A 97477-nucleotide genomic window follows, 5' to 3' on the forward strand; every position below is an offset into this window, starting at 1 on the left:
TTCTTGACCTGTTTGCTGATCAGGTGCTGCTTGGCAATCTCGCGCTTTTCATCCTCGGTGTAGCCCGCCAGCGGAATGATCTCCATCCGGTCCAAGAGCGGCCCGGGCATGTTATAGCTGTTCGATGTGGTCAGGAACATCACGTTCGACAGGTCGTATTCGACCTCCAGGTAGTGGTCCATGAAGGTGTTGTTCTGTTCCGGATCCAGCACTTCGAGCATGGCCGACGCCGGGTCGCCACGGAAGTCCTGCCCCATCTTGTCGATCTCGTCGAGCAGGATGAGCGGGTTCGTGGTCTTGGCCTTTTTCAGCGACTGGATGATCTTGCCGGGCATCGAGCCGATATAGGTGCGGCGGTGGCCCCGGATCTCGGATTCGTCACGCACGCCGCCCAGCGAGATGCGGATGAACTCGCGCCCCGTCGCGCGCGCAACCGATTTGCCCAGCGAGGTCTTGCCCACGCCCGGAGGGCCGACAAGGCACAGGATCGGGCCTTTCAGCTTTTTCGAACGCTGCTGCACGGCGAGATATTCGACGATCCGTTCCTTGACCTTTTCAAGGCCATAGTGATCGGCATCCAGGATTTCCTGCGCCTTGCCCAGATCCTTTTTCACGCGCGATTTGGTGCCCCAGGGCAGCGCCAGGATCCAGTCGAGATAGTTGCGCACCACCGTGGCCTCGGCCGACATCGGTGACATGTTGCGCAGCTTCTTCAGCTCGCCCTCAGCCTTTTCACGGGCCTCTTTCGACAGCTTGGTCTCAGCGATCTTCTGTTCCAGCTCGGCAACTTCGTTCTTGCCGTCCTCGCCATCGCCCAGCTCCTGCTGAATGGCCTTCATCTGCTCATTCAGGTAATACTCGCGCTGGGTTTTCTCCATCTGGGATTTGACGCGGGTCTTGATCTTTTTCTCGACCTGCAGGACCGACATTTCACCCTGCATCAGGCCATAGACCTTTTCCAGCCGCTCGCTGACGCTAAGCGTTTCCAGAAGGTCCTGTTTCTGCTCCACCTCGATGCCCAGATGGCCCGCGACCAGGTCGGCCAGCTTGGCGGGTTCGGTGGTCTCACCGACAGCGGCCAGCGCCTCTTCGGGGATGTTCTTGCGCACCTTGGCATAGCGCTCGAACTCGTCACCGACGGTGCGCTGCAGGGCCTGGGTGGTGGTCACGTCGCCCGGGATCTCGGTCAGGTACTCGGCCCGGGCCTCGAAGAACTCCTCGTTTTCGAGGTATTCGGTAATGCGCACGCGCGCCTGCCCCTCGACCAGCACCTTGACGGTGCCGTCGGGCAGTTTCAGCAGTTGCAGCACATTGGCCAGCACACCTGCGTCATAGATGCCGTCGGTGCCGGGATCGTCGACGCCGGGGTCGATCTGGCTGGACAGCAGGATCTGCTTGTCGTCCTGCATCACCTCTTCCAGTGCGCGGACCGACTTTTCGCGGCCCACGAACAGCGGCACGATCATGTGGGGAAACACCACGATGTCGCGCAGCGGCAGGACGGGGTATGAGGAATTCAGAGGCTCTTGCATGCTCTATCCTTATCATTGGCAAGACGGCACCGGTCCCAAATTAGGCGACCATCGGCCATCTCCGGTCATGGGTTAACAACGTGGGGCAAGGACCCGGTCATTTCAACCGCACCGGCGAATTCGTCGGGCGCACAATGGCGCGAGTGTGCAGCGACCGCAAGGCGTCAAAACCCCGCTTAAGATCTTTTCTGTGCGCGTGGGCTGACGGGACGGCGGGCGGGGCGATCCGCGCCCTGCGCGGGAGCGGCGCGCCGGACCGGTTACAGCGGCTCGATATCGCCCTGCGCGCGCTGATCGTGGAACTGCGTTTGCCAGGCCTCGAAGGTGCCCGCCGCGATGGCCTCGCGCATGCCGCCCATGATCTCCTGAAAGTAATGCAGGTTGTGCCAGGTCAGCAGCATGCCCGAGATCATCTCGTTTGCGCGGAACACATGATGCAGATAGGCGCGGGAATAGTTCTGGCAGGCCGGACAGGTGCAGTGTTCGTCCAGCGGGCGCGGGTCGTCGGCGTGGCGGGCGTTCTTGATGTTGACCACACCATGGCGGGTGAACACCTGCCCGGTGCGGCCCGAGCGGGATGGCAGCACGCAATCCATCATGTCGATGCCGCGTGCCACGGCGCCGACAATATCGTCGGGTTTGCCGACGCCCATCAGATAGCGCGGCTTGTCCGCGGGCAGGAAATCCGGGGCGTAGTCGAGGCAGCCAAACATGGCTTCCTGCCCCTCGCCCACTGCCAGGCCGCCGACGGCATAGCCTTCAAAGCCGATATCTTTCAGTGCCTCAGCGCTTTCCTCGCGCAGGTCACGCTCCAGCCCGCCCTGCATGATGCCAAAGAGCGCGTGGCCGGGACGGTCGCCAAAGGCCACACGTGAGCGGTCTGCCCATCGCATCGACAGCCGCATGCTCTCGGCGATGCGGTCGCGGTCGGCGGGCAGTGCGGGGCATTCGTCGAAGCACATCACGATATCCGAGCCCAACAGCCGCTGGATCTCCATCGACCGTCCCGGGGTCAGTTCGTGTTTCGAGCCGTCGATATGGGATTTGAAGGTCACGCCTTTCTCGGTCAGCTTGCGCAGCCCGGCCAGCGACATGACCTGAAACCCGCCCGAGTCAGTCAGGATGGGCCGATCCCAGTTCATGAACTTGTGCAGACCGCCTAAGCGGTCGATGCGCTCGGCCGTGGGGCGCAGCATCAGGTGATAGGTGTTGCCCAGCAGGATGTCGGCCCCGGTGGCGCGCACGCTTTCCGGCATCATCGCCTTGACCGTCGCCGCCGTGCCCACCGGCATGAAGGCGGGCGTGCGCACCTCACCGCGCGGGGTGTGGATCACGCCCGCGCGGGCCTTGCCGTCGGTGGCGTGCAGGTCGAATGAGAAACGCTGGGTCATGGGGATGCTCAGAGCTATTGGGGGCGGTGGACCGCGCAGGCTTTGCCCGATCGGCCCGCGCGATGCAACCCGTCAGCGCAGGGTGTTGACCCGGTCGGTGAAGAGCCGTACCACCCCTGCCCCGTCGACGCCGGTGCAGACCCGCACCGGGGGACGGCTGGTATCGGGGCGGGTCGCGCCCATGCCATCGCCGTGCCGGTCCACGTGGATGCCGGTTTCGACGGTCTCGAACATCGGTTCATGCGTACAGGCGATGACGGCGGTGGAATCGTGCAGGCCGCAGCCGTCGAGCCCCCCGGCCTGCTTGTAGAAGTTCAGGTAGAATTGCGAGATGTCCCGCAGGAACCCGCCCATATCGGGCGAGATATTGGCCAGCGCCTCGAAATCGCCGGGCGCATAGAGCGTCTTGAGCGTCACGTCGAGCCCGACCAGCACGGTCTCGGGCGGGGCGGCAAAGACCTCATCGGCGGCCAGCGCGTCGTGATAGATATTGGCCTCGGCCTGCGCGGTGATGTTGCCCGGGCAATAGACCGCGCCGCCCATGATCACCAGCCGTTTGAGGTTGCCCGCAAACTCCGGGTCCAGCCGCATCGCGTCGGCGATGTTGGTGAGCGGGCCGATGGCGCAGACCACCAGTTCGCCCTTGTGCTGGCGGGCGGTCTCGGCCAGATATTCGGCGGCGGAGAGGCCATGGTTCGCGCCGATCTGCGGAATGTCGGTCAGGTCGCCGAACCCTTCGGGCCCGTGCACGAAATCCGACGGCTGATAGGTCTCGGCCCCGTAAGGCAGGTGCGCGCCCTCGGCCACGGGCAGGTCCAGCCCCAGACGGTGCAACAGATAGCGCGCGTTGCGGCTGGACTGGTGCACATGGGTGTTGCCGAAAATCGTGGTCAGCCCCACGAGGTCAATCTCGGGCGCGGCGGCGGCATAGGCGATGGCCATGGCATCGTCGATGCCGGGATCGGTGTCGATAATCAGTTTCATGCCGGCCCCGATAGCGCAAACGGAGGTGCAAAGCCAAGCACCAGAAGCGGGATAATGGGCCTTACCGGGCGAAATGTGAAAACCGCTTCCAGACGCCGAAAACGGCCTGTTTCCGACCCGCGCGCCTCAATTCCGGCGATTTTGCAGTCTATCCCTCCGATTCGCGGGATTTACGCCCTTTTTGGCGTCAGGACAGGCTTGCGCACCGAGTCGCACAGGCAATACCTGTCTTGAAGAATGGGTACACAATTCCCAAATGTATACCACTGTACACAATAGTAGAGGGCAGGCATGACCGAAGAACTGATCATTGGATTGATCACATCGAATATCGTTTATCTGTTGGCTGCGGCGTTTTTGATCGTCGTCATTCTCAAAGGCATCAAGATCGTCCCGCAATCCGAGAAATACGTGGTGGAGCGGTTCGGACGGCTGCACTCGGTGCTGGGACCGGGCATCAACTTCATCGTGCCGTTTCTGGATGTGGCACGGCACAAGATCTCGATCCTGGAACGTCAGTTGCCGAACGCAACGCAGGACGCGATTACCAAGGACAACGTGCTGGTGCAGATCGACACTTCGGTCTTTTACCGCATTCTGGAACCGGAAAAGACCGTTTACCGTATTCGCGATGTGGATGGCGCGATTGCCACCACCGTGGCCGGGATCGTGCGCGCCGAGATCGGCAAGATGGACCTGGATGAGGTCCAGTCGAACCGCGCGCAACTGATCGAGCGCATTCAGGAAAGCGTCGAAACGGCTGTGGATGACTGGGGCATCGAAGTGACCCGGGCCGAGATTCTGGACGTGAACCTGGATCAGGCCACCCGCGATGCGATGCTGCAGCAGCTGAACGCCGAACGTGCCCGCCGTGCACAGGTGACCGAGGCCGAGGGGCAGAAACGCGCCGTCGAGCTGCAGGCCGATGCCGAGCTTTATGCCGCCGAGCAGACCGCCAAGGCGCGCCGCATTCAGGCCGAGGCCGAAGCCTATGCCACCGGCGTCGTCGCCAAGGCCATTCAGGACAACGGCATCGAGGCGGCGCAGTATCAGGTGGCGCTGAAGCAGGTCGAGGCGCTGAATGCGCTGGGACATGGCGACGGCAAACAAACCATCGTGCTGCCCGCCAACGCACTTGAGGCCTTTGGCGATGCCTTTAAGATGCTGAAGGGAGCAAAATGATGACCGAGCCGTTGTGGACGATCTGGTGGGTCTGGCTGGCCGGAGCGCTGGTGATGGCCATTGCCGAGATGCTGCTGCCCGGCTTTGTCTTTTTGGGCTTTGCGCTGGGGGCGGCGGTCACCGGGCTGCTGTTGCTGGTGCCCGGCCTGTCGGTCTCGCTGCCGGTGCTGCTGCTGATCTTTGCGGCGCTGTCGCTGGCCGCCTGGCTGATCCTGCGGCGGTACTTTGCCCTGCCAAAAGGTCAGGTGAAGATCTTTCGGGAAGATATCAACGACTGAGAACTGCCCAACGCGCAATCCGAAAAGTGAAAACCGACTATTGGACCAAACTGCGCGATAAAAAATTGAGAGCGGCGTCTTCGATTCAGACTTATTAGCCGCCGCTCTGGGCCCGTCGCAAGACCAGCCAATCCCACGATACACCTTTGTCCCGGTTCGCCGATTGCAGCGACGGGGCGGAGGTTTCTCTTACCACCTCGAATCCCGCGTCTTCCGCCTGCGCCACCGTTTTGGATGTTGAGACCGGCATCGCGGGCCGGTCCGGCGCACCCGGACCATGGCGGAGCGACAGGATCACCTGTCCGCCGGGTGTTGTCAGCCGAAACAGGGTGGCCAGCGCCACAGGCCGTTGCGCGGGCGCGACATGTTGCCAGACCGCGTTGACCAGTATCAGGTCGTAAGCCGTGCTTCGCAGCAGGGTCAGGCCCGGCAGATGGTCGTCATGCCAGACAATTCCGGCACCCGCATGAAGCCTTTGGCCCGCCGCGCGCAGGGCGGCCACGGGCTCAACTGCGGTTACGCGGTGCCCTTGCCCGGCCAGCCACGCCGCATCGCGCCCGGTGCCTGCGCCGACATCCAGCGCCCAGACCGGTGCTGTGGGCAACAGATCGGCAACGGGCGCATAGAGCCGTTCGGGCCGTACCTCTTCGTAGGCCGCGATCAGGTCCGGGGCCGCCCGTTCATAACCGGCGCGGACCTGCCCCGATATGTCAGCGCCCGGAGCGCCTTTTCCGTGAGTGTATTTGTTTGACCGGGTCATGCGGGCGGCGTCAGCCTTCGCCCTCTTCCCCGCCTTCTTCTTCCGGTGACGCGGTGATCCAGAACCACAACCCGCGGACGATCAGGCTGACCGCGAGGCAGATGACCAGCAGCAGACCGACGCCCGCATTGGTGTCGGGATTCGCCCAGGTCACCAGAGCAAGACCCGCAATCAGGCCGAAGGCACCCCAGGCGCCGTAGGAAAACCACCACATCGTGTCAGTCCCGTCTGAGCAGGGCGAGAATGTCGCCTCCCCAGCGATCCGCCCAGTTTCCGATCATATCGGCCAGCGTATCCTCTTTCCAACCGTCAATCCACAGGTGCTGTTTGGCCTCGATCTCATCCCGCCAGGCTTCGAATTTCTCGCGCGCCTGGGTGGCGGTTTCGACGCCCGACAGATCCATGCGCAGGATCAGCGCATCCTCGGTGCCTTTCTGGTGGGTCGGGCTCCAGGCCAGAACGAAGGGCCCGCGTTTGATCGTGAGTGTGGCAATGTCATCCGGGTCGAGCGCCAGATAGGCATCCCGGAGCGCGCTGAGCGAGGTGGCGAGCCCGTATTCGTCCACCGCCTTGTTGCAGCCTTCGCTGCCGGGCTGGGCCATCGCATCGATCCCAACATAGTCCTGATTGACCGGCCAGACCGTGACAAGTTGCTGATCCAGCGGCTGTTCGACCTCGGAATAGGCCAGGATGGCCGCGACATAGCCGCGGCAGATCTCGAGGAACCGCTCGCGGTCCTGCGGCAGCGGGCGCGAGGTGAAGGCGACGATGGCGTAGGCGGCGAAATGTTCGGGCGGGAACATGCCGGGCCCGGCAAAGATGCGGGTGGCGACACCGTCAGCGGCGGCGGCCTCGGCAATCGCACCGCCCCGGGTCAGCGAATGCGCGTCGGAAATCGCGCCGGTGCTGGCAGGGGGTGTGGGACGTGCAACGGGCCGCGGGTCCGGTGTCGTCGGTGCAACGATGATACCCGATGACCCGCCCCATCCCGAGCCCGACCCGGAGCCGGAAAACGTGCTGGACAAACCGCCCCCATCTTCGTCCTCGTCGTCGAGCCCCCAATGCTCGGTTATTCCACCAAGACTGAGCCCGTCCGCATAGGCGGCACAGGCCATTACACTCAGCAACAGCGCATGAAAAAAGTGGCGCATGACTCAAATCTCCAAAAACAATAATAGTAACTTACCATACGTAAGGCGATTTTTCCAAATTTCCGGCGGATGTGCCGCATTCAGACTTGGGGAACCTGACGTTTCGGCCTCTGGACGCTGCTTCCCCCTTTCCCTATATAATCACTCAGGAAACGATGCTGAGGCCCAGATGACCCAAGCCACCGAACCGTTCGAAGGCGCGCCGCTGATTGCGCCCTCAACCGTCGATCATCCGCTGTATGAGGCGGTGGTGGATGCCTGCCGCTCGGTCTATGACCCGGAGATTCCGGTCAATATCTACGAGTTGGGCCTGATCTACACCATCGACATCAGCACCGAGAACGACGTCAAGGTGATCATGACCCTGACCGCGCCGGGCTGTCCGGTGGCTGGTGACATGCCGGGCTGGATCGTGGATGCGATCGAGCCGGTGGCGGGCGTCAAGAGCGTGGATGTGGACCTGACATGGGAGCCGCCCTGGGGCATGGAGATGATGTCGGACGAGGCGCGGCTGGAGCTGGGCTTTATGTAAGCCATCTTATCCACAGGAATTCGGACCGGTTCGCAAAGGCGTAACATCCCTGTTACGCCTTTGTTTTATTGCGGTTACATTCCCGGGCCAGACTGCACCCCGTTGCAGGACCTGCGTTCGTCCGCCTGTGCACCCGTGCCTTGTTCGCGCCGGTGCGGCGTCCCACGGACGCAGACCGGTTTCCGGGCCGTCCTCAGTACCCTGCCGTCCCCCGGCCCCGGCCCGTGCCTCAGGACCGCTCTTGCCCGGAGCGGTCCTTTTTTCCCTTTCCGCAACCCCTTGAGCCCGCAGGCGCACGGACCTAGATTAGGGGCAACGCGCGACAATCGGAGACCGCAATGTTCGGCATTCCCGGCAAGCAGGCCGTGACCATGACCCCCCGGGCCGCAGCCCAGATCACCCGCCTGATGGAAAAGGGCGGGCATGCTGGTCTGCGCATCGGCGTCAAGAAGGGCGGCTGCGCGGGCATGGAATACACGATGGAATATGTCGATCAGCCCGACACCCATGACGAGGTGGTCGAGCAGGACGGCGCCCGGGTGATGATCGCGCCGATGGCGCAGATGTTCCTGTTCGGGACCGAGATCGACTATGAGGTGTCGCTGCTGGAATCGGGGTTCAAGTTCAAGAACCCCAACGTGGTCGATGCCTGCGGCTGCGGTGAGTCGATCAAGTTCGACGACACTTTGTCAGTGTCGGGTGACACGTAGCCCGACCACTCCTGGCCCTCAACTCATTGTTTTTGGTAGGCGATGAATTCTTGATCGCACCAATCTTGCCTTCAGTGCCTCAAAAGCCCTCCATGGGCGGCAATGTGTCTGAAAGCAGTAATTGAACTCAGACGCTTAGGATCTTGGCTCCGAGCCCAGGGTTACGGGTGCTGCGCTCAGGATAAATGTCCGCGATGGCGCAGTTTCCGGACTTCTACTGACGCGGCCACTTTCCACGCAGAAACCACCCGAACTTGCGGAGTGTTTATTTGCTGCAAACCAGGTCGTGCCAGCGAGTCCGGCCTTCAGGAAGCCTATAACTCGCAGGCCGAATATCGCACTTTCGTTGCAATTGCTTCTGACAAACGAGACACGGACAAACCTGCCTTTTTCGACCCAAAACGGACGGGCCATAGCGCCTGCTTAGTAGACTGGGTTCAAACTGTGGTGCAGGGAACAGTATTCCGGCACAGTGGATCAGCATCCAGTCAAGCCGATTGACAGGTTGGGCGGTGGCGGACATTTTTTGATGACGTCCGGTCTCGGCGCGTTTGCTTGGCCGTCGCGCTGAGCCGGGATTCGTATCCCCGGATCAGGGTTTTGGGCCTTCACACGGAGGGTGTAGATTTGGCAGCGTATAAGGTCGAAGGTAAGGAGCTCAAAAAGCTTGTCAATTTCGCCAAAGAGAAAACCGTTGCATTTGCATTCAATCCCGGCGCGAAGGAAGACGAGCATTACTTTGGTTTGGATCGCAAGAAACCGGCAAAGCTGATCGCCAAAGAGGCCAAGGTTGTAGGATCCGGAAAAAAGGTCGCCTTTGGAGAGATGAATGTCGTCGGCAAGGAGATGCGTCTCACCTGCGAGCGCGAATTGCCAGCGATGGCGAAGACGCTCAAAAAATGGCTCAAAAAGCAAAAACTGACGCTCAATGTCGTCATTATGGATCCCGAAGGGAATATTCTGGACTCCGACATCGATGACGATTTGCAGGATGGTGCCGAAGCTGGCGGGGACGCCAACAAGCCGGACATCGATGATGCGGGCGCGGTTGAGCAAAAGGACAAGGCGGATGCCTCTGTCGTCCTCTCTCGGATCAAGATCATTTCGGGTCGGATCAAAGCCCTGCCGAAAGAATCCGCCGCAGATTTTGCCAAACCGTTCAAAACGGTCGCCAAGCTCGCGCAGTCCGGCAACATCAAGGGCGCTGCCTTGGGGGCCGACAAGCTGGAGGCGGCGCTCGGCAAACTCGAAAAAGCGCTAAATCAAAAGGCCACCGATGACGGTAGCACACCCGAGGCGGCACCAGATCCCAACAAGGCCAAGTGGGTCGCACATTTTCCCAAAATTGACGCGGCGGTCAAAGATGCAAGGGCGCAGGGTGGCAAGGTAAATCCGGATCATCCGGATCTGGTCAAACTTAACCGTCTGTGGAACCTAGCAAATGAAATGGTTGGTGGCGACGCGCCGGACTACGCCAAGGCCATGGCAACGCTGCCCAGTATCGTGGACCTGATCAAAAAGGTGCGCTCAGCGCAAGATACCGGCCCGAAGGTCGATCCGGAGGTGAAGCCGTTCGATGACGCGCGGCTGACCTGGCAAGGCGCACGCAAAACGTTGGAATCTGAACTGAAAAAGCTACAATCGGAGATCATAAAGGTCTGCAAGGGCACCCCAGAATTGGCGGGTATCGTTCAGAATGTGGGTTCTTTGTCCGACCATGTCGCAGGTCTGGACGCGCGCCTGGAAAGCGCGCTGGCAAAGATCGTCGACGCTGAGGCGGGAGACGCGCGCAACAAGAGAAAAATCGCGGCGATGGGCATCGTCAAGGAATACCGGAGCAATTTGAACTCGGGTTTCTTCAAACACGTCGATACCGGCAACGGGTTCACAGATGTGCAGGTCGCCAAGACGGCGCATGAGGCATTGGACAAGATCGCACGCGTCCTGGCCTGAGCAAAACCTGCGGGATCGCGTCTGATAGAAGGCTACGGCAACAAGGGTGAATGTCGGAGCCGAAAATATTTGACATGCGCCGCGATGCATACTGTGCTTTTCTGTTTTGGCAAGTGTCGCATTTGATGCCTCTGACGTAACAAGCAGGTGGAGAGACCAGTGTCTCAGCTGACAGAGCAGCAGACCGAATTTCTCAGGCGGTACATGGGGTTTCGTCCGACCGGCAAAATCCCGATCAGCGCAGAGGAAAACGACCGGCTTGAACGACTGACGCCCGAAGAACTCGTCGCCGCCGATCTGACGCGCTGCGACACCAAAAAACTGTTCGGCGATGAGTATATGATCGCTTTGAAGGACGTGACGTTCAAAGGCGAAGGCAGCCCCGACCTGAAGGCGCTGATGCGCGAGGTCGTCAAAGGATTGTCAGGGCAACGCCGCATCGAGGTGATGGAAGAGCTTTCGGTGATCGTGGGCCTGCCGCCCACGGCCGAAGACCTCGACCGCGACTACGGCCGCTTTCTGGTTGTGCGCAAACAACAAAAAGTCAACGGTGTGACAAAGGATGAGGACGCGCCCGATCTCGATGAAGAGCGACACGCCGATTTCATGGCATCACGGGGTCAGCTTATGTTTGGCAAAGTGCTGGGGGACGCGTTCGGTATTCACGAGGTGTTTGCCGCGCTTCTCAGTCCGACCGGCGGGCTCGTTGGGCCGGGAAACTCATTCATTCCCGGTTCGGATTTGATCGATGCCTTCCATCTGGACCCGGACAACCCCGTCGCATTGCATGGTTGCGTTCATGACGCGGCTGGTTATCTGCATACCTTTCACGATACAGGTCCCGGCTATAATTATCTGGACAGCAGTCTTGAACTTTTTCCAACGGACAGCCCGCTTTCCGGTCAGTTCAGCGGCATAGCATACTGGGTTGAAAAGGCCGGCGACGACTATACTGAACGCCGCACGGACGCGGCGGTGCTTGCGGTCGAAAAGGGGCTGGAATCAGCGCGTAATGCGGTTGCAGACAGTATCAACGGACTGCTCAAAGGTCTCCGCAGCAAGTCGAAACAGGCCGTAGAGACCGTGAAAGGAGCCATTTATGGCGTCGCTGACGCGATTCAGGACGCGGTCAGCAAGGTCAAGGAAACCGCGGTCGAGCCGCATAAGCCCCCCACCGCCGATCCGAGCATTCCTGCCAGCACAGAAGTGAAAGGTAAGCTCGAGGCGCTCTCGAAATTCTTGTGGAGCTAACGCATGACATCAAACCTGATGCACCCGTCCGAACTCGCTTACGCGTTTTCATTCACACGGGCCGAACGCATTATCGGATGGGATCAGGAATACTTCCTGCCCGAGGGCGACGCGGCGACGGACATGGCGCATTGGCTTACCGAGGGTGAGTCGCGGCTTCATGAGGCAGACCGGCTCATCGGGTCTCCGGAGGCTGGACTGAACTTCACGGACGAGGTGTCTTCGACGGTTCTGGCCCTTGTGGACCCATCTCTGGTATTGCTGGCTGAACGTAAAGAGGGCGAGGGTGTCCGCCGGTTATCGGTCCATGCCGCGGGTGCGGATTTCGTCGGCCTGACACGCCGTCCGGACGGCCTCTTCGATCTTACCCGGTATACAGACCTGACCGCCGCAGCAGGTGCCTGTGCGGGTTTTCTCGGCGCGGCGCTGACCCCGCTGAGCCACCAAGTGCGCATTGAGGCAAGTTACCAAACATTCGCCGATTTGCGCCAATCCGCTGCCAGCGGCGAAACGGACGAGGTGGTCACCGCCCTCGCGGCACTTGGTGCCTCGGATCCGGATGCTAAGTCATTTGCACAGGCATTGGCCCAACCGGCAAGCGCGGGCATGTTGAGCGTGTTCTTTTGCGCCAATAACGAGGTTCAGGACGCCGAACCCTTTACGGTCATGACCAACGCTGACGATCAGACCTGGGTTCTTTTCCCGCCTGCGAGCCTCAACGCGCCGATGATCCTGGAGCGCAGCTCGGTAGCGGCGTTCACTGCGCGCGTCGCGGTCGGAGTGGCCGCCCGTCTGAGCAAGCCCGATTGACCGCGATTTGATTTGCCCAGTCTGAGCCTCGCTTGAAAGGTCACCGGTAGGTTGATCGCCAGGATGCCCCCTTTCGAAAAGCCGCCATTTCTGCAGTGTGCGGCGGAGGACAGGTGAATGCCCAGACTGATCAAATTCCTCAACGCGGTCGACGTCTGCTGCCGCGAGCTTGCCCCGGTGCAAACAGACGATGCCTGGCTGCAGTAGATATCGTTGCCAGGGACCGAAGCCCCTGACAGATCTTGAATTTACCAGGTTGTATCCGGGTCGACTTTGAACAGATGTTCCATGAAAACGCGGGTGACGGCCTGCAGCTTGTCAGCGCGCGCATGGTCGCGTTGCAACTCCGCCGGAACCACGTTCCAGGTGATGGGCTCAACCCCGGCCTCGATCATACGTCGCATACCGTTGTCGTGGCTGAGCTGGGTGATCGAGCCAACAGCATCTTCGGGCACATAAACGTCGTATCCGGCAGCTTCGGCTTCGATCGCCGGATAGGCCAGACAGACGTCTGTCCAGAGACCACCCATAATCAGCTTTGTCCGGCCGGTTGCTTCGATAGCGGCGACAAATTCAAGTTCCTCCCAGGCGTTGACATTGGTTCGGTCAACAAAGACCGCGTTCGGGGCCAGTTCGCGCAGTTCTTCGATCATCGGATCATAGCCGCTCAACCCCACAGCGACATGACTGAATATGATCGGAATATCATAAATGACGGCGGTCTTGATCAGACCTGTGGTGTTGTTCATCAGTTCTTCGTGGTCGATATTCTTGACCCCAGCCAAAATCGGCGGTTGGTAATCGATAAGGATCAGCGCCGAGTTGGTTGGTGACAGAAACGGGTCTTCGTCGGCGGCCCGAACAGGTGTGCCCTGATAGCCCTCTGGGTATGTAGCGACACCATCCACTGTTTTGATCATCGGGGTTTCTGCCAGTACGGGCAATGCTGCGGCAGCAATGGTCAAGCCCAGGGCTGTTGCAAACGGTTTGAAGGAAGTATTCATCGGAGTGTCTCCTTTGGTGGTGGGTTTCAGCCGTGCACATGCTCGGCGATCAGTTGCGCGACCGAAGGGCCCGGGCCGACAAGCTCCAGAACATTGCGGTCCGGGTCGCGAATGAAGATGGTTTTGGTGCCGCGAAATTCGCGGCGGCCGGTGATGGCGATGCCGTTTTCGGTGACAAAGGCTTCGGTCGCTTCGGCGTCCTTCACCTTGACGGCCAGATGAGTGATGCCAGGGTATTTCTCGGCCTCATCCATCAGGACGTTTTCGCCTGCTTTCGCCGTTGCGGGACCCAACAGATTGATGTTGATCCCGGAAGGATGGAGCATCACCAGCGGATGCCCGTTGTCATAACCGCCATCGGCAATCATCTCGAAGCCCAACAGCTCATAGAAGGCGACGGATGCATCGCGGTTGCTGATGCGGATGCCGATGTGGTCGAAGCTTCTGATGTCCAACATGGTTTGGCCTTTCCATTGCTTGCAACAAAGGTAGCTATGCCTGTATTGGACTTTAATAACTCAATCAGAACAGCATTTATTCCAAATGGACTATAATAAAGATCTCTTCGACGGCATGGTTCTGTTCTGCACAGTGGTGGAGCAGGAAGGAATGAGTGCGGCTGCCAAGCTGTCGGGCCATACACCCAGCTACGTCAGCAAAGAGATCGCGCGGCTTGAAGCGCGGCTTGGCACCCGGCTCTTGAACCGGACAACCCGACGGATCAGTCTGACGGAATCCGGGCGCATATATTATGAGAATGCCCGTCGGATTGTGGATGACGCCCGTGCGGTGCAGGATCGATTGCATTCGGTTGGCGACCGGCCTTTTGGGGAATTGCGAATGAGCGTGCCTGTGGTTTTCGCTCACGGGTGGCTGAATGACCGGCTGCCCGAGTTTCTCCAGCGGTACCCCGAAGTTGATCTGCACATCGACATATCCGAGCGCCATGCAGACATGATCGGCGAAGGGATCGATCTGTTGGTGCGTATTGGCGACCTGCCCCCGTCCGACTTCATCGCCCGCGAGATTTTTCGCACTAAGGGTCTTACGGTGGCCTCCCCTGCCTATCTGAAGCGAAAAGGCAATCCGCGTCACCCCGATGATCTAAAAGGGCATGATCTGATCGATTTCTCGTTTCACGGGGTTACGCAGAACTGGACCTACCCGGGGCCGAATGGAGACCTGATTACCGTGCCGATCACGCCGCGCATTCGATGCAACGATGCTCATACCGAAAAGGCACTTGCCCTTGCCGGTCATGGGATCACTCGTCTGCCAGAGCTTTCCTGCAAGGCCGAACTGGATGCCGGAACACTTGTGGCGATTTTGCCTGATTTCTGCCCGCCCCCGGTGGGCGTCAACGTGATCTATGCGAGCCGCGACAACCTGCCGGCAAAGACCCGTGCAATGATCAATTTTCTGGTCGAAAAGAGCGGCTGACGTGAGGTCTGGCGCGGCGTTCTAAGCTTAGCTGCGAACAGTCACCTCGTACTCGGTTCGGGACGCTGATGTAAGGTCGGTTCGGTGGGAAAGAATTATTCAGCCTGGCGTGACTAGAGACTTCTCTGTTCCGCAAATTGAGACTTAGCCTGATGAGCGTTGAGCGTCAGCGAACAGTGGCGGATCTGAGTCCCCTGCTGTTTTAAGGAATGGGCGACCGCGGCGCCTGACCTGCACACCAGTCCTTGTCTTCCGCGAGGAAAGTCCGAATCGATGAAACCGGTTGCGTGCCGGATAAAAACATCAGTCCAAAAAGTCGTGGTTCCGTCGCTGGTGGCAGAACCAAGTGCCGCTTTACGGTCAGCGGTCAAAATACCCCGGTTCAGCCGCGTTCTTCGGCCTTGTCCTGTAAATGGACATAGGTTTCGTCATAACGGCGGGTCAGATGCGCGCCGGCCGAGATCACCTGCCCGGATCCCGGCGGGGCCACGTTGGTGTCATAGGCGGGGTTGAAGAAGAGTGGTACCGAGATGCGCTCGTCCGGGCCACCCCTGACCCGGTGCAGGGTCGCCTTGACCTGACCGTCGGTCCAGAACTCCAGCATCTCACCGAAATTGATCACGAAGGTGCCGGGCTGCGCCGTGACCGCCTCCCACGTGCCGTCGGGCATCCGCACCTCGAGCCCCGGCACGCCGTCGGTGGCCAGGAGTGTCAGGCAGCCATAGTCGGTGTGGGCGGCGATGCCAAAATCCTTTTCACCCGCCCAGTCGGGCCGCGCCGGATAGTAGTTGCCGCGCAAGAGCACCATGGGGGTGCCGAAGGCGTTGTCAAAGGCGGCCTCGTTCCGCCCAATGGCGGCGGCGATGGCGCGCAGGGTTTTCATCGCCACGCCTGACGCCTCGCCGTAGTAGCGCTGGATATCGGCGCGGAAACCGGGCGGGGTTTCGGGCCAGAGATTGGGAGCGTAGACGCTGAGGCCGCGGTCGGCGTACGGGTCCTCTGCGGGCAGTTCATAGCCGCAGTCGAAGACCTCTTTGAAATCCGGGTTGGCGTCGGGGTCGACCTGTTCGGACAGCGGCGCGCCCCAGCCCCGGTTCGATCCGGTTCGGGCCATATCGACCTTGCGCTTTACTGCCTCGGGCTGTTGGAAGAAGGCACGGTAGCTCTCCATCACCTGCTGGATGCGCGCGGGCGAGAGCCCGGTGTTGGATACGGTCAGGAACCCGACCTCATGCACCGCCCGGGCCAGCCGGGCCATTTCCTGCGGATCGCGGGCCTCAAGCCTGCCCAGGTCCAGATGGTCGATCATGGAACGCCTCTTGCCGATGTCTGCCCGGCACGTGCCATACGCGCGATCGGCGGAATTGTCAGCCCCCGCCCGTGGTGCTATCCGGGGATGAGCAAACAATCGGATATGGGATGAGGCGGATGCGGCGGAAACTGGCGGCTGGCAACTGGAAGATGAACGGAACCGGCGCGGCGCTGGCCGAGCTTGAGGCGCTGGCGGCGGCCCACCCCGCCCCCGCTGTCGATATCCTGATCTGTCCGCCCGCCACGCTGCTGCACCGCGCGGCGCAGGTGGCCGGAGACGCGATTGCCGTTGGCGGTCAGGATTGCCACGCCAACGCCTCGGGCGCGCATACCGGCGATACCAGCGCAGAGATGCTGCGCGATGCCGGGGCGACGGCGGTGATCCTGGGCCATTCCGAGCGGCGCGAGGATCATGACGAAGGCAACGACGATGTCCGCGCCAAGGCCCGCGCGGCGATGGAGGCCGGGCTGATCGCGGTGATCTGTGTCGGCGAAAGTCTGGAGCAGCGCGAGGCGGCCAATACGCTCGATATCATCGCGGGGCAGATGTCGGGCTCTATTCCCGACCAGTGCACCGGTGAAAATCTGGTGGTGGCTTATGAGCCGATCTGGGCCATCGGTACCGGCAAGGTGCCGACGCTAGAGCAGATTGGCGAGGTACATGATTTCATCCGCACCCGGCTGGAGCGCCGGTTTGGCGAGGGCGTGGGCCGGTCCGTGCGGCTGCTATATGGTGGGTCGGTCAAGCCCGGCAATGCCGCCGAGATCTTCGGTGTGCCCAATGTGGACGGGGCGCTGGTGGGCGGTGCGAGCCTGAAGGCGGATGGTTTTTCCCCGATCATCACGGCGCTGGAGAGCGCCTGAGGCATGACCGGCGCGCCCGACTGGCCCGACCATATCGGCTGGGATCTGGCGCGCGCGGCGGAGCTGTGGAAGCGGATGTTCCGGGCGCGGATGGTGGCGCTGGGGTATGACTGGTATGGCGAGGCCCGCGGGCGGCTGATGCAGCATATCGGACCGTCCGGCCTGAACCAGTCCGAACTGGCCCGCCGCACCGGGCACAGCAAGCAGGCCATCCAGCAGATGGTGGATACGCTTGAGGCCGAGGGCGTGGTGGCGCGGATCCCCGACAAACGGGATGCGCGGCAGAAACGGGTGGTCCTGTCCGAACAGGGCCTTGCCTTTCAGACGGATGGCACCCGGATCAAGGCCGAGATCGAGGAGGAATTGCGCGCGCGCATGGGCGATGCGGGCTTTGACGCCCTGCGGACCGGGCTGAAATCGTTGCTGGACGCGCAGGGGTGGTCCGGCATATAGTCAAGGTGCTTGACGATATCGGAACAGACCATGACCAGCGCCACCCTTTCCCCCGGCTTACAGCGGCTCTATGCCCGTCATGCGGGTCGCTGGCATCGCTCGATCACCAATCTCGGTTACCCTGAGGCTTATGCCATGCTGGCAGAGCTGGACCTGCGGCAACGCGCGGCTGCGCCGCGTCGGGTACTGGATGCCGGCTGTGGCACCGGCGCGCTGGCCGAGGCATATCGGGAGGTGGCCGGGGACGCGGCTGACCTGACCCTGCTTGATCCGTCGCCGGACATGCTGGACAAGGCCCGGGAGCGTCTGAGCGGTGAGCGGGTACGGTTCGTGCGGGGCGATCTGACGCGCCTGCCCGATCTGGGGTCCTTCGACACCATCCTCTGTGCTCATGTTCTGGAACATGCCGGCGATCTGGGGCCCAACCTGCGGCGGCTGCGGCAGGCGCTCCGCCCCGGTGGCAGTCTGCTGCTGGCCATCAGCAAGCCGCATTGGTGCACCGCCTTGCTGCGCTGGCGCTGGGGGCACAAGGCCTATCGCCCCGAGGAGGTCATCGCCGCGCTTGACGCGCAGGGCTTTGACGAGATCGAGACGGTGCGGTTTGCCAAGGGCCCGCCGTCCCGCACCAGTTGCGGCTATCGCGCGGTTCGGGCCGGCGGTTGACGTTGGTCGGAGCTCAAGGCGCCGTCACTCTGCGATGTCTTCGGCCCACAGCTCGGGCTTTTCCTCGATGAACCGCCGCATCAGCGCGATGCAGTCGGGGTCGTCGGCGATGACAACCTCAACGCCTTTCGAGCGCAGGAACTCCTCGTTGCCGCCGAAATTCTGTGTATCGCCGATCACCACGCGGGGAATGCCGAACTGGATGATGGTGCCCGAGCACATCATACAGGGCGACAGCGAGGTATAGAGAACGGTGTCGCGGTAGGTCTTTTGCCGCCCCGCCTTGCGCAGCGCGTCCATTTCGCCATGCGCGATGGGATCGCCCTGCTGCACCCGCTGGTTGCGGCCCTGCGCCACCACCTGTCCGCTGCGCGCCAGCACCGATCCGATGGGGCAGCCACCCTCGTCGAACCCGGCCTTGGCCTCGTCATACGCGACGCGCAACAGGCGCCGGTCCGTGTCTGTCATCATTGTGGTTCCTCCTGCCCTGCAATGGCGGCAACTTAGCACGACCGATGCCCGGGGGTCCCGCCGATCCGGTGTGTTTGAAAGAAAACGGGCGCCCGAGGGCGCCCGCGTGAGAGGGTCAGGTGAGCCCGGTCTATTTCGTCACGATCTCCGGCCCCATGAAGGTGTTGGGCAGGATGGTGGAGAGCCACGGGATGTAGGTCACCATGATCAGGAAGACGAAGAGCACCGCGAGGAACGGCAGTGCGGCGCGCACCACGCTCATCATCGGCATGCCCGCGACACCGGAGGTGACGAAGAGGTTCAGGCCGACCGGCGGGGTGATCATGCCGATCTCCATGTTCACCACCATGATGATGCCGAGGTGGATCGGGTCGATGCCCAGTTCGATTGCAATCGGGAACACCAGCGGCGCGACGATGACCAGCAGGCCCGAGGGCTCCATGAACTGGCCGCCGATCAGCAGGATCACGTTGACCACAATCAGGAACATGACCGGGCCGAACCCGGCCGAGAGCATGGCCGAGGCGATGTGCTGCGGCACCTGCTCGTCGGTCAGCACATGCTTGAGGATCAGCGCATTGGCGATGACGAACAGCAGCGTCACGGTCAGTTTGCCGGCCTCGAACAGCGTGTGCTTGGTGTCGGCGTGGACGAACGCGGTCAGCAGCGCCACCGGTTTCTTCATCAGCGACAGGTTCGGTGCGTCGCCATCCGTACTCAGCGGTCCCATGTCCTTGTAGACGAAGCTGGCGATCAGGAAGGCATAGACGGCGGCCACGGCGGCGGCCTCGGTCGGCGTGAAGATGCCGCCATAGATGCCGCCCAGGATGATGACGATCAGGAACAGGCCCCAACCGGCCTCGCGCGCCGAGACGAAGACTTCGCTCCAGCCCTTCCAGTCGCCCTTGGGCAGGTTCTTGACCTTGGCCATGACGTAGATGGTGACCATCAGCATCAGGCCTGCCATGAGGCCCGGGATGACACCCGCAAGGAACATCCGGCCCACCGAGACCTCGACCGCGGCGGCGTAGACCACCATCACGATGGAGGGCGGGATCAGGATGCCCAGCGTGCCTGCGTTACAGATCACACCGGCGGCGAACTCCTTGGAATAGCCGACCTGACGCATACCCGCGATGACGATGGAGCCGATGGCGACCACGGTCGCGGGGCTGGAGCCCGAGAGCGCGGCAAAGAGCATACAGGCGAAGACGCCCGCAATCGCCAGACCGCCCGGCAGGTGGCCGACACAGGCGATGGAGAAACGGATGATCCGCCGTGCCACGCCGCCGGTGGTCATGAAGGACGAGGCCAGGATGAAGAACGGGATCGCCAGCAGGGTGAAATGGCCCTCGAACGCCTCGAAGAGCGTACCTGCGACCGAGGCCAGCGAGCTGTCGGAATAGATCAGCAGGAAGATGGTGGAACTCAGGCCCAGCGAGACGGCGATTGGCACGCCGATCAGCAACAGGCCGATGACCATGGCAAAGAGAATGACAACTTCCATCAGTCCTGCTCTCCTTGCTGGGCGCGAACCTCTTCCAGCTCGTCCTCGACCTCATGGCTGGCGACAAGGCGGTCGGCCTCGCCCCGCAGGATCTGCAGCGCGGTTTGCGCGAAGCGGATCACCAAGAGCAGCATCGAGATGGGCAGCACGATATACGGCACCACCTTGGGCAGTTTCTCGTAGGCCTCGCCGTAGTTGATGGCATCTTCCAGCCAGCCCAACCATGCGACCATGGGGACGTCCTGCACCTCATAGAAGCTCTGCGAGCGCGCCTTGAGGTCCAGCCCGGTCGGGAACCAGCGGCCCGAGGTGGGCGGCAGATCGGCGAAGACGGCCCAGTAGTCATAAGCGCCTTTCAGGAGCAGCAGCGAGAAGATCAGGCAGCAGCCGACCGAGATCAGCGCCAGTATCCGTCGCGGCGTGGGGGCGAGCATGTTCAGGATCGCGTCCACACCCAGATGGGCGTGTTTCTTGACCGCATAGGACGCGCCCAGCAGCACCAGCCAGGCGAACATGAACACGGTCAGTTCCAGCGCCCAGAGGATGTTCGAGTTGAAGGCGAACCGCGCCACCACATTGGCAAATGTCACCGCTGTCATCAGACCCAAGAGCACCGCGATCACGGTCTCTTCGATCTGGTCGATCATTCCGGGCGGGCCGGATTTCGCACCAGACATCTCAGTGTCCCCATATGTTTTTGAAGATTGGGATTGGCGGGCCTCATCTTAGGCCCGCCGGGGCGCGCGCGTCCAATACTCCCCAGTCCCTGGACGCGGGCGCCTGTTTCGGGCAGGCTCAGAAGCCTGCGTTGATGGCCTGTGCGGCGTCGATCTTTTCCTGACCCACGTCACCGGCGAACTGTTCCCAGACCGGCTTCATCGCGTCGACCCAGGCCTGACGCTGTTCCGGTGTCAGTTCGCGGATGGTGCCGCCGGCCTCGGTGATTGACGCCTTGGCGGCCTCGTTCACGGCGAAGGCTTCCTTGTTGCGGGTGTCGGTGACCTCGCTCAGGATGGTGGTGAACTGGTCGCGCACCGCCGGATCGAGGCTGTCGAGCCAGTCCACGCTGGTCACGACCAGATAGTCGATGATCCCGTGGTTGGTCTCGGTGATGCCGTCCTGCACCTCAAAGAATTTCTTGCCGTAGATGTTGGACCAAGTGTTTTCCTGCCCGTCCACAACGCCCTGCTGGAGTGCGCCGTAGACTTCGGAGAAGGCCATTTTCTGGGGCGAGCCGCCGATGGCTTCCATCTGGGCAACCAGCACGTCGCTGGACTGGACCCGGAATTTCAGCCCGTTGGCATCGGCGGGATCAACCAGCGGCTTGTTGGCCGACATCTGCTTCATGCCGTTGTGCCAGAAGGCCAGCCCTTGCAGGCCGCGGCGCTGCATGCTGTCCATCATCGCCTGCCCCTCGGCCGAGGCCTGGAACGCGTCCACGGCGTCGATATTCTTGAACATGAACGGCAGGTCGAACAGGCGGAACTGCTTGGTGAACTTTTCGAACTTGGACAGCGACGGCGCGGCCAGTTGCACGTCGCCCTGCAGCATCGCTTCGAGCACCTTGTTGTCGTTGTAGAGCGTGGAGTTCGGATAGACCTCCATGCACATGGTGCCGTTCATCTCGTCGTTGACGCGTTGTTCCAGCAGCGAGGCGGCGATCCCCTTAGGATGCTTGTCGGTGTTGGTCACATGCGCGAACTTGACCACGATCTCGCCATCGTCACAGGCGGCAAACCCGGCAGTTGCGGTGACGCTCAGCGCCAATGCGGTGGCGGCGGTTGTCAGGAATTTCATGTGTTTCTCCCTCCCGAAATTCTCAGAGTAGCTCTGGCAGCGCCGATGTGGCGCGCTGAAGGGAGTGAAGCGAATCGGTGGGGGTCGCTCAATGTTTTGCTGGGCGGCATGGATACTCGTCATATTTTCTTGTAATTACAAATTATTGCGTGCCGAAACTAATGCCGCGACGGTCAGCCGAAATTCGCGCTGTGCGAAATCCCGCACAGGCCCGGGCGGCTTTGTGCGGATTTCCGCACAGATTTCGAATCACAGCCCGACTCACCCGTTCCGACCGCAGCCCGCCCCGGCGGGCTGCCCGGCCCAACGCCTTTGTCCGCATCTGTGATGCGGGCACAGGGGGCGGGAGAACACCTTACTCGATTAACGCCGGTAATCCTCGGGCCGGATACCGTAGCGGGCGAGCTTGTCGTAGAAGGTTTTGCGCGGCAGTTTCAGCCCCTTGGCAGCCTCCGAGGCCTTGCCATTATGCCGCCCGAGCGCGGCGATCAGCAACGAGCGTTCCACCCGTGCAAGCTGTTCGGCCAGCCCCAGTTCGGCGGCCTGCGCCACATCCTCGGGCATACCCAGCACGAATCGCATCGCCGCCGACATCAGCGAGCGTGCGTTGCCCGGCCAGTCCTGCGCCATGAGGGCCGCCAGATGGTCGGGCGTCACCTCGGGCGCCCCGATCCCGGCCTGCTCGGCGGCCTGGGCCACGTAGTGGCGGAAGATCACCGGAATATCCTCGGGCCGCTCCGCCAGCGACGGGATGCGCACCCGCATCACGTCCAACCGGTAGAAGAGATCGGCGTTGAACATTCCCTGCGCCGCCAGATCGGACAGATCGGCAGTGGTGCCCGCTATGATCCGGACCCCGGCCCCCTGTTCGATCAGTTCGAGGGCGGCATATTGGGTGGCCTCGGGCATGGCCGAGACCTCGTCCAGAAACACCGAACCCCCGGCGGCGTCCGCGCAGATCTGCGCGAACTCCGACGCCTGCAGCCCGGCGGCGGGGCGTTTCACGAACGGGCCTTGCCCTGCGGGCGACATCAGGTGCACCACCTCGGCCACTTTGGAGATGCCGCTGCCCACCGGGCCGGTGACCAGCACCTCGGCCCCGGTGGGCGCCACGCTGCGCACCCGGTTGCGCAGCTCTTCGGCCTGCGCCGAGGTGCCAAACAGCATCCGCGCCGCCGGATCGCCGCGTTCCAGCTGCCGTTTGAGGTCACGGTTTTCCAGCACCAGCGCCCGCGTCTTCAGCGCCTTTTCCAGCACCGCCAGCAGGTCGGCGGCGGCACAGGGTTTTTCCAGAAAATCGAATGCCCCCTGCCCCATGGCCTTGACCGCCATCGGAATGTCGCCCTCGCCGGTCAGCAGGATGACGGGCAGCTCCGGGTCGATCTCGCGCGCATAGGCCAGCAGGTGGAACCCGTCGCGCCCGGGCATCCGGATGTCCGAGACGATGACACCCTGAAAGCCCGGCACGATGTGGTCCTTGGCCGCCACGAACGAGCCGGCGGTGATCGCGTCGTAATCGGCCAGTTCCAGCGTCTGGCCCATCGCCTCGCGCACCGCCGCGTCGTCATCCACCAGCAGCACCTTGCGGATCATGCGACCTTATCCTCTTTGAAATAATCAAGCTCGACCGTGAACACCGCGCCACCGCCGGTATTGGCGCCGCGAATGTCACCGCCAAAGCTCTGCACCAGACCGTAGGAGATCGACAGGCCCAGCCCCATCCCCTCGGAACTGCCGACCGCCTTGGTGGAATAGAATGGCTCGAAGATCCGATCCGGGTCCGCGATCCCCGGCCCGGTGTCACGCACCGTGACCTGCAGGCGGGGACCGGCGGCAAGCTCCAGCTCGATGCGCTTGTCCGTCTGGCCCTGCATCGCGTCGGCGGCGTTGTTGATCAGGTTGACGAAAACCTGCACCAGCCGCACCTCGCCGCCCCAGGCGAAGACAGGCCCTGTCGGCGCCTGCCAGTGCAGCAGCACCCCGTCGGCGCGCAGCCGCGCCTCGGTCAGTTCCACAGCCGTGTTGATGACCTGCACAAGATCGACCTTGCCCATGGGCTCACTTTCGTTACGGGCAAAGGCGCGCAGGTTCTTGATGATCCGCGCCATGCGGGCGGCCATTTCCGAGATCCGGCCGAGATTCTCGCCCGCCTTATCGCCCCTACCGCGTTTCACGAAGGCCGCGCCGTTGTCGGCAAATTGCTGAATCGCCATCAGCGGCTGGTTCAGTTCGTGACTGATCCCCGCCGACATCTGGCCCAGCGCGCTGAGCTTGCCCGCCTGCACCAGTTCGGCCTGCGCGCGTTTCAGCGCCGCCTCGGCCTCCTGCCGCTCGGCCACCTCGCGGCGCAGCGCGGTGTTGGCGGCGGTGAGCGCCCGGGTCCGCTGTGCCACCCGGCTTTCCAGCACCGCGTTGGCATCGGCCAGCGTGCGCCGCCGCTCGGTGGCGAGATACAGCATCGCCCCGAAGGCCAGACAGATCGCCGCCACCGCCGCCGCTTGCAGACCCGCAAGCCGCCGCGCCGGGGCCACATCCATCAGCACCTCGCCGGTCATGCCGATCACAGGCAGATCGCGGCTGAGATGCAGGGCGCGAGCGGGCAGATAGGGGCCCCAGCCCAGCCGCCAGATCTCATGCGGGCCGAGCCTCTGTGTTTCGAAATCCGTGGGCCGCGCCGTTGGCGGCACCAACCCCATCCCGTCGCCCGCGCGGGTCCAGAACAGCAATTCCGAGCGGTTCGAAATGAACACCCGCCCGGTCCGGTCGGTGAAGAGCACCGCCTGGGTACTGCCGCGCCAGGTTTCTTCCACATCCTCGACATCGGCGATCACCATCAGCGCTCCGCGCACTTGCCCATCCGTGCCAAAGGCTGGAGCGGCATAAGAAAAGGTGCGGCGGCCGAGCGATTCGAGGATGCCGTGTTCACTGCCCAAGGCGCCCTGCATCGCCCGCGCGAAGGCGGTGCTGTCCGCGACATTCACGCCCGCCACCCCCTGCGCCGTAGCCAGAACCTTGCCGTTGGTATCGGCAAAGATCACATCCAGCGCCGCCGTCTTGTCGGCCACCTCCAGCAGCAGCGCCTTGGCCGCCGGGCGCCGGGTGGGGTCGTCCAGCCCCAACAGGCCGGGATGCTCGGCCATCAGCACCGCCAGTTCCTGATAGACCTGCAACTGGGTGCTCAGCCGGTCCGAGGCCAGGTCGAGATCCGCCTCGGCCTGCTGACGCAGCTGCGCCAGCGCCTGCCGGTAGCCATAGGACCAGACCGCCGCCGACAACAGTCCGACGGCCAGAAGGAACCCGGATATGATCCACGCGCGATGCATGACATAGGGTCTTGCATTGACCGGCGCCCAAGGCAAGTCTGCGCCGGATGAAGAGAGTGCGCCAAGACCCGACCGAGCCCGGTTTTGTCCAAGACCCCTACCCGTTCTACGCCAGCGCCCGGGCCGAGGGCGATCTGTTGTTCTGGGACGAATACGACATGCCCGCCGCCTTCACCCATGAGGCAGTGCATGCCCTGTTCCGTGACCGCCGCTTTGGCCGCGAGGTGCCGCCTGAGATGGCGACCGAAGGCCCGGCTCATCTCGCCCCCTGGCTGGCGGTCGAGGCGCATTCGCTGCTCGAGGCCGAGCCACCCCGCCACACCCGCCTGCGCGCGCTGGTGCTGCGCGCCTTCACCTCGCGGGCGATTTCGGCGCTGGCGCCGGATATCGAAACCCTGTGCCACCAGTTGATCGACACCTTTCCCGAGGGTCAGTTCGACCTGCTCGACGCCTATTGTACGCAGGTGCCGGTGATCACCATCTGCCGCCTGCTGGGCGTACCCGAGGCGATGGCACCGCAGTTGCTGGACTGGTCGCACGCCATGGTCGCGATGTATCAGGCCAACCGGACGCGCGAGACCGAACATGCCGCCGCCCGTGCCTCGGAAGCGTTCACCGCTTTCCTGCGCGACTATGTGGAACAGCGGCGAAGCGATCCGCACGACGACCTGATCACCCGGCTTATCGCGGCAGAGGAAGAAGGCGAACGCCTATCGGGTGACGAGTTGATCGCCACCTGCATCCTTCTGCTGAACGCGGGGCATGAGGCGACCGTGCATGCCATTGGCAACGGAGTGAAAACCCTGCTTGAAACTGGCACCAAGCCGGGCGCCCTGCGGCCCGGGACGATCGACAGCACGGTCGAGGAAATCCTCCGCCACGACCCGCCGCTGCACATGTTCACACGCTACGCTTATGAGGAGGTCGAGGCCTGTGGCCATGCCTTCTGGCGCGGCGACCAGGTGGCACTGCTGCTCGGCGCGGCAAACCGCGATCCGGCGATCTGGACCGACCCCGAGACCTTCGATCCCACGCGTCCCATCCAGACCAATGCGGCCTTCGGAGGCGGCCTGCATTTCTGCGTCGGCGCCCCGCTGGCGCGGCTGGAAATGCGCATCGCGCTGCCGATCCTGTTTGAGCGCTGCCCCAACCTGCGGCTGACCGAGCCACCCGAATACTCCAACACCTACCATTTCCACGTGCTGACCCGCCTGGTGGCCGAGCGCTGAGCCTTCTATCGCGCGATGCGCGATGCCTCCGGCGGGGATATTTATGAACAGAAGAAGAGCTCGGGCGCGCTCAATCCTTCTTCTGTTTGAAAATATCCCGGGGGAATCGCGCACAGCGCGATGGGGGCAGCGCCCCCTGCTCAGGCCGACAGGGGCAGCATGGTAGTGGACTTGATCTCTTCCATCGACAAGAGCGCGGTCACGTTATGCACCCGCACTTCCGAGATCAATGCCTGGTAGAAGGCGTCATAGGCGCGGGCGTTTTTTACCCGTACTTTCAGGATGTAATCGATGTCGCCGGCCAGCCGGTGCGCTTCCTGCACTTCGGGCCGGTCGCGTAGCGCCTGCAGGAAGCGTTTCTGCCATTCCGCCTCATGTTCCGAGGTGCGGATGAGGACGAAGAAACAGGCCTCGAACCCCAGCGCCTCGGCGTCCAGCAGCACCGTCTGCTGGCCGATCACCCCGGCGCCGCGCAGTTTGCGGATGCGATTCCAGACGGGCGTCTTGGAACTGCCCACGCGGCTGGCGATTTCGTCCAGCGACTGACTGGCGTCGCGCTGCAGCTCGGCCAGAATTTTCCGATCCGTGTCGTCTATCCGCACCGACATTCCTGATTTTCCCTTCTTTCCAAACCGGCGTTCCGATCATCCATCAAATCGAAACGAGCGTCCTTATTTATCCGCCCATATGGCGATTAACCGGGAATATTTCCTATATTGCAGGTCAAGTCAAACAGGACCGCAGAGACGTAATTCGATGCATGACGCCAACACATACCGGATCAAGGGCCATGTCGACTTTGTCGGCGCGGGCCCGGGCGATCCCGAGCTTCTGACGCTCAAGGCGCTGCGTGCGTTTGAGCGCGCGGATGTTGTGCTGCACGACCGGCTGATCAGCGACGCGGTGCTGGCGCTGGCGGGCAAGACCGCCGCGCTGGTCGATGTGGGCAAGGCCGGGTTCGGGCCGTCCTGGAAGCAGGCAGACATTGACGCCCTGCTGGTGGAGTACGCCCTGGACGGCAAGCGCGTGGTGCGGCTGAAATCCGGCGATCCCACGGTCTTTGGCCGTCTGGACGAGGAAATCGAGGCGGTTGAGGCTGCGGGCATTTCCTGGCGCATCGCACCCGGCATTACCGCCGCGTCCGCCGCGGTTGCCGGGATCGGGCAGAGCCTGACGCGGCGGGAACGCAATTCCTCGGTCCGGTTCCTGACCGGGCATGACATGAAGGGCTTTGCCGACCACGACTGGGCCGCGTTGGCGCGTCCGGGTGAGGTGACCGCCATTTACATGGGCAAGAAATCCGCCCGCTTCGTGCAGGGCCGTCTGATCATGCATGGCGCCGACCGGGCCACGCCGGTGACGCTGGTCGAGAACGCTTCACGCCCCGAACAGCGAGTGCTGGCGACCACGCTCGACACCCTGCCCGCCGATCTGGCCGAGGCCCGCATGGATGGCCCGGCGCTGATGTTTTATGGCCTTGCCCCGCGCGACGCGGCGACGGCCCTGAGTGAATTCAACAAGGAGCTTGCCTGATGGCCCGCGCTTTTACCCCCAAAGTCGTGACCGCCAATGACCTGCTGGACGGCGACGTGATCTATCTGACCGAGGATGACCGCTGGTCGCGGGATCTGGCCGAGGCCGAGCTGATCACCGATGAGGCCCATGCGCAGGTGCGTCTGCTGGATGCCGAGCGGCAGGCAGCCAAGATCGTCGGCGCCTATCTGGCCGACGCGGTGGCCGGTGAGCACGGCCCCGAACCCACCCATTTCAGGGAGGATTTCCGCCGGACTGGTCCGTCCAACTATGCCCACGGCAAACAGGAATCCTCTCCGCAGCCCCGGGTCTGAGACAGATCCTATCTCCCCATCAAGGCCCCGGATCCGGGGCTGCAACAAGGACAGCAAATCATGTATCGCTACTCCGAGTTCGACAAAGCCTTCCTCGCCGAGCGCAACGCGCAGTTCCGCGCCCAGGTCGAGCGCCGCATCGACGGGTCGCTGACCGAGGATGAATTCAAGCCGCTGCGCTTGATGAACGGTCTGTATCTGCAACTGCACGCCTATATGCTGCGGGTTGCGATCCCCTATGGCACGCTTTCGAGCGACCAGATGCGGCAGCTCGCATTGCTGGCCGAGAAGTGGGACAAGGGGTACGGCCATTTCACCACCCGTCAGAACATCCAGTACAACTGGCCGAAACTGCGCGATGTGCCGGATATGCTCGACGCGTTGGCCGAGGTAGGGCTGCACGCCATCCAGACCAGCGGCAACACCATCCGCAACGTGACCGCCGACCATTTCGCCGGTGCCGCCGCGGATGAGGTGGCCGATCCTCGGCCCTATGCGGAACTGCTGCGCCAGTGGTCGACCGATCACCCGGAATTCCAGTTCATGCCGCGCAAGTTCAAGATCGCCATCACCGGGTCCGAGAACGACCGCGCCGTGATCAAGGCGCATGATATCGGTCTGCAACTGGTCAAGCGTGACGGCGTTTTGGGCGCCCGCGTCATCGTCGGTGGCGGTCTGGGCCGCACTCCGATGATCGGCAAGGAACTGTCCGAGTTCGTCGCCTTCGACGATCTGCTGGCCTATCTGGAAGCCACCGTTTCGGTCTGGAACCAGATCGGCCGCCGCGACAACAAGTACAAGGCACGCATCAAGATCACCGTGCACGAGCATGGCATCGACGCCATCCGCGCCAAGGTTAACGAGCGCTTCCTCAAGGTGCGCCCGCAGTTCAAGGGCGCCGATATGGCGCTGCTGGACGAGATCAAGGGGCATTTTGCGCCGCCTGCGTTCCGCGACGGCTCGGTCGCTGCCTTCGAAGGCGCCTATACCAACGATCCGGTGTTCCGCTCGTGGGTCGATACCAATATCGCGCCGCACAAGAAGGCCGATCATGCGATCGTCACGATCTCGATCAAGAAACATGGCAACACGCCGGGCGATGCCACCGCTGAACAGATGCGGGTGATGGCCGATCTGGCGCAGGAGTTTGCCTATGACGAGCTGCGCATCAGCCATGAGCAGAACGTGATCCTGCCGCATGTCCACAAATCGGACCTGCCCGCGATCCATGCCAAGCTGAAAGAGCATGGTCTGGCCACCGCCAATATCGGCCTGATCAGCGACATCATCGCCTGCCCCGGTATGGATTACTGCGCGCTGGCCACGGCCCGTTCGATCCCGGTTGCCGAGCAGATCGCGACCCGGTTCGACGAACTGAAGCTGGAGCATGATATCGGCCACCTGAAGATCAAGATCTCGGGCTGCATCAATGCCTGCGGGCATCACCATGTGGGCCATATCGGCATTCTGGGCCTGGATCGTGCGGGCGTCGAGAACTACCAGATCACGCTGGGCGGTGACGGCACCGAGACCGCCGCCATCGGCGAGCGCGCGGGGCCCGGTTTCTCATATGACGAGATCGTGCCGGCCATCGAGCGTCTGATCTACGCCTATCTCGACCTGCGCACCGATGCGGACGAGACCTTTTTGCAGACCTACCGCCGTCTGGGCATGGCGCCGTTCAAGGCCGCCCTCTACCCCGAGGCTCAGGCAAATGCCGCTTGACGAGATTCAGACCGAGCTGGGTCGGGATCGCAGCGCGCTGACCGAGAAGGTTGCCGCGCTCAACGCTCGGTTCCGCCACCACAGCGCCCATGACGTGATGCATGGGGCGCTGGAGGAGGCCGGGCGGATCGCGCTGGTGTCCAGTTTCGGTGCGGAGTCGGTGGTGCTGCTGCACATGGCGGCGGTGATCGACAAGGCGACCCCAGTGCTGTTCATCGACACCCAGATGCTGTTCACCGAAACGCTGGTCTATCAGCAGGAGGTGAGCGAGCGGCTGGGGCTGCGCAATGTGCAGATCATCCGTGCGGCCGACGAAGATCTTGAGCGCGACGATCCCTATGGCGCGCTGCATCTGCGCGACACCGATGCCTGCTGCGTGCTGCGCAAGACCATTCCTCTGCAGCGGGCGCTGGCGGGCTATGACGGCTGGATCACCGGACGCAAGCGGTTTCAGTCGGGCACTCGTGCGGCGATGGAATTCTTCGAGGTCGAGGACGGCACGGGCCGGATCAAGGTCAACCCGCTGGCCCATTGGGCGCCCGAAGATGTGCGCGCCTATATGGAAGAAAACCGCCTGCCCCGGCATCCACTAGTAGCCAAGGGATATCCTTCGATCGGCTGTGCGCCCTGCACCTCACCGGTGAAGGATGGGGAAGACCCCCGCGCCGGACGCTGGCGCGATGAGAACAAGGAAGAATGCGGCATCCATTTCGTCGATGGCAAGATGGTCCGCGTTGGAGAGAAGCAATGAATGTGATCGTGACTGACGAGGGCTTTGCCCCCGATGACTGGACCGATGGCTTTGTCACCCTAGACGATGCCGCGAACGACGTGGTGGCGCTGGATGTGGGTTCAGACATCGACCCCGACGATCTGGCCGAGCGGCTGGGCGGTGTGAAAATGGTGCGGGTGGATTTCCCGTCCTTTGCCGACGGGCGCGGGTTCACCATCGCCCGCACCCTGCGCCTGAAAGGCTATACCGGCCGCCTGCGCGCCAAGGGTCATGTGCTGGCCGATCAATACGCCATGGCGCGGCGCAGCGGCTTTGACGAGGTCGAGATCGATCAGGCCCTGGCCACCCGTCAGCCCGAGGACCAATGGCTCGCCCGCGCCGACTGGCAGGAGCACAACTATCAGGCCCGCCTGCGCGGCTGAAATCTGGAACCGTTTGTACACCAATGAAACGGGGAGACATTCTCCTTTTCATGACGTATATCAAAGAATATGGAGAGGCGCCGGTTTAGCTGACCGGTATTGACATAATGACTGAGATGAAATCCGTGACCGAAGCAACCGCCGTTAAGGCCCCCGTTCTGCCCGACGCCCAGACCGTCACCGAGGTGAAGCACTGGACCGACCGGCTGTTCTCGTTCCGCGTGACGCGGCCGGCCAGCTTGCGTTTCCGCTCGGGCGAGTTCGTGATGATCGGCCTCTTGGGCGACAACGGCAAGCCGCTGCTGCGCGCCTATTCCATCGCCAGCCCCGCCTGGGACGAAGAGCTGGAGTTCTATTCGATCAAGGTGCAGGACGGCCCGCTGACCTCGAAACTGCAGCACATCAAGCCCGGTGATCAGATCATCCTGCGGCCCAAGCCGGTCGGCACGCTGGTCCACGATGCGCTGCTGCCCGGCAAGCGGCTGTGGTTCTTTGCCACCGGCACCGGGTTTGCCCCGTTCGCCTCGCTGCTGCGCGAGCCGCAGACCTATGAGGATTATGACGAGGTCATCATCACCCATACCTGCCGCGACGTGGCCGAGCTGGATTATGGCCGCGAACTGATCGAGGACATCCGTCAAGACGAGCTGCTGGCCGAGCTAATGGGCGAGGGCTTTGCCGACAAGATCCGCTACTACCCCACCACCACGCGGGAAGTGAGCCCCAAGATGGGCCGGATCACCGAGCTGCTGAAAGACGGCACCGTGTTTGCCGATCTGGGCATCGAAGGCGGCATCGCGCCCGAAACCGACCGCGCCATGGTCTGCGGCAGCCTTGCCTTCAACCACGACATCAAGGCCATTCTCGAAGAGTTCGGGCTGCGCGAGGGCGCCAATTCCGAGCCCAAGGAATTCGTGGTCGAAAAGGCCTTTGTGGGCTAATTCCGTGACGGCGGCTGCGTCAGACGCGCGGCCGCCTCGTTTAATCGTGCCACAAACAGATCGCGCAGGCGGTTCCTGATCCTGCGCAGGACCGGGTCGGCTTCGAGGTCGGCGCGGTGGACAATCCACATCTCGGAACCCGCTTCGGGCTGTGCCGACAACCGGCACAGCGGTTCGAACTCGGCGATCCAGCCGGGCAGAATGGCCATCGCCTGCCCGGATCTGGCGACGTCCAACAGCGCCGTGGATCGGTTGACCACCACATGCGGCGCCCTGCCCTGCAGGACCCGGTCCAGCCAGCGTGTGGCCCCGAAGGCAGGCCGCGTGCTGCCGTATCCGACCCAGATCTGACGGCCCCATGTTTCGGGATCGCGGCATTCGGGGTGCTGCTCCACATATGCCGCCGCGGCGTAGACCAGGCGCGACGCGGTTCCCAGTTTTTCTCCGGACAGTTGGGGTTCGGTCGGAGCGCGGTTGCGTAGCGCGATATCCACCTCGCCCAAAGGCAATGCCGTGTACCGATCCTCGGCCATGAGCTGTAGCGACAGGCCGTCCAGACCGCTGCCCAGCATCCCGATATGCTGCGCGGCATAGCTGAGCATCCACTCTCCCAGCGCGATCCGCACCTGCCGGTGCTGTGGTGCTGACGCAAGGCCGCATGCAAAGCGGCGGAACCCTTCGGCATTGACGAGAAGCGCCTCGGCGGGCTCCAGCAGCTCGCGCCCGGCCTCGGTCAGCTGGTACCCGCGGCGCCCGTGATCGAACAGACGCAGCCCCAGCGACGCTTCGAGCCGCGCGATCATGCGGCCCGCCGTCGGCTGCGAGATATTCAGCCGTTCAGCGGCAGCGCTGAGCGTGCCGAGTTCGGCGACAAGCCTGAACACCGCCAGCGCGGTCCAATCGAGATCCCTGACATTCATTTCTGAACAACAATACACATCATATTCCATTTATGAACATCAGAATCCACCGGATGATTGCTGCACCAACTTCAAGGGTGCAGCATGATCCGAGCCATTCTCAGAATTCTGCGCAACCGCAGGCAGAGGCGAAATAGGTCCACAATCCTGTGGTTGCCCCGGTCCAGAGACGACTGGCCGGAATGGCTGCGCCGCGATCTGGGCCCGGGCGACCCCTCTCGCCGTGGCCCGCCCTGCTGAATCGGGACCGGCGGCGGAGGTTTGCACAAATATCATTGCAATACGGGGATGATGCGGGTTGAAACGCCAATCGCCCCGGTCTATTTTCCAGCCTCGAAATTCTGCAATCACCAAAGGAATGAACCCATAGCCCGCAGACCCCACAACGCGCCGCCGCAACGCGACACCGGCCCGCGCGTCAACGACAAGATCCGTGCCCCAGAAATCCGCCTGATCGGCGCCGATGGAGAAAATGTCGGGGTGGTTCATCCCGCCAAGGCCATGCAGATGGCGGATGACGCAGGTCTGGACCTTGTGGAGATCTCTCCCAACGCCAATCCGCCGGTCTGCAAGATCATGGATTTCGGCAAGTACAAGTACGAACAGCAGAAACGCGAAAGCGAGGCGCGCAAGAAGCAGAAGATCATCGAGGTGAAAGAGGTCAAGTTCCGGCCCAACACCGACACCCATGATTACGATGTGAAAATGCGCAACGTGTTCAAGTTCCTTGAAAACGGCGACAAGGTGAAGGTGACCCTGCGGTTTCGTGGCCGCGAGATGGCGCACCAGAACCTGGGCCGCGAACTGCTGGAGCGGGTGGCCGAGGACGTCAAGGACATCGGCAAGATCGAGAACATGCCGAAGATGGAAGGCCGTCAGATGATTATGATGATCGGCCCGCTGCCGCAGAAGTAACGCCGGAACAATCCGTACAATTCGTCCCGTCAGAGAGCCTCTGGCGGGGCTTTTTTATGGGCAGTCGCGCCCCTACCCGGTCTCAGAGCCGCTTGAAGTAGCGCGCAACGGGCCAGCGTTCGTATCCCGACGCCTCGTATGCGCGCCGGGCCGGGGCGTGGCCTGTGTCGCCGACGGTTTCGACCATGATCATCTGCATCCCGGCCTCTCGGGTTTTGGCCTCGGCATGGTCCATCAATTGCCGCCCGATTCCCCGACCCTGAAAGTCCGGATCGACCGCAACGATATGGATCTCGCCCATCTGGTCCTCGGGGTGCAGCCTGAGCCCGACGAAGCCTGCGAGTTTGTGGTCCACGAGGGCCACCCAGCACTCGGTTTCCGGCTCGTTCAGAAGCGCACGGACCTCTTTCGCCTGTCTCTCCTCCCACCCGTCCGGATAGAACGCATCATAGACGAAACGCGGCACTTCGTTTTGGGTCTTGGCGAATACCGGCGCCCATGCGCGCAGACTGAGGCGGACCACCTCGTCGTGATGGTCCGGAGTGAGGGGTGTGATCTCAGCCTTCGCCATGGGGGTCCTTTTGGGGGCGGTTTTGCCGGGGCGCACAGATCCGGACGGGCACCCCGTTTTTCATCACAGCTATGAAAGTCTGCCGGGTGCAGAGGTGTCAATCTGATGTCCACGTGACGATCATGACGCGGGTGCCGCGAGCCTATGACTAGAGACCCTGTTACCCGTTCAGCGGCGCGTGACCGTTTTCTCGATCACCTCAGAGGGCAACTCGCGTTCGTCATAGACCCCGACGAAAATGCCCACCTGTTCGGCCCCCCTGTGCCGCATGTCCAGCAGGCTCTGGTTTCCGACAGTAGTGCGCTGGGAGGGTCGGCGCGCCCATTGTGACAGGCGGTTCCGAAACATGCCCACGATGTCCTGATGGGCGGGGCTTGCCCCCAGATCGTTCAGCTCATCCGGGTCGTTTTCCAGATCGAAAAGCAGCGGGCGGAAACCGCCATCGGCGTGGACGAACTTCCACCGCTTGTCGGCCAGCATGAACAGCCGTGCGGCCCGCGGGTCGAGGTCCAGCGCAGCGGCGGCGGGCGTACCGGAATAGTCGTATTCGCTGACCACATAGTCCCGCCAACTGTCCGGTGCGTCTCCGTGAAGAAACGGCAGCAGCGAGCGGCCCTCGATCACGTGGTCGGGCACCTCGCCCACCAGATCGACGAATGTGGCCGCCAGATCAATGCTTTCGACCAGCGCGTCACAGACCGTGCCGCGCGTCGCGTCAGCCTCGGCCGAGGGGTCATAGACGATCAGCGGTACCCGGACCGAGGGGTCGTGGAACAGATCCTTTTCGCCCAGCCAGTGATCGCCCAGGTAATCGCCATGGTCCGAAGTCACGACGATCATCGTATCTTCCATATGCCCGGATTCTTCCAGCCATTGGAACAGGCGGCCCATCTGGTCGTCGGCCTGCTTGATCAGCCCCATATAGGCGGGGATGACCTTTTCGCGCACCCCGGGTTTCGAGAAGGTCCGGCCGATCCCGCTCTGCATGAACTGTTCGTAGACGGGATGCGTATCCACCAGTTCGCCCTCGGACCGTGCCACCGGCAGGATCTGATTTGCCCCATACATGTCGTGATAGGGCGCGGGCACGATATAGGGCCAGTGCGGTTTGATGTAGGACAGGTGGCACATCCAGGGCCCCGCCCCCTTGGCATCCTGCTGCGAGATGAACTCGATCGCCTGACCGGTCAGCCAGGGCGTTTCGCTGTCCTCTTCGGCGATGTCGGCGGGCTTGTCGGCGTTGCGCATGAACCAGCCCGAGGCGACGTTGCCATCCTCATCCAACCCGGCATTGGCATTGTGCTGCCACGGGTTTTCCGCCTCGTACCCCTTGCCCTTGAGGTATTCGTTATAGGGAGAGCGTTTCTTGTCGTAAAAGCCCGCCGGCCCCTCGCCCCACAACCCGTCATCGCGGAGGAATACGTCAAAGCCGCATTCGGCAACCCGCGCGCCGATGATGCCGTCGCGGGAAATGCCCAACCGGTCCATTCCGACCTGATCCACCCGCATATGGGTCTTGCCGATCAGCCAGCTGTCCATACCGCGTTCGCGCAGGTGATCGCCCAGTGTGACCTCTCCGACCTTGAGCGGAAAGTTGTTCCATGCGGCACCGTGGCTGTGCACGTAGCGACCCGTATAGAAGCTCATCCGCGAGGCGCCGCAGATCGGTGACTGAACGTAGCAATGGGAAAACCGCACGCCCCTGGCAGCCAGCGCATCCAGATGCGGCGTGTGCAGGTAGGGATGGCCGGCGCAACTGAGGTAGTCGTACCGCAACTGGTCGAACATGATGAACAGGATGTTGCGGGCTTTGCGGCTCATGCAGGGCTCTCCACTATGCCATGGCGCATCCGGTTGTCGAAGATGGCCGGGGCTTCTGCCGCAAGTTCGGCGCCATTGACGGGACAGTCAAGCGCAACCTTGGTGACATTGTCCGGGCAGATACTGCGCAGTTCCCCTAAAAAGCTGCCACCCCTCGTACGGCACGAACTTCAAAGGCCTACCTGCCCATAGCGGCGCCCTCGCCTCCGCGCTTTTTCGGCGCCGATTTCACGACATGTGTTTCATTGTCTCCGCATACCGGGACAAGCCCGGCTCCAACGGGAACAGGCAGGCCTGCAGGGAATGGTAGATATCGGGCTTTCCGATGAACTGCGTGCTGGTTGGCGTGTCGTCCTCGGCCAGTTCCGGGAACCAGCCGCCGCGCTCGTGGTCGATCAGCAGCCGGTCGGCGAAGGTCCAGAGGCGGCGGTACCATTCCTCATCCTCTGGCTGCCGGTCCAGTTTGATCAGTGAGGCGACCGCCCCGATGGCCTCGGTCACCGGCCACCAGTATCGGGACGCGATGCGGACCTTTCCGTCGAACTCCAACGTGTAGGCAAAGCCGCCGCCGGGTTCGAGCCAGGCATCGCTCAGGGCCTGCTCGATCACGCGCCGCGCCCGGTCCGGGCTGCCATCCTCGGGGCGTCCGTTCAGGTCCCAGTATTGCAGCAACAGCCGCCCAAGCTCGAAGGAATGCCCCGGCGTCGTGCCTGCCGGGCGGAACATCGGATTGCCGGAATAGTCGCGATCGATCTGCCAGTCCTCGGTGTAGTGTTCGGGCAGGCGCCAGTTCTCGGCGGGTGCAACGCGGGTGAGGAAGAAATCGAGGATGCGGCCTGCGCGCTGCAGAAACACCTCCTGCCCCGTCGCCTCAAAGGCGGTCAGCAATGCCTCAACCCCGTGCATGTTGGCGTTCATGCCGCGATAGGTCGAAAACGGTGTCCAGTCCCGGTTGAACTCATCACGGAACAGCCCGGCCTCCTCGTCCCAGAAATGCCGGTCGAGCACCTCGCAGACATCCCCGATCAGCGCATCCGCGTCCGCGTGCCCCGCCTGTCTGGCGCTTGCCCCGGCGAGGAGTACGAACACATGTCCGTAGGCGAGTTTCTTACCCTCGGAAACAGCATCGCCGTCGAGCCCCCAGACATACCCGCCATGCTGGGGATCGCGGTGATGGCTGCGCAGATAGCGCATGCCCTGATCGACGATGTCGTCTGCCCCGGAGACCCCTCGCAAGTGGCCGAGCGCATAGGAGTGGATCAGCCGGGTCGTGGTGTGCAGTTCCTGTACTTCCGTAGGCAGCGGGTTTCCGGCGAGGTCCAAGGTGCAAAACCCCGGGCCGGATTGCAGGCTTGCCCGGAAGAAAGCGAACTGACGGTCCGCGTCCCGTGCAATCCAGGCGCGATGCCCCGCGTCGTCAAGCCAGAAGGCCGGCGCATCGGCAGGGCCCGGAGTGGAGAGTTGTGTCATGTCCCAAATTCCCGATGGTTTCGGTGGTTGTTCATTTAGAGCGAGGGGCACCGCCGCGCCCATACCGGTCACGTGCAAGATCGCGCTCCTGCCCAGCCCGTGCAAGTGGGAAAAGGCATGGTCTGCGCCTGCGGCGATCAGTGCCGCTATCGCTGCTGTTCCCAGGGACACGAACGGCGGATATCCGAACTATGCCAGAAAATCGGGATGAAACAGGACCGTCTGAAAACTGCCGAAGGCGAGGGATAACGGCCACAGGTGCGCGCCGACTGTGCGGCGGCACTAGCCCTCGCCCAGCGCCTTGGCCCAGACCTTGGACACGTTCGACAAGGGACGCAGCGCCTCATACACCTCAAGACCAAGGTCGGTCACCAGGTAGCCATCGCTGCTCTTTCGCACGAATCCCGCAGCCTGCAACTCCTTCAAACGCGCGTTCAGGACGGCGGGTGAGATGGTTTCGCATAAGGACTGCAGCGCCCGGAACGTGCAAGGCCCCTGCTCGCTGAGCGTCCACAAAATCCCCATCACCCAACGGCGGCCCAGAAGGTCAAAGAGGGCCATGATGGGGCTGCCGCTTTGTGAGCCGCGGACTGGCGTGCCCGGTTTTGGAATCTGTGTCACATCCGCCCCTTGCTATGATAATAATAGCGCGCTACTCTTTCCATAGCATAGGGCAGGAGGTGATCATGGCCAAGCCAATTCTGTATTCAGGAACCAAAAACGCCTCAAGCTGGGCGATGCGCGCCTGGCTGGCCCTGCGCGCTGCGGGCTATGAATTCGACGAGGTTGTGGTCGACATCCGGCGGCCCCAGAGGTTCGGCAATCTGGCCCGCATCGGGGCGTTCTCACCGCCCGCCAGCGTGCCCGTTCTCGATACCGGATCGACCGTTATTTTCGATTCAATTGCGATCATGGAATTCGCCAACGACTTTTGCCAGGGCGGCCTGCTGCCGGTGGACGCCGAGGCGCGGGCCCGTGCGCGCTCCCTGGTGGCCTGGCAGCATGCCGGTCTCTCCGGCATATGCGGCCGCATCAGCTTTGAAAGTTCGTTCTACCCGCAGAAACGACGGCTCACGGATGCCGAACAGCGGGAGTGCGACCGGTTGTTTGCCTGCTACGAGGACTGCCTTGACCAAAGCGGCGGTCCGTTTCTGTTCGGGCCGGTGTCCCTCGCGGATTTCATGCACGCGCCCTCTGCGATCCGGCTGTCACGGCACAAGGCGGATACGCGCCAATGGCCCCGGACGGCAGAATGGATGCGCGCGTCGATCGCCCACCCGCTGGTGGCGGAATGGCTGAGCGAGGCCGATCAGCAGCCGCATATCTGGTTTGACGATTATCTGGTCCCCGGCGCAGAGGCTGAGCTTGCAGCTGCACAGGCCTGAACCGGGATGGCACCCGGGCGTATCGCGCAGATCACGCCCGACCCGGATCAAATATCCAGCGTGTGCTCCCTCTCCCAATTGCTGAAATGGGTCACGAACGAGTTCCATTCCTCCATCTTCATCTTGACATAAGAGCCCGAGAACTCCTCGCCCATCAGCGCCTTGAGCTCGGTGTCCCGGTCGAATTCGCGCAGGGCATCGAGCAGGTTGAGGGGGAGTTTGGGTGCATCTCGGACCGTATGGCCCTCGGCATACATGTCGATGTCATAGCGCTTGCCCGGGTCCGCCTTGGTGCGAAGACCGGACAGGCCCGCCGCGATGATGACCGCCTGTAGCAGGTAGGGATTGGTGGCGCCGTCCGCCAGGCGCAGTTCGAACCGGCCCGGGCCCGGAACCCGCACCATATGCGTGCGGTTGTTGCCGGTCCAGGTCACCGTGTTCGGCGCCCAGGTCGCCCCGGACACCGTGCGCGGCGCATTGATCCGTTTGTAGCTGTTCACCGTGGGATTGGTGATGGCCGCGAGGGCAGAGGCGTGTTTCATGATGCCGCCCAGGAAATGCTTGCCGCGCTCGGACAGCCCGACCTCGCCGGTCTGGCCTTCGCCCTCGCCCGCAAACATGTTGGTCGTGGCCTTGTCGCCCGGCGCATCCCAGACCGAGATATGCGCGTGCGCGCCGTTGCCCGTCAGCCCCTCGATGGGTTTCGGCATGAAGGTGGCGCGGAACCCATGTTTCTCGGCAACGGATTTGGCCATGAACTTGAAGAAGCTGTGCCGGTCGGCGGTGACCAGCACATCGGCGAAGTTCCAGTTCATTTCGAACTGGCCATTGGCGTCTTCGTGGTCGTTCTGGTACGGCCCCCACCCCAGTTGCAGCATGTAGTCGCAAATCTCGCGCACAACGTCGTAGCGCCGCATGACCGCCTGCTGATCGTAGCAGGGCTTGACCGCGGTATCGAACGGATCGCTGATCTGGTCACCCTCGGGGGTTAACAGAAAGAACTCAGCCTCGACCCCAGTCTTGACGTGCAGCCCCTCGTCCGCCGCCTCGGCAATCAACCGGCGCAGGACGTTGCGCGGGGCCTGCGCCACGTCTTCGTCTTCCATGACGCAGTTTCCCGCCAGCCAGGCAACCTCGGGCTTCCACGGCAGTTGAATGACCGAGGCCGGGTCGGGCACCGCCAGCATGTCGGGCAGCGCCGGGGTCATGTCAAGCCAGGTGGCAAAGCCCGCAAACCCCGCCCCCTCTTCCTGCATGTCCGCAATGGCCTCGGCCGGAACCAGCTTGGCGCGTTGGCCGCCAAAGAGGTCGGTGAACGAGATCATGAAATACTTGACGCCTTTTTCCTTGGCGAAAGCTGCCAGATCTACCGTCATGGTTGGCTTTCCTTCCCTGTTGGTTAACAAAAAAGGGCGCGGTCCCGTTTTCGGAGCCGCGCCCAATCGGATCAGAACCCGGCCTTGCCCGGGTACCAGTCTGTGCCCGCCAGCGGCACTTTGGCCATGGCGGCGGCCTCGATGGTCAGAGCGCACAGATCCTCGGGTTCGAGGTTGCGCAGGTTGTTATGGCCGCAGGCGCGGGCAATCGTCTGCGCCTCAAGCGTCATCACGTTCAGGTAGTTGCGCAGGCGGCGCCCCGCATCGACCGGGTCGAGCCGCGCCTCAAGCTGGGGGTCCTGAGTGGTGATGCCCGCCGGATCCTGCCCCTCGTGCCAGTCGTCATAGGCGCCGGTGGTGCTGCCCAGCTTGCGGTATTCCTCTTCCCATTTCGGATCGTTGTCTCCGATTGCGACCAGAGCAGCCGTGCCGATGGCGACGGCATCCGCGCCAAGGGCCATGGCCTTGGCCACATCCGCGCCGGTCCGGATGCCGCCGGAAACGATCAGCTGCACCTCGCGATGCATGCCGAGATCCTGCAGCGCCTGCACCGCCGGGCGGATACAGGCCAGCGTCGGGAGACCCACATGTTCGATGAACACGTCCTGGGTTGCGGCGGTGCCGCCCTGCATCCCGTCGAGCACGACCACATCCGCGCCCGCCTTCACGGCCAGCGCGGTGTCGTAATACGGACGGGGGCCGCCGACCTTGACGTAGATCGGCTTTTCCCAGGCGGTGATCTCGCGCAGTTCGAGGATCTTGATCTCAAGATCGTCCGGGCCGGTCCAGTCGGGGTGACGGCAGGCCGAGCGTTGGTCGATCCCCTTGGGCAGGTTGCGCATCTCGGCAACACGGTCCGAGATTTTCTGCCCCAGCAGCATGCCACCGCCGCCTGGCTTGGCACCCTGCCCCACCACGACCTCGATCGCGTCCGCCTTGCGCAGATCGTCCGGGTTCATGCCGTAGCGCGAGGGCAGATACTGATAGACCAGCTTGGTCGAGTGCCCCCTCTCTTCAGGGGTCATGCCGCCGTCGCCGGTGGTGGTCGAGGTGCCGGCGGCAGACGCGCCGCGACCCAGCGCCTCTTTGGCGGGGCCGGACAACGCGCCGAATGACATGCCCGCAATGGTGATAGGGATATCCAGCTCGATGGGCTTTTTGGCAAAGCGCGTGCCCAGCGTCACGTTGGTATCGCAGCGCTCGCGGTAGCCTTCCAACGGATAACGCGAGACAGAGGCGCCAAGAAACAGCAGATCATCGAAATGCGGAACCCGGCGCTTGGCGCCGCCGCCACGGATATCATAGATGCCCGTCGCCGCCGCGCGCCGGATCTCGGCGTTGACCGGGTTCGAGAATGTCGCCGACTGAATCGGTTCCGTCCGGGGGGGACCGTCGTGGGGGATGTCTTTCATGGTCATGGGTCCCTCAATAGGCATTGTCGATCTTGAAGTTGTAGAGCTGCCGGGCCGAGCCGTATCGCTTGAACTCTTCCGGTTTGGCATCGCATCCGCCGCGCGCGAGCAGATCGCGCAGCAGGTCAATATGTTCGGAGCGCATCTCCTTTTCCACGCAATCCGCGCCCAGCGATTTCACCGACCCGCGCACGAACAGGCGCGCCTCGTAAATTGAATCGCCCAGCGCGTCGCCGGCATCGCCGCAGACCACCAGATTGCCGGACTGCGCCATGAAGGCGGACATGTGGCCGACATCGCCATGCACGACGATGTCGATGCCCTTCATCGAGATGCCGCAGCGGGAACTGGCGTTGCCCTTGATGACCAGCGTGCCTCCGTTGCCCGTCGCACCGGCATACTGGCTGGCATCGCCGTCAACGATGACGGTGCCGGACATCATGTTTTCGGCCACGCCCGGCCCTGCCGAGCCATGTATGTGCACGGTGGCCTGCTTGTTCATTCCAGCGCAGTAATACCCGGTCGAGCCTTTCACGTTGACTTCGATGGGGGCGTCCAGTCCCACCGCGATGGCGTGGCTGCCCCGGGGGTTCACCACCTCCCACGCAGTCTGGTTGGTGGTTTCGGCCTGCGCGTGCAGCGAGGCGTTCAGGCCCCGCAGGTCACCGGATTCAAGATCGTAGGTCTGCATGTCAGGCGGCCCTCCGGTCCGGGGTAGACGTCGTGTCGTGGGTCCAGAAATAGACCGTTGCCGGCTCAGGCTCCCACACGCGGGCCTGTTCGATGCCGGGCAGATCGACCAGGGCGCGGTATTCCGATCCGAAGGCCACGTATTGATCGGTTTCCGCCATCACCGCGGGTTTGCAGGCAATGGGATCGCGCACGACACCAAACCCGTCCTTGGTGCCGACGACGAAGTTGAAGAAGCCATCCAGATCGTCGAGCGAATCCGTCAGGGCCTCACCCAGCGTGGCGCCATTCTGCATTTTCCACGTCAGATAGGCAGCGGCCACTTCGGTATCGTTCTCGGTCTCAAACTGCATGCCTTCGCGGATCAGCTTGCGGCGCAGCGAGTTATGGTTGGACAGCGAGCCGTTATGCACGAGGCATTGATCGGGTCCGGTGTTGAACGGATGCGCGCCCAATGTGGTCACGGCGGATTCGGTGGCCATGCGCGTGTGACCGATGCCATGGGTGCCGGTCATTTTCGAGATCTCGAACCTGGCCGCGACATCCTTTGGCAGGCCGACCTCTTTGTAGATTTCCAGCGTATCGCCGACCGACATCACCCGAAGATCGGGCGCCAGCGCGCGCAACGCGGCGCGGGCGGCATCGGCTTGCCCAACCGGGATGGAAAGAACCGCATGGGTATCGCGGCGCGTCAGGGACACGGCTGCACCCAGCGCACCACCCAGTTTTTCCGCCAGCCCGTCAAAGGCGCCGGGGCTGTCCGACTGCACGGTCAGCTTGGACTGTCCCGCGTCATCCGTGCCGTAAACGGCGATCCCGGCGCTATCCGGCCCACGGTCGGACATGGTGATCAGCATGTCCGTGAGCAGGGAACCGAGCTGGGGCTGAAGCGCCTCGTCCTTTAGAAACAGTCCTACGATACCGCACATTTCCTGTAGCTCCGCAAAAATGAGTCCGCCCGTTTCGGGCTTTGCGGCAGGCTAGCATCGAATTCGGAGATTCGCAATCTCAGTAAACTAATATTCCTTTGGGGAAAATTTCAATCAGCTCTTTTGCGGGTAGCTGATCACCGAGAGATACTTGGCCGGCAGTTTCACCAGTGTCTCGGGACCATGCGGCGCGTCCGCGTCGAAGAACAGCGTATCGCCCGGCTTCAGCGCGTATTGCTCATTCCCGTGACGGTAATCGACCTCGCCCTCCAGCATGTAGATCATTTCGATCCCGTCGTGCTGGAAGGTCCGGAACACATCGGCCTGACTGTCCAGAACGATCAGATAAGGCTCGACGATCACACCGCTGGAGTTCGATCCGATGTGCCCCAGCAGATTGTACTGATGGCCGGCCCGGGTGCCCTCGCGATCAATCTCGACCCCCTCGCCGGCCTTTGTGTGCACAGCTTCCCTGCGCTCTTCGAACCCACGAAAGAACGCGGTTAGTGGGACCGAGAGCGCATTCGACAGGGTTTGCAATGTGGTCAGCGACGGCGAGGTATTTCCGTTCTCGATCTTGGACAACATGCCGATTGACAGGTCGGTCACTTTCGACAGCTCGGCCACCGTCATGTTCTGTTTTCTGCGGTAGGCGCGCACCTCGCGGCCGATGGCGACCTCCAGCGTTTTTTCACTGGTATCGCGCAGAACGTGAGGGTCTTGGGACAGCTTCGTCATTGGATCAGAGGTCTGCTTGTTGATCAAAAACGCCGGGGTGGCGTGTTTATTTATAGGAAACATTCAGCACCTTAGATTACAATAGGCAAACACCGTCACGGTCGCGAAAACGCGCACCACACGAAGGTGCGGCCAGCCGCACCTGCCAGTCACGCGCATGGGTTCATGATGAGCACCACCCAGATCGGCTTTCTGATTTTCCCTGGATTTCCAATGGCATGCCTGACATCGGTGATCGAACCGCTGCGGGCGGCGAACGAGATCTCAGATCAGGGTGTTTTTGGCTGGACGCTGATCTCGGAATCCGGCCCCCGGGTCACGTCCAGCGCGGGCGTGGTGTTTAAGGCCGACGCCACGCTGGCAGATGACTGCGCCCTCGATTACCTGCTGCTGCTGTCCGCGCCCTCGATCCGTTTCGCGGACGACAAGACCCCGGCCCTTTTGCGGCGCATCGCTCGCCACGGCGTGATCCCCGGCGCCATCAGCGGTGGAGTGTTCCCGCTTGTACGCAGCGGTGTGGCCAACAGGGCGCCCTTGTCGGTGCATTGGTGCTATGCCGCCGCCTTTGCCTCGGAGTTTCCCGATGTGCCCTTCTCGGACCGGACCATCGAAATCGACCCGCGCTGCGTCACGGCCTCGGGCGCGGCAGCAGCCTTTGATCTGGCCCTGCACCTGATTGACGCAAAGCTGGGTCATGCCATCGCGACCGAGGTCGCCTGCTGGTTCCAGCACCCGATGATGCGCAAGGAAGGGGTGCACCAGATCGTGCCCGCCCCCGGCACCGACGGCGCGAGCACCGATCTGCCGCCCCTGGTGGCCCGGGCCATAGAGCTGTTCACCCGCGATCTGGCCGAGCCGGTGCCGATGGCGGATATCGCGGATGCGCTGGGTATCACCCCCCGGCATCTCGAACGCAGTTTCAAACGCGCCACCGGCCAGAACCCGACCGGGTATTTTCGCCACCTCAGGATGAAAGCCGCCCGTCAGATCGTGATGTATTCCGATGACCGTATGGGTGATGTGGCGGCTGCGGTCGGCTACAGCAGCGTTCAGGCCTTTGCGAAACACTACCGCAACACCTTCGGGCTGAGCCCTCAGGAGGACCGCAAGCGCATCAACCTCTACCGGGTTGAGGGCAATCTGCCGGTTCCCTCCGTTTGAACTGTGCCGTGTCAGTGCGCCGAACGCATGGCCACCAACAGCGCGTGATGCAATGAGCCGGCGGAGGAGCGCGGTCCGTAGACCGAAAAATGCTCCGGTGTCCGGCAGATCAGGAAGCACCCGAGATGGTCAATGGAGGTCCGCACCGCCTCGCCGCCCTTGAAACTGCGCACGTCTGCGGGGCACAGGCGTTCGAATACGTCCGCAAGGCCATCGCCAGCAAGGTCGAACCGGCACCAGGCGTCGGATTGTTCGGTCACACTTGCCACCCCGCCCGCTTGTTGGGCGAGGTCCGACGCCAGCATCTCGTGGGTTTGATAGGGGGCTTCGACCATCCACTGATCGGGGGCCATCCAGAATGCGGCCAGGTCCTTACCCCCGACGCGCGCGGGATCGGGCGCTGCCACCCCGAGAGTTGTGCCCAGCCAGGCCCGGGCCTGTTCTTCCTGCCCCAATCGGGCGGCGACGGAGGCCAGAGCCGTATCGGTAATCTCGCTGAGCGTGATCGGGCCATGGCTGTCCACGCGGGGCTCGGCGGCCCCCAGCGGCGTGATTGCAACAAGGTCATGCACGAAGACGCTCCCCCTCTGGATCGACGAAATGCGCGCTTACCACCTCGACCTCATGATCGATGCCGGTCAGTGGGCTGACCAGCCGGATGATCTCACCGCTCCGCGCGTGGCCAGATTTCAGAAAGCCGATCCCGATGTGGCAACCGAGATTTGGCGAATAGCAGGCCGAGGTGACATAGCCCTGATCATGGGCAGCATCGACCTGTGATCCCTTGGTCATGAGATGCGATCCCGCCGGCACCGGTTTCGAACTGTCCACCGGCTTGAACCCGACCAGCTTCAGGGCGTCATCCTCGTTCAGCCCCTCCCGCTCGGACAGGGTGGAGCCGATGGAGTCCTTCTTCTTGGAGACCATCCGGCCCATGCCCAGATTGAGGGCTGTCGTGGTGCCGTTCAGCTCATTGCCCGCGGCGTGGCCTTTCTCGATCCGCATAACGCCGAGCGCCTCTGTGCCATAAGGCACGACATCGAACTCTTCACCCGCCTCCATCAGCTTGCGGATCATGGCGTCGCCGTAGCGGGTTGGCACGGCGATCTCATAGGCCAACTCTCCCGAGAACGAGATCCGGAACAGCCGCGCCCGCAGGCCGCCGCATACCGTGATCTCGGCGCAGGCCATGAACGGGAACCCTTCGTTCGAGAAGTCGTAATCGTCGTCCACCACCTTGCGCAGCAGCTTGCGGGCATTGGGTCCGGCCACGGCAAACTGTGCCCAGGCTTCGGTCGTTGAAATAAGCTGCACATCCATGTCCGGGAACAGGCATTGGCGCACGAACTCCATGTGGCGATAGACGCCGACGGCGTTGGCGGTTGTGGTGGTCACGACGAAATGGTCGTCGGCCAGACGGGCCGCCGTGCCGTCGTCCATCGCGATGCCATCCTCGCGCAGCATCAGCCCATAGCGGGTCTTGCCGACGGGGAGTTTCGCAAAGCCGTTGCAGTAGATCCTGTTGAGGAAATCCGCCGCATCCGCGCCCTGCACGTCGATCTTGCCCAGCGTGGTCACGTCGCAGACACCAACCGATTTGCGCGTTTGCAGTACCTCGCGGTCGACGCTTTCACGCCAGTGGGTTTCGCCGGGTAGCGGAAACCACTGGGCCCGCAGCCACATGCCGACCTCGACAAAAACCGCGCCCTTCTCTTCGGCCCAGACATGGCTGGGTGTCTTGCGCACGGGGCGAAAATCCTTGTCCCGCGACCGCCCGGCGAACGCGCCTATCGCGGTTGGGGTGTAGGGCGGGCGGAACATGGTGGTGCCGACCTCGGGAATGGATTTGCCCGCCACTTCGGCCATGATCGCAAGCCCGGCCATGTTGGAGGTCTTGCCCTGATCGGTGGCCATGCCCAGCGTGGTGTAGCGTTTCAGATGCTCGACCGAGACGAAATTCTCCTGATGCGCCAGTTTGACATCCTTGGCGGTCACGTCGTTCTGCTGATCGACCCAGGCGCGTTTGGCGTCCTTCACATGCCAGAACGGGGTGAGGTTGACCGGGCCGTCTTCGGCCTCGGGAAGGTCCGGCGCGGGCGCGGACAGACCCAGATGGTCCAGTATTTGACTGGCCGCCTCGGCCCCGGTGTGAAACGCACCATGGGTGGTGAGCGCACCGTTTGCGGCACCCGCAACCGACATATTCGGAGGCAGCGCGCTGCCGGGCACAAAGGCGGCGATATCCGCGTTCCATGCGGGACGCCCGCCCTGATGGCAGGTCAGCGCCACATTCGGATTCCAGCCGCCCGAGACACCCAGCGCGCCGCAGGAAATCCTTCGCTGCCCACCATCCGCCGTGCGGGCTTCGATGCCGGTCAGGCCGAGCCGCCCGGAGGTGTTGGTGATCACGCCGCCCTTGATCACCTCGAAATCGCCGCCATCCGGCGCATCCGGCCGTGTGTCGATCACCGCCGTTACGTTGACACCTTTGGCGCGCAGATCCGTCGCGGTGCGATGCCCGTCATCGTTGTTGGTAAAGATCGCCACATCACGCGCCGGGGTTACTGCCCAGCGGTTGACATAGGATCGAACGGCGCCTGCCAGCATGATCCCGGGCCGGTCGTTGTTTTCAAACGCAATCGGACGCTCGGTCGCGCCTGCGGCCAGCAGCGCATGCTTGGAATAGATGCGCCACAGGATCTGGCGCGGCTTGTCCTTTTCCGGCACCGCCAGATGGTCGCTCACCCGCTCCAGCGCCCCATAGGTGCCATGGTCAAAGGCCCCGAGGATCGTCGTGCGCGGCATGACGCGGACATTCGGCATATCGGCCAGACGGGCAACCGCCTGCGCCGCCCACACGTGACCGGCCATCCCTGCGACCTCATGAGTTTCCGCGTTGAGCCTGCCGCCGAGGGTGAAATCCTCATCCGCCAGGATCACCCGCGCCCCGGCCTCACCAGCGCGCAGGGCCGCCGCAAGACCGGCGGGGCCGCCGCCGATCACCAGCAGATCGCAATGCAGGAAGCCCTTGTCGTAACTGTCCGGATCGGGCTCGAAACTGACCGAGCCCAGACCGGCAGCGCGCCGGATCATCGGCTCATAGAGTTTTTCCCAGAATTTCGCGGGCCACATGAAGGTCTTGTAGTAGAACCCGGCGGCGAAAAAGGGCGACAGCCAGTCGTTGACGCCCAAGGCATCGAAGCGCAGCGACGGCCAGCGGTTTTGCGAATTGGCCACCAGCCCGTCAAACAGCTCGGCCGTGGTGGCGCGGGTGTTGGGCTCCTGCCGGGCGCCCGTGCGCAGCTCGACAATGGCGTTCGGCTCTTCCGATCCGGCGGTCATCGGGCCGCGCGGGCGGTGGTACTTGAACGACCGGCCCATCAGCCGCACGTCATTGGCCAGCAGGGCCGAGGCCAGCGTGTCGCCGGGATGCCCCTGAAACGCCTTGCCGTCGAAGCGGAACGAGAGGGTCCGGGAGCGGTCGATCATCCCGCCCTGCAAACGGTTGGTCTGGGTCATTTTGAACGTCCCTCCCGCCGGGCCACGTCGCGGGCCAGTTCCACTTGCGTGATTGCGTGGGTGACCGTGTCGCGCGTGACCACCAGCCATGAGCGGTCGCCGCCCTCGTGAAACCACAGCTCGCGATGCCCGCCCGATGGGTTGTCGCGCTGATAGCCGTAATCGGTGAATTGCTGCAGCGCGTCCTCGGCCTGCCAGTCGGGCCGGTTGATCAGTGAGGCGCAGCCCATATAGACGAACTCGCCTGCGTCGCGCGGCCCGAGGATGGGATGGTCGATCATCATGCCGGTCTCTCCTCAGTGAAGGTTGGGCTGATTGCCCATGCCTTTTTCGTCGATCATGCAGCCGCGCGCGAAGCGATCGAAACGATAGGCCGTTGCCGTTTCGTGTGGGGTGTCGGTGGCCAGCAGATGCGCATAGGCAAAGCCCGAGGCCGGCGTGGCCTTGAAGCCGCCGTAACACCAGCCGCCATTGAAATAGAGCCCGTCTATATGCGTGCGGTCGATGATCGGCGATCCGTCCATGGACATGTCCATGATGCCGCCCCACATCCGCAAGAGGCGCACGCGGCCCAGCATCGGAAAGATGGCCATGCCGCCTTCGCAGACATCCTCGACCACGGGCAGATTGCCCCGCTGGGCGTAGGAGTTGTAGCCGTCAATGTCTCCGCCGAAGACCAGCCCGCCCTTATCGGACTGGCTGCAATAGAAATGGCCGGCACCGAAGGTGATCACGCCGGGAAGCACCGGCTTCAGCCCTTCGGACACAAATGCTTGCAACACGTGGCTTTCGATGGGCAGGCGCATCCCGGCCTTGGTCATGAGGCGAGAGGAACTGCCCGCAACACAGGCGGCAACCTTTTTGGCGCCGATGAAGCCACGGGTGGTCTCGATGCCCGAGCACGCTCCGTTTTCGATGCGAAAGCCGGTAACCTCGCAATTCTGGATGATATCCACGCCATGCTGATCCGCCGCGCGGGCATAGCCCCAGGCCACGGCGTCATGGCGCACGGTGCCGCCGCGATGCTGGGCGAGGCCGCCCTTGATCGGGAACCGGGCGTTGTTCACGTTCAGAAACGGATAGCGCTGCAGGATCTGCTCGGTACTCAAAAGCTCGGCATCGGCACCGTTCAGGATCATCGCATTGCCCCGGCGGACGAAGGCATCGCGCTGCGCGTCGGAATGGATCAGATTCAGGATCCCCCGCTGACTGACCATCGCGTTGTAGTTCAGATCCTGCTCCAGCCCCTCCCAGAGCTTGAGAGAGAACTCGTAAAACGGCTCGTTCCCGTCCAGCAGGTAGTTTGACCGGATGATCGTCGTGTTCCGCCCCACATTGCCGCCGCCGATCCAGCCCTTTTCGACCACTGCGATGCGGGACTGCCGATATTGCTTGGCCAGATAGTAGGCCGTCGCCAGCCCGTGGCCGCCCCCGCCGATGATCACGTAATCATAGTTTGACTTCGGCTCGGCATCCCGCCATGCAGGGCCCCAGCCACGATGCCCGGTGAGCGCTTCTTTGATGACCTTGAAACCTGAGTATCGCATCGAATCGGACTCCATTTGGCGCAGTATTGCCGCCTATTGGATCGAAATCGCTACCATATCGGACCTGTTTTGGATCAAATCGGACCTGAGGTATCGGGATGCCCGCCATGGAAAGCCGCAAACAGGACAAGAGGGTTTTTGGGTTTAGCTCCGGGTAAGGATGCCCTTTCGGACAGAACCTGCCTTGCCGGGTCAGGCGTAGGAGCAGGATTTTGATGTCGAGAGCTTTGCCTTGACCAGAGCCTCGGCAAAGGTGACCGCGCAGGTGACGCCATCGACCACGGGCAGGCCGAACTCTTCCGACAGGTTCGACATCAGATCGGTCATGCCAGCGCAGCCCAGCACAATCGCCTCGGCCCGGTCCTTGTCGATGGCCTCGCGGATCTCGGCGCGGATCTTGTCGATGGTCTGAGGGTCATTCTCTTCGAGTTTGAGAACCGGCACGTCGGTGGCCCGAACCCGGACACAGCGCCGGTCCAGCCCGTATCGCATCAGGTTCGCCTCAAGCCCCGCAAGCGACCGGGACAGCGTGGTGATCACGCTGAACTTGGGGCTGATCATGGCGGCGGCGTGATAGGCGGCCTCGCCCACCCCGATCACCGGCGCCGTCGTCACGCAGCGCACGGCATCCACGCCGGTGTCGTCAAAACAGGCTACCACGATGGCATCGGCATCCGGGTGTGCGGCCACCGCGTCGAGCAACCCCGGGACGCAGGTCGACACGTCGAGATATCCCTGAATGCTGGGCGGGCCGTTGCGCGAGTTGGTGGCGACGATTTCGGTGCCGGGATGGGCGGCCGTGCGCGCCGCCGCCTCGATCTTGCGGGTCATCGAAACGGTTGTGTTCGGGTTGACGACAAGGAGTTTCACGGCGCCTCACACTTCCCCGCCCAGATAGGCGGCCTTGATCCGCGGATCGGTTAAGAGTTCCCTGGAATTGCCTGAAATGACTACGTTTCCGGTGGTCATCGCATAGGCGCGGTTCGAGATGGAGAGCGCCATGCGCGAGTTCTGTTCGACCAGCAACACCGACACGCCCTCATCCCGGTTGATGGCGACAATCGACCGGGCGATGTCCTGCACCAGCTTGGGCGCGATGCCCAGCGACGGCTCGTCCAACAGCAGCAGTCGCGGCTTTGCCATCAGCGCGCGACCGATCACCATCATCTGCTGTTCCCCGCCCGACAGGGTTCCGGCGGATTGGCTGAACCGTTCCCTGAGCCTCGGGAACCTTTCCAGCACCGACTCCAATGTCTGCTGGACGCCCGCCTTGTCGGACCGGGTGAACGCCCCCATCAGCAGGTTGTCGCGCACCGTCATGTACGGGAACACCCGGCGCCCCTCGGGCACCATCGCGATGCCCTTGGCGACGATATCGGCGGGGTTCTTGCCGTCGATCTGCTCACCCTCGAAGCCAACCGAACCCGAGGTGATCGCGGCCAGCCCGGTTATGGCGCGCAGGATCGAGGTCTTGCCCGCGCCATTGGCCCCGATCAGGGCAACCGTCTCACCCTGCTCGAGATCGATCGAGACGCCCCTCAGCGCATAGACGTGATCGTAATAAAGCTCGACATCCTTGAACTCCAACATCTTGCTCATGGTTCAGATCCCGATCTCATCGTCCGCGCTGCCCAGATAGGCTTCGATGACCTTTTCATTGTTCTGGATGTCCGATGGCGTGCCCTCGGCGATCATCTCGCCGAAGTTCAGCACCACGATCCGGTCGGAAATGTTCATGACCGCCGGCATGTCATGTTCCACCAGCAGAACCGTCACCCCGCGATCATCGCGCACCTTCCGCACGAGGTTCACCATCTTCATGGTCTCGTCATGGTTCATCCCGGCAAACGGCTCATCCAGCAGCAGCACCTGCGGATCGGTGGCCAGCCCGATGGCAATGCCAAGCGCCCGCAGATTGCCTTGTGGCAGGTTCGACGCAAGCTCATGCGCAATCGGGGTCATGCCCAGGAACTCGATCAGGTCGTCGGCATATTGGCCAAAGCTGTCGGCATCCTCATGCGCGGTTTTGGTGCCCCAGAAATACCCCGCCAGAGACGCCCGCGCCCGCAGATGCTGCGCCACCACGATGCTTTCGCGCACGGTCATGGACTTGAAGATGGTGGTCTCCTGAAACGTCCGCACCACGCCCTTGCGCGCCACCACATGCGGCTTGAGATTCGAGATACGCTCGCCCCGGAACAGAACCTCGCCCGACGTGGTGGGCAGGAAGGACGAGATCATCTTGAACAGCGTGCTTTTGCCCGCACCATTGGGGCCGATGACCGACAGGATCTCGTTCTCGTGCACGTTGAAGCTGATGTTGTTGTTTGCCGTCAGGCCGCCGAATTTCTTGGTGACATGGCGCACTTCGAGAAGGTTGCTCATTTGCCCTGCCCTCCGCTTTTGCCCAGCCGCAGGCTCAGCAATCCGTTCGGCAGCACCAGCATCAGGATGATCAGCAGCCCGGAATAGACCAGCAGCTGATAGCGCCCAAGCTCGAACAGCAGATCCCAGCCGAAATAGAGAACCAGGGTGCCCAGCATCGGCCCGAACACATAGCCGAGCCCGCCCAGGAAGCAGTTGAGCATGAAGTTCACACTGTCGGCGACCTGAAAGCTGGACGGGTATACCGATTGCGCAATCGAGCCGAACATGGCGCCACCGATGCCGCCCAGAAAGGACGAAATCGCGAATACGATGATGCGGATATACGCGATGTTGACACCGATCGAGGCGGCAAGCTCTTCGTTCTGCTGCATCGAGCGGCACAGATGGCCGAGGCGGGAATTCACCAGCCGGTACATGGCGGCAAAGGTGATCACCATCAGCGCGCAGGCGGTGTAGTAGAAGGCCAGCCGCGGGTTTTCGAGCGTCGCAAAATCCGAGATCAGGGTCAGGCCGAACACCGACACCGCCCCGGGCAACGGGATCGAGGTGATGCCCTTTGCCCCGTTGGTGATCGGCAAGGCCAGTGCGGTCAGCGTCACCACCTGCGTCAGCACCAGCGAGATCATGGCGAAATAGACGCCCCGCAACCGCAGGATGGGCAGGCCGATCAGGATCGCAACTCCAGCGGCAAACAGGCCCGCCAGCGGCAGGGACAGCCAGAACGACATCCCCGCCTTGGTGACCAGAATGGCCGAGGCATAGGCCCCGATCAGCGCGAACGCGCCCTGCCCGATATTGATGCGGCCGATATAGAAGGTCAGCCAGACACCGGCGCTGGCGATGGACAGCAGCGCCACCGAGGTCAGGGTGTAGTAGAGATCGGTCCGCCCGGATGCCGCGACGAATGCAGGCACCGCGAAAAAGACCGCGAGCAGGAACGCCGCCAGACCGGCCCATTGGAATGTGTTCAGCTTGGGCATCGGCCTATCCCCACGGCTTGCCCATCAGCCCCTGCGGGCGGATGGCCAGGAAAATCATCAGCGACACGAAGATGAGCAGGTAGGTGATGTCGCCATATTGCGACAGAACCGCCAAGCCGATGGCCTCGAGGAACCCCAGAATGATGCCCCCGGCAATCGCGCCTGAAATCACGCCCGCGCCGCCGATCATCACCATCATGAAGGCCTTGATCGACGTCGGACCGCCCATGCCCAGATTGACGCCGGTGATCGTCACCAGCAGCCCACCGACCAGCCCCGCCAACATCGCGCCGAGCGCAAAACCGATCATCGAGTAGCGGTCGACATTGACCCCCATCAGCTGCGCCGCCGTCCGGTCCTGCGCCAGCGCCCGCAGCGCCCGGCCGGTCTTGGAATATTGCATGAACAGGATGAACCCCACGATGGACAGGATCGCGAGCGCACAGATCAGGATGCGGTCATAGGGCATGATCAGCCGGAAATCCCAGTTGAACACGCCATTGACGATCTTGGGCACGCCGCGCTGTTTTTCTCCGAACACCAGCAGGATGACCGCGTCGAACAGAAACGCCAGCCCGGCGGCGAGGAGCATCGTGCTCTCCTCACGTGACGACCGCCGGATGACCGGCGCAAACAGGAACTTTTCGATCAACGCGCCCAGAATGGCCAGCGTGATGCAGGACGCCAGCAGGGCCAGCACGAACGGCCAGCCGAGCTGCCCGTAGAAGGTGTAGGTGACGAAGCCGCCCAAAACGTACATCTGCCCATGGGCAAAGTTCAGCACGTTCATGAGCGCAAAGATCAGCGTCAGCCCAAGGGCGATCATCGCATATTGCGCGCCCAGATAGATGCCGTTCGCAATTATCTGTTCCATCGGAATTCCGCATTTTGTTGGATGGTCCCGGACCGTGTTTCGTGCCCGGGACCGGATTGCCCGGCTTCAAGCCTGCGCGGGAAAGACTGCCTCAGTCCACTTCTGCCACGAACAGCGTCTCGAAAGCGCCGTCCTGATAGACGTTCACCACCAGCGGCACGGCGATCTGACGCTTTTGCCCGAACGAACTCGTGCCGACATAGCGCAGCTTGGCATCGCCCTTCATGAACGGGTTCGGCGCCTCGAACGTATCCATGGTCTTTTGGAACTCGTCGACATTGTCGATGGCCGCCGGATTGGCGTTCAGCGTCGCCAGAATGTATTCCAGCACATAGACCTTGGTGTTCGACTCGTCGTTGTATTCGCCGAACATCTTCGTGTAGCGGTCCACGAATTCCTTCATGTCGTCCGATGCGATCTCGGGGGTGGAAGCGCCGCCAACCGAGATAAAGCCGTTGGCCAGTTCGCCCGCACCCTCACGCAGCACGGTGGCGTCCTGCGCGGTCTCGGTCGAGATCAGGCCCTGATAGCCCAGTTCCCGGGCCGAGCGGATCAGCTGCGGCGCATTTGCCGGAGACACGCCCGACAGGACCAGAAGATCGGGCTGCGTGCGCATGACAGGCGTCAGGACCGGTGTGAAATCCGTGGTATCCACCTGATAGGTGACATTGTCCGACACCACTTCCAGACCCAGCTCACCGGCTGCGGCCACGCCACCGTCACGCTGGCTGAGCGGGTCGGATTCGTTTGCCGCCACAAAGGCCACCGTCTTTACGCCCTTTTCATCGCGCAAGTACTTGTAGATCGCCGGACCGGACTGGTAGTTGGCCACCATCCCGAGCACCGCATTGGACGCCGGTGCGGTATAGAGCTCTTTCGGGAAAGCGTAGGGGAAATACATGATGCCCTGAGCCTCGGCCACCGGACGCACCGCAGCGGCACCGTCATCCACATTGGGGCCGACGACATAATGAATGCCCTCTTGCGCCATCTTCTCCATACCGGCGATGGCGCGCTTGGGGTCTTTCTGATCGTCGAAGGACACGATCTCGATGTCATAGGTCGTGTCGCCGATCTTGTACCCGCCAGCCTCGTTGATCCAGTCGGCGCGGGCTTCCATCGAACGCTGGTTCGAAATGCCCCAGGCCGCCGCCGGGCCGGATGTCACACCGACAAAACCGATCTTCAGCACCGGGTTGTCCGCCCATACGGCCGATGCCAGGGCTGAAACGGACACGGCTAATGCGACCGATGTTTTCATCAGGGTTCTGCGTTTCATTCTTTCCTCCCTATTGGGGTCTCGGCGCCTCTTCCGGACACCTCAAAACCTTACCGCACCACAGGACGAACTCCCGGCGCGCATCGCTATTTGCACATTGTTAACAATCATTGTCAACTTTTATTGTTTGCGATTTATCTGTTTGTGTTAACGGAAATCGTGTATATTGTCAGAAACCCGTGCCCCCTATATCAACGACCTTCAGCCACTGCCGCCGACGCATAGCAAGATGACCAGAGACGCCTCACAAAAGCTCGAGACCATGCACACAGATCCCGATGAGCAAATGATCGTCGACCGGATCTATTCTGCTGTAATGGAACAGAAACTCGCCCCGCGCACCAAGCTCAGCGAGGCTGCTTTGTGTGAAACCTTTGGGGTGGGCAGAATGCGCGTCAGGCGCGCCCTGCTGCTGCTGGGCAGCCAGGGCATCGTCGACCTGCAATCCAATCGCGGCGCCTATGTTGCCTGCCCCGGCGCCGATGAGGCGCGCGAGGTGTTTGCCGCAAGATTGATGATCGAAACCGGAATCGTGCGGGAGCTGGCGCGCGGCATCGGGGACGAGGCCGTCGATGTGCTGCGGCTTCATCTGGACAAGGAAAACGCCGCGCGGCAACAGGATGACCGGACCGAGCTGATCCGGCTCTCAGGGGCCTTTCATGTCGAACTGGCCAAATGCCACAAGAACGCGGTGCTGACCCGGGTCATTCGGGAACTGGTGACGCGCACATCCCTGATCGTGGCCCTGTTCGGCGCCAGCCGCAGCACCACCTGCCCCGATGACGAACACGAGCTGATCATCGACGCCATCGTAAGCGGCGATGCCCGGGCGGCCGAGGATACGATCCGCCACCATATCCTGCACGTTCAGAACGGGCTGGACCTTGAGCGGACCCAGAGGACCGAGCCGGATCTTGCAAAGATCTTGTCCAGTCGCGATTGATTGGAATATGGCTTTGTCGTCGAAGATAGTCGGCGGACCAATAACTTTACCGGCTTGAGATCATCTGGGCTGGGGCGCAAGATCAACGGTGACTGTGGCTTAGATTTTTTGAGACCCTAGGTCGTGCCCGACCTCCGACCGGGCACAGACTATCTGGGACAGGCTCACGTCATTGAGACTGGGCTCGGCGACGTGCGAGCGGACGCTGGGAGCCCAAAGCGAAGTCGCAAACACACCGGACGATGGACCGATTGCCTTCTGTGCTCCGGTGTGAAAACTACTCGCATGACTATTGAACTGTATTCTGAGCCAGCGGATTTCGAGGCAGAGATTGCAATCTTGAGTTCTGATCAAGGCGGTAGAAACCTGCCGGTGCACAACTTCATCCGTTGGGATTTTGGCTACGCTGAAGATGCTTCGCCAAAGGAGATATACATGATTTACCCGAAATTTTTGGACAAAGACGGGTTGCCTATCCCTGAAGGAATTTCTCTCGATGGAACGCTTATGGCAAGGATGCACATAGTGGTCCGGGAGACGACTGACTATCATCGAGCGCGCATTTCAGTCGGAACCAGATTCAACTGCCATGAGGGAGGCCGCGTCGTTGCCAGGGGCATTGTCACTAAGCTTCTTGCTCTTGAGGCTTAGTGCTCCTCATTGCCGCCCCTTGTGCATTGGTCAGCGCAGGGGATACCTAAAGGGAACCGTGGGTGACCGCTGAGATCCCATTCAAACCAGCTACCGATCTGGTATTTTGGCCATATGACTATCGCGCGCCGATACGCCTTCGAAGCCGCAACACTGGCTGACCTCGATTTGCTGCTAGACTGGCAATCTCAGCCTCACGTTCGGCGGTGGTGGGATTCCGTTGAACCCCATGATGCTAAGGATTTCAAGGACAAGCGCGTAGCAAGGTGGATTGTCAGCTCTGACGGCAAGCCCTTTGCATACATGCAAGACTACACAGTTCATGGCTGGGAAAATCACCATTTCTTCGATCTTCCAAAAGGTTCCCGGGGAATTGACCAGTTCATCGGAGACTTGGGAATGACCGGAAAAGGGCACGGCCCAGCCTTCATCGCACAAAGGCTAGAGGTGCTCTTTAAAGCAGGCGTCCCAGTGGTCGCGACCGATCCGCACCCTGACAATGCTCGCGCCATTGCAGCGTATAAGAAAGCGGGCTTTAAAGAGTTGCGCTCGGCCCAAGAAACGCCCTGGGGCACCGTCCTTCCCATGGCGGTCTTTGGTTAGCCGAACCGTCACAGATGGCTGCTTGGTCCCTCGCTGCCGTTGTTGGCAGCACGGGGAAAGGCCGATGATCTCGCACCCGGGCGCGGATGATCTAAAAGCCCGCCAGTTGCTCAGACCTTGCTGTCAAGGTCAGGTCGCGACATGCGAGACGTGTTTGTCCGGTGAATAGATGTCCAGAATGTTCCAGTGCCCGGTTGTCGGCGTCGGGTTGTTGATCATGGGTACGTCCAGAACCGTGGGCTTGCCGCTGGCAATGGCGGCTTGAAGTGCCGGCAAGAGCTCATCGGCGGAACTGACCCGGATGCCCTCGGCGCCGTAAGCCTGTGCGATCTCGGCATAGCCGGGCCCGTTGGACGGGGCCGCCGCCGAGCCAGGGAAGGTGGTGCCGTAGGTCAGCCCGTAATGCGCCTTTTGCAGGCCCGCGATGGTGCCGAAGGCGTTGTTGTTCATCACCAGCCAGATGATGCCCAGATCAAGCTCGACCGCGGTGGCCAGCATCGACGGGTTCTGACCAAAGCCGCCATCGCCCACAAGGCTGAGAACCACCCGGTCCGGCGCGGCGAGTTTCGCGCCGATTGCGCCAGGAGGACCAAAGCCCATGGTCGCAAACCCGCCCGGCGTCAGGATCGATCCCGGGGTCAGAATGTCGAACTGCTGCCCGACCCCGTTCTTGTTCCAGCCCACATCGGTTGTGATGATCGCATCCTCGGGCAGTGCCTTGCGGGTATCGGCCAGAATGCGCTCGGGCATCATCGGAAAGGCGGCCGAGGTGGCCATGTCGCTGTTGCCCGCCTTGAACGCGGTGCGGAAACCGGCGATTTTCGCCTCCACCTCCGGGCGCCTGAACCCGTCGGGATACATCTTGCGCGCCACCCGCGTCAGGACGCGCAGGGCAGCCTTGGCATCCGCCACGACGCCGATCTCGGTGGGGTAGTTGCGGCCGATCTCGCTGGGCTCGATGTCGATATGGATGACTTTCGAGCCGGGGATGTTGAAGGTGTAGCCGGGATACCAGCTGGAACAATCGGCCTCTTTGAACCGTGTTCCGATGGCAAAGATGTAGTCCGCGTTGAGGCAGCTCTGATTGACCAGCTCGGTGCCCCAGAACCCGGTCATGCCCAGCACTTGCGGGTGATCGTCGCGCAACGCGCCCTTGCCCATCAGCGAATGCGCCACCGGCAGGCCCATATGCTCGACAAATTCGCGCAGCTCTTCGCTGGCCTGCGCCAGCAGGATGCCGCCGCCCACATAGGCCACCGGGCTTTCGGCCCCGGCAAGGCGTTCGACGATCTGTCGCGCGGTGTCATCGTCGATGGACGGTTTGATCAGCGCGCGCGTATTGCCTGCGACCCGGTCGAAGGTGTCGGACGGGATCACCTCGGAGAAGATATCCATCGGCACGTTGACCAGAACCGGCCCCGGTTGCCCGCTTTCGGCCAGATGGAACGCCTTTTCCAGGATCTCGGCCATCAGATCGGCCCGGTCCACCCGCCAGGCGCGTTTGACGAAGGGGCGGTAGATCTCCCACTGGGCGGCATCGGCATGCAGGTTCACCTCCTGATGCGGATGCTTGCCGTAGTAGTGGGTGGGGATGTCGCCCGCGATCACCACCATCGGGATACAGTCGAGCGCGGCATTGGCGACGCCGGTGGCGCAATTCGTCAAACCGGGAGAGAGATGCGAAAGCACCACCGACGCCTTCCCCGTCACCCGCGCATAAGCATCCGCCGCATGGCTGGCGATCTGTTCATGACGCACGGTGACAAAGTCAATCGGGCTTTCGGCCAGCGCCGCCAGTACCGCGATATTGGTGTGGCCGCACAGGCCAAAAACGTGGCGGACCTCGCGCCGCTCAAGATAATCCACGATATGTTCGGCAACGGTCTTGCCCTTGGTTTGTGCGCCGTCCATCACGCGACCTCCTGTCCGTAAAACTCGCCGAACAGCTCAGCCTCGCTGGGGCGGTCTTCGGGAATGGGTCGGCTGACCCAGGTGTAATTCATGAAATGCTTGAGGCTGACATTCTCGTTTGTGATGTTGCCGCCCCAGATGCCGCAGCCCAATGAACTGGTCATCGGCATCCCGTTGGTAAAACTGCCCGCGTTGGCCTTGGACTGCGGCTGGCGCACCATAATGCGGCTGACCGGCGCCACCCGCGCCAGCGCGTCGATATGATCGTCATCATGGCTGTAGATGCCGCAGGAATGACCCTTGCCGCCCACCTCGTAGATCTGCCGGACAATGTCCAGCGCATCGTCGAATGTATCGAAATGATAAAGCGCCATCAGCGTCGTCAGCTTCTCTTTCGAGAACTTGTGTTCTTTGCCGATCTGGCCCTGGTTTTCGACCATCAGGAACTTGCGGTCCTCGGGGATCGAGAACCCCGCAACTTGGGCCGTCTGCTGCGGACGGCAGGCGATGGTCGGAAAGGTGCGATTGCCATTTTCGTCCCACATGGCCTGTTCCAGCAGGGTCTTCTCCTCGGCATTGCAGAGATAGCCGCCCTCGGCCTCGAGCGCTCGGACCATCCGGTCGTAGATCGAGCGCTGGATGATGATGTTGCCATCCGCCGAACAGCCTGATCCGAAATCCGAGGTTTTGGACATGCGGGTATTGGCGGCGGCGATCTCGATATCGGCGGTCTCGTCGATCACGATCGACGAGTTGCCGGCGCCCACGCCATAGGCTGGCCGACCCGAGCTGTAGGCAGCCTTGACCATGGGTTTGCCGCCGGTGGCCAGCGTCAGATCGCAGATCTCCATCAGGTGCTGGGTCAGCGGGATCGACGGGTGCGTCACGCATTGGAACAAGTCCTCGGGCGCGCCGACAGCGGCGCAGGCCGCACGCATCACCTGAACCATCTCGGCGGTGGTCTGTCGGGTGCGCGGGTGCGGAGAGAAGATCACCGCGTCGCGCGCCTTGGCCGCATAGATGCCGGTCACCGGCGGGGTCAGCGCCGGGTTCGTCATCGGGATCAAAGAGGCGATGACCCCGGCAGGCTTGGCGTATTTGACCAGCCCCCTGCTCTCATCCACCTCGACCACGCCGGTCGATTTCTGCCGCAGTGCATCACGCAGAACACCATGGATCTTGAAGCGCTTGGCCGGGCGCCCCTCGCGGTCGCCAATCCCGCTCTCGTCCACCCCCATCTGCGCCAGCCGCGTGAACGTGGCCTCATTCCCGGCATACCAGCCGATGGCCTGCGCCAGCTTGTCGAGCCGGTCCTGCGGCCAGTCCTCGATCCTGGCCATCGCTGCGCGGGCGCGCTCCAGCATGTCCGCCGCCAGATGACGGTCGTTCTCAGTGAGCTCTCTGCTCATGGTAGTCCTCGTTTGAATGGAGTGTGGAAGGGTCCGACATGCGCCGCTGCGAGCGGGCATCGCCAAAGGTGCGTTTCGCATGGGTCAGGCAGCGCCGCGCGTGTTCCTCATAGCCAAGCTCGGCCACCCGGCTCTGGTTCGGCAGCTCGATCGAGTAGTCCACCGGCGGCATCCGTTCGATGATCCCGGCAAAATCGATCCAGCCCTCACCGGGATAGAGCCGCGCGTCGCGGGCCAGTTGGATCATGCCTTCCCGGGTGTCGGCGATGCCGGGCAGGCAGTCCGAGATATGCAGGAAATGCAGAAGATCGGCGGGCACGTGCAGCAGCTCGCCGATATCGACGCGGCTGAGATGCAGATAGAGGGTGTCGACCAGAATGCCGCCATTGGGCTGGTCGGCCGCGCGGACGATATCCAGCGTCTCGTCCAGAGTGCGCAGGCGGGAAAAGGACGGAAATTCCAGATCAACACTCAGCCCGTAAGGCGCGGCCAGTTCGCAGGTCTCGGAATAGACGTCGATCAGAAAATCCCGGTCATCGCGGGTCTTGGTCCACGCGCTCATGATCATGCGCCCGGCACCAAGTTCGCCGCCAAGTTCGAGCGAGCGTTCAAAGCTGCGGGGATCGACATCCTCGGTAATCCGCGCCAGTTCCACATCCAGTACTTGCAAGCCGGTAGTATCCAACGCGGTCTTCGTCGCCTGCACCTGTGCCCTGTCGATGGGCGACTGGGTGAACTCTCCGGGCACATGCATCGGGATGAACCGGGGACTGACCGCGTCATACCCGGCGCGGGCGGCGATATAGACCAGTTCGGGCGGCGTGCAGCCAATCAGCGTGAGATGCGCCAATGAGTATCGTGAGACGCTTGCCGCGTCAGTGTCTGACATATGCTGCATCCCCCGGGGCATCGACCGCGAATCTACGTTTCATCACATGTATTAAAAAATATCTGATATTTTTACAAATATCAATCTTCAACGTGAGCCGGAAACGAAACAAGCCCGGGTCGATGCCCGGGCTCGTTTATTTCCTGCCGTTGCTCTTTTACCTGCCCTGTATCGGCACCCATTCGCCGCCGGAGCGGTGCGAGCGGACCGAGGCATCGATGAAGCGCACCCCGTCCGCGCCCTGCCCCACATCCGGGTATTCGAGCCAGCCCTCGGGCACCACCACCCCGTCCCGCCGGGCCGCCACAGCCATGGCAAGCTCGGCATAAAGGTTGGCCCAAGCCTCGATGATGCCCTCAGGAAAGCCGCGCGCGGTGCGGACCAACCGCTCGACCTCAGCGCTGACGCCATGACCATGCCCCCGGCTGATGATCCGGTCCGGCTCGCTATAGCGGATAAGCTTTAGCCGCTCGGAGTTTTCCAGATCCCATTCCAGCCCGCCTTCGCTGCCATAGATGCGCAGGCGCAGCCCACCGCGATTGCCGGGGGCAAGGCGCGTTGCCATCAGCGTCCCCGGCACCTTGCCCCGGTAGCGGGTGAACATGAACGCCGTATCCTCCAGCGGTTTCGGCGCGCCGCAGACGTGGAATTCGGCCCTGAGCCCGGTCATCTCAAGACCGGACACAAAGCTGGCCAGATGCGCCGCGTGGGTTCCGATATCGCCGACACAACTGGTGGGCCCCGACACGTTCGGATCCAGCCGCCACTTCACATGCGGCGCGTCCGCGACCTCGACGGGGATCATCCAGTCCTGCAGGAACTCGACATGGATCTGGTTGATGGTCCCGACCCCGCCCTCGGCCACGATCCGTCTGGCCTGACGGATCATCGGAAAGCAGGACATCGCGTATCCGACCGCAAAGACCTGACCGGTCCCGGCGGCCAGTTCGACAAGTTTCTCGGCCTCGGACAGCTCATTCGTCAGCGGCTTGTCACACAGCACATCTATTCCGGCCTCAAGAAAGGCTTTCGAGGCCGCGAAATGCAGGTGATTCGGGGTTGTGATCATGACCGCATCCACCCCGTCGGGCCGCGCGGCCTCGGCCTGCGCCATCTCCTCAAACGAGGCATGGCAGCGGTCGGGATCCAGATACCATTCGGCGCCCCGCGCCTTGCTGCGATCAGGATCGGAACTGAGCGCGCCGGCAACAACCTCCCACAGCCCGGTCATCCGCGCTGCCGTGGCCTGCGTGACCGAGATGCGCCCGCCGCCCACCACACCCAACCGCAGCCTGCGGGTCAGGCGCGGGAACGGGCCGTCGAAATCCAAAATCTCCGGCAGCAAACGCTCAGTCATTTCGGGCCTCCTGTCCGGGGATTGCAGCGCCTTGCGGCAGGATTTCCACGGCCATGAATATCCCCGGCGTTACCGTCTCGTACTGGTGCCAGGGATAGTTCCCGGCGGCGTCATACATGGGCCGGTGCGTGACACCGGGGGCCATCTGCTCTTCGAGGTAGAGCGTGCCGACATCCTGCGCGCGGCACTGCTGCATCTTGCCAAAACCGACGATCTGGGTGTGCACCTCGCGAAACCCGGACACGGGGCAGAACGGATGATCCTTGTGCAGCCCGACATTCAGCGGGACCGAGCCCGCGTGATACATCGTCAACCCGATATTGCCCCGCCAGACTTTGGGTGACATGTAGTGCTGGACGCCACGCAACCGCTCCTCCCCACGCACGTCGAACGCTGATGGCCAGGCCGAGCGCACGCGGTCAAATAGCGCGTCGTTATCGGCATGGGCGTCAAAACCATCGACGATCACCGCCCGCTCCACATTCCGCAGCGTGCAATTCTGGACGACCGCCGAGTTCAGACAGGACAGCGTCTGACTTTCGACCCCCAGCGCCGCCTCGGCCAGATTGAGGACAATGGAGCGGCCCTCGACAGGCACCGCGCTTTCGCCCTCGACATAGCGGACCGTAAAAAACGGGGCCGCAAAACCCAGGTTTTCAACGGGCATGGGCAAGCTCCTGTTCGATCTGCGGGCCGCTTCCGGGAAAATCCACGGACAGCGGCGCAGGTACCTCACAGCTGCTTTCGACGGTTTGATAGGCGCCGAATCTCGGCGCGCGTTCGATGGCGTCCATGACGTCGAACACGTGATAGGCAAGCGCCCCGCTGGCACGCGGCTGGCGCCCCTCGCGCACCGCAAGCGCCAGATCCAGAAGGCCCACGCCCCGGCTGTCCCGGTTCAACCCATGCAGGTTTTCCGCCACTTGCCAGTGCTCACGCCCGGCCGGACGGGGCTGGTGCGACCAGCGCGAGGTGTCCTTGGTCTTCAGCCACACATCGCCGTCAAAGAGGTTGGCCCCATGCACAGGGTCCGGATCGGGAATGCCGATGGTGCCGTCCTCTCCATAGATCTCGAAACGCGGCGTTTCGCTGTCCCATACGTCAAAGCTCATGGTCATCGAGCCGATCACACCCGACGTAAACTGCAGAAGGCTGAGCGAATGGGTATCGACCTCGACATCCATCCACTCCCCATGTCTGGGGCCGTTTTCGATCATGCGCCGGTCAAAGGTCCGGCGCGCCATGCCAGCGACCCGCTCAACCGGCCCCAGGCAAAAGACCATTGCGGTGAGGTAATAAGGCCCCAGATCCAGCAATGGCCCGCCGCCGCTCTGATAGTAGAAATCGGGGTTCGGGTTATGCCGCTCGGTGCCGTGCGTGCCGACATGGGCGAATACTCCGGTGGGGGCGCCGATGGCGCCGTCGTCGATCAGCCGCCTGACCGTCTGCCACCTGCCTCCGAAAAAAGTATCCGGTGCGTTGCCGATCAACAGCCCCTTGTCCTTCGCAAGCTGCAGCAAGGCGCGACCGTCGGACCGGTTCATGACAAAGGGTTTTTCCGAATAGACGTGCTTACCCGCGTTCAGCGCATTGCGGCTGATCTCGGCATGCGCGGCCGGTATCGTCAAATTGAGCACGCAATCGATGGATGGATCGGCAAAGATCTCATCCGGGGTGCAGGAGCGTCCGATCCCGTGTTGCTCAGCCTTGGCGCGGCTTTCCGCTGGATCGAGGCTGGCACAGGCCACAACCTTGACCTGAGAAAAGCGCGCCAGAGTTTTCAGATAGATGTCACTGATACGGCCACATCCGATCAGGCCGACCCGGAAGGATTTCGTCCGGTCACTCATTCCACCTCTTGTGCTTGGTATAAGGGCAGGTATCGGGGCGGCATCGGCCCCTTGTTGCGCCCACCCTGGTTCATCTGTTCCCAGGCATGGGCAAGAATTCCGACAGAGCGTGACAGGCAGAACAATCCGCGCGACAGCGGCGCGGGAAAACCCAACTCGCAGAAAATCACAGCGGTTGCGCCGTCGATGTTCATCGCAATTGGACGCCCGCCGCGCTGGCGGCCCAGTTCGGCCTGAACCTCTTCGCCGATTTCGGCGAAACGGCCCGTCACGGTTCCGGCCTCTGCCGCCTGCCGGACCAGCTCCATCAGACGCGGCGCGCGCGGGTCGACCGGTTTGTGAAAGCGGTGCCCGAAGCCCGAGACGATCTTGCCGTAAATCACGCGCCATGCATCCAGCCCGTCCCGGACCGCACCTGACAGGTCCGCGCCGTCGTCGATCCGGCGTGCGATGCCGTAGTAGAGCTCGGCACATTGCTCGCCCGCGCCGCCATGCACATCGCCCAGCATGTTGACCGCCGTTGCCATGGCGTTGTTGAGCCCCACGCCGCAGGTCGTAGCCATCCGCGCCGCCGCAATCGAGGGCGCCTGCGGCCCGTGATCGACACCAGCGACCAGTGCCGCCTCAAACAACCGGGCCTGCGCGTCCGAGGGTACCCCCCCACGCACCATGTGCCAGATCATCTGCGGAAAGGTGACATTGCCGATCAGTTCTTGCACCGGATGCCCGCGAAACGCGATGTGGCCCGGTTTCATGTCAATGATCGAGGTGCGCCACCACTCCCGGATGATCTGTTCGTCTTCGTTCATGTCAGTCTTCCCCGTGATCGTCATTCCGTGCCCGCCTCCGCCGGATGCTGCTGGCCGACTTGAGCTGCCAGCCGCACCGAGGCGTTCCGCGCACCATAGCCTGCATATCCCATGCGCCGCTCAACAATCTCAAAGAAGAAGCCGTTGAAAATGGGCCGGCTGTAGATCTGAAAATACGCGCTGTCGGCGACCCGGTCATAGAGGATGTTGTGGTCCAGTAGTCGCGACACCAGCGTGTCATCCAGACCGAACTCGGCCTGCAGATCGGCGTAGTAGTTGCCGGGAATGATCAGGCGGGGAAAGCCCGATCGGGCCAGTTGCGCCGAGGTCTCGAATATCTCGTCGGTTGAAAAGGCGAGATGCTGAACCCCGGCGCCGAGCCCGTCCTGCAGAAAGGACGCCGCCAGCGTGCGCCGCCCGACGGCGCCGTTCAGGTTCAGCCGGACCTCACCTTCGGGGCTTTCGATCGCCTGGCTCTGCACCACGCCGGAGGGATCGGCCACGTTCACGATGGGCGATTTCGCCATGTCGAAGGTCGACATGTAATAAAGCAGCCAGCTTTGCATCTCGTCATGGCGCATGGTCTGCGCCAGATGGTCGATCCGGCGCAGGCCCGCAGGCTGGACCGCCCGGGCCGTGTTGACCGGTTCGAACTCGATATCCCAGACGCGGTGCAGATCGGATTTCTCGTCGATGAAGTGCACGACATTCCCGCCCACGCCCCGGATCGCCGGGATATCCAGTTCGCCGGTTCCCACGGGCTGCGAGAAATCCGGCGCGCCCAGCGCGGTGGCACGAGTCACGGTCTGAACCGCGTCCCTGACCCGCAGCCCCATATCGCAGACCGACGGCCCATGGCCCAGAAAGGCCGAATGCGCAAACCCGTCCTTTTCCGTGTTCACTACGATATTGATCGCGCCCTGCCGCCACAGCTCAACCGATTTGCTGACATGCCGCCGCTCCATGCGGAAACACATGGCGGACAGGAGATCGCAGAGCTGCGCACCGCTCGCCTCATCCGCGGTGAACTCGATGAACTCAAAGCCCGAGGCATGGACCCGCTCGGGAAGATCCGGAATGCCGAAATCGATATCCGGTTCGGTGCGCGCAACTTCGTCCAGCAGGTTGACCAGCGCCCGGTAGCTGTCGCGCGCCATGGTCAGACCACCCGGCTGTGGTGCCGTTTCGTTGACCCGCGCCACCGACCACGGCCCCGCATAGCCCGCCCGCGCAAGAACCCGCACGAAACCGGCCAGGTTGAGCGATCCCAAACCGGGCAAAAGGCCGAAATGCCGCTTCAGGCGCCGGATATCCATCTCAAGCCGCGGCGCGTCCGACAACTGAACGTGAAACAGCCGGTCGCCCGGCACATTCCGCAACCGTGCCGGTTTCGACCCGTCGGCCAGAGAGAAGAAGGAGCTGAGGGCCAGCCCCAGATGCGGGCTGTCGACCGCCTCGACAATGCGCAATGCCTGTTCGTCGGTCTGAACCAGTCCGGACCATGGCAGGCCCAGATAGGCCAGGCGCAGGCCCCGGCGTCCGGCCCGCTCGGCCGCCTCGGCCAGATCGGCGATGGCCCGGTCTTCGCCCCCTTTGGCATCGGCAGTCATTGCAGCCCCCACCAGCAGCAGGTCGGTTCCCAACTCCTGCACCAGATCCAGCTTGAATTCGAGCCTGTCAAAGGCGCGCTGACGCAACCCGTCAGGCTGGCACTCAAGGTTGTGAAAGGGCTGTAGCAGGCAGATCTTCAGCCCCAGATCGGCGACCAGCGCACGAACCTGCGATGGCGCACCGTCATGGCCCGTCAGATCGGGGTCATGCAGTTCGACCCCATCGAACCCGGTCTCGGCAATGGTCTTGAGCTTGTCTGCCAGATTTCCCGGGATCGAAGTCGTCGAAACCGAAAGGCACATGGTCCCTATCCCTGATAACCCAACAGCCTCGGCAGCCACAGCACCATGTCAGGCATCAGCATCATCGCAATCAGCGCAATGATTAACACTGCCAGGAAGGCCCAGACTTCAGAAATGATCTCGCGCAGCGGAATATCCGTCACCGCGTTGATCACAAAGAGCAGGATGCCATAGGGCGGCGTTATCAGGCCTATCATCGAGTTCACGACGACCAGAACTCCGAAATGCACCAGATCGATCCCAAGTGCCTCGCAGGTCGGGATGAACAGCGGAACGATCACCAGAATGATGGTTGTCGCGTCCAGCACACAGCCCAGTGCAAGGATCAAGATGTTGACCAGGATCAGGAACACGATGGGGCTGACATCCGCGCCCTCAAGCAGCGTCGAGATGGATTGGGGTATCTGTTCCTGAATGACGATGAAGTTCAGGATGAAGGCGCCGCCAATGACCACGCCAACGGCAGCGGACGACCGGGCACTGTCGACAAAGACCTGATAGAGGCCCCCGAAGGTCAGCGCGCGATAGAACAGGGCCGCGAGCAGCAGGGCGTAGAAGGCCGCGACGGCTGCCGCTTCGGTCGGGGTCGTGACACCGCCATAGATGCCGTAGAGCAGGATTGCGGGCATCAGCAACGCGGGGAATGCGTTTGCCGTCTTGGCGGGCAATTCGCGCAACGGGATGGGCTCTTCGATGGCAAAGTCGCGCTTGCCAGCAAGGTAGTAGTTCATCGCCATCAGCACGACACCCATGATCAGACCGGGCAGGATGCCCGCCAGAAACAGCGATCCGATAGAGGCCTTGGACACCAGCGCATAAAGCACCATCGGAATCGACGGTGGAATGATCGGGCCGATGGTGGCCGAGGCGGCCGTGATCGCTGCTGCGTATCCGCGGCTATAGCGATTGTCCTTCGTCATCATCTCGATGATGATCTTGCCGATGCCCGCGGCATCAGCCACCGCCGACCCGGACATGCCGGAGAAGATCAGCGAGGCCACCACGTTCACATGCCCAAGGCCGCCTTTGAACCGGCCCACTGCAGCCACGCAGAAGTTCAGCAGACGGTCGGTGATCGACCCGGCATTCATGATATTGGCGGCCACGATGAACAGCGGCACGGCCAGCAGGATGGTGCTTTTGTAGAACCCTTGCAGGATCTTTTCGCCGGCAAGCGCAACATCAAGCCCCGCAACGCCGAGATACATCAGGGATGCCAGCAGGATCGAATACCCGATGGGCGTACCGATACCGGCCAGGACAAACAGCGTGACCAGGCAGGATAGAAGTTCAAAGCTCATTTGGTGTCATCCTCCGACGGCGTTCCGTCAACCCGGGGATGGTCATCGACCACGTTGTATCCGACGACGAGTTCAAGCTCGGTTTTCGGCGGGCCATTGCGCAGTACGTCAAAGAACAGCCAGGCATAGCGGCCCGCAACGACCAGCATGAACACCGCATAGATCGAGAACACGTCCCGCAGCGGAACCTTGTTGCCGGTGAACGGGTTGCGCACGGTCGAGGTTTTGCGGATCTTCATCCATTCGATGTAGTCCCAGGTCGGAAGGAAGGCGTAGAGCATGCCGATCACGATGGCAGCCGCCGCGATCATCGCAAAAACCTGACGCACACGGCGCGGAACCGACAAATAGATGATGTCGAACTTCACGTGGTCCCGTTCGCGGACGATGAAGGCGCAGCTGAAAAAGATTACCCAGACCCAAAGGATGCCGATCATTTCCAGCGTCCAGCCGGCGGGCGTGAAAAAGTAGCGCAGCACAATCTGCAAAAGAAAGATCAGGAAGATTGCCGCCAGCATCCCGCCGGCAATCGCTTCGGCAAGTCGGGAGAACCCCTTGATAAAAGCCTTCATAAGTTGTTCTCCCTCCCCCCGTGAGTTCGGATCAGTTTCCGAGCGCGTTGATTTTTTCGAGGACACCCTCGGGCCAGGATCCGGCGAATTCGCTTTCCAGATACATCGACTGCACCTGATCGCGGAATGCCGCCAGATCCGGCTCATAGACCTCCAGACCCTGCTCTTTGAGGAAGCTGACCAGTTCCTCTTCTTTCTGTAGCTGCTTCTGGCGGCCGGATTCGGCTGCAGCATCGGCGGCTTCCTGAACCTTCGCCTGCTGCTCTTCGGTCATACTGTCCCAGACACCCTTGCCGATCGCGATGTAGTTGAGGTCGACGAGATGCGAGGTCAGAACGATCTGCTTGGTGACCTCGTAGAACTTGGCATCCACGACGGTCGGCAACGGGTTGTCCTGACCGTCAACCGCGCCGGTCGACAGGGCCGTGTAAACCTCGGAAAACGACATCGGCGTGGGGGCCGCACCCAGGGCCTTACCGAGGAACTGCCACGCATCCGTTCCGGGCATCCGCAGGTTCACCCCTGCCAGATCCGCCGGAGTGCTCACGGTCAGCTCATCCTTGGGCTGGCGCAGGTTCACCTGACGGCGGCCCAGATACATGACCGACAGCAGTTTCACGCCCAAGTCGTTTTCAACGGTCGCTTTGAACGCATCCATCAGCGGATCGTTGAAGACCGCCACCTGATGCGCTGCATCCTGATGCACGTAACCGGCGGTGAAGATCGAGAACTCGGGAAAGAACTGCGCCAGCTCCTGCGCCGAAGTGATCGACATCTCCAGATTGCCCCGGCTGATCGCGTCAAGCTCGGTGCCCTGTGCAAAGATCGTCCCGTTGTAGCTCGGCTGGTAGTCGACGAAGTCGGCCACCATCGGGGCAAAGACCTCGGCCATCGCCACCGAGCGCTGGTCCGTCTCCGACCCCGAGGTCGCCATCCGCAGTGTGACTTTGTCTGCGGCAAAAGCCGCGCCTGAGGCGGAAACAAGAATACTTGTTGCCGCGAGAACCGACATTGCGGCTCGCCGTGTGAATTTGATCGTCATGGTGTTCCTCCCTGCGACGTCACGTCTTGTTCTTGTTGCGATTCCAATCTTTGGCATATTACGTCAATTTTGCAATATTTTTTGCAAAATATCAGATATTTTAACCAGCAACCTGCGTAGTGCCACTCAGGCCATCCAGCGGGGAAATCCGAACAGCGCGCCCAGATTTGCAAGAGTTTTGAATGGCTTCTATGACCTGGAGCGTCCTCAACCCCTCCCATCCGGACACAATCGGCGCAACACCGTTCCGGACGACATCGGCAAAATGCCTGAGCTGATTGACCAGCGGATCGGATGCGCCGCATTTCATCGCGGTCGCCGAAATGGGCGTCCACCAATCGCGTTGCCCGTCCTGGTGCGTCCACAGCCGCAGGTCCGGAACCGACAGCGAGCCATGCGATCCGCCGATCATATAGCTGCTTTCCGACGTCGGCGGATAAACCGGGTTCTCGCGTGAGGTCATTTCCCAACTCCACGGCGCCACGATACTGTCCGACACGCTGATGGTCCCGATGGCCCCGGTCTCGAACGTCAGCAGCGCCGCCGCCACATCCTCGTTCTCGAACCCACGTTCGGACCGGACCGATTGCGCCTGAACGCTGACGACCTCTCCGGCCAGATGCCGCATCAGATCGATGTCGTGCACCAGATTGACCGAGATCGGACCCGCCCCAACCTTCTTGCGCCACGGGGCCGCGTCAAAATACTCATCCGGTTTGTAGAACCAGCAATTGACGTGAACGGCCCTGACGTTGCCGATCTCGCCTGTTTCGATCGCGTCCTTTGCCGCGCGGATGATGGGGTTGTGCCGCCGGTGATGGCCCACCAGCAACGGTACGCCAAGGCGATCCGCCTCTCTCACCAAGCTCAGCGCATCCGAGGCCTCAACCGCAATCGGCTTTTCGACCAGCACCGGACAGCCGCGGCGAATACATTCGATCCCCTGCTCGACATGCAGCGTTGTGGGCGTCGCCAGAATGACGCCGTCCGGCGTCTGGTTGTCGAACAGCTCATCAAGAGTTCCGTAGCACGGCACCCCGTTTTCGGTAGCAAAGGCGTGGCCCTGTGCGCTTGGGTCAACGGCTGCGATCAGATCGACATCGCGCAGGGTTCTGCTTGCGACCACATGGCGCCGCCCCACAAGCCCGGCCCCGATGATCGCGATTGCAAAGTTCTTAGACACGTCTTCCCTTTCGAAATGCCTTGTCCGCGCGTCTGGCAACCGCGACTCGGTGACTTTCCAGGATCGTAGGCAGGTTTTTCAGCTTTCGCAATAATATCTGATATTTTTTGCTATGCCATATACACACCAAGATTGCTGACACCCGAAAAAAGTGTTACTCGGGGTGACCTGGTTAAAAATATCGGACAAACCTATGGCCAAGGCCCCCTCGACCGTCGGCGCAAGCACATATCAGCGAATAAAAAAAGACATTATCTTCGGCAAACTTGAGCCGGGATCGAAGCTGAAGCTCGACACTCTCAAGGATCGTTATGCCGCCAGCCTGTCGACGCTGCGCGAAACCCTGAACCGGCTTGCCAGCGAAGGTTTCGTCGAGGCGCCCGAGCAGCGCGGCTTTCTGGTGACGCCAGTGTCGCGCGAGGACCTGATCGAGATCGCCGAACTGAGGGTCTTGCTGGAATGTTACGCGCTTGAGCTGTCGGTCCGGAACGGAGATACCGACTGGGAAGGCAATCTGGTCGCCGCACATCACAAGCTGCATCTGACCGAACAGCAACTGCTGCGCGGCGACGAGTCGGAAAAAGAGACCTGGAAACGCTATGACTGGGAGTTCCACCAGGCGGTGATTTCCGCCTGCAACTCTCGAAATCTTTTGTCCGCACACTCGCTCATCTATGACAAGTACCTGCGGTATCAGATGCTGGTTTTGACCTATCGCGGCGCCGAGGCGGTGCAGGAACACAAGGACATGTTCGACGCCGCCCTCGCCCGCGATGCCCGCAAGGCAAAGAGCCTGCTGGAGGCCCACATCCGCAACGGCCTGGAACACACGTTGAACGCCATGTAGGGCACTGCGCTATGCGCTGTGACACTCTCCGCAGAGCACCACCAGCCTGAACTCTATACAGCGGTCCCCTGCCATTTGAGGAAAGCGCTGAACAGCTGCTGCTGGGTGCTGATCCCAAGCTTGGCATAGGCGTTCTTGCGGTGGGTTTTGACCGTCGGCAGCGCGATACCCAAGGTCAGACTGATCGACAGGCTTGAATGGCCCTTCAGGATCAACTGTACAATCTCCGCCTCACGCGGGGACAGGGTGGCACGCGCGAAATCCTGCAGTTTCCGCTCGGACTCGGTTGGGATCTGTGCATCGCCCTGCCGGGCCCAGAACTGCCGAAACGCGGTGGCGAACAGCGGCAGGAAGGGGCGCAACCGGGCCAGAATATCTTCGGAAAACCCACCCGCATCTGCAGGCCGGGCAAAGCTGATCTCACCCATCGCACTGTGCGGTAAGTCTACCAGCAACGCCAGTTCCTGCAGACCGGCGGGCCAGCCGGGGGTGCGATAGCCGATCTCTTCCTCGTTCTCGACCAGAATTCCCGCGGGCTCCCGGACCGGGTTCCAGTTATCGGGCGCCAGATCCGCCATCCGGTGCAGCCCTGACGGCACCCCATCGAGATAGGCGTTGTAGACCGGGTTCAGCAGGTAGGTGCTGTTCACATAAAGCTGCACCGCGTCCTTGGCCGGGCCTTCGGGATAAGTGTCGGCCAGGTAATGCGGGCGCTGTCCCTTGCGGTTCACCACGCAGAAGGCAGCGGTAAAGGGCAGCAGATGGCGGGCGGCGGCGATCATCTCCACCGCGCCAGCGCGGCCTTCGATGACGTCTGCCAGCGCGGTGTTTGCCGCTTCGATGTCAGGACCTTTGTCGCCCATTTCACCCTCCAGATCGTGCCGCAATACCATGCGCATGCGGGCAGTGCATCATCCTTGGGGATGATGGAAAGACCCGTTGCGACTTTCTAGAATTCGCAACCAAAGAGGAAAACCTGCGATGACCACCCCACTTGTTCTCGATGCCGCTGCGGTGGCGCGGCTGCTGCCGCAGGTCGATGTGCTGCAGGAGATGCGCCAGCTCTTTGCCGAGCTCGGCCGAGGTCAGGCGGTGCAGCCGCCGCAAACGCTGACGCTGTTTCCGGGGGAGCGCGGCGACTTCATCACCTATCTCGGCGCAGCAGCGGATACCGGAACCTTTGGCGCTAAGCTGTCCCCTTATCTGATCCGGCAAGGCGGCCCGGTGATCACCGCCTGGACCGTGCTGATGTCGATGGAGACCGGGCAGCCGCTGATGCTGTGCGATGCGGGGCAGCTGACCACCGAGCGCACCGCCGCGACCACAGCGCTGGGGGTTGACCTGCTTGCCGCCGAACGTGCCGAGCGGATTGCGATCATTGGCACAGGTCAGGTCGCGCAGGCGCATTGGCGCCATGTCCAATCGTTGCGGCCGTGGCAGGAGGTGCGGGTGTATTCGCCGAACCTCGCGTCGGATACGGCGAAACGGGCGTCATGGCGGAACCTATGCCCCGGCACGGTGTGTGCGGCGAGTGCCGAGGACGCTGCGCGGGAGGCGGATGTGGTGATGCTCTGCACCTCGTCAGGCACTCCGGTTGTGGATGCAGCAGTGTTGGGGGCCGAGGCGCTGGTCACCTCAATCAGCACGAATGTGGCCTTGGCGCATGAGGTCGCGCCGGAATTTCTGACATCGGCGCAGGTCTATTGCGATCATCGTGAGACCACGCCCGCAACAGCCGGTGAGATGGTGCTGGCGGCGCGGGACCATGGCTGGAGCGCGGAGCAGGTCCGGGGTGATCTGGCCGAGCTATCTGTTGGCGCATGTCCATTTCCCGAACCCGGCCGCCCGGTCTTTTTCCGTTCGGTCGGGCTGGGGCTGGAAGACATGGCCATCGCCAATGCCATCTACCGCGCAGCCTGCGCCTGAAGACGAAGGAGAAACCCTCATGCATATCGAACCTTTCGGCGTCGAAATCTGGATGAATGAGTGGGAGACCAAGTGCGAATGGAACCTGGCCGAGACCTGCGTCGAAAGCCTGACGATTGAGGAACTGCTGCGGCTGGCGGGCAGGAACGAGAACAGCCTCTCGGAATTGCTGGGCATGAAGATGACCTATGGCGCCATCGTGGGCTCGGACCGGCTGCGCCGCGCGATTGCCTCGCTCTATGACCGGCAGGTGGTTGAGAACACCGTCGTCACCCATGGGACCATCGGTGCCAACATGCTGGTGCACAAGGCTCTGGTATCGCGCGGGGATCGGGTGGTGGCCGTGGTGCCGACCTACCAGCAGCACTATTCGATCCCCGCCAGCATCGGGGCGGATGTGCATCAGCTCAGGCTGCGTGAGGAGAACGGCTTTCTGCCGGATCTCCACGCGTTGCGCGCGCTGGCGGCGCCTGGCACCAAGCTGATCGCCATCAACAACCCCAACAACCCGACTGGCGCGCTGATGGATCGGGCAATGCTGGAGGAGATCGCGGCCATTGCCCGCGACGCGGGCGCGTGGATCCTGTGCGACGAGGTCTATCGCGGCACCGATCAGGAAGGGGCGGGCATGACCGCTTCGATTGCCGATATCTATAAAAAGGGCATTTCGACTGCCGGCATGTCCAAGGCCTATTCTCTGGCCGGGCTTCGGCTCGGGTGGATCGCGGGCCCGAAGGAGGTAATCGAGGCGGTTTCCATCCACCGCGACTACGACACCATCTCGGTCGGGATGATCGACGATCATTTTGCCGCGTTGGCGCTGGAAAACCGCGAACAAGTGCTGGCGCGCAGCCAACGGATTACCCGTGGCAATCTGGCGATTCTGGACGACTGGGTGGAGCGGGAGCCACTCATCTCCTGGGTGAAGCCGCGCTCGGGCACCACCGCCTTGCTGAAATACGGCCTGCCGATGCCTTCGCGGGATTTCTGCGTGTCGCTATTGAAAGAGACCGGGGTGATGTTCACCCCCGGCTCGGCCCTGGGCATGGAGGGCTATGTCCGCATCGGCTATGCCAATGGTCCGGAGGTCCTGAAAGAAGGACTCGCGCGGGTGTCACAGTTTCTTTCCAAAAAGCGATAGGGCGAAAAAGTTCACCCAATTCAGCCATTCGCCAAAGCACAAAACGGGGGCCTTATCGGCGTCTTGAAAGGTCGCATCTCCCGCTTGGCGGTGACCTATTCTGAGTGGCGGGGAGACAGGGATTCGAACCCTGGGAACGCTCTCACGTTCAACGGTTTTCAAGACCGCCGCATTCGACCACTCTGCCACCTCCCCGGCGCAGGCAGGGTCTAAGGCCAAGCTGCGGCGGTGGCAAGCCAAAAGAGGGAAATCTTGCCGAGCCTTCCGCAGCGGGCTTTCATTAGTAAGGGCTGCGCGCTATCATCTGCGCGGCGGGCCTGCAAAGGCCTATCAGACAACGTCGGTCAACCGGCGGCAGGGCGCGGAAAGTGGCCCGGGTTCAGGCAAGGGACAAGAAGATGAAGCGAGCGACAGCGACACGCAACAGGCCGTATCGTCTGGTGATGCTGGCCGTGGCATTTGGCGCATTGGCGGGCTGTGAAGAAGGATCACCGATGTCCTTTTTGAAACCCAAGGAAGAGCCTGCGACCGAGACCCCCGAAAGCAGCGAAAGCGAAAGTGGGAATGTGATCGAACGCGACGTCGAAAAGCCCGACGTGTTCGAGACCACCGAAAAAGGTCTGTGGGACGGGCGCCCGTCGCTGGGTGGCATCTGGGTTGCGCATCCGGACGCAGAAACGCCCGAGCGGGTCATCATCCGAAATACCTCCAACGGCAAATCGGTGAACGGCGCCCTGTTCCGGCGCGAACGCGATATTCCGGGGCCGAGTTTGCAGGTTTCATCCGAAGCCGCCCAAGAGCTTGGGATGCTGGCCGGCGCTCCGACCGAGCTGTATGTGATTGTGTTGCGCCGTGAAAAAGTCGAAGTGACGCCGCCGCCTGAGCCTGAGCCCGCCCCTTCACCGGCAGAAGCTGCCGCGCCCGTTGAGGCGGCTGCGGTGGAAACAAGTGGTGAAATCACCGAGACCCCGCTTGATCCGATCGTCGGCGCCGCCGCCGCGATCGAGGCGGCGGAGCCAGAGGTTGCCGCAGCGCCAGCCGCTCCGGCAAAGACCTCATCGCTGATGAAGCCCTATGTCCAGATCGGGACCTATGGCGTGGAAGAAAACGCCAATCGCGCCGCGGAACAACTGCAGGCTGCCGGGCTGACCGCGACAGTGCGTGAAGGAACCCGGAGAGACAAACCGCTCTGGCGCGTTCTGGCCGGACCGGCCCAGACCCGGGCCGAGCGCAAGGAGTTGCAGAAAAAGGTGGCGGAACTCGGGTTCTCGGACGCCTATATCGTAAGAAAATAAGGAGGAAGCCGCCGTGCTGTCTTCGCTTCGCTCAACTGCCCTAGCCTTAGGCCTTGCGCTGCTCGCGCTGCCGGCGCAGGCATTCGATACCTCAGCCAAGGCGGCCTACGTGCTGGATCAGACAACCGGCACGGTGCTCTTGTCGAAAGAGCCGGATCAGCCCCTGCCGCCCGCATCGATGTCCAAGCTGATGACGCTCTATGTGGCGTTCGAGGCGCTGCGCGACGGGCGGCTGACGCTGGATGAACGCCTGCCGGTGTCGGAGCATGCGATGAGCTATGGCGGCTCGACCATGTTCCTGAACACCCAGGACCGGGTGCGGGTCGAGGATCTGTTGCGCGGCATCATCGTGCTGTCGGGCAACGATGCCTGCGCCGTGATCGCCGAGGCGCTCAGCCCCGACGGGACCGAGGCCGGATTCTCCCGCTACATGACCCAGCGCGCGCAACAGATGGGGATGCAGAACTCGAATTTCGCCAATTCCAACGGCTGGCCTGCAGCGGGGCATATGATGTCGGTCCGGGATCTGGCGACCCTCGCGGATCGGTTGATCGCGGATTTCCCGGAGTATTATCCGCTCTTTGCCGAGGAAGAGTATGAATTTGACGGCCGCGCACCCTCGAACACACGCAACCGCAATCCGTTGCTCAAGCTCGGGATCGGTGCGGACGGGCTCAAGACCGGGCACACCGTCGAGGCGGGCTACGGTCTGGTCGGATCGGCCAAACAGGGCGACCGCCGGGTGATCTTCGTGCTGACCGGGCTGGAAAGCACCGGCCGACGCGCAGAGGAGGCCGAGGCCATCGTTAACTGGTCGTTTCGCCATTTTGTCGAGAAAACCCTTGCCAAAGCGGACACGCCCGTCGCGCAAGCGGACGTCTGGATGGGGGCAGAGCGATCGGTAGGGCTGGTGCCCGCGCAGGATCTGAGCCTGCTGCTGCCCATTCTTTCGGGCAAGAGCGTCGAGGCCGAGGTGGTCTATGAAGGGCCGGTGAACGCGCCGGTGACAAAAGGCCAGCAACTGGCGGAACTGGTCATCAAGCCCGAGGGCCTGCCCGAGATCCGCCGACCGCTGGTCGCCTCGCAAGACGTGCCGCTGGGCGGGTTCGTAATCCGCATGATGACCGTCGCCGGGATCGTGCTTGACGACATCATCAACGGTCCGCTGGAGGCGATGTGACGCAAAAAGGCCTGTTCCTGACCTTCGAGGGGATCGACGGATCGGGAAAATCCACTCAGGCGCGGCGTCTGGCCGATGTTTTGCGCGCGCAGGGCCGCGAGGTGGTGCTGACGCGCGAGCCGGGCGGCTCACCCGGGGCCGAGGAAATCCGGCGGCTGGTGCTGGAAGGAGATCCTGACCGTTGGTCCGCCGAGACCGAGATCCTGCTGTTCACCGCCGCCCGCCGCGATCATCTGGAACGCACCATCCAGCCCGCGCTGGAGGCGGGCACGGTGGTGATCTGCGACCGTTTTGCGGACAGCACGCGGATGTATCAGGGCCTCTCGCGCGGCGAGTTACGCCCGGTGGTGGACCAATTGCATACGCTGATGATCGGGCGTGAGCCGGATCTGACCCTGCTCATCGACATGGACCCCGACACCGGGCTGTCCCGCGCCAAGGGGCGGCAGGGCACGGAAGAGCGGTTCGAGGATTTCGGCCCCGATCTGCAGCACCGCATGCGGGCGGGTTTTCTGGCGCTGGCCGAGGAATTCCTGGATCGGTTCCGCATCATCGACGGCAATCGTGACGTGGACAGCGTGGCGGCGGATGTGACAGATATCGTGATGCAGACATTGCGATAAATCTGATGAGCGACGACACACCGACCCCGGATCAGGCCCCCGGCGCCCCCCACCCGCGCGAGACAGCGCAACTGTTCGGCCAATCGGCGGCGGAAGAGGCGTTTCTGGGCGCCTACACCTCGGACCGGCTGCACCATGGTTGGCTGCTGACCGGACCGCAGGGTGTGGGCAAGGCCACGCTGGCCTGGCGCATTGCGCGGTTTCTGCTGGCCACACCTCCGGCAGACGAGGGCGGGTTGTTCGGCGCACCGCCACCGCCGACCTTGCTGGAGATCGACCCGGAGCATCCGGTCTCGCACCGCATTCTGGCCGGAGCCGAGCCGGGTCTGGCCGCGATCACCCGCTCGCTCAACGATCAGGGACGGCTGCGGGCCGAGATCGTGGTCGATGACATCCGCAAGCTGGGCCGGTTCTTTGGCCTGTCCTCCGCCGATGGCGGGCGGCGGGTGGTGATCGTCGATTCGGCGGATGAGATGAACGTCAGCGCGGCCAATGCGCTGCTGAAGATGTTGGAAGAACCCCCGGCGCGCACCACGCTGCTGCTGATCTCACACCAGCCCTCGCGCCTGTTGCCCACCATCCGCTCACGCTGCCGCACACTCCGCCTCTCGCCGCTCAGCGCGACCGATATGCAGGCCGCGCTTGCGCAGGCCGGAACCGAGTTGCCTGCGAACCCCGATCACCTGGCCGCGCTGGCCTCGGGCTCGGTCGGTGCGGCACTACGGCTGATCAACTTGGGCGGGCTGGAACTCTATGCCGAGCTAATCGGAATTCTGGGCACCCTGCCGCGCCTCGACCGCCAGCGGGCATTGCGGCTGGCCGAATCTGCCGCGCAGCGAGGTGCTGCCGAAAAATTCGAACTGCTCCTGACCCTGATCGACGTGGCACTTGCCCGCCTTGCCCGCACCGGCGCCACCGGCCAGCCGCCCGCGCCCGAGGCCGCACCGGGTGAGGCGCAGACCCTCTCTCGTCTTGCCTCGGACCCGCAGCGTGGCCGCAAATGGGCCGAGGTTGCCGCCACCATCACCGCCCGCGCCCGCCACGGGCAGGCGGTGAACCTTGACCCCGCCGCCCTTGTCCTAGATACGGTTTTCAAGATGCAGGAAACCGCCAGTTGGGGCACATGAGCGACGCCGTTCACACACCGGAAATCACCGACAGTCATTGCCATCTCGACTTCCCCGATTTCGAGGGGCAGCTGGATGATATCGTCACTCGGGCGGCCGAAGCCGGCGTGACCCGCATGGTCACGATCTGCACCCGCCTGCGCAACGAGCCAAGCGTGCGCGCCATCGCCGAGGCGCACGCGCCCGTGTTCTACGCCGCAGGCACCCATCCGATGAGCGCCGCTGAGGAACCGATGGCCACGGTGGACGAACTGGTGACGCTGGCACAGCACCCGAAATTCGTGGGCATCGGCGAGACCGGGCTGGATTACCACTACACAAGCGACAGCGCCGAGGTGCAGAAGCAATCGCTGCGCATCCATATCGAGGCTGCCCAACGCGCCGGCCTGCCGCTGATCATCCATGCCCGCGCCGCCGATGACGACATGGCAAGCATTCTGACCAAAGAACATCGCAACGCGCCCTATTCCTGCGTGATGCATTGCTTCTCGTCCTCGGCGGAACTGGCCCGCGCCGCGCTGGATCTGGGATTCTACCTGTCGATGTCCGGCATCGCCGCCTTCCCGAAAAGTCAGGAACTGCGCGATATCTTCGCCGCCGCCCCTTTGGACCGCATTCTGGTCGAAACCGATGCGCCTTATTTGGCCCCGCCGCCACATCGCGGCAAGCGCAACGAACCAGCCTACACCGCCCACACAGCCCGCAAGGGGGCCGAGGTGTTTGGCATGGACTACGCCGAGTTCGCCGCTCAGACTCAGGCGAATTTCGACCGGCTGTTCTCCAAGGCTGCGGCCTACAAGGCGGCTGCATGACCAACGAACTGCGTTTCACCATCCTCGGCTGCGGCTCGTCGGGCGGGGTGCCACGGCTGGGCGGCCATTGGGGGGATTGCGATCCGCAGAACCCGAAAAACCGCCGCCGCCGCTGCTCGATGCTGGTGGAGCGTGAGGGTCGGGACGGCACGACCTCGATCCTGATTGACACCACTCCGGACATGCGCAGCCAGTTGCTGGACACCGGCACCGGGCGGCTCGACGGCGTGGTCTATACCCATTCCCACGCCGATCATGTCCACGGCATCGACGACCTGCGCATGATCGTCTTCAACATGCGCTCGCGCATTCCGGTCTGGGCCGATGGCGACACCCAGAACGCGCTGCTGGGGCGGTTCGGTTACGCCTTCATTCAACCCGAAGGTTCACCCTATCCGCCAATCCTTGACCTCAAGACCATCGACGGTCCATTCGAAATCGACGGCCCCGGAGGCCCCATCCCGCTGCGGCCATTTAGGGTCAATCATGGCTCGATCGACTCGCTGGGGTTCCGCATTCACGATCTGGCCTATCTGCCGGACGTGGCCGAGATCTATGATGACGCCTGGCCCGAGCTGCAAGACCTCGACTGCTGGGTGCTGGACGCACTGCGGCGCAGCCCGCACCCGACCCATACGCATCTTGAGAAATCGCTGGGCTGGATCGATCAGATGCAACCGAAACGCGCCATCCTGACCAACATGCATATCGACCTCGACTATGCGGCGCTCGACGGCGAAACCCCGGATCACATCACGCCTGCCTATGACGGCATGGTGATCCGCTACCCGCTCTAGACCTCTTGCCAGGCCGACCGAGCATATCCCCGCCCAAGGCGTCCACCAACCCGAGGCGCGGGCCATGTTTCAAAGCCTGATTGACGTCATCCTGCCGGTCTTTCTTGTGATCGGCGCCGGGTATGCCGCGACGCGGGCGGGGTATTTCCGCACCGATCATATCGACGGGCTGATGCGGTTCACCCAGAGCTTTGCCATCCCCTGCCTGCTGTTCCGCGCCATCGCTGGGCTGGACCTTGAGGCCAGTTTCGACCCCCGACTGCTGGCCAGTTTCTACACCGGTGCCGCCCTGTGCTTTATCGCCGGCCTGTTCGGCGCCCGACTGATCTTTCACCGCGATTGGGAGGATTGCGTCGCCATCGGCTTTTGCTGCCTGTTCTCGAACTCGGTCCTGCTCGGCCTGCCGATCACCGAGCGCGCCTATGGCGCGGGCAACCTGACCGGCAACTACGCCATCATCGCCTTCCATTCGCCGTTCTGCTACGGCGTCGGCATCACGATGATGGAGATCATCCGCAACCGCGGCGATGGCGGGCGGCGTATGGTGCGCTCGGTGCTGACGGCGATGTTCAAGAACGCGCTGATCCTTGGCATCGCTCTGGGCTTTGTCGTTAACCTCTCAGGACTTGCGGTGCCGCTGGTGGTGGACGAAGCACTGGGCCTGATCACTCGCGCCGCCCTGCCCGGGGCGTTGTTTGCACTCGGTGGCGTGCTGGTGCAGTACCGACCGGAGGGCGATCTGCGCACCATCCTGTTCGTCTGCTGCATCTCTCTGATCCTGCACCCGACGTTGGTCTGGTTGTTCGGCAAGGCACTGTCATTGCCGCAGGACCTGTTCCGCTCGGCGGTGCTGAACGCCTCAATGGCAACGGGGTTCAACGGCTATATCTTCGCCAGCATGTATGGGCGGGCCAAACGGGTTGCGGCCTCGTCGGTGCTGATTGCCACCGGAGCCTCGATCCTGACAGTTTGGGCGTGGTTGACGGTTCTCGGTTGATATTTTGCATATACTTATCAAATTATTACGCGTTGATCCTCATGCAAATAATTCATTCGTTTTAGCAGCTCTTCAATTGACATTACAGGCTGGCACCGCATCTTTGCGGCAAACACACAGGAAGTCCAATAATGCAGCACGCTTTGATCGTTTCACATGGTCAGCCTTCGGACCCGGTCCCCGCCGAGGCCGCCCTGTCCCGCTTTGCTCAGCGCGTACAGGCTGCTGCATCCGGCATCACCGTACATTCGGCCACACTGGCCGCACCGGGCCGGTTCGAGGCCGCTCTGGTCGACTTGCCCGACGACGCGGTGATCTATCCGCTGTTCATGGCCAAAGGCTGGTTTGTCACCAGCGCCCTGCCCAAACGACTTGGAGACCGCCCGCTGGCCATTTTGGACCCGCTGGGAGTGGACACCGCCCTGCCAGACCTGGCGGCAGGAGCCCTTGTGGTCGAGATGGACCGGCTGGGATGGGCGCCCGAACAGACGCAACTGGTTCTGGCCGCGCACGGCTCGGGCCGCAGCCGCAACCCATCGCAGGTCGCCCGCGACTTCGCGGCAGATCTGGAGCAGCGGCTGCCGCTTGCGGGACTTCATGTCGGTTTTGTCGAAGAAACGCCGTCAATCACCGATGCCGCGAGCGGGACCGGGGAAATCGCCCTGTGCCTACCCTTCTTCGCCTGTCAGGGTGGACATGCGCAGGAAGACGTGCCAGAGGCGCTTGAGGCGGCTGGGTTTCAGGGCCGCACGCTACCGGTTCTGGGTGAGTTGCCGCCAATCCCGGCGCATATCGGTCAACATCTGTTGGAGCACTTCGAGAGCGTCACCTGATGTCTATTGCTTTGGCCGGGCAATACAAAACCCCCGCGAACGCAAGGCCCGCGGGGGGTTCACTGACTAAGCGTGTTTCAGGATCAGTTCCCTGACGAGGTCGAGAACACCGGCAGAGAGCCGCCGCCCGCACCACCGCTTGCCTCACTCAGCACGGCGATGCGATCAGGCGTCTGTCCCAGCACCGTATTGCCGCTCTGGGCCGCGCCCAGTGCAAGCCGCATCCAGTCGCCGGGCTGCGAGCCGGTCGATTTGTTCACCCCAAGCCCTTCGCGCAGATGGTGGCTGACGACCTCGCCATAGCCGGACTGACCGGCAGCGGCGAGCAGCACGCCCGAGGCGAGCGCCATGTCGGCATCATCGAGACGATAACCGACGCCCAGACACACCTTGCCGCCCGAGACCAGTTGGTCCATCGGCTGACCTGAATTGCGCAGGAAGCCCGAGGTCTTGTCGATCACTTCACCCATGGCGGTGTATTCGATCCCCGAGACCTGCGGCTCCAGCGCCTCGGTCAGGCGCAGGCATTGATCCTCGATCTGCGGGGCAGTCATGTTGGGGATTGCCTCCTCCAACTGGCTGGCCTCGGCCATGGCTTGTACCCGCGCATGGCAGAACTGTTCGTTCAGCGCCAGCGCGGGATTGGTCACCGAACCGGGCTGTGCCGAACCGCCATTCGAAGCAGTCGCCACATTGGTCTCGTTGCAGAGCGCATTGGGCGATTTGCCGGTCGAGGCGAACCCGAAGGACGGCAGCTGACCGCCGGTATCCGCGCGCGCCGTCACGGTGCCCTGCGGGGCCGTGCCCTGCTGCTGGGTCTGCGGAACCACCGCGAGCTGGGATTGCGGCTGCGCGGGGGTGGCGATGCCCAGTTGCTCGTTCCGGTAGGTTCTGAGCAACCCGGCCTGCCCCTGGCTGGCCAGAATCTGGTTGTACGGCGCCACATGGGCACTGGACAGCGCGCGCTGATGCGAGGTCAGCAGGAAATTGCGCTCATGCGCGTCGAGATAGCCGTCGATGTTGTAGCCCATGTCAGCCTGGTAGCGGGAAATACCTGCCCGGCTGCGGCGCCCGAGCTGGCCGTCGACCACGCCGACATTATAGCCGAAGTAGTTCAGCGCCGACTGCACCTCGCGATTCTGCTGGCGCTGCGCGGCGGTTGTACCGGAATAGCCGGTCGCGCGCCTGGTCGACTGTCGCGCGGCCCTCTGCTGACGCTGCTTGTTCTTGTGAACCTCATTGACGATCAGACCACCAACCAGCGCTCCGCCCAGAAAAGCGGCGCCTTCGTCGGCTTGTGATTCTGTTGCGGGGGCAAGGACAAGGCCAGCAGCCACAGCGGTGGCGCACAGATACTTTGCAATCATAACAACAACCTCTCAGATTTCGGGACCCGCTGGCGGGCGGGGTCCAGCATTACTTATTAATTCAAATGATAGCTCAAGCCCAACAAACCGCCCGTTGTTTGTCAAGTTTGCGCCCGTCTGCGCGGATGTGGTTCAGAAAAAGGCGGTCGGGTTTGCGAAAAACCGCCGCGCCAAATCGGCCGGGTGTCCATCGGCAGTTTCACGCCTCGGGTTCGGCATTTGCGCGCGAAGGCACCCTGTTTTGATCCGCGTTCTGATCAAGATCTTGGGAATAGAAGCAATGGCATGCGCGGCCCGCGCGTTTGGCTGCGTAGAGCGCCAGATCGGCAGATTGCAGAAATGTTCCGGGGTCCGGCCATGTGACCTGTGACGACAGAACGGTGCCGATGCTGGCGGAAATCCGGCAGAGGTCGCCACTGAACGGCATCGGCTCCTCCAGGCGGGTGATCAGGCGGCGGGCGATGCTGTCCAGTCGCTCGCGGTCCTGAAGCAGCTTGAAGATCAACACAAACTCGTCCCCGCCAATCCGCGCCACGGTGTCATCGCCACGGGTTTCCTCGACCATGATGCGGGCCACCTGCTGCAGGACATGATCCCCGGCTGCGTGGCCCAATGTGTCATTGACGGATTTAAAAAAATCGAGGTCCAGATGCATCAGGGCAAAGGGGGTGCCTGCCTTCAGCAGCCGCTCGAGTATATGATCCATTGCCCGGCGGTTTTTGAGGCCGGTCAATGTATCCGTAAAGGCTTGCTCCTCTGCCGCAATCATGGCGCCCTGCAGGCGCAGGTTCAGGGTGCGCGAGGCCTCCATAGCAGCGGATTTCGCCTCAACCAGATAAAGCAATTCAATGGCCAGATCGGTGCCGGAAAAATCGGCGCTGGTCAGGGCATAGTCGCGCACCGCATCCAGGATTGAGATGCCGAAGGACAGGTTGACCGCCGCGCCCTGCCGCCCGGGCAGAGGCACGATCAGGCCTTTCAGAGCAGTCTGCGGCTGATCCCGAAATCGCAGGTGCAGCTTGGCACCCGCCGACGCCAGCAAAGCCGGCATCGTCGTTACGGTGCGCGGGCGTAGCAGTTCGAACAGGTCCAGAAAGCGCTGCCCGGGCATGTCTTGATCCGGGCGCAGCTTCTGCAGGGTCGGCCCTACATTCTTGATATGCCCGGTGTTGTCCAACAGCACGAACATCGGGCAGAGCCGCCCGAGCAACGCGGCGATGTCGCTGTCGTCAATCATACCGCCCGTGCCCCCAATTCGAACCGGCGCCCTTCGGCGAAAGCCGTTTCGATTAGTTTGATCGAAATTGTCTCGGTTTGTTCCTGGCTGCCATTGTGGTGCAGCATCACCAGGGCGCCGTAATCGTCTGCCATCGCGCGCAGGACACCGATCATCACATTGGCATATCCCGGCAGACCCGGATGGCAGGTCAGAGTGAATTCGGCCGGCTTATGTTCATGTAATTCCAGCTCCGGCAGATGCAGATCCGAAACCGCCAGAAGCGCACGATCGGCCAGATCATCGAGAGAGTGCAGAAACTCGACATAGCTTACGCCACCAAAACGCAGCAACCGGCGCAGGGCCTCGGTGTTCGGGTTCGAGACCAGGTAGGTTCCAAGATCTTCGAGTATCTCACCGCGTGGGCGGCCCAGTTCGGCGCAAAGCTCGTGTAAAACCCTCTGAGAAGTTTCGTCGTCATAGACCAGCATCGCCTCAAACTCGACGAATCCTAGATGAGCGGCCTCGGTCACGCGAATCCACCGGCTTTGTCCATACGTGTTGCAGACAAAGGATTGGATGGCCCTGTTGATCAGCCCATGCATGCACGGTCCCCGAATTGCTCCGCGGGCAGTTTCGCTTGAGAGTGCTTAACAAAACCCCAAGATGTGCCTCAGAAATCATTCCAATCCCGGCGAATCTCAGGATGAAACTGCTCACAGACGATTGGTTGCCGGACGCGCGACCAAAGGCACGGGACGGGTGCCAGAGTACGCAGGACCGCGCGGTGTCGGGCATTTGCCCGACAGAGGAGGGTCAGAAATCGGTGGGCGCGCCGCCCTCGGCCTTTCGGCGGGCAACGAAATCGGCCAACTCCTCGCGGATCGCCTCGTCCATCGGCGGAGCTTCGAAACTGCCGATGATCTCCTTGAACAGGTGATGAGCACGCTCGGGCGTCCAGATGCCGCCCGCGGCCTCCCACCCTTCGAAGTTCTTCCAGTCGCTCAGGAAGGGTTGATAGAAGGCGGTGGTGTAGCGGTCCTGCGTATGCTGGATGCCAAAGAAATGGCCGTCATTGCCGACGGATTTGATGGCGTCGAGCGCGATCTCGTCGGGTCCGGTGGCGGTCACCTCGGGCTGCATATAGCGCTGGATCTGCTGCAGGATCTCGCAATCCATGATGAATTTCTCAGGGCTTGCGATCAGCCCGCCTTCAAGCCAGCCCGCCGCGTGGTAGACCAGGTTGGTGCCCGACTGCACGGCGGCCCAGAGCGAATTCGACGTCTCCCACATCGCCTGTCCATCCGGCACATTGGCGGCGCAGACACCGGACGAGCGCATCGGCAGGCCGTAGAACCGGGCCATCTGGCCGGTCATCTGGGTCGAGCGCATATACTCGGGCGTGCCAAACGCTGGCGCGCCGGATTTCATGTCAACATTGGACGTGAAAGTCCCGATAACACAGGGAATTCCGGGCCGGACATACTGGAACAGAGCGATAGCGCAGAGCGCCTCGGCCAGCGATTGCGCCACAGCTCCGGCCATAGTCACCGGCGCCATGGCACCGGCCAATGTGAACGGCGTCACCACGATGGCCTGCCCGCGACGGGCCAGCCGCAGGCAGCCGTCGATCATCGGGTGGTCGTGTTTCAGCGGCGAGGTCGAGTTGATATTGGAATACATCCGCGGCGTGGCCTCGAACTCTTCGTGGCTCAGCCCGCCCGCAATGCGGACCATCTCCATGACATCCTCGACCCGCTCCTTGCCTAGGCAATAGGCGTGCATGGCCTTGTCACTGAGCGTCAGCTTGTCATAGAGCACGTCCAGATGCCGGATGCTGGCGTGGATATCCACCGGCTCCACAGGGTAACCACCAGCGAAGTGGATGCAGTTAAAATATTGGGTCAGTTTCAGCAGGTTGCGGCACATCTCGCGGTTGCCGGGGACCTTCCTGCCGATCTCCATGTCCCAGTAGTTGGGGGGCGAGGAGACGTTGCCGAACAGAATCGTCTTGCCGCCGATCTCGATGGTGCGTTCCGGATTGCGCGGGGTGATGGTGAACTTGCCCGGCGCCTTGCCAATCATCTCCATGATAAAGTCGCGGCCCAGGCGCACGACATCGCCATCGACCGAGCACCCCGCTTCCTTGAAGATGCCGAGCGCCTCTTCGTTGTAAAAGGCGATGCCGATCTCTTCGAGGATGCGCATCGCGCCCTCGTGAATGGCCTCGATCCCCTCCTGATCCAGCGGTTCGGTCGGACAATCCGTGTTGATCGGAGGTGCCCAGGGCATCTGGTCGATGACGGCAGCCCCCCGGCGGGCTGCAGCTCCGGCGCGGCCGCCGCCGCGGCGCCTACGGGTCGCACTGTCTGCCATGGGAACCTCTTTGACTTGCTTTGCCATAAGCAAGCCTTGATGGACGGCCCGTGGCCGCTCTGTCCGCGACAGGTTTTGTCGTTTTTCGCTGACGGACCGGCGAATTCGGTGCGTGCTGGGGTTAGGCCGCCAGCCAATCCGGGATGTGGCCGATATCCGGCAGCACCACATCTGCCAGCGGCGACAGATCCTCTGGGCTTGCGAGGCCGGTCAGAACGCCGATGGTGACCATCCCGGCAGCGCGCCCGGCCTTCAGGTCGTGGGTACTGTCGCCCACCATCGCCACGCGCGAGGGGTCGACGCCGACATGAGCGGCAAAGGCCAGCAATTGACCCGGCCCCGGTTTGGCCCCGTGGCCGCTGTCGAAGCCGGCGATGAAGTCAAACCGGTCCTCGATGCCCACAGATCCCAGATGCGCAAGTGCCGGAGATTCCGCGTCATTGGTCGCCACACCCAGCTTGATTCCCTGCTGCCGCAACCCGTCGAGGAACGGGATCAGCGGCACCGCCTCAGCCTGCGGCGCGCGCGCGGCCTCTTCGTTGATCAGATCGACGATAGCGGCATGCTGCATATCGGGCAGGCTCGGCATCAGCGCGTCGGCGATTTCGGACGGGGTGCCCGCGATCACGATACTGTCCGAAGAGAACCGGTTTTCGATCATGTCAAAGCCGATGGTCCGCCCTACCACGGTTGCACGATCCAGATCGTTTTGCGTGATCCGCAGCAGGAAGGCGCGGGCAAAGGCCTCCCACGTTGCAGCGAAATCGAAAAGGGTGCCGTCCTTGTCGAACAGAAGGGCGTCGATGGGCATCCGGGTACTCCAGAGGTAAGCGTCGTTTCAGGTCCAATGCATCCCGGCCGCCCCGGCAAGCATGGCCTGCGCCTGAACCGGCTGGTCGTAGGGCACCGAGTGAGCGTCACAAAACGCCACCACCCAAGCATCGTCAAGCATCAGAAAGTCGAGAACCGAGGCCAGAAACTCCGACTCACCGGCGCGTACCCGCAAATCGGCCTCGGACGCGCCGGTCGATCCCAGAAACACCGGCAGCAACTCGTCATTTCCGACCAGCCATGTCAGAGCCCGGAGGGCCAGGGTCTCGGCTGCATCGGCGGAAATCGGCATATCCGGACCTCGGATCGGGCGGTGGAAAGGGTTTGTTAACCAGAGTCATAAACACTTCGGAAAGGAATGGAAACAAAACCCGAAAGGTCAGGACTGTGCAGGGAACGATACTGGTTCTCGACGGGGTGTCGACCAACCGCATCATGCTGAAGGTGCAGTTGACTTCGGCCTGGTACCGCGTCGCGCAAGGCGACCGGGTCGACGGCCTTTTGCCTCTGCTGCGCCGGGTGCGGCCCGATCTGGTGCTGACGGCGATGACCCTGCCCGATGGCGGCGCGCTGGACGTGCGTGCGCTGATGCAGACCGACGAGACGCTGGCGGATATCCCTGTCGTCGCCGTTGCCCCGCAGAACGACCGCGCCGCGCGGCTGCGGGCGTTGGCGGCCGGGCTGGACGAGGTTTTGGTGCAGCCCTATGACGACGTGCTGCTGCTGGCGCGCATCCGCAGCCTGATCCGCAGCCATGCCAATACCGAGGAGTTGCGGGCACAGGGCGGCCCCCAGGCGCTGGGCTTTGCCGAACCTGCAGCAGGGCTGTTGGCCCCTGCCCCTGCCGCTTCGGTGGCGCTGGTTACCCGCAAGTCGGGCACCGGGGCAGTGTGGCGGTCCAAGCTGCGCACCCTGACGCTGCACCGGCTGAACATTCACCGGCTGGACGATATTCAATCGTTGCTGACCGAGCCCGTGCCGGACGCTATCGTGATGGAGCTGGGCGCGGGCGGCAAGGGGCTGAACCTGCTGGCCGATCTGCGCGCCCGCAGCGCCACCCGACACGCGGCGGTGATCGCGGTGCCCGAGCCGAGCAATCCCAACCTGGCCGCCGAGGCGCTGGACCGGGGTGCGGACGACGTGATGCCCGCCGGGTTCTGTGCCGATGAGCTGGCGCTGCGGCTGGACACCCAGTTGGCCCGCAAGGTCCGCAGTGACGGTTACCGCGCCTCGGTCCGTGACGGCTGGCGCGCGGCGCTGACCGATCCGATGACAGGTCTGCACAACCGCCGCTACGCCATGCCCGCCCTGCAGCGAATCGCCGCCTCGGCCCGGGACCGGGGCGAGAGCTTTGCAGTGATGCTGGCGGATCTGGACCACTTCAAGCGGATCAACGACCAATACGGCCATCCCGCAGGAGATGCAGTGCTGATCGAGACCGCCCGGCGCTTGCGCAAAGCCCTGCGCCCGTCGGACATCGTGGCCCGCGTAGGTGGGGAAGAGTTCATGATCGTCCTGCCTGATACCGGGCGCCGCAAGGCGCAGCGCATGGCCGACGATCTGTGCCAGCGGATCAACGGGCAGAGCTTTGCCCTGCCGGGATGTGGCAAGCCGATCCCGGTCACCACCAGCATCGGCCTGCTCGTCAGCGAACCGGGAGCCATCACTCTGCAAGGGGCGGAGGATGTGTCCGGCCTGATCGAACAGGCGGACCGGGCGCTCTATGTCGCCAAGGGGGCGGGCCGCAATCAGGTCTCGATGATCCAGAGCGCGGCCTGAGCCGGTCAGTCCCGGTGGCGCCTGCGCCGATCGCCTTTGCGCACCACTTCTTCCAGACGGTCCGCATAGTCCGCGCGTTCGGTATCGCTCATGTCGGACACCCGCGCCAGCCAGGCCTGGTTGAGAGATTTGTGCACCTCGGCCCGGGCCTGTGCCTGCGCCTCGATGACCGCTTCGACGGCGCCTGGTTCGAACGGCACCGCCCGCAGCGCCTCAGCCAGCGCGCGGAAATCTTCACCCCGCGACTTTGAGCCGCCGTCGTGCCGGCCGCGCAATTCCCCGTGAAGCGCCTTGCGGTCGGCATCGGGCAGCGCGCGGTAGAGTGCCGGGCCAAAAGCGGGCGGATGCCGACCGTCGCCCCGGAACCGCAGTACAGTGCCGGCAACCAGCCCGATCACCAGCAGGTTCAGCGCGAGAGACACCCCCAGCAAGATGCGCGGCCACCGCCGCTTTTTCGGGTTTGCGTCGCTCATCTAACCTTCCTCCGCATTCAGGTCCGACAGGCTCAGATCGGCGAACAGGTCCGTATCGCTCTGCGGATACAGCAGCTCTGCCGGGTCCGGCAGAAAGGCGGGCGGCGCCAGGCCGATCCAGACGCCCGCCGCGCAGGCCGTGGCCAGACCGCCGATGCCCCGCCAACCGCCCAACGCGCTGCCGAGTTGCGACCACAAGCCGGGCCTCTTTGCCGGCTCAGGCGCGGTCTCGGATGCAGCACGCACGGCTTGCACCGCCTGCGCATCGGCCAGCATCCGGGCCGCCAGATCCTCGGGGAGAAAATCGCGTTCCTGCCGCGCCGCCGCGAACAGGGCGTCAAGGTCGGTGTCGTTCTCAGCCATCGTCATATCCCAGTTCTGTGCGCCGACCGGCCAAAGCCCTGGCCAGCGCCCGTTTGCCCCGGGCAGTCAGACTTTCGACCGCCTCGACGCTGATGTCCATGATCCCCGCGATCTCGGGGTTGGGCAGCTCTTCGATGTGGCGCAGGATCACCGCTTGCCTCTGCCGCTCGGGCAGTTGCATCAGCGCCGCCTGCAACGCGTCGATCCGCGCCGCCTCCTGCAGCCGCTCCGGCACGCTGGGGCTCTCATCCTGCGGTTCAGGCACCGCATCCAGGTCTTCGGTCCGCCGCCGCCGTTTGAGATCGAGGCACAGGTTCAGCGTGACCCGGTATAGCCAGGTCGAGACCTTGGCCCGTCCCGGCTGCCAGTCCGGCGCCATCTGCCAGAGCCGCATCATCGCCTCTTGCGCCACATCCTCGGCCTCGGCCCGGTTGCCCAGCACCCGCAGCGCCACCGAATAGGTGCGCGGGCCCAACCGCCCGGTCAGATCGCGCGCCGCTTGCCCGTCGCCATTGGCAAAAAGCACCAGCAACGCGTCGTCACCGGGGTCACCCATGGCGGCATCACCGCCATGGGCCATAGCGGATATGGAGGTCAAATCCTCCACCCCGGGTCAGTTCTGTTTGTGCCAGCGGTGGCCACGTTTGCCGCGATGCTCCTTCATCCGCTCCTGCGCCTCAGCGAATTCCTGTTCCGAGATAGCACCATTGCCGTCTGCATCCATGCGGTCAAAGAACCGGCCTTCCCGGCGCGGTTTCGGCAACTCGTCCTCGGTCAGGAAGCCGTCCTTGTTGGCATCGTGCCGCTCAAGCATCTGCGAGGCACGGTCCTTGGCCCGCTCCTGCGCGCTGGCCTGAACCTCCTCAAGGCTCAGCTTGCCATCATTGTCCGTGTCGGCCTTGGTGAACCGGGCAGCGCGATGCGCGTCCATCTCGGCCTTGCTCACCTCGCCATTGCCGTCGGTGTCAAGCTCCTGAAAGGTGACGTCCGCGCCCCGGCCCGGCCCCATGGCCAGTGCCGATGTGCCGGTCACGGCCACTGCTGCCACGACGATCCCTGCGATAAAGCCTGCATGTTTCATATCGGGTGTTCCCTTGCTCTCAAGCGGCCCCATGCCGCCGATCATAGTTCTCAAACGCGGGCCCGCACGCTTTCCGTCGCGCTTTTTGGAACTTTTTTCACCCAGCCTCGGCGCCAGGGTTTGAAGCTGACTCGAAAACGCCTATTTTTGCGACATCGCGACGCAAAAGCCTTGCACCCCCTTTCGGCCCGGTGGAAAGCCCAGCTAAATGGCGGGCGGAAACGCATGAGTGACAAGATGACAGATCAGACCATTGAGACCACGACGGACCGTCCCACCTGGCCCGCCATCGTCAGCGGCTTTCGCTGCAAATGCCCCAATTGCGGCAGGGGCCGGCTGCTGCACAGCTATCTCAAGGTGAACGACGCCTGCTCGGAGTGCGGCGAGGAGTTTCTGCATCACCGCGCCGACGACGGCCCGGCCTATCTGACCATCCTGATCGTGGGTCACTTGATGGCGCCGCTGCTGCACATCGCCTATGTGCAATGGCGCCCCACGCCGCTGATGCTGTTCGTCATCTTTGCGCTTGGTTGTCTGGCGCTCTCGCTCTACCTTCTGCCCAGGCTGAAGGGTGTGGTCGTCGCCTACCAATGGGCGCGCCGGATGCATGGGTTCGACAAACCCCGCTGACCCCTTCCATCGGGCAGGAGGGGACATGACCGCAGACAAGACCGCAATTCGCAACGCCGCCACGGTGATCGTCCTGCGCGACCGCATGAGCGATCCGGCGATCCTGATGGGCCAGCGCGGCGCCAAGGCTGCGTTCATGCCCAACAAGTTCGTCTTTCCCGGCGGCGCGGTGGATGCGGGGGACGCGGATATCCCGCTGGCTAGCCCGCTGCCCCAAGTCTGCCTCGACCGGTTGTACGAAAACGCCCCAAAAGGTCTGCAAAACGCGCTCGCCGTGGCGGCGATCCGCGAACTGTGGGAGGAAACCGGCCTGATTCTCGGCACGCCCGGCAGCTGGACAGGAGACATCCCCACCGACTGGCAGAGCTTTGCCGCAACCGGCCACCGCCCCGCCGCCCATGCGCTGCAATTCGTGTTCCGCGCCCTGACCCCGCCGGGCCGTCCGCGCCGGTTCGACGCGCGCTTTTTTCTGGTGGATGCCGACGAGATTCAGGGCGACCTCGACGATTTCACCCATGCCTCAGATGAGCTGTCGCACCTGCAATGGATCAAGCTGAGCGAGGCACGCCGGTTCGACCTGCCCTTCATAACCGAGGTCGTCCTCGCCGAGGTCGAAGGCCGCGTCACTGACCCCACGCCGCCAGCCTCGGTGCCCTATTTCCACAACAACGACGAGGCCAGCCTGTTCCTGCGCCTGCGCGGCTACCCGATGCCCGAGGTGGATTGAACGGCCCGGGGATACAGCAAAGACGCCCTCAATCCGAAGGCGCCCTGTCTTCTTCTTGCACAAAAATACGCCCGCCGAAGGCACGCGCCGAGAGGCGCGTATTTTTGGGCGCGCCTCTCAGCGCATCCGGCTGACCACAACCGTAACCTCGGGCTTCTTGCCGATCTCGCCCTGCGCCGTCTGCCGCACGATCCGGCGCAGCGATTCCTCAAGCCGGTCGTCGTCACGCAGGGTCTTCGCCTCGGCCCGCATCAGGAACTGGTTCAGATCCTCTTCCAGCACCTCGACCAGCGCCGCGCGCGAAGTGCCGGTCTCGGGCAGACCCATCGTATCGCACCAGGGCTCGCCCAGCGGCTCGTCCTCTTCATCGAGAATGACCGTCACCGTCACATGCCCGTTCAGCGCCATACGGATGCGGTCGCGCACGACGCCATCCATCGCACCGACCTTGACCGAGCCATCCAGATATGTGCGCCCGGTCTCGATATACTCGGCGACGCTTGGTGCATTGCCAGACAGATCCAGCATCATGCCGTTCACCGCCACGATGCCCTGACGGCCTCCGGCCTCGGCCAGCTTGGCGTGTTCGCGCAGATGCCGGTGCTCGCCATGCATCGGGATCACCATCTGCGGATCGACGATCTGATGCACCCGCTCCAGATCGGGACGGTTGGCATGGCCCGACACGTGATAGAGACCCGAGCTGTCATCCACCACATCCACGCCCTTTTCGCTGAACTGGTTGATGATGCGGATCACGCCGCGCTCATTGCCCGGAATGGTCTTGGAGGAAAACAGGAACAGATCGCCCTCTTTCACTTCGAGCCCGCGATACTTGCCGCGCGCGAGCTGGGCGCTGGCAGCCCGGCGTTCGCCCTGGCTGCCGGTCACGATCAGCATCAGGCTCTCGCGCGGGATATGTGCGGCCTCCTCCGGGCTGATCACTTTGGGAAAATCGCCCAACACACCGGTCTCGATCGATGCCTCGATCATCCGCCGCATCGCCCGGCCCAGCAGCACGACCGAGCGGCCCGCGCGTTCGCCCGCCTCGGCCAGCGTCTTTACCCGCGCCACGTTCGAGGCAAAGGTGGTCGCCACCACCATGCCCGAGGCCCCGGCCACCAGTTTGGTGATCTCCGGCCCCACCTCGGATTCCGAGCGGCCCGGATGGGACGAAAACACGTTGGTGCTGTCGCAGACCAGCGCCCGCACGCCAGGCTTGGCAATCTCGGCCCACAGTTCGGGGTCGAAGGCCTCACCCACCACCGGATCGGGGTCGAGCTTGAAATCTCCGGAATGCACCACCCGGCCTGCGGGCGTGTCGATCACAAGACCCGCGCTTTCGGGGATCGAGTGTGACACCGGCAGGAACCCCACTTTGAACGGCCCCGCCGAAATCTGCTCGGGCCAAGACGAGACGGTCATCACCGCATCCTCGGGGTGGCCATGCTCCTCCATCTTTCGGCGCGCGATATTGGCGGTGAAGGCCCGGGCATAGATCGGCGCGCCAAGCGCCTCGTAGCAATGCGCCACCGCGCCCACATGATCCTCGTGGGCGTGGGTGACAAAGATCGCCTCCAGCCGGTCGGCGCGCTCTTTCAGCCAGGTGATGTCGGCAAAGATCAGGTCCACCCCGGGGGTGGTGTCCATGTCGGGAAAGGCCACGCCCAGATCGACCAGAATCAGCCGCTCCTCATCCGGTTTGCCGTAGCCGTAGACATAGGCGTTCATGCCAATTTCGCCCGCCCCGCCGAGGGGCAGGTAAATCAATCTCTCACTGCTCATGCGGAGCCGTTATCCTTGTTATAGCGATGGATCACGGTCAGGCCGTGCATCGTCAGATCGTCTTCGAATGCGTCGAACAGGTCGGCGGTCTGCTGAAACAGCGGCGCCAGCCCGCCCGTCGAAATCACTTTCATCGGCACCCCGGCCTCACCCTTGATGCGCTCGCAAATCTCGCGCACGAGGCCGACATAGCCCCAGAACACACCGGATTGCATACATTCGACCGTGTTGGTGCCGATCACCTTTTGCGGTTTCGAAATGTCCACATGGGGAAGTGCCGCCGCCGCCAGATGCAGCGCCTCAAGGCTGAGATTCACCCCCGGTGCGATCACGCCCCCCACATAAGCGCCGTCGTGAGCCACCACGTCAAAGGTTGTGGCGGTGCCGAAAACCACCACGATCAGGTCACCGCCGCATCGGGCAAAGGAGCCCGCGGGGGTGACCATGCGGTCAGGCCCCCCCCGCGGCCCCTCCTCCACCCGCCGCTTTAACGGCAGCAGCGTCCCGGGACTGCCCCCCCACCTCAAAGTTGGTGGCGTCGCCCACACCCCCCACCACCGGGCCCCCGCCGTATCGGTCAAAGGCGCCAGCGGTGTTGA

Annotated in this window: 98 protein-coding genes, 1 tRNA gene and 1 pseudogene (1 of these 100 only partly in view); 38 read left to right on the plus strand and 62 right to left on the minus strand. The window is 62.7% G+C overall.

The features are described 5' to 3' along the window. From lon to AB3N21_RS19410, 3 genes are all read right to left on the minus strand, one after another. A protein-coding gene (lon, locus tag AB3N21_RS19400; protein ID WP_367936756.1) for an endopeptidase La crosses the window boundary here: on the minus strand, nt 1–1532 show its 5' portion. 880 nt of this gene lie to the left of the window's left edge; only the first 1532 of its 2412 coding nucleotides appear in the window; the start codon lies at nt 1530–1532; its stop codon lies off the left edge, out of view. A gap of 260 nt (nt 1533–1792) precedes the next feature. Next, nucleotides 1793–2923: a tRNA guanosine(34) transglycosylase Tgt gene (tgt, locus tag AB3N21_RS19405; protein ID WP_367936757.1), complete on the minus strand. Its 1131-nt coding sequence runs from the start codon at nt 2921–2923 to the stop codon at nt 1793–1795. Between the two features lie 72 nt (nt 2924–2995). After that, nucleotides 2996–3907 (minus strand): nucleoside hydrolase, encoded by a 912-nt coding sequence (locus tag AB3N21_RS19410; protein ID WP_367936758.1) that lies wholly within the window; start codon nt 3905–3907, stop codon nt 2996–2998. 291 nt (nt 3908–4198) lie between these two features. Between AB3N21_RS19410 and AB3N21_RS19415 the strand changes: the two genes are divergently transcribed. Further along, complete coding sequence (locus AB3N21_RS19415) at nt 4199–5089, plus strand: SPFH domain-containing protein (RefSeq protein ID WP_171179387.1); 891 nt, start codon at nt 4199–4201, stop codon at nt 5087–5089. Further along, nucleotides 5089–5367, plus strand: coding sequence for an NfeD family protein (locus tag AB3N21_RS19420; RefSeq protein ID WP_367936759.1), 279 nt, complete (start codon nt 5089–5091; stop codon nt 5365–5367). The genes AB3N21_RS19415 and AB3N21_RS19420 overlap by 1 nt, the downstream gene beginning before the upstream one ends. Nucleotides 5368–5461: 94 nt before the next feature. Here the strand turns inward: AB3N21_RS19420 and AB3N21_RS19425 are convergent, their stop codons facing one another. From AB3N21_RS19425 to AB3N21_RS19435, 3 genes are read right to left on the minus strand one after another with little or no spacing between them, the layout of a single operon-like run. Continuing rightward, entirely contained in the window at nt 5462–6127 is a 666-nt protein-coding gene (locus AB3N21_RS19425; RefSeq protein ID WP_367936760.1) for a class I SAM-dependent methyltransferase, read from the minus strand. A gap of 10 nt (nt 6128–6137) precedes the next feature. Further along, nucleotides 6138–6341: a hypothetical protein gene (locus AB3N21_RS19430; RefSeq protein ID WP_367936761.1), complete on the minus strand. Its 204-nt coding sequence runs from the start codon at nt 6339–6341 to the stop codon at nt 6138–6140. Nucleotides 6342–6345: 4 nt separating this feature from the next. Beyond that, nucleotides 6346–7278 (minus strand): hypothetical protein, encoded by a 933-nt coding sequence (locus AB3N21_RS19435; protein ID WP_367936762.1) that lies wholly within the window; start codon nt 7276–7278, stop codon nt 6346–6348. Nucleotides 7279–7447: 169 nt separating this feature from the next. On the opposite strand from AB3N21_RS19435, the gene AB3N21_RS19440 reads away from it, so the two are divergent. From AB3N21_RS19440 to AB3N21_RS19460, 5 genes are all read left to right on the plus strand, one after another. Next, nucleotides 7448–7810, plus strand: a complete 363-nt coding sequence (locus tag AB3N21_RS19440) for an SUF system Fe-S cluster assembly protein (protein ID WP_171179378.1) — start codon at nt 7448–7450, stop codon at nt 7808–7810. Between the two features lie 338 nt (nt 7811–8148). After that, nucleotides 8149–8520 carry an iron-sulfur cluster assembly accessory protein gene (locus AB3N21_RS19445; RefSeq protein ID WP_171179376.1) on the plus strand — a complete coding sequence of 124 codons (372 nt, stop codon included), beginning with the start codon at nt 8149–8151 and terminating at the stop codon, nt 8518–8520. 555 nt (nt 8521–9075) lie between these two features. Next, nucleotides 9076–10473, plus strand: coding sequence for a hypothetical protein (locus AB3N21_RS19450; RefSeq protein WP_367936763.1), 1398 nt, complete (start codon nt 9076–9078; stop codon nt 10471–10473). A gap of 159 nt (nt 10474–10632) precedes the next feature. Further along, the gene (locus AB3N21_RS19455; RefSeq protein ID WP_367936764.1) at nt 10633–11724 is read left to right on the plus strand and encodes a hypothetical protein; all 1092 of its coding nucleotides are present in this window, start codon (nt 10633–10635) and stop codon (nt 11722–11724) included. A 3-nt stretch (nt 11725–11727) separates the two neighbouring features. After that, nucleotides 11728–12534, plus strand: coding sequence for a hypothetical protein (locus tag AB3N21_RS19460; RefSeq protein ID WP_367936765.1), 807 nt, complete (start codon nt 11728–11730; stop codon nt 12532–12534). 248 nt (nt 12535–12782) lie between these two features. On the opposite strand, the gene AB3N21_RS19465 is transcribed toward AB3N21_RS19460, so the two are convergent. Both AB3N21_RS19465 and AB3N21_RS19470 read right to left on the minus strand, forming a co-directional pair. After that, a complete protein-coding gene (locus tag AB3N21_RS19465; RefSeq protein ID WP_367936766.1) occupies nt 12783–13538 on the minus strand; it encodes an isochorismatase family protein in 756 nt (251 codons plus the stop codon). Between the two features lie 26 nt (nt 13539–13564). Then, a complete protein-coding gene (locus AB3N21_RS19470; protein ID WP_367936767.1) occupies nt 13565–13996 on the minus strand; it encodes a VOC family protein in 432 nt (143 codons plus the stop codon). Between the two features lie 85 nt (nt 13997–14081). Here AB3N21_RS19470 and AB3N21_RS19475 point away from each other — a divergent pair, with 85 nt between their 5' ends. After that, nucleotides 14082–14978: a LysR family transcriptional regulator gene (locus tag AB3N21_RS19475; protein WP_367936768.1), complete on the plus strand. Its 897-nt coding sequence runs from the start codon at nt 14082–14084 to the stop codon at nt 14976–14978. Nucleotides 14979–15360: 382 nt separating this feature from the next. On the opposite strand, the gene AB3N21_RS19480 is transcribed toward AB3N21_RS19475, so the two are convergent. Beyond that, on the minus strand, nt 15361–16287 hold the full coding sequence (locus tag AB3N21_RS19480; protein ID WP_367936769.1) for an isopenicillin N synthase family dioxygenase: 927 nt from the start codon (nt 16285–16287) through the stop codon (nt 15361–15363). 119 nt (nt 16288–16406) lie between these two features. Here AB3N21_RS19480 and tpiA point away from each other — a divergent pair, with 119 nt between their 5' ends. Genes tpiA through AB3N21_RS19495 form a run of 3 tightly spaced genes read left to right on the plus strand, consistent with a single transcriptional unit; the run spans nt 16407 to nt 18269 of the window. Further along, the gene (gene tpiA / locus AB3N21_RS19485; protein ID WP_367936770.1) at nt 16407–17153 is read left to right on the plus strand and encodes a triose-phosphate isomerase; all 747 of its coding nucleotides are present in this window, start codon (nt 16407–16409) and stop codon (nt 17151–17153) included. A gap of 3 nt (nt 17154–17156) precedes the next feature. Beyond that, nucleotides 17157–17606 carry a MarR family winged helix-turn-helix transcriptional regulator gene (locus tag AB3N21_RS19490; RefSeq protein WP_367936771.1) on the plus strand — a complete coding sequence of 150 codons (450 nt, stop codon included), beginning with the start codon at nt 17157–17159 and terminating at the stop codon, nt 17604–17606. A 30-nt stretch (nt 17607–17636) separates the two neighbouring features. Next, nucleotides 17637–18269 carry a class I SAM-dependent methyltransferase gene (locus AB3N21_RS19495; RefSeq protein WP_367936772.1) on the plus strand — a complete coding sequence of 211 codons (633 nt, stop codon included), beginning with the start codon at nt 17637–17639 and terminating at the stop codon, nt 18267–18269. Nucleotides 18270–18293: 24 nt separating this feature from the next. On the opposite strand, the gene AB3N21_RS19500 is transcribed toward AB3N21_RS19495, so the two are convergent. The 6 genes from AB3N21_RS19500 to AB3N21_RS19525 all read right to left on the minus strand — a co-directional run bounded on the left by AB3N21_RS19500 (nt 18294) and on the right by AB3N21_RS19525 (nt 25367). Next, nucleotides 18294–18740, minus strand: a complete 447-nt coding sequence (locus tag AB3N21_RS19500) for a nucleoside deaminase (protein WP_367936773.1) — start codon at nt 18738–18740, stop codon at nt 18294–18296. Nucleotides 18741–18870: 130 nt separating this feature from the next. Continuing rightward, nucleotides 18871–20247: a TRAP transporter large permease gene (locus tag AB3N21_RS19505; protein WP_367936774.1), complete on the minus strand. Its 1377-nt coding sequence runs from the start codon at nt 20245–20247 to the stop codon at nt 18871–18873. After that, the gene (locus AB3N21_RS19510) at nt 20247–20924 is read right to left on the minus strand and encodes a TRAP transporter small permease (protein WP_367936775.1); all 678 of its coding nucleotides are present in this window, start codon (nt 20922–20924) and stop codon (nt 20247–20249) included. Before AB3N21_RS19510 ends, AB3N21_RS19505 begins: the two co-directional genes overlap by 1 nt. Nucleotides 20925–21042: 118 nt before the next feature. Continuing rightward, nucleotides 21043–22044, minus strand: a complete 1002-nt coding sequence (locus AB3N21_RS19515; protein WP_367936776.1) for a DctP family TRAP transporter solute-binding subunit — start codon at nt 22042–22044, stop codon at nt 21043–21045. A 363-nt stretch (nt 22045–22407) separates the two neighbouring features. Then, nucleotides 22408–23637 carry a sigma-54-dependent transcriptional regulator gene (locus AB3N21_RS19520; RefSeq protein WP_367936777.1) on the minus strand — a complete coding sequence of 410 codons (1230 nt, stop codon included), beginning with the start codon at nt 23635–23637 and terminating at the stop codon, nt 22408–22410. Continuing rightward, nucleotides 23634–25367, minus strand: coding sequence for an ATP-binding protein (locus AB3N21_RS19525; RefSeq protein WP_367936778.1), 1734 nt, complete (start codon nt 25365–25367; stop codon nt 23634–23636). Before AB3N21_RS19525 ends, AB3N21_RS19520 begins: the two co-directional genes overlap by 4 nt. Nucleotides 25368–25414: 47 nt before the next feature. Between AB3N21_RS19525 and AB3N21_RS19530 the strand changes: the two genes are divergently transcribed. Beyond that, nucleotides 25415–26596, plus strand: a complete 1182-nt coding sequence (locus AB3N21_RS19530) for a cytochrome P450 (RefSeq protein ID WP_367936779.1) — start codon at nt 25415–25417, stop codon at nt 26594–26596. 140 nt (nt 26597–26736) lie between these two features. Here AB3N21_RS19530 and AB3N21_RS19535 read toward each other — a convergent pair whose 3' ends face one another. Continuing rightward, nucleotides 26737–27204, minus strand: coding sequence for an Lrp/AsnC family transcriptional regulator (locus AB3N21_RS19535; RefSeq protein ID WP_367936780.1), 468 nt, complete (start codon nt 27202–27204; stop codon nt 26737–26739). 148 nt (nt 27205–27352) lie between these two features. Here AB3N21_RS19535 and cobA point away from each other — a divergent pair, with 148 nt between their 5' ends. The 6 genes from cobA (at nt 27353) to AB3N21_RS19565 (ending at nt 32264) form a co-directional block, all read left to right on the plus strand. After that, entirely contained in the window at nt 27353–28129 is a 777-nt protein-coding gene (cobA, locus tag AB3N21_RS19540; protein ID WP_367936781.1) for a uroporphyrinogen-III C-methyltransferase, read from the plus strand. Then, the gene (locus tag AB3N21_RS19545; RefSeq protein ID WP_171179341.1) at nt 28129–28443 is read left to right on the plus strand and encodes a DUF2849 domain-containing protein; all 315 of its coding nucleotides are present in this window, start codon (nt 28129–28131) and stop codon (nt 28441–28443) included. Before cobA ends, AB3N21_RS19545 begins: the two co-directional genes overlap by 1 nt. Nucleotides 28444–28503: 60 nt before the next feature. Further along, nucleotides 28504–30168, plus strand: a complete 1665-nt coding sequence (locus tag AB3N21_RS19550) for a nitrite/sulfite reductase (RefSeq protein ID WP_367936782.1) — start codon at nt 28504–28506, stop codon at nt 30166–30168. After that, nucleotides 30158–30919 carry a phosphoadenylyl-sulfate reductase gene (locus AB3N21_RS19555; RefSeq protein ID WP_367936783.1) on the plus strand — a complete coding sequence of 254 codons (762 nt, stop codon included), beginning with the start codon at nt 30158–30160 and terminating at the stop codon, nt 30917–30919. Before AB3N21_RS19550 ends, AB3N21_RS19555 begins: the two co-directional genes overlap by 11 nt. Further along, nucleotides 30916–31323: a DUF934 domain-containing protein gene (locus tag AB3N21_RS19560; protein ID WP_367936784.1), complete on the plus strand. Its 408-nt coding sequence runs from the start codon at nt 30916–30918 to the stop codon at nt 31321–31323. Before AB3N21_RS19555 ends, AB3N21_RS19560 begins: the two co-directional genes overlap by 4 nt. 107 nt (nt 31324–31430) lie before the next feature. Next, nucleotides 31431–32264: a ferredoxin--NADP reductase gene (locus AB3N21_RS19565; RefSeq protein WP_367936785.1), complete on the plus strand. Its 834-nt coding sequence runs from the start codon at nt 31431–31433 to the stop codon at nt 32262–32264. On the opposite strand, the gene AB3N21_RS19570 is transcribed toward AB3N21_RS19565, so the two are convergent. Then, nucleotides 32261–33184 (minus strand): LysR family transcriptional regulator, encoded by a 924-nt coding sequence (locus AB3N21_RS19570; RefSeq protein ID WP_367936786.1) that lies wholly within the window; start codon nt 33182–33184, stop codon nt 32261–32263. The genes AB3N21_RS19565 and AB3N21_RS19570 overlap by 4 nt on opposite strands. Nucleotides 33185–33550: 366 nt before the next feature. Here AB3N21_RS19570 and infC point away from each other — a divergent pair, with 366 nt between their 5' ends. Further along, nucleotides 33551–34099, plus strand: a complete 549-nt coding sequence (infC, locus tag AB3N21_RS19575; RefSeq protein WP_171179491.1) for a translation initiation factor IF-3 — start codon at nt 33551–33553, stop codon at nt 34097–34099. A gap of 82 nt (nt 34100–34181) precedes the next feature. Here the strand turns inward: infC and AB3N21_RS19580 are convergent, their stop codons facing one another. From AB3N21_RS19580 to AB3N21_RS19595, 4 genes are all read right to left on the minus strand, one after another. After that, complete coding sequence (locus tag AB3N21_RS19580; RefSeq protein ID WP_367936787.1) at nt 34182–34670, minus strand: GNAT family N-acetyltransferase; 489 nt, start codon at nt 34668–34670, stop codon at nt 34182–34184. Nucleotides 34671–34838: 168 nt separating this feature from the next. Continuing rightward, entirely contained in the window at nt 34839–36491 is a 1653-nt protein-coding gene (locus tag AB3N21_RS19585; protein ID WP_367936788.1) for a sulfatase-like hydrolase/transferase, read from the minus strand. Nucleotides 36492–36719: 228 nt separating this feature from the next. After that, on the minus strand, nt 36720–37961 hold the full coding sequence (locus tag AB3N21_RS19590) for an AGE family epimerase/isomerase (protein ID WP_367936789.1): 1242 nt from the start codon (nt 37959–37961) through the stop codon (nt 36720–36722). 282 nt (nt 37962–38243) lie between these two features. Next, nucleotides 38244–38522: a winged helix-turn-helix transcriptional regulator gene (locus AB3N21_RS19595; RefSeq protein WP_367936790.1), complete on the minus strand. Its 279-nt coding sequence runs from the start codon at nt 38520–38522 to the stop codon at nt 38244–38246. Nucleotides 38523–38647: 125 nt separating this feature from the next. Here AB3N21_RS19595 and AB3N21_RS19600 point away from each other — a divergent pair, with 125 nt between their 5' ends. Beyond that, nucleotides 38648–39346 carry a glutathione S-transferase family protein gene (locus AB3N21_RS19600; RefSeq protein ID WP_367936791.1) on the plus strand — a complete coding sequence of 233 codons (699 nt, stop codon included), beginning with the start codon at nt 38648–38650 and terminating at the stop codon, nt 39344–39346. 47 nt (nt 39347–39393) lie between these two features. Here AB3N21_RS19600 and glnT read toward each other — a convergent pair whose 3' ends face one another. The 5 genes from glnT to AB3N21_RS19625 form a co-directional block, all read right to left on the minus strand. Beyond that, entirely contained in the window at nt 39394–40722 is a 1329-nt protein-coding gene (glnT, locus tag AB3N21_RS19605) for a type III glutamate--ammonia ligase (RefSeq protein WP_367936792.1), read from the minus strand. Nucleotides 40723–40793: 71 nt separating this feature from the next. Beyond that, nucleotides 40794–42134, minus strand: coding sequence for an FMN-binding glutamate synthase family protein (locus AB3N21_RS19610; protein ID WP_367936844.1), 1341 nt, complete (start codon nt 42132–42134; stop codon nt 40794–40796). A gap of 13 nt (nt 42135–42147) precedes the next feature. Beyond that, nucleotides 42148–42825, minus strand: coding sequence for a protein GlxC (locus AB3N21_RS19615; RefSeq protein WP_367936793.1), 678 nt, complete (start codon nt 42823–42825; stop codon nt 42148–42150). A 1-nt stretch (nt 42826) separates the two neighbouring features. Then, a complete protein-coding gene (locus tag AB3N21_RS19620) occupies nt 42827–43753 on the minus strand; it encodes a glutamine amidotransferase family protein (protein ID WP_367936794.1) in 927 nt (308 codons plus the stop codon). 114 nt (nt 43754–43867) lie between these two features. Beyond that, complete coding sequence (locus tag AB3N21_RS19625; RefSeq protein ID WP_367936795.1) at nt 43868–44491, minus strand: helix-turn-helix domain-containing protein; 624 nt, start codon at nt 44489–44491, stop codon at nt 43868–43870. Between the two features lie 165 nt (nt 44492–44656). On the opposite strand from AB3N21_RS19625, the gene AB3N21_RS19630 reads away from it, so the two are divergent. Further along, a complete protein-coding gene (locus AB3N21_RS19630; RefSeq protein ID WP_367936796.1) occupies nt 44657–45652 on the plus strand; it encodes a GlxA family transcriptional regulator in 996 nt (331 codons plus the stop codon). Nucleotides 45653–45663: 11 nt separating this feature from the next. On the opposite strand, the gene AB3N21_RS19635 is transcribed toward AB3N21_RS19630, so the two are convergent. The 10 genes from AB3N21_RS19635 to AB3N21_RS19680 all read right to left on the minus strand — a co-directional run bounded on the left by AB3N21_RS19635 (nt 45664) and on the right by AB3N21_RS19680 (nt 56239). After that, complete coding sequence (locus AB3N21_RS19635; RefSeq protein WP_367936797.1) at nt 45664–46224, minus strand: sarcosine oxidase subunit gamma; 561 nt, start codon at nt 46222–46224, stop codon at nt 45664–45666. Further along, a complete protein-coding gene (locus AB3N21_RS19640) occupies nt 46217–49171 on the minus strand; it encodes a sarcosine oxidase subunit alpha family protein (protein WP_367936798.1) in 2955 nt (984 codons plus the stop codon). Before AB3N21_RS19640 ends, AB3N21_RS19635 begins: the two co-directional genes overlap by 8 nt. Then, nucleotides 49168–49455 carry a sarcosine oxidase subunit delta gene (locus AB3N21_RS19645; protein WP_367936799.1) on the minus strand — a complete coding sequence of 96 codons (288 nt, stop codon included), beginning with the start codon at nt 49453–49455 and terminating at the stop codon, nt 49168–49170. Before AB3N21_RS19645 ends, AB3N21_RS19640 begins: the two co-directional genes overlap by 4 nt. 12 nt (nt 49456–49467) lie before the next feature. After that, a complete protein-coding gene (locus AB3N21_RS19650) occupies nt 49468–50718 on the minus strand; it encodes a sarcosine oxidase subunit beta family protein (protein ID WP_367936845.1) in 1251 nt (416 codons plus the stop codon). Nucleotides 50719–50910: 192 nt separating this feature from the next. Then, nucleotides 50911–51588 carry an aspartate/glutamate racemase family protein gene (locus tag AB3N21_RS19655; RefSeq protein WP_367936800.1) on the minus strand — a complete coding sequence of 226 codons (678 nt, stop codon included), beginning with the start codon at nt 51586–51588 and terminating at the stop codon, nt 50911–50913. A 6-nt stretch (nt 51589–51594) separates the two neighbouring features. Next, entirely contained in the window at nt 51595–52308 is a 714-nt protein-coding gene (locus AB3N21_RS19660; RefSeq protein WP_367936846.1) for an ABC transporter ATP-binding protein, read from the minus strand. A 12-nt stretch (nt 52309–52320) separates the two neighbouring features. Next, nucleotides 52321–53103, minus strand: a complete 783-nt coding sequence (locus AB3N21_RS19665; protein ID WP_367936801.1) for an ABC transporter ATP-binding protein — start codon at nt 53101–53103, stop codon at nt 52321–52323. Further along, entirely contained in the window at nt 53100–54086 is a 987-nt protein-coding gene (locus AB3N21_RS19670) for a branched-chain amino acid ABC transporter permease (protein WP_367936802.1), read from the minus strand. Before AB3N21_RS19670 ends, AB3N21_RS19665 begins: the two co-directional genes overlap by 4 nt. 4 nt (nt 54087–54090) lie before the next feature. Beyond that, nucleotides 54091–54960 (minus strand): branched-chain amino acid ABC transporter permease, encoded by an 870-nt coding sequence (locus AB3N21_RS19675; protein ID WP_367936803.1) that lies wholly within the window; start codon nt 54958–54960, stop codon nt 54091–54093. A gap of 91 nt (nt 54961–55051) precedes the next feature. Continuing rightward, nucleotides 55052–56239, minus strand: a complete 1188-nt coding sequence (locus AB3N21_RS19680) for an ABC transporter substrate-binding protein (RefSeq protein WP_367936804.1) — start codon at nt 56237–56239, stop codon at nt 55052–55054. Between the two features lie 229 nt (nt 56240–56468). Here AB3N21_RS19680 and AB3N21_RS19685 point away from each other — a divergent pair, with 229 nt between their 5' ends. From AB3N21_RS19685 to AB3N21_RS19695, 3 genes are all read left to right on the plus strand, one after another. Further along, the gene (locus AB3N21_RS19685; RefSeq protein WP_367936805.1) at nt 56469–57182 is read left to right on the plus strand and encodes a GntR family transcriptional regulator; all 714 of its coding nucleotides are present in this window, start codon (nt 56469–56471) and stop codon (nt 57180–57182) included. Between the two features lie 285 nt (nt 57183–57467). Then, complete coding sequence (locus AB3N21_RS19690; protein ID WP_367936806.1) at nt 57468–57833, plus strand: hypothetical protein; 366 nt, start codon at nt 57468–57470, stop codon at nt 57831–57833. A gap of 114 nt (nt 57834–57947) precedes the next feature. Next, nucleotides 57948–58436: a GNAT family N-acetyltransferase gene (locus AB3N21_RS19695; RefSeq protein ID WP_367936807.1), complete on the plus strand. Its 489-nt coding sequence runs from the start codon at nt 57948–57950 to the stop codon at nt 58434–58436. A 129-nt stretch (nt 58437–58565) separates the two neighbouring features. Here AB3N21_RS19695 and AB3N21_RS19700 read toward each other — a convergent pair whose 3' ends face one another. The 12 genes from AB3N21_RS19700 to AB3N21_RS19755 all read right to left on the minus strand — a co-directional run bounded on the left by AB3N21_RS19700 (nt 58566) and on the right by AB3N21_RS19755 (nt 72672). Continuing rightward, on the minus strand, nt 58566–60347 hold the full coding sequence (locus tag AB3N21_RS19700) for a thiamine pyrophosphate-binding protein (protein ID WP_367936808.1): 1782 nt from the start codon (nt 60345–60347) through the stop codon (nt 58566–58568). Beyond that, nucleotides 60347–61756: an aldehyde dehydrogenase family protein gene (locus tag AB3N21_RS19705; RefSeq protein WP_367936809.1), complete on the minus strand. Its 1410-nt coding sequence runs from the start codon at nt 61754–61756 to the stop codon at nt 60347–60349. Before AB3N21_RS19705 ends, AB3N21_RS19700 begins: the two co-directional genes overlap by 1 nt. Continuing rightward, nucleotides 61737–62645 (minus strand): sugar phosphate isomerase/epimerase family protein, encoded by a 909-nt coding sequence (locus tag AB3N21_RS19710; RefSeq protein WP_367936810.1) that lies wholly within the window; start codon nt 62643–62645, stop codon nt 61737–61739. Before AB3N21_RS19710 ends, AB3N21_RS19705 begins: the two co-directional genes overlap by 20 nt. A 157-nt stretch (nt 62646–62802) precedes the next feature. Next, the gene (locus tag AB3N21_RS19715; protein WP_367936811.1) at nt 62803–64002 is read right to left on the minus strand and encodes a Gfo/Idh/MocA family protein; all 1200 of its coding nucleotides are present in this window, start codon (nt 64000–64002) and stop codon (nt 62803–62805) included. After that, nucleotides 63995–64669 carry a hypothetical protein gene (locus AB3N21_RS19720; protein ID WP_367936812.1) on the minus strand — a complete coding sequence of 225 codons (675 nt, stop codon included), beginning with the start codon at nt 64667–64669 and terminating at the stop codon, nt 63995–63997. The genes AB3N21_RS19715 and AB3N21_RS19720 overlap by 8 nt, the downstream gene beginning before the upstream one ends. Continuing rightward, on the minus strand, nt 64659–65852 hold the full coding sequence (locus AB3N21_RS19725) for a Gfo/Idh/MocA family protein (protein ID WP_367936813.1): 1194 nt from the start codon (nt 65850–65852) through the stop codon (nt 64659–64661). Before AB3N21_RS19725 ends, AB3N21_RS19720 begins: the two co-directional genes overlap by 11 nt. Next, nucleotides 65849–66661, minus strand: a complete 813-nt coding sequence (locus AB3N21_RS19730; RefSeq protein ID WP_367936814.1) for a citryl-CoA lyase — start codon at nt 66659–66661, stop codon at nt 65849–65851. Before AB3N21_RS19730 ends, AB3N21_RS19725 begins: the two co-directional genes overlap by 4 nt. A 20-nt stretch (nt 66662–66681) precedes the next feature. After that, the gene (locus AB3N21_RS19735; protein ID WP_367936815.1) at nt 66682–68574 is read right to left on the minus strand and encodes a bifunctional sugar phosphate isomerase/epimerase/4-hydroxyphenylpyruvate dioxygenase family protein; all 1893 of its coding nucleotides are present in this window, start codon (nt 68572–68574) and stop codon (nt 66682–66684) included. Between the two features lie 5 nt (nt 68575–68579). Beyond that, nucleotides 68580–69875: a TRAP transporter large permease gene (locus AB3N21_RS19740; protein WP_367936816.1), complete on the minus strand. Its 1296-nt coding sequence runs from the start codon at nt 69873–69875 to the stop codon at nt 68580–68582. Continuing rightward, a complete protein-coding gene (locus AB3N21_RS19745; protein ID WP_367936817.1) occupies nt 69872–70447 on the minus strand; it encodes a TRAP transporter small permease in 576 nt (191 codons plus the stop codon). Before AB3N21_RS19745 ends, AB3N21_RS19740 begins: the two co-directional genes overlap by 4 nt. A gap of 31 nt (nt 70448–70478) precedes the next feature. Continuing rightward, entirely contained in the window at nt 70479–71489 is a 1011-nt protein-coding gene (locus AB3N21_RS19750; RefSeq protein ID WP_367936818.1) for a sialic acid TRAP transporter substrate-binding protein SiaP, read from the minus strand. A gap of 100 nt (nt 71490–71589) precedes the next feature. Further along, nucleotides 71590–72672, minus strand: a complete 1083-nt coding sequence (locus AB3N21_RS19755) for a Gfo/Idh/MocA family protein (protein ID WP_367936819.1) — start codon at nt 72670–72672, stop codon at nt 71590–71592. A gap of 193 nt (nt 72673–72865) precedes the next feature. On the opposite strand from AB3N21_RS19755, the gene AB3N21_RS19760 reads away from it, so the two are divergent. Further along, nucleotides 72866–73519 (plus strand): GntR family transcriptional regulator, encoded by a 654-nt coding sequence (locus AB3N21_RS19760; RefSeq protein ID WP_367936820.1) that lies wholly within the window; start codon nt 72866–72868, stop codon nt 73517–73519. Nucleotides 73520–73572: 53 nt separating this feature from the next. Here AB3N21_RS19760 and AB3N21_RS19765 read toward each other — a convergent pair whose 3' ends face one another. Continuing rightward, complete coding sequence (locus AB3N21_RS19765) at nt 73573–74418, minus strand: helix-turn-helix transcriptional regulator (RefSeq protein WP_367936821.1); 846 nt, start codon at nt 74416–74418, stop codon at nt 73573–73575. Between the two features lie 82 nt (nt 74419–74500). On the opposite strand from AB3N21_RS19765, the gene AB3N21_RS19770 reads away from it, so the two are divergent. Both AB3N21_RS19770 and AB3N21_RS19775 read left to right on the plus strand, forming a co-directional pair. Further along, a complete protein-coding gene (locus AB3N21_RS19770) occupies nt 74501–75445 on the plus strand; it encodes an ornithine cyclodeaminase family protein (protein WP_367936822.1) in 945 nt (314 codons plus the stop codon). Between the two features lie 19 nt (nt 75446–75464). Beyond that, a complete protein-coding gene (locus AB3N21_RS19775) occupies nt 75465–76586 on the plus strand; it encodes an aminotransferase (protein ID WP_367936823.1) in 1122 nt (373 codons plus the stop codon). Nucleotides 76587–76691: 105 nt separating this feature from the next. Here the strand turns inward: AB3N21_RS19775 and AB3N21_RS19780 are convergent. Further along, nucleotides 76692–76781 (minus strand) — tRNA-Ser (locus AB3N21_RS19780). Between the two features lie 203 nt (nt 76782–76984). On the opposite strand from AB3N21_RS19780, the gene AB3N21_RS19785 reads away from it, so the two are divergent. From AB3N21_RS19785 to AB3N21_RS19820, 8 genes are all read left to right on the plus strand, one after another. Further along, the gene (locus tag AB3N21_RS19785) at nt 76985–77881 is read left to right on the plus strand and encodes an SPOR domain-containing protein (protein ID WP_367936824.1); all 897 of its coding nucleotides are present in this window, start codon (nt 76985–76987) and stop codon (nt 77879–77881) included. Nucleotides 77882–77894: 13 nt separating this feature from the next. Further along, nucleotides 77895–79061 carry a D-alanyl-D-alanine carboxypeptidase family protein gene (locus AB3N21_RS19790; RefSeq protein WP_367936825.1) on the plus strand — a complete coding sequence of 389 codons (1167 nt, stop codon included), beginning with the start codon at nt 77895–77897 and terminating at the stop codon, nt 79059–79061. Continuing rightward, on the plus strand, nt 79058–79684 hold the full coding sequence (gene tmk, locus AB3N21_RS19795; RefSeq protein WP_367936826.1) for a dTMP kinase: 627 nt from the start codon (nt 79058–79060) through the stop codon (nt 79682–79684). Before AB3N21_RS19790 ends, tmk begins: the two co-directional genes overlap by 4 nt. A gap of 5 nt (nt 79685–79689) precedes the next feature. Then, the gene (locus AB3N21_RS19800; protein ID WP_367936827.1) at nt 79690–80811 is read left to right on the plus strand and encodes a DNA polymerase III subunit delta'; all 1122 of its coding nucleotides are present in this window, start codon (nt 79690–79692) and stop codon (nt 80809–80811) included. Next, entirely contained in the window at nt 80808–81623 is an 816-nt protein-coding gene (locus AB3N21_RS19805) for a TatD family hydrolase (RefSeq protein WP_367936828.1), read from the plus strand. The genes AB3N21_RS19800 and AB3N21_RS19805 overlap by 4 nt, the downstream gene beginning before the upstream one ends. Continuing rightward, nucleotides 81620–82420 carry an MBL fold metallo-hydrolase gene (locus AB3N21_RS19810; protein WP_367936829.1) on the plus strand — a complete coding sequence of 267 codons (801 nt, stop codon included), beginning with the start codon at nt 81620–81622 and terminating at the stop codon, nt 82418–82420. The genes AB3N21_RS19805 and AB3N21_RS19810 overlap by 4 nt, the downstream gene beginning before the upstream one ends. Nucleotides 82421–82484: 64 nt before the next feature. Next, entirely contained in the window at nt 82485–83417 is a 933-nt protein-coding gene (locus AB3N21_RS19815; protein ID WP_367936830.1) for an AEC family transporter, read from the plus strand. A 131-nt stretch (nt 83418–83548) separates the two neighbouring features. After that, nucleotides 83549–84250, plus strand: a complete 702-nt coding sequence (locus AB3N21_RS19820) for a CbiX/SirB N-terminal domain-containing protein (protein WP_367936831.1) — start codon at nt 83549–83551, stop codon at nt 84248–84250. A gap of 83 nt (nt 84251–84333) precedes the next feature. Here the strand turns inward: AB3N21_RS19820 and AB3N21_RS19825 are convergent, their stop codons facing one another. The 6 genes from AB3N21_RS19825 to AB3N21_RS19850 form a co-directional block, all read right to left on the minus strand. After that, nucleotides 84334–85617 carry a peptidoglycan-binding domain-containing protein gene (locus tag AB3N21_RS19825; protein WP_171178235.1) on the minus strand — a complete coding sequence of 428 codons (1284 nt, stop codon included), beginning with the start codon at nt 85615–85617 and terminating at the stop codon, nt 84334–84336. Between the two features lie 199 nt (nt 85618–85816). Then, complete coding sequence (locus tag AB3N21_RS19830) at nt 85817–86854, minus strand: diguanylate cyclase (protein WP_367936832.1); 1038 nt, start codon at nt 86852–86854, stop codon at nt 85817–85819. Then, on the minus strand, nt 86851–87438 hold the full coding sequence (locus AB3N21_RS19835) for a heme NO-binding domain-containing protein (protein ID WP_367936833.1): 588 nt from the start codon (nt 87436–87438) through the stop codon (nt 86851–86853). The genes AB3N21_RS19830 and AB3N21_RS19835 overlap by 4 nt, the downstream gene beginning before the upstream one ends. 211 nt (nt 87439–87649) lie before the next feature. Continuing rightward, nucleotides 87650–89209, minus strand: a complete 1560-nt coding sequence (locus AB3N21_RS19840) for a trimethylamine methyltransferase family protein (RefSeq protein WP_367936834.1) — start codon at nt 89207–89209, stop codon at nt 87650–87652. A 121-nt stretch (nt 89210–89330) separates the two neighbouring features. Then, nucleotides 89331–90020: an HAD family hydrolase gene (locus tag AB3N21_RS19845; RefSeq protein ID WP_367936835.1), complete on the minus strand. Its 690-nt coding sequence runs from the start codon at nt 90018–90020 to the stop codon at nt 89331–89333. Nucleotides 90021–90047: 27 nt separating this feature from the next. Further along, nucleotides 90048–90332, minus strand: a complete 285-nt coding sequence (locus AB3N21_RS19850) for a DUF3572 domain-containing protein (protein WP_367936836.1) — start codon at nt 90330–90332, stop codon at nt 90048–90050. Nucleotides 90333–90427: 95 nt separating this feature from the next. Here AB3N21_RS19850 and AB3N21_RS19855 point away from each other — a divergent pair, with 95 nt between their 5' ends. Further along, nucleotides 90428–91819: a diguanylate cyclase gene (locus AB3N21_RS19855; protein WP_367936837.1), complete on the plus strand. Its 1392-nt coding sequence runs from the start codon at nt 90428–90430 to the stop codon at nt 91817–91819. Between the two features lie 5 nt (nt 91820–91824). On the opposite strand, the gene AB3N21_RS19860 is transcribed toward AB3N21_RS19855, so the two are convergent. Genes AB3N21_RS19860 through AB3N21_RS19875 form a run of 4 tightly spaced genes read right to left on the minus strand, consistent with a single transcriptional unit; the run spans nt 91825 to nt 93736 of the window. Beyond that, a complete protein-coding gene (locus AB3N21_RS19860; protein WP_171178247.1) occupies nt 91825–92292 on the minus strand; it encodes a periplasmic heavy metal sensor in 468 nt (155 codons plus the stop codon). Then, entirely contained in the window at nt 92293–92655 is a 363-nt protein-coding gene (locus tag AB3N21_RS19865) for a hypothetical protein (RefSeq protein ID WP_367936838.1), read from the minus strand. Further along, nucleotides 92648–93235, minus strand: a complete 588-nt coding sequence (locus AB3N21_RS19870; RefSeq protein WP_367936847.1) for an RNA polymerase sigma factor — start codon at nt 93233–93235, stop codon at nt 92648–92650. The genes AB3N21_RS19865 and AB3N21_RS19870 overlap by 8 nt, the downstream gene beginning before the upstream one ends. Before the next feature lie 33 nt (nt 93236–93268). Further along, nucleotides 93269–93736 (minus strand): EF-hand domain-containing protein, encoded by a 468-nt coding sequence (locus AB3N21_RS19875; protein ID WP_367936839.1) that lies wholly within the window; start codon nt 93734–93736, stop codon nt 93269–93271. Nucleotides 93737–93973: 237 nt separating this feature from the next. On the opposite strand from AB3N21_RS19875, the gene AB3N21_RS19880 reads away from it, so the two are divergent. Both AB3N21_RS19880 and AB3N21_RS19885 read left to right on the plus strand, forming a co-directional pair. Next, entirely contained in the window at nt 93974–94366 is a 393-nt protein-coding gene (locus AB3N21_RS19880) for a DUF983 domain-containing protein (RefSeq protein ID WP_367936848.1), read from the plus strand. Nucleotides 94367–94391: 25 nt separating this feature from the next. Continuing rightward, nucleotides 94392–95093 carry an NUDIX domain-containing protein gene (locus AB3N21_RS19885; RefSeq protein WP_367936840.1) on the plus strand — a complete coding sequence of 234 codons (702 nt, stop codon included), beginning with the start codon at nt 94392–94394 and terminating at the stop codon, nt 95091–95093. A gap of 117 nt (nt 95094–95210) precedes the next feature. On the opposite strand, the gene AB3N21_RS19890 is transcribed toward AB3N21_RS19885, so the two are convergent. Then, nucleotides 95211–96878 carry a ribonuclease J gene (locus tag AB3N21_RS19890; protein WP_367936841.1) on the minus strand — a complete coding sequence of 556 codons (1668 nt, stop codon included), beginning with the start codon at nt 96876–96878 and terminating at the stop codon, nt 95211–95213. Continuing rightward, nucleotides 96875–97393, minus strand: a pseudogene (locus tag AB3N21_RS19895) (type III pantothenate kinase); the annotation flags it as partial. The pseudogene AB3N21_RS19895 and the gene AB3N21_RS19890, both read right to left, overlap by 4 nt. Nucleotides 97394–97477 lie beyond the last annotated feature (84 nt).

It is taken from the genome of Ruegeria sp., assembly GCF_040830605.1.
Lineage (GTDB): Bacteria > Pseudomonadota > Alphaproteobacteria > Rhodobacterales > Rhodobacteraceae > Ruegeria.

What these genes read in the sequence shown, in the direction of transcription:
- tgt (WP_367936757.1), bottom strand. Translation starts at nt 2,923, where the DNA reads ATGACCCAGCGTTTCTCATTCGACCTGCACGCCACCGACGGCAAGGCC.
- AB3N21_RS19440 (WP_171179378.1), top strand. Translation starts at nt 7,448, where the DNA reads ATGACCCAAGCCACCGAACCGTTCGAAGGCGCGCCGCTGATTGCGCCC.
- AB3N21_RS19500 (WP_367936773.1), bottom strand. Translation starts at nt 18,740, where the DNA reads ATGATGACAGACACGGACCGGCGCCTGTTGCGCGTCGCGTATGACGAG.
- AB3N21_RS19495 (WP_367936772.1), top strand. Translation starts at nt 17,637, where the DNA reads ATGACCAGCGCCACCCTTTCCCCCGGCTTACAGCGGCTCTATGCCCGT.
- AB3N21_RS19425 (WP_367936760.1), bottom strand. Translation starts at nt 6,127, where the DNA reads ATGACCCGGTCAAACAAATACACTCACGGAAAAGGCGCTCCGGGCGCT.
- AB3N21_RS19700 (WP_367936808.1), bottom strand. Translation starts at nt 60,347, where the DNA reads ATGGACGGCGCACAAACCAAGGGCAAGACCGTTGCCGAACATATCGTG.
- AB3N21_RS19800 (WP_367936827.1), top strand. Translation starts at nt 79,690, where the DNA reads ATGAGCGACGACACACCGACCCCGGATCAGGCCCCCGGCGCCCCCCAC.
- AB3N21_RS19410 (WP_367936758.1), bottom strand. Translation starts at nt 3,907, where the DNA reads ATGAAACTGATTATCGACACCGATCCCGGCATCGACGATGCCATGGCC.
- AB3N21_RS19555 (WP_367936783.1), top strand. Translation starts at nt 30,158, where the DNA reads ATGCCGCTTGACGAGATTCAGACCGAGCTGGGTCGGGATCGCAGCGCG.
- AB3N21_RS19865 (WP_367936838.1), bottom strand. Translation starts at nt 92,655, where the DNA reads ATGGCTGAGAACGACACCGACCTTGACGCCCTGTTCGCGGCGGCGCGG.
- AB3N21_RS19670 (WP_367936802.1), bottom strand. Translation starts at nt 54,086, where the DNA reads ATGCCCAAGCTGAACACATTCCAATGGGCCGGTCTGGCGGCGTTCCTG.
- AB3N21_RS19460 (WP_367936765.1), top strand. Translation starts at nt 11,728, where the DNA reads ATGACATCAAACCTGATGCACCCGTCCGAACTCGCTTACGCGTTTTCA.
- AB3N21_RS19705 (WP_367936809.1), bottom strand. Translation starts at nt 61,756, where the DNA reads ATGAGCAGAGAGCTCACTGAGAACGACCGTCATCTGGCGGCGGACATG.
- glnT (WP_367936792.1), bottom strand. Translation starts at nt 40,722, where the DNA reads ATGACGGTAGATCTGGCAGCTTTCGCCAAGGAAAAAGGCGTCAAGTAT.
- AB3N21_RS19625 (WP_367936795.1), bottom strand. Translation starts at nt 44,491, where the DNA reads ATGACGAAGCTGTCCCAAGACCCTCACGTTCTGCGCGATACCAGTGAA.
- AB3N21_RS19760 (WP_367936820.1), top strand. Translation starts at nt 72,866, where the DNA reads ATGGCCAAGGCCCCCTCGACCGTCGGCGCAAGCACATATCAGCGAATA.
- AB3N21_RS19765 (WP_367936821.1), bottom strand. Translation starts at nt 74,418, where the DNA reads ATGCGCATGGTATTGCGGCACGATCTGGAGGGTGAAATGGGCGACAAA.
- tpiA (WP_367936770.1), top strand. Translation starts at nt 16,407, where the DNA reads ATGCGGCGGAAACTGGCGGCTGGCAACTGGAAGATGAACGGAACCGGC.
- AB3N21_RS19785 (WP_367936824.1), top strand. Translation starts at nt 76,985, where the DNA reads ATGAAGCGAGCGACAGCGACACGCAACAGGCCGTATCGTCTGGTGATG.
- AB3N21_RS19685 (WP_367936805.1), top strand. Translation starts at nt 56,469, where the DNA reads ATGACCAGAGACGCCTCACAAAAGCTCGAGACCATGCACACAGATCCC.
- AB3N21_RS19480 (WP_367936769.1), bottom strand. Translation starts at nt 16,287, where the DNA reads ATGATCGACCATCTGGACCTGGGCAGGCTTGAGGCCCGCGATCCGCAG.
- AB3N21_RS19690 (WP_367936806.1), top strand. Translation starts at nt 57,468, where the DNA reads ATGACTATTGAACTGTATTCTGAGCCAGCGGATTTCGAGGCAGAGATT.
- AB3N21_RS19510 (WP_367936775.1), bottom strand. Translation starts at nt 20,924, where the DNA reads ATGTCTGGTGCGAAATCCGGCCCGCCCGGAATGATCGACCAGATCGAA.
- AB3N21_RS19825 (WP_171178235.1), bottom strand. Translation starts at nt 85,617, where the DNA reads ATGATTGCAAAGTATCTGTGCGCCACCGCTGTGGCTGCTGGCCTTGTC.
- AB3N21_RS19580 (WP_367936787.1), bottom strand. Translation starts at nt 34,670, where the DNA reads ATGGCGAAGGCTGAGATCACACCCCTCACTCCGGACCATCACGACGAG.
- AB3N21_RS19610 (WP_367936844.1), bottom strand. Translation starts at nt 42,134, where the DNA reads ATGAAAGACATCCCCCACGACGGTCCCCCCCGGACGGAACCGATTCAG.
- AB3N21_RS19880 (WP_367936848.1), top strand. Translation starts at nt 93,974, where the DNA reads ATGACAGATCAGACCATTGAGACCACGACGGACCGTCCCACCTGGCCC.
- AB3N21_RS19695 (WP_367936807.1), top strand. Translation starts at nt 57,948, where the DNA reads ATGACTATCGCGCGCCGATACGCCTTCGAAGCCGCAACACTGGCTGAC.
- AB3N21_RS19735 (WP_367936815.1), bottom strand. Translation starts at nt 68,574, where the DNA reads ATGTGCCTTTCGGTTTCGACGACTTCGATCCCGGGAAATCTGGCAGAC.
- AB3N21_RS19415 (WP_171179387.1), top strand. Translation starts at nt 4,199, where the DNA reads ATGACCGAAGAACTGATCATTGGATTGATCACATCGAATATCGTTTAT.
- AB3N21_RS19490 (WP_367936771.1), top strand. Translation starts at nt 17,157, where the DNA reads ATGACCGGCGCGCCCGACTGGCCCGACCATATCGGCTGGGATCTGGCG.
- AB3N21_RS19745 (WP_367936817.1), bottom strand. Translation starts at nt 70,447, where the DNA reads ATGAAGGCTTTTATCAAGGGGTTCTCCCGACTTGCCGAAGCGATTGCC.
- AB3N21_RS19730 (WP_367936814.1), bottom strand. Translation starts at nt 66,661, where the DNA reads ATGAACGAAGACGAACAGATCATCCGGGAGTGGTGGCGCACCTCGATC.
- AB3N21_RS19560 (WP_367936784.1), top strand. Translation starts at nt 30,916, where the DNA reads ATGAATGTGATCGTGACTGACGAGGGCTTTGCCCCCGATGACTGGACC.
- AB3N21_RS19680 (WP_367936804.1), bottom strand. Translation starts at nt 56,239, where the DNA reads ATGAAACGCAGAACCCTGATGAAAACATCGGTCGCATTAGCCGTGTCC.
- AB3N21_RS19725 (WP_367936813.1), bottom strand. Translation starts at nt 65,852, where the DNA reads ATGAGTGACCGGACGAAATCCTTCCGGGTCGGCCTGATCGGATGTGGC.
- AB3N21_RS19770 (WP_367936822.1), top strand. Translation starts at nt 74,501, where the DNA reads ATGACCACCCCACTTGTTCTCGATGCCGCTGCGGTGGCGCGGCTGCTG.
- AB3N21_RS19885 (WP_367936840.1), top strand. Translation starts at nt 94,392, where the DNA reads ATGACCGCAGACAAGACCGCAATTCGCAACGCCGCCACGGTGATCGTC.
- AB3N21_RS19660 (WP_367936846.1), bottom strand. Translation starts at nt 52,308, where the DNA reads ATGTTGGAGTTCAAGGATGTCGAGCTTTATTACGATCACGTCTATGCG.
- AB3N21_RS19600 (WP_367936791.1), top strand. Translation starts at nt 38,648, where the DNA reads ATGGCCAAGCCAATTCTGTATTCAGGAACCAAAAACGCCTCAAGCTGG.
- AB3N21_RS19445 (WP_171179376.1), top strand. Translation starts at nt 8,149, where the DNA reads ATGTTCGGCATTCCCGGCAAGCAGGCCGTGACCATGACCCCCCGGGCC.
- AB3N21_RS19615 (WP_367936793.1), bottom strand. Translation starts at nt 42,825, where the DNA reads ATGCAGACCTACGATCTTGAATCCGGTGACCTGCGGGGCCTGAACGCC.
- AB3N21_RS19720 (WP_367936812.1), bottom strand. Translation starts at nt 64,669, where the DNA reads ATGCCCGTTGAAAACCTGGGTTTTGCGGCCCCGTTTTTTACGGTCCGC.
- AB3N21_RS19550 (WP_367936782.1), top strand. Translation starts at nt 28,504, where the DNA reads ATGTATCGCTACTCCGAGTTCGACAAAGCCTTCCTCGCCGAGCGCAAC.
- AB3N21_RS19420 (WP_367936759.1), top strand. Translation starts at nt 5,089, where the DNA reads ATGACCGAGCCGTTGTGGACGATCTGGTGGGTCTGGCTGGCCGGAGCG.
- AB3N21_RS19515 (WP_367936776.1), bottom strand. Translation starts at nt 22,044, where the DNA reads ATGAAATTCCTGACAACCGCCGCCACCGCATTGGCGCTGAGCGTCACC.
- AB3N21_RS19525 (WP_367936778.1), bottom strand. Translation starts at nt 25,367, where the DNA reads ATGCATCGCGCGTGGATCATATCCGGGTTCCTTCTGGCCGTCGGACTG.
- AB3N21_RS19465 (WP_367936766.1), bottom strand. Translation starts at nt 13,538, where the DNA reads ATGAATACTTCCTTCAAACCGTTTGCAACAGCCCTGGGCTTGACCATT.
- AB3N21_RS19640 (WP_367936798.1), bottom strand. Translation starts at nt 49,171, where the DNA reads ATGACCCAGACCAACCGTTTGCAGGGCGGGATGATCGACCGCTCCCGG.
- AB3N21_RS19830 (WP_367936832.1), bottom strand. Translation starts at nt 86,854, where the DNA reads ATGATTGACGACAGCGACATCGCCGCGTTGCTCGGGCGGCTCTGCCCG.
- AB3N21_RS19750 (WP_367936818.1), bottom strand. Translation starts at nt 71,489, where the DNA reads ATGACGATCAAATTCACACGGCGAGCCGCAATGTCGGTTCTCGCGGCA.
- AB3N21_RS19585 (WP_367936788.1), bottom strand. Translation starts at nt 36,491, where the DNA reads ATGAGCCGCAAAGCCCGCAACATCCTGTTCATCATGTTCGACCAGTTG.
- AB3N21_RS19860 (WP_171178247.1), bottom strand. Translation starts at nt 92,292, where the DNA reads ATGAGCGACGCAAACCCGAAAAAGCGGCGGTGGCCGCGCATCTTGCTG.
- AB3N21_RS19845 (WP_367936835.1), bottom strand. Translation starts at nt 90,020, where the DNA reads ATGCCCATCGACGCCCTTCTGTTCGACAAGGACGGCACCCTTTTCGAT.
- AB3N21_RS19870 (WP_367936847.1), bottom strand. Translation starts at nt 93,235, where the DNA reads ATGGCCCATGGCGGTGATGCCGCCATGGGTGACCCCGGTGACGACGCG.
- AB3N21_RS19595 (WP_367936790.1), bottom strand. Translation starts at nt 38,522, where the DNA reads ATGGCCCTCTTTGACCTTCTGGGCCGCCGTTGGGTGATGGGGATTTTG.
- AB3N21_RS19475 (WP_367936768.1), top strand. Translation starts at nt 14,082, where the DNA reads ATGGACTATAATAAAGATCTCTTCGACGGCATGGTTCTGTTCTGCACA.
- AB3N21_RS19545 (WP_171179341.1), top strand. Translation starts at nt 28,129, where the DNA reads ATGGCCCGCGCTTTTACCCCCAAAGTCGTGACCGCCAATGACCTGCTG.
- AB3N21_RS19815 (WP_367936830.1), top strand. Translation starts at nt 82,485, where the DNA reads ATGTTTCAAAGCCTGATTGACGTCATCCTGCCGGTCTTTCTTGTGATC.
- AB3N21_RS19740 (WP_367936816.1), bottom strand. Translation starts at nt 69,875, where the DNA reads ATGAGCTTTGAACTTCTATCCTGCCTGGTCACGCTGTTTGTCCTGGCC.
- cobA (WP_367936781.1), top strand. Translation starts at nt 27,353, where the DNA reads ATGCATGACGCCAACACATACCGGATCAAGGGCCATGTCGACTTTGTC.
- AB3N21_RS19850 (WP_367936836.1), bottom strand. Translation starts at nt 90,332, where the DNA reads ATGCCGATTTCCGCCGATGCAGCCGAGACCCTGGCCCTCCGGGCTCTG.
- AB3N21_RS19620 (WP_367936794.1), bottom strand. Translation starts at nt 43,753, where the DNA reads ATGTGCGGTATCGTAGGACTGTTTCTAAAGGACGAGGCGCTTCAGCCC.
- AB3N21_RS19835 (WP_367936833.1), bottom strand. Translation starts at nt 87,438, where the DNA reads ATGCATGGGCTGATCAACAGGGCCATCCAATCCTTTGTCTGCAACACG.
- AB3N21_RS19520 (WP_367936777.1), bottom strand. Translation starts at nt 23,637, where the DNA reads ATGATCCGCAAGGTGCTGCTGGTGGATGACGACGCGGCGGTGCGCGAG.
- AB3N21_RS19820 (WP_367936831.1), top strand. Translation starts at nt 83,549, where the DNA reads ATGCAGCACGCTTTGATCGTTTCACATGGTCAGCCTTCGGACCCGGTC.
- AB3N21_RS19565 (WP_367936785.1), top strand. Translation starts at nt 31,431, where the DNA reads ATGACTGAGATGAAATCCGTGACCGAAGCAACCGCCGTTAAGGCCCCC.
- AB3N21_RS19665 (WP_367936801.1), bottom strand. Translation starts at nt 53,103, where the DNA reads ATGAGCAACCTTCTCGAAGTGCGCCATGTCACCAAGAAATTCGGCGGC.
- AB3N21_RS19840 (WP_367936834.1), bottom strand. Translation starts at nt 89,209, where the DNA reads ATGGCAGACAGTGCGACCCGTAGGCGCCGCGGCGGCGGCCGCGCCGGA.
- AB3N21_RS19650 (WP_367936845.1), bottom strand. Translation starts at nt 50,718, where the DNA reads ATGCGATACTCAGGTTTCAAGGTCATCAAAGAAGCGCTCACCGGGCAT.
- AB3N21_RS19875 (WP_367936839.1), bottom strand. Translation starts at nt 93,736, where the DNA reads ATGAAACATGCAGGCTTTATCGCAGGGATCGTCGTGGCAGCAGTGGCC.
- AB3N21_RS19435 (WP_367936762.1), bottom strand. Translation starts at nt 7,278, where the DNA reads ATGCGCCACTTTTTTCATGCGCTGTTGCTGAGTGTAATGGCCTGTGCC.
- AB3N21_RS19570 (WP_367936786.1), bottom strand. Translation starts at nt 33,184, where the DNA reads ATGAATGTCAGGGATCTCGATTGGACCGCGCTGGCGGTGTTCAGGCTT.
- AB3N21_RS19805 (WP_367936828.1), top strand. Translation starts at nt 80,808, where the DNA reads ATGAGCGACGCCGTTCACACACCGGAAATCACCGACAGTCATTGCCAT.
- AB3N21_RS19710 (WP_367936810.1), bottom strand. Translation starts at nt 62,645, where the DNA reads ATGTCAGACACTGACGCGGCAAGCGTCTCACGATACTCATTGGCGCAT.
- AB3N21_RS19645 (WP_367936799.1), bottom strand. Translation starts at nt 49,455, where the DNA reads ATGATGATCGACCATCCCATCCTCGGGCCGCGCGACGCAGGCGAGTTC.
- AB3N21_RS19715 (WP_367936811.1), bottom strand. Translation starts at nt 64,002, where the DNA reads ATGACTGAGCGTTTGCTGCCGGAGATTTTGGATTTCGACGGCCCGTTC.
- AB3N21_RS19675 (WP_367936803.1), bottom strand. Translation starts at nt 54,960, where the DNA reads ATGGAACAGATAATTGCGAACGGCATCTATCTGGGCGCGCAATATGCG.
- AB3N21_RS19810 (WP_367936829.1), top strand. Translation starts at nt 81,620, where the DNA reads ATGACCAACGAACTGCGTTTCACCATCCTCGGCTGCGGCTCGTCGGGC.
- AB3N21_RS19470 (WP_367936767.1), bottom strand. Translation starts at nt 13,996, where the DNA reads ATGTTGGACATCAGAAGCTTCGACCACATCGGCATCCGCATCAGCAAC.
- AB3N21_RS19535 (WP_367936780.1), bottom strand. Translation starts at nt 27,204, where the DNA reads ATGTCGGTGCGGATAGACGACACGGATCGGAAAATTCTGGCCGAGCTG.
- AB3N21_RS19505 (WP_367936774.1), bottom strand. Translation starts at nt 20,247, where the DNA reads ATGGAAGTTGTCATTCTCTTTGCCATGGTCATCGGCCTGTTGCTGATC.
- AB3N21_RS19890 (WP_367936841.1), bottom strand. Translation starts at nt 96,878, where the DNA reads ATGAGCAGTGAGAGATTGATTTACCTGCCCCTCGGCGGGGCGGGCGAA.
- AB3N21_RS19530 (WP_367936779.1), top strand. Translation starts at nt 25,415, where the DNA reads ATGAAGAGAGTGCGCCAAGACCCGACCGAGCCCGGTTTTGTCCAAGAC.
- AB3N21_RS19430 (WP_367936761.1), bottom strand. Translation starts at nt 6,341, where the DNA reads ATGTGGTGGTTTTCCTACGGCGCCTGGGGTGCCTTCGGCCTGATTGCG.
- AB3N21_RS19630 (WP_367936796.1), top strand. Translation starts at nt 44,657, where the DNA reads ATGATGAGCACCACCCAGATCGGCTTTCTGATTTTCCCTGGATTTCCA.
- AB3N21_RS19590 (WP_367936789.1), bottom strand. Translation starts at nt 37,961, where the DNA reads ATGACACAACTCTCCACTCCGGGCCCTGCCGATGCGCCGGCCTTCTGG.
- AB3N21_RS19775 (WP_367936823.1), top strand. Translation starts at nt 75,465, where the DNA reads ATGCATATCGAACCTTTCGGCGTCGAAATCTGGATGAATGAGTGGGAG.